Below are 113,575 nucleotides of genomic sequence, written 5' to 3' on the forward strand. Positions count from 1 at the left end.
CGCCAATCCCGACCAGGCCACCCTCATTTACCTGCGAAAACAGGATGGAATCAGCTCAATCTCCTTGGATAAGACTTGGAAGTGGCTTGGAACCGGGGCCGGAGCGTTCTCGTCCTGTGAGGCCGGGCAACCGGGGTCCGTCTGCGGGATGGCTGGTACCGCCGGGAAAACGTGTCGCGCCGGGCCGTCCCGGAGTGGCATGCTCGGTCAGCGGACCACGGAAAGGAAACCGAAATGCATCTCCGACGTCGAATGAGCATGCCCGGGCGGGCTCGCATGTGACGATCGGCGATGTCGGATGCGAGCCGTCCCGGGCATTCGGACCGGGGCGGCTTCTTGCATTCCTGGCGGGTGGGGGCGCCGGCGTGCCCGGCGGTTTCATAAGCCGCTCCAGGTGGGTTCGATTCCCACACCCGCCACGCGGCACCCGGCCTCCGTGGCGCAGCGGAGAGCGCGCCTGCTTGCGGAGCAGGAGGACGCTGGTTCGAATCCAGCCGGAGGCACCGAGAAGACGGGGGAGGAGGCCGCTCCCGATCCTGCGGGAACGGCCCTCACCGCATCGCATCCGGCTCGCGGACGGCGAGGCCGCCGGATGCCACGGGGATGCGGCGGCCGGCCGGGACCCGGCTGAGCATCAGGACGCTCAGGCCGAACAGCAGCACGCCCAGCGGGACGTGCAGGGTCTTCACCTGCGCGATGCCCAGCGCCACCTGCGCCAGTACGAGCCCCAGGAAACCGGCCGCGTACAGGATGGACCGGGGCGAGCCGCCGCCCGGCCGCCACGCCAGGATCGCGGCGACCAGGTGCAGCACCGCCACGGCGAACACCGTGTACGCCGAGGCGCTGTGCAGCGCCTGGCCACCGGGCGAGGTCAGCAGCAGACCGGCGGTGACCGGCGCGGCGAAGAGGGCCAGGGTCTGCAGAATGATCACGACACGTAGGAACACGGATGACTCCTTGACTGCGGAGGGGCGGGGAAGGCCGGCGACGACGGCCGCCGAGTGGTCCTAGTCCTGTCGTCCCGCCGCCCAGAGCCGGAGCTTGTCGGGGTTGCGCACCGCCCAGATGCGTGCGATCCGGTCGTCCGCGACCTCGAACGCCATCACCGAGACGGTGACGCCGTCCTGCTCGGCCACCAGACCGGGCCGGCCGTTGACCGTCCGCTCCCGGATCGTCAGGCCGGGCGCCATGCCGGCGATGGCCAGGGCGTAGCGCGCGATCCTCTCGCCGCCTTCGATCGGGCGGAGCGCGGCGCTGACCAGGCCGCCGCCGTCGGCGGACATCGTGGCCTCGGGAGCGAGCAGGCCGATGAGGGCGCCGATGTCCTTGGTCTCCCACGCCTGTTTGAAGTCCCGGATGACGTCGGCGCTCCGGGCCGCCGGAGTCAAGGGAGCCCGCGCGCCGCGGATGCGGCGCCGGGCCGAGGAGGCCAGCTGGCGGCAGGCCGCCGGCGTACGGCCGACGATCCCGGCCACCTCGTCGAAGGGGTAGCCGAAGACGTCGTGCAGGACGAACGCGACGCGCTCGGCGGGGGTCATCGATTCGAGCACGACGAGGAAGGCCATGCCGACCGACTCGTCGAGGGTGACCCGGTCGGCCGGGTCGGCCGAGGCGACGCCCGGCCGTCCGCTGATCCACTCCGTGCGGTCGGGCAGCGGCTCGGGGATCCATTCGCCCACGTATCTCTCCCGCCGGGCCCGCGCCGAGCCGAGCAGGTCCAGGCAGATGCGGCCGGCGACCGTCGTCAGCCAGGCGCCGGGAGACCGGATGGCCTCCTGCTGCGGCCGGGACATGGCGTACCAGCGGGCGTAGGTCTCCTGGACGACGTCCTCGGCGTCGGCCAGGGTGCCGAGCAGCCGGTAGGCCAGATTGATCAGATGGCGCCGCTCGTCGGCGACCGCGCTCAGGCCCTGATCGGGCCGGCCGTGTCCTGGTTCGGACGGGGTGGTCATCGGGGTGGTCATGGTGCCGTCGGCTCCCTCGGTGCGGTTGCGCTCACCGGACTGACGAGACAGCGCACCGAATTGTGAGGTCGGCGCGCCGCCTCGCATTTCCGGCGGTCGCGTCGTCGGACTCCTGGGACACCCTCCACCCTCCGGGAGCGCTCGGCGACCGAGGCGAGGCCGCTCGTGATCGGCCGGCGTCTCCGCCGCCCCGGAGAGGCCGGGGACGGAGAGGGGCCGGGAGGCGCCTGCCCGGCCGCGGGGCGGACCGGGCCCGCGCCGGTCATCCGGCGGGCAGGCGAACGGTGAAGGCGGTGCCGCCGCCCTCGCGGGGCGTGGCGGTGATGGTGCCGCCGTGCGCGTTCACGATGGCCTTGGTGATGGCCAGGCCCAGCCCGGTGCCCTTGATCCCGGCCGCGCGGGCACTGGAGGCCCGGAAGAACCGGGAGAACAGGTGCTCGTACTGCTCGGGCGGGATGCCGATGCCGCTGTCGGCGACGGTGACGGCCGCCAGGCGGGAGGAACCGCCGCCGTCGGGCGGCGGGGCGGCGGTGACGGTGACGGTGCCGCCGTCGGGCGTGTACTTGATCGCGTTCGACAGCAGGTTGTCCATCACCTGGCGCAGCCGCACCGGGTCGGCCCGCACGTGCAGGTAGTGCGGCAGCTCGGCCGTCAGGGCGATGTCCTTGGCCGCCGCGGCCGCCCGGTGGTCGTCGACGGCCTGGCGGATCAGCCGGGTCAGCCACACCGTGCGAACCTCGACGGCCATCCGGCCGTCCTCCAGACGTGCCAGATCCAGCAGGTCGTCGACCAGTCGCTGCAGGTGCTCGCTCTTGCGGTCGATCACCTCCAGGAACGCGGCGTGCTCCTCCGGCAGGTCCGGCGCCCCGCGCAGCATCTCGGCGTAGGCGCGGATGACCCCGATGGGAGAACGCAGTTCGTGGCTGACCATCGCCATCAGCTCGTCCTTGAGCCGGTCCAGCTCCTGCAGCCGGCGTACCTGCTCCCGTTCGCGGGCCAGCAGTCGCTCGCGTTCGTCGGCCAGCTCGCGGCGCTCGGTGATGTCGGTGGTGATGCCGTCGACCAGCAGGCGTCCGCCGTCGCGGCGGGGGGCGGCCCGGCTCCAGACCCACCGGGTGACGCCGTCGATACCGATGAGGCGGTACTCGGCCTGGACGGCCCTGCCCGCGGACAGGTCCGAGTTGAAGGCTTCGAACGCCTGCCGGTCGTCGGGGTGGATGTAACGGGTCAGCACGGCGACGATGTCGATCTCGGGGAGCTGGCTGCCGAGCACGCCGACGGTGTTCGGGCTGCGGTACAGCAGCCGGAACCGGCCGTCGGGCAGTGCCTCCGACGTCCAGATGTAGTCGTCGATCTGGGCCACCACCTGGTCGAAGCGGTAGCGGGCGACCTCCAGGGAGCGGGTGAGGTCGTCGGCGCGGCGCCGCTCCACGTACCGGCCCAGATAGGCGCAGACGCCGTCCAGCAGGTCGGCCAGTTCCTCGTCGGGTTCGGCGACGGAGTCGGTGAAGAGCGTCAGCACACCCAGCAGCTGCTGCCCGCCGTGGACCGGCAGGCCGATCGCGGCATGCGGCTCCGCTCCGCGGGCCTGCCGGCTGCGAGCGAGGGCACGGGGGTCGGCCTGCAGGTCGGGCACCCATGTCCGCCCGCCCTCGGCCCAGACCCTGCCGGGCAGGCCCTCGCCGCGGATGAGGGTGAGCGGTCGCGAACCGGTGGGCGGCGTCAGGTCCCGGCCGGGCTCACTCCAGGAGGCGATGCGGACAATCGAGGTCCGGTCGTCGTCGACCTGCCAGTACTCTCCGCAGCACCAGTCGAGGGCGCCGCCGATCGCGGCGATCATCCCGGTCACGACCTCCTCGGTCCCCCCGTCCTCGGCCAGCGCGCGGATCACGGCGTGCTGGGCGGCGCGCAGCACCGCGGTGCGGTGGGAGTCGGTCCGGGAGCGTCCGTGGGCGATCTCGCTCTCGGCCACCGCGGCCAGGTCCTCCAGCGCCGCCAGCTGCTCCGCGCTCCACCTCCGGGCCGTGGTGTCGATCACGCACAGCGCGCCCAGGACGTGGCCGTCGCCGTGCAGCGGCATCCCGGCGTAGGCCTTCAGCGACCCGCCCCCCGCGGCCCGCACGGCGTCCCAGCGCTCGTCGGCCGGAACGTCCGGCACGGTCAGCGCCGCGCCGGTGGCGACGATGTGCCGGCACAGCGACTGCGACAGCGGCTCCTCGCGCCACGGGCCGGCCGGTCCCGCCGAGCTGACGACGACCTGCCGGTCGGCGTCGACCAGCGACACCATCGCGATCGGCACCGACAGCCACCGGACCGCCAGCCGCGTCACCCGGTCCAGCGCCGGCGCCCCGGTCCCCTCCAGCAGGCCGGTGGCGTGGAGCGCCCGTATCCGGTCCCGGTCCTGGACGCGATCGTCCGTGCTCATCCCCTCACCCCAAAAGAGCACATACCCCTCAAACTGCCCTTGTCGTCACGGAAGTCCGGAGAGGCCGCCGGCACCTCCCGTCGACGTCCCGGCGCCGCCGCAGGTGTGACGGGCTCCTCCGTACGGCGGGCGGACCGGTCCGCCCGCCGTACGGCGTCGGGCCTCCGGGCGGGTGGGGCGCGCGGTAGCTTGGGGGCGTCCATCACAAGGGGAAGAAGATCGTGACGACTTCTATTCATCAGCGGATCGCCGAAGAGCTGGGCGTGCGCGAGCGGCAGGTGCAGGCCGCGGTGGAGCTGCTCGACGGCGGGGCCACGGTGCCGTTCATCGCCCGCTACCGCAAGGAAGCCACCGGCATGCTCGACGACGCGCAGCTGCGCGCGCTCGAGGAGCGGTTGCGCTACCTGCGCGAGCTGGAGGAGCGGCGCACCGCGATCCTGGAGTCGGTGCGGAGCCAGGGCAAGCTCGACGACGCCCTCGAGGCGCAGATCATGGCGGCCGACTCCAAGGCCCGCCTGGAGGACGTCTACCTGCCCTACAAGCCCAAGCGGCGGACCAAGGCGCAGATCGCCCGGGAGGCCGGGCTCGAACCGCTCGCCGACGGCCTGCTCGCCGACCCGTCGGTCGACCCGCAGGCCGCCGCCGCGGCCTTCGTCGGCGAGGGGGTGCCCGACGCGGCCGCCGCGCTGGACGGGGCCCGCGCCATCCTGGTCGAGCGGTTCAGCGAGGACGCCGACCTGGTCGGCGAGCTGCGCGAGCGGATGTGGAGCAGGGGCCGGCTGGTCGCGGCGGTGCGCGAGGGCAAGGAGGAGGCCGGCGCGAAGTTCTCCGACTACTTCGACTTCGCCGAGCCCTTCACCAAGCTGCCCTCGCACCGGATCCTGGCGATGTTCCGGGGGGAGAAGGAGGAGGTCCTCACCCTCACCCTGGAGCCGGAGGAGGAGCCCACCGGCACCTACGAGGCGTCCATCGCCCGCCGGTTCGGCATCACCGACCGGGGACGGCCCGCCGACAGGTGGCTGACCGACACCGTGCGCTGGGCGTGGCGCACCCGCATCCTCGTCCACCTCGGCATCGACCTGCGGATGCGGATGTGGCAGGCGGCCGAGGACGAGGCGGTCCGGGTGTTCGCCGCCAACCTGCGCGACCTGCTGCTGGCCGCCCCGGCGGGGACCCGGCCGACGATGGGGCTGGACCCCGGCCTGCGCACCGGGGTGAAGGTCGCGGTGGTGGACGGCACCGGCAAGGTCGTGGCGACCGACACGATCTACCCGCACGAGCCGCGCCGCCAGTGGGACCAGTCCCTGGCCACGCTCGCGAAGCTGGCGAAGGACCACGGCGTGGAGCTGGTCGCGATCGGCAACGGCACCGCCTCCCGGGAGACCGACAGGCTCGCGGCCGACCTGCTCAAGCTGGTCCCCGGCCTGACCAAGATCGTGGTCTCGGAGGCCGGAGCGTCGGTCTACTCCGCCTCCGCCTACGCCTCGCAGGAGCTGCCCGGCCTGGACGTCTCGCTGCGCGGCGCGGTGTCCATCGCCCGCCGCCTCCAGGACCCGCTGGCCGAGCTCGTCAAGATCGACCCCAAGTCCATCGGCGTCGGCCAATACCAGCACGACCTGGCCGAGAGCAAGCTCTCCCGCTCGCTCGACGCGGTCGTCGAGGACTGCGTGAACGCGGTGGGCGTGGACGTCAACACCGCCTCGGCGCCGCTGCTGACCCGGGTGTCGGGCATCACCTCCGGCCTCGCGGAGAACATCGTCGCCCACCGCGACGCCTGCGGCCCGTTCCGCTCCCGCCGGGCGCTCAAGGACGTCGCCCGGCTCGGGCCCAAGGCGTTCGAGCAGTGCGCGGGCTTCCTGCGCATCCCCGGCGGCGACGACCCGCTCGACGCCTCCAGCGTGCACCCCGAGGCCTACCCGGTGGTACGGCGCATCCTGTCGGCGACCGGCGGCGAGATCACCAAGGTGATCGGCAACACCGCGGTGCTGCGCTCCCTCAGGCCGCAGGACTTCGTGGACGACACCTTCGGCCTGCCGACCGTCACCGACATCCTCTCCGAGCTGGAGAAGCCCGGGCGCGACCCCCGCCCGGCCTTCAAGACCGCGACCTTCAAGGAGGGCGTGGAGAAGATCTCCGACCTGGCGCCCGGCATGCTGCTGGAGGGCGTGGTCACCAACGTCGCGGCCTTCGGCGCGTTCGTCGACGTCGGCGTGCACCAGGACGGCCTGGTCCACGTCTCGGCGATGTCGCGCACGTTCGTCAAGGACCCGCGCGAGGTGGTCAAGCCCGGTGACGTGGTCCGGGTGAAGGTGCTCGACGTCGACATCCCGCGCAAGCGCATCTCGCTCACCCTCCGTTTGGAGGACGAGGTCGAGGTCCGCTCCGAGCAGGGCGGCGGACAGGGCGGCCGCCGGAACGGCGGGCAGCGCGACGGCCGGCAGGGGAACCGCCGGCCGGAGGGCGACGGAGGACGGCAGGGGCAGGGGCAGGGGCAGGGAGACGGACGGGAGCGCGGCGGGCAGCAGCGCGGCGGCCAGGCCCGGGGCGGGCAGCAGCAGGGGGGCCGGCCGCGGGGAGGCCAGCCGCGCAACGCGCCGGGTGGCGCCATGGCCGAGGCCCTGCGCCGCGCCGGTCTCGACGGCGACGCCCGCGACCGCTGACGCCGGGCGGCCGCCGCCCCGCCGGGCGGCGGCCGTACCCGCCGGATGCGGGCCGTACCACCGGGCGGCGGCCGTACCCGCCGGATGCGGGCCGTACCACCGGGCGGCGGCCGTACCCGCCGGATGCGGGCCGTACCACCGGGCGGGCCGCGGGATCCCGCCCCCGGACGGCCCTCGCCCGGGGCCGGGGACGCAGAGCCCCGGACTCAGGGACTCAGAGCAGGCGCCGGATGTCGCCGTAGGCCCGGTAGAACCCGCCCCGCCCGGAGGAGCGGACGCCCTCGACGAGATAGCGGGCCCCGGCCTCGCGCACGTTCTTGGGGAACTGCACGTTCCACCGGGAGTCGTAGCCCTCGCTGACCACCCGGACCCGGAGCCGCTCCCCCTCCCGGAAGCACTCCACGACCACGCCGCCGTCCGCTCCGGCCGCGCCCGCCGAGACGCTCTCCACGGAGACGGTCTCCAGCGCCGTCTCCGGCTCCACCGCGGCCAGCCCGGCCGCGGCCTTGACGTCCACCGGCTCGGGGACGGTGCCCGACTGCGCCGCCCTGATCGCCGCCTCGGTGGCGTCGATGCAGGCCAGGGTGCCGTCGGTGGTGACGATGTAGAGGCGGTCGTCGAGGTACTGCATCGAGAAGGCCGAGCCGCAGCCGGTGGCGAGCTTCCACAGCCGCGTGCCGTCGGCGGCGAAGCAGTAGACGGAGGAGTGGTTGTCCCCGGCGAAGACGTACCGGCCGTCGGGGGCGGTGGCGCAGGAGAAGACGGAGCCGTCGCAGCGGTAGACCGCCTCGCTCCGGCCGTCGGACTTGCGCAGCCGGTGCACGGCGCCGCGCGAGGTGCCCGCGTAGACCGAGCTCTCCTCCTGCCAGCCGAACAGCACCTCGCCCTGCACCCCGGTCTGCCAGACGGGGGCGCCGTCGGCGGCGTCGTAGCGGGCAACGCCCGTGGACGTGCCGTGGTAGACGGCCTCGTCGTCGCAGCGGACCATCCAGCCGGAGTCGCCCTGGCCGCTGCGCGCCCACTGGAACTCGTCCTCGTGGTCGATGGTGGTGATGCGCCCGGCCCGGTCGGACACGCCGAGCACGCCGTCGTGGATGTCGAGCCAGTAGATGTCGACGTCCTCGGCGATCTCGTAGGCGACCCGGGGCACCTTGCCGCTGAGGTCGTAGACCTTGCCGTCGTCGGCGCCCGCGTAGATCCAGAAGTCGTCGGCGACGATGCACTTGACGCCGTCGGGCAGCCGGAACCGGCCGGTGACGGTGCCGCCGTGGGTGACGGTGTAGACGTCGCCCCGCTGGTTGCCGACCCAGCAGCGCTCGGCGTCCACGAAGATGCCGAAGGCCGCCGCGCCGCTGGCGAAGCGCCACAGCACCGGGGCCTGCTCGGCCGTGGAGCGGGAGCTGACCATGCTGCGCCGGGTGACCGCCCGGGCTTGGCGGACCCCGCGGACCGCCGGGGCGTAGCCCTTGCGGACCTTCTCGCCGATCTTCTTCGCCGCGGCGGCCTCGGCCTTCTCCGCGGTGGCGAAGGCCGACACCTTGGTCTGCCCGCCCTCCCCGATCCGGCCGTAGCTGATCGTCACCTGCGTCCCGTCGAGCACCACCTCGTAGAATTTGTGCGAACCGCCACCGTCCTCGGACAGTTCCAGGTAGGTGCTCCGCGCCGCCATGTCACGCCTCTTTCGTTGATCGACTTTCGGCGGAGCGTACGGCAGGCAAGCGACAAAACCATAGAAGTCAGGAGAAGTACCGGCGCGGGTTGTCCACCATCATCCGGTCGATCTGCGCGTCCGTCACCCCGGCCTCCCGCAGCGCCGGGAGCACGTCGTCGTGGATGTGGTCGTAGCGCCAGTCGGGTGCGGCCTGGGTCAGCACGTCGTCCCACGCACCGCCGAAGTAGTCCATGAAGCAGGCGGCGTCGTGGCTGAGCACCATCCGGTCGGCGTATCCGCGCTCGCAGAGCGCCGCGACCGTCGCCACCCGCTGCGCCGTCGGGTTGTACAGCTCCAGCCCGAACCGGTCCATGCCGAGCGTCGCCCCGGTGTCGGCCAGCCGCATCAGGTAGTCCAGGTCGTTGCTGTCGCCCGCGTGCCCGACCACCACCTTGGTCAGGTCCACGCCCTCCTCGGCGAACAGGTCCAGGGCGGGCAGGCCGCTGCGCGTCCCGGAGTCCGTGTGGACGGTGATCGGCGCACCGGTCCGCACGTGGGCCTGCGCCACGGCGCGGCAGATCCGCTCGACGCCCGGGGTTAGTCCCCTGCTCTCGACCACGCACTTGAGGAAGGCCGCCCTGACCCCGGTGTCGGCGATGCCCTCGGTCAGGTCGCGGGTGAAGTCCTCGGTCATCGGCTCCGGCATGTCCAGCAGCAGGCCCGGTCCCCGGTGCTCGTACTGGTGCGGGACCTCGTCGTAGGAGTAGAGCCCGGTGGCGACGATGATGTTGATCTCGGGCACCTGCTCGGCCACCCGCCGCACCCGGGGGATGTACCGGCCCAGCCCCCAGACCGTCGGGTCGGCGATCGTCCGCACGCCCTTGGCGGCGACGGCCCGCAGTTTGGCGACGGCGTCGGCCACCCGGAGGTCCTCGTCCCACCAGGAGCCCCTGCCGTAGTTGTCCAGGTGCTCGGTGGCCAGGACGAAGACGTGCTCGTGCATGAGGGTCGGCCCCAGATCGGCGGCGGGCACGGGCCCGAGCGCGGTCTCGACGGCGGGACCCGCTGCGGAGCTGACGGTCGACATGCGCATCCTCCACGCCTGTTACGTACCGACTGGTCGGTACCGTGACCGTAGATCCGCGGGGCGGGGGCCGTCAACGGGTACCGTGCCCCGCACCCCGCACCCCCGTGCCCCGTGCCCCGGACGGCGATGCCCTGCGGGTCACACGAACTCCTCGATGCGGACGGCGTGCCGGTCGTCCCCGGAAGCGTCCCTGCGCGGCCGGAGGGTGGCCCCGGGCGCACCGGCGGCGCCCACGGTCCCCCGGGCCCGGGAGCGGCCGTGCCGCTGGAGCCGCTCCGCCCGGAGCGACGCTCCCCGGCGCTCCGCGACCGCCCCACCGGCCGCCCCACCGGCCGCCCCACCGGCCGCCTCACCGGCCGCCTCACCGGCCGCCCCGCCCGCCGCCCGGACCGGCCTCCCACGGCCGCGGACGGGTCCGCTCCCCAGCACCAGCCCGAGCATCGCCAGCACCGCCACCTCGGAGACGACCACCAGCCGCTGGATCGCCCCGGTGGGCACGCCCGCGGGTTCGAGGCCGAGCATCCGCACCGCGTACGGCACGACCACCAGGACCAGCACGCCCAGCGAGGCCAGGCTGAGCGCCTTCACCGCCCTGGCGTACGGCCGTCCCTCGTGCCGCCGGGCCAGGATCAGTCCGGCGACCGGCATCGCCAGGAAGGCCGCGAAGGCGGCGTAGCGGTGGATGCCGCCGGACATCGAGAGCGGCACCCCGGGCCGGTCGGTGGGGAAAGCCCCCACCAGCAGCATGCACAGGCCCCAGACCCCGACCAGCAGCGCCGCCTTGCGGTCCTCGCCGCGGCGGGCCAGCAGCACGGCGAAGGCCGTCGCGCCCACCGCGAAGAGCGTCAGCGAGGTGGGCAGCAGCCAGCCGTCCGGCTCGAACGCGTACTCGCTGATCACGGTGTGCAGCGGGTCGAGGCCCGCGGCCACGTGCAGCCCGATCATGGACACGGCCCCGGCGCCGATCGCCGCGTAGCCGAGGAGCATCGTCCGGATTCCGGAAGTCCCTGTGCCTGCTGTTCCTGCCATGGCTCAACCATCGCGGCGGGCCAGGTCACGGACCATCCGAGATGATCCCCAGGCGTCCCTGAGCTCCCCCCGAGGAACCCCGGGAGGGGGTAGGGCGGGCGTCAGGGGAACACCCTCCGCAAGAGGCCCGTGAACTGCGTGAAGATCTCCGGTGGTAGGGCCCGCCCCCTCAGGGTCGGCGCGCGGGACGGGGCGGCTTGACTTGGAGCGCACTCGAAGGTGCACGGTTGTGCCCATGGGCATGACGGGCATCACCATCCGGGAGGCCTCCCGGACGTCGGGGCTGAGCGCGCACACGCTGCGCTACTACGAGCGGATCGGACTCGTCCCCGAAGTGGGGCGCGACGCGGCGGGGCACCGCAGTTACACCGGCGCCGACCTCGCCTGGCTGGAGTTCCTGACGAAGCTGCGCCGTACCGGGATGCCGATCGCCGACATGTGCCGCTACGCCGAGCTCGTCCGCCGGGGACCGGAGACGGCGGGCGAGCGGCGGCGGATCCTCCAGGCGCACCGGCAACGGGTCCTGCAGCGCATCGCCCAGCTCGACGGGGACCTCGCGGTCCTCGACCAGAAGATCGACATGTACCACGGGATGGAGAGACCATGAACAAGCGACGTCTTGGCACCGGCGGCCCGGAGGTGTCCGCGCTCGGACTCGGCTGCATGGGGATGTCGGAGTTCTACGGCGCGACCGACGAGTCGGAGTCGGTCGCCGTCATCCACCGGGCGCTGGATCTCGGCGTCGATTTCCTCGACACCGCCGACATGTACGGCATGGGCCGCAACGAGGAGCTGGTCGGGCGGGCGATCGCCGGCCGCCGCGACGAGGTGGTGCTGGCCACCAAGTTCGGCATCGTCCGGAGCGCGAACCCCGCCGAGCGCACCATCGACGGCAGCCCCGAGTACGTCAGGAAGGCCTGCGACGCCTCCCTGCGCAGGCTCGGCGTCGACCGCATCGACCTGTACTACCTGCACCGCCGGGACACCCGGGTGCCGATCGAGGAGACCGTCGGCGCGATGGCCGAGCTGGTCGCCGCCGGCAAGGTCGGCCATCTGGGCCTGTCCGAGGTGAGCGCGGAGACGCTGCGCAGGGCCCACGCGGTCCACCCGATCGCCGCGCTGCAGAGCGAGTACTCCCTGTTCACCCGCGGCATCGAGCAGGAGATCCTGCCGGCCGCCCGGGAGCTGGGCGTCGCGCTGGTGGCCTACTCGCCGATCAGCCGGGGCCTGCTCGGCGGGACCCTTCCGCCCGCCGGGGAGCTGCCCGACGACGACTTCCGCAAGCACCTCCCCCGCTTCACCGGGGAGAGCGGGGCGCGCAACGAGGCGCTCGTCGCGGAGGTCCGGAAGATCGCCGACGAGGTGGGCTGCACCCCGGCCCAGCTCGCGCTGGCCTGGCTGCTGACCCGGGGCGAGGACGTCGTCCCGATCCCCGGCACCAAGCGGCTGCGCTACCTGGAGGAGAACGCGGCGGCGGCCGGCATCGAGCTGACCGCCGGCCAGGTCGCCGCCCTGGAGTCCGCCGTGCCCGCCGAGGCCGTGCTCGGCGACCGCTACCCGGACATGTCCTCCATCGAGCAGTGATCCGGACGCGGTACGGGACCGGGCACGGCACGGACGCCGGGACCCGGCCGTACCGCGCCGCCAAAGCGCGCTCCGATCATTCATCCGCCTGAAGACGGATTTCAGGGGTGAAGGATCCCTCTACGCTCTGTTCCCATGAGTCACCGCCCGCCTCCCACCGTGGTCGACTGGACGGTCGCGGTGGCCGTCGCGTTGTTCGGGATCGCCGAGGAGCTCGGCGGGCGCACCCTCACCCCGGCCGGGGCGCGTCCCGGCTGGCTGATCGGCGCGGTCCTGTGCGCCGCCGGCCTGGTGCTGGTGCGCCGGCGCGCGCCGTTCACGGTGCTGGCCGTCCACACCGCGACCACCGTCGCCTCGCTCGCCCACTTCGGCGGGATGGCGTCAGCCTGGCAGTTCTACGTCCAGCTCCTCCTGCTGTTCACGCTGCTCAGCGAGCTCCCGCCGCGGGACCGGCGGGCCGTGGCGGGCATGGCGGGCACGGCCGTGTTCGTCGCGGTGATGGTGTCGGTCACCGGACCTCCGGGAGCCGGTGACGTGGCGGTCGCGCTGCTGATGTCCGTCGCCGCGGGCGGCGCGGGCGTCGCCGTACGCCGCCACCGGCGGCTCGCGGTGCGTGCGCAGGAGCTCGCGGTCCAGGTGGAGGAGCGCGGCGAGCTGCTCGCCCGGGAGGCGGTGACCGAGGAGCGGGTCCGCATCGCCCGGGAGCTGCACGACGTCGTCGCGCACGGCGTCAGCGTGATGGTCATGCAGGCGGGGGCGGCGCGGCTGATGCTCGACCCCGGCCAGGTCGCCCAGCGCGAGGCGCTGACCGTGGTGGAGGAGACGGGGCGCGAGGCGGTGGAGGAGCTGCGCCGCATGGTCGGGCTGCTCCGCACCGGGCCGGACGGGGAGGGGCTCGCCCCCCAGCCCGGTCTGGCCCGGCTGGACGACCTGGTGGAGCAGGTCCGCGCGGCGGGGCTGGAGGTCGACGTGAGCGTCGAGGGCGTGCCGGCCCCGCTCCCGACGGGCCTGGACCTGTCGGCCTACCGGATCGTCCAGGAGGCGCTCGCCAACACCCTGCGCCACGCCGGCCCGACCAGGTCCGAGGTGACGGTCGCCTACCGCCCCCGGATGCTCTGCCTGGACATCGTCGACGAGGGCCCGCGTGACGGCCGCGCCCTCGCCCCGGCCGGGACGGGCCACGGGCTGATCGGCATGCGCGAGCGCGTCGCGCTGTTCCACGGACGGCTGTCCGCCGGCCCCCTGCCGGAGGGCGGGTACGGCGTGCGGGTCTCCCTGCCGCTGGCCGGGCGGATGACCGTGGTCTCCTGACCGTCTCCGTCCTGCCCTCCGGCGGCCGGGCGATGGTCCGCCGCGGGCCCGGGCCCGTCATCGGCGCCCGGCCCGACCTCCGGGCGGCCGGCGAGGCCGCGGACGGCCGGGAGACGGTGGAGACCGCGCGACCCGCCCGGAGGGTCAGCGGCGGAACCGCTCCGCGATGGCGTTGAGGCTCTCCGCCAGCCCCGTCAGCTCCGTGGCGGCCGCCTCCGTGTGGGCGGCGCCGTCCCGGGTGGTGCGGGTCGCCTCGGCGAGGCTCAGGATCGAGCCGGTGATGTCGTCCGAGGAGCGGGAGACCACGTCGATGCCGTCGCCGATGGAGCGGGTGGCCTGACTCTGCACCTCGATCGCGGTGGCGATGGAGCGCTGGATCTCGTCGATGCGGTTGATCACCGATCCGATGCGGCCGATCGCCTCGATCGCGGCCTCGGTCCCGCCGCGCATCGCCGAGACCTTGCTCTCGATGTCCTCGGTGGCGGCGGCGGTCTCCTGGGAGAGGTCCTTCACCTCGCCGGCGACGACGGCGAACCCCCTGCCCTGCTCCCCCGCCCTGGCCGCCTCGATCGTCGCGTTCAGGGCGAGCAGGTTCGTCTGCCGCGCGATGGAGTTGATCATGTTGACCACGGCGCCGACCTCCCCGCTGGAGGCCCGCAGTCCCTCGATCGTGCGGTTCGTGGTCGCGGCCAGCTCCACCGCCTCCGCGGCGACCTCGACGGCCTCGGCGACGGCGCCGTTGATCTCGCGGATGGAGTCCTGCAGGCTCCGGGCCGCCTCGTGGGTCGTGTCGACGCTCCGCCCCACCTGGTCCACGTTGGACGAGGCGCTGTGGGCCTGGTCGGCCGCGGTCCGCGCGCCGCCCGCCAGTTCCCGGCTGGTCTCCGAGAGCCGCCCCGAGGCCGAGATGAGCGCGGCGGCGTCGTCGGCGATCTCGCCGATCGCCTCGCGGACCGTGGTGACGACCTCGTCGATGCTTCCGGCGAGGTCGGCGAGCTCGTCCCCGCCGCCGATGTCCGCGCGCGCGGTGAGGTCCTTGCCCGCCAGCGCCTTCATCGCGTGCGCGCAGGCGCCGATCCGCCGCGACACGCGGCGCGCCAGCAGTACGGCGGCGCCGCCCAGCAGCACGGCGGCCAGTCCCGCGGTGGCCAGGGTGAGGACCTTGGCGTCGGAGGCCATCGCCTCGGCCGCCTCGGAGGACTCCTCGGCCTTCTCCGCGATCGACCGCGCCAGTGCGGGCAGCGCCTCGTCGAACCGGGCGTAGCGGCTCTCGAAATCCGGCCGCGCCTCGGTGGCGCCGACCTGTCCGGGATCGCTGACGACCCGGCTGGCCAGGGTCACCACCCGCTGCCCGGCGGCGATCATCTCGTCGGCCGTGCCGTCGAGCTCGGCCACCCGGGCGGCCAGCTCCGGCCGGGCGCCGACGACGTCGGCCAGGCCCGTGCGCAGGTTCGCCACGTGCGTGCCCAGCCGGTCCAGCACGGCCTGCCGCTCCGCGCTGTCGCGCGTGGTCAGCGCGTTCAGCACGTCGCCCCGGAACGCCACCCGGGCGCTGTCGGCCGTGCCGACGGCCCGCAGGGCCGTCGCCGAGGCGCGGGCCGTGGCCTGCGCCTCCTCCAGCCGGGAGATGCCCCGGTAGCCGATCAGTCCGGCCGCGGTGACCAGGAGGAACCCTGCGACCGCCAGGGCCAGGATCTGGTGCCGGATCGTGAGTCTCATCACTGTCTCCCCGCTCTCGTTGCAGCTCGGATCGGCCGGAGACCGGCGGAGCTGAGAACTAAGGTGACGCCGGTCACTGCCGATTCCCCTGTCAAGAAGCGCCAGCTCCACCGAGTACCCAGGGACGTCCCATGCGCCTGACCCCATGGCTCGCGGCTCTCACCGCCGGCATCGCCCTCACCGGATGTTCCACCGGCCCGGCCGCGCGGGAGGCCGCGCAGGCCCCCGTCGCCCAGGTCTCCTCCGCACGCGCCCACGTCCCCGAGGACATCCGGCGCGCGGGGGTCCTGGTGATCGGCTCCGACCTGTCCTACGCGCCGATGGAGTTCATGGACGGCGGCGAGCAGAAGGGCTTCGACGTCGACCTGGCCCACGCCGTCACCGCCCGGCTCGGGGTGAAGGCGGAGCTGCGGCAGACGTCCTGGGGCGATCTGCTGGGCCACGTGGAGTCCGGTGAGGTCGACGCCGCCATGGCGTCCATCACCGACACCGCCGAGCGGCAGGCCCGCGTCGACTTCGTCGACTACCTCAACGTCGGCTCGGTCGTCGTCGCGAAGGGCGCGCTGGACGGCGAGGGGATCACCGCCCTGTGCGGGCGGCGGGTCGCCGTCCCGGCGGACACCATCTACGTCGGCCTCGCCGAGGCGCAGGACGCCCGCTGCCCCGCGGGCCGGAAGATGACCGTCGTCACGGTCGGCGCGCTGGCCGACTCCAAGGAGGCGGTGCTCGCGGGCAGGGCCGACGCCTACCTGGAGGACTTCCCCCCGGCCGCGGTGGCCGTCCGGGAGAACCCCTCGCTGCGCATGTCCGGCGCGCAGATCGAGGCCGCGCCGTACGGCATCGCGATCGGCAAGAACCGGGGCGCCCTGGCCAAGGCCGTCCAGCTCGCGCTGTACGAGCTGTTCCGGGACGGCACCTACGACGAGCTGCTTGAGAAGTGGGAGATCAGCGAGGGCTCGCTCAAGACCGGCGCCGTCAACGGCGGCGCGTGAGCCCCGACGGGGGCGGCCCCCGTCGGGCGGCGCTGACCGGTGAGAACATCGTGATCCGGAAGCGATCCGCGTGGATCGCCCTCCGGCCGCCTCACCCGTTTCCGGCCGCAGGCGGGGCCGCGGAACGGAAGGCCGGACCCGCCGTACGGGTCCCGCTCAGCGGGCGGGGCCGTCCTGGCCGAGTCCCAGGTCGTCCAGCTCCTTCAGCAGCGCGGACCTGGCGCCCTGCGGCGCGGCGGGCGCCGCCGTCCGGGGACGGCGGTCGCGGAACACCCAGCCGCCCACGAGCCCGGCCAGGAACCCGAACAGGTGGCACTGCCAGCCGATGCCTTCCTGGGGCAGCAGGCCGGCGAAGTAGTGGGCGAAGGAGAGGGCCATGACCACGCCGACCGCGATGTCGATCAGGTGCCGGTCGAACAGGCCGCGCACCAGGATGTAGCCGAAGTAGCCGAAGACGACGCCGCTCGCCCCCGCTCCCGTGGTGTCCCCTCCCGCCGTGATCCAGGCGCCGAGGCCGCTGATCACGATGATGAACCCCGTCACGCCGAGGAACTTGGCGACGCCCCGGTAGGCGGCCAGGAACCCGAAGATGAACAGCGGCCCGGAGTTTCCCTGCAGATGCCCCCAGTCCCAGTGCAGGAAGGGCGCCGAGGCGATGTCGGGCAGGCTCGCCGGGTCATGGGCCGTCACCCCGTGCTCGTAGGACAGCCTGTAGCCCGAGAGCGCGTTGGGGATGTGCAGCGCCCAGATGAGGGCCAGGAAGCCGACCATGACCCAGAACGCCTTCCGGGCCTCGTCGATCATGATCTCGGCCGTGCGGCCCTTGGCTTCCACCCTGTTCCTCCCGGTTGTCCGCTTTCCACAGTCAGGCCAGTATCAGGGGACAAGGTCACGAATACAGCCGGTTCATCCCTTCCTGCCCGGCCCGGCGTCACAGGGCGGGCGGGGCGGGGCCGGCGGGCGGGAGCCCGTGCGGCGGAACCGGCCGGACGGGGTGGATCAGCCCAGCCGGGCGGCGAGCACCTTGGCGCGGGCGAGCTGGACCTCGCGGGCCTTGCGTGCGGCGAAGTTCAGCAGTGGCCGGGCCCAGGCGTGCACGACGAGCGTGTCCTCGACCTCGGTCCCGTCCCCGGACTCCGTCAGGCGGAACCGGTAGTCCATCCGCACCCCGCCGGGACTGGCGACCTTCCCCTCCACGGCCGCCGGTGCGCTCCGCAGCGTCACCCTGATCGGGTTCTCGTAGGCGAGACCGAGGACCTTGAACCTCTCCACCGCGACGTAGCGCGACTCGCCCTCCCCCTGTTCGATGTCGCGCACCGCGACGACCAGCGGCGAGAGTCCCACGTAGCTCTGCGGCTGGCTCAGGTGCGCCCGGAGCGCGGCCGGGGTGTTCCGAACATGGAAGGTATGTCGCAAAGTAACCTTTGGCATCGATCTGCCCCCAAATGAAGATCTTTATGGGGAGACAGTAACGGGTTCGGCCATGTACCACCGGGCGTTCTTCTCACCTCGCGCGAGCGAGTCGAGGCGGCGGGGCAGCTCCCTGCGGGAGAAGGGATCGGCGGCGGCGTTGCGGATGTGGATGCCCACGGCGTACATGTCCCGCACCTCCATCAGCGTGGAGTAGCCCGGCCACGACCTCAGGTCGCTGCCGTAGGCGTCGGCGAAGGCGTCCACGTCGGCCGAGGTCAGCCCGAAGCGGCGCTGCCCGTGGTAGGTGTGGACCAGGTCCCACTCCCGTGGCCCGACCGCCACGCCGTCCCAGTCGCACAGGACCACGTGGCCGTCGGCGCAGCGGAGCAGGTTGTCGATCCAGGCGTCGCCGTGCAGCAGCACCGGCGGGCGGTCGGTGTCGAGGTCGGTCCAGCGGTCGGTCAGCTCCGCGATGCGCTCGCCCAGCCAGGCGCGCTGCCCGGAGGTGAGCACCGCCGAGCGGCTCACCGCCCCGCGCACCTCCGCCAGCGGGTCGGCGAACCGCTTCAGCGGATGCGGCGGCACCGGCAGCCGGTGCAGGCTGCGCAGGATCTCGCCGAGCTCCGTGGTGGTGGGCCGGCCGCTGGCCGGGACGTAGTGCCAGAACGTGACGACCCGGCCGCCGTGCTCCACCGGCTGTTCGGAGATCTCGTCGGCCGGGCGCACCGCCGGGAACCCCTGCCCCTCCAGCCACCGGGCCACCGCGAGCACCACCGGCAGCCGGGCCCGCGCACCCGGGGCGGTGGCGATCCGCACCACGATCTCGCTGCGCAGCTTGAAGACCGCATTGCTGCGCACGCGCAGCAGCCGCGCGCCGCGGTGGTCGATCCCCATCCCGTCGCAGACCTCCCGCAGGATCGCGAACGCCTCCGCGGCGAGTGCGCTCATGAGCCCGCCCGGGAGGTGTCGGCGAGCAGGTCCGCCAGCCGGCGCACCGCCGGCGCCTTCCGCAGCCCCGGCCGGATCACCGACAGCAGCGCCCGGGCCCGGTCCACCACGATCGAGGTGCGGTGCTCCGGCGGCACCTGGAGCAGGGCCTTCTCCGCCAGCCGGCAGCCCTCCTCCTCCTGGCCGTCGCGCACCCGGTGCGCGGCCTGGTCGAGCAGGATCAGCACCGGGTCGATGGTGTAGGGGCCGGAGGGACCGGGTGCCCAGTCGACCTCCTCCCCCAGCTCGATCAGCGTGCCGATCCGGTAGAACTGCAGCCTCCGCTCGGAGAAGCGGAACGCCAGGTGGTCGTGGCCCTCCGGGGGCATCCTGGCGAAGATCTGCTCGGCCTCGGCCAGCGCGACCCGGGCCGCCTTGTGCTCGCCCATCCTGGCCAGCGCCCGCGCCTCGGCCGCCGCGCCGAGCGCCGCCGGGGAGCTGGGAGCGTTCCCGGCCAGCATCCTGGCCTCGCGGGCCAGCCGGACCGCCTCGGTCAGGTCGCCGTAGTAGTAGGGCAGCATCGCCTCCTGGGCCCGGACCAGGGCGCGCAGCCGCAGGTCGCCCATGTCGTCGGAGGCGCTGCGGGCGGTGCCGTACCAGGCGTGGGCCTGGCGGGTGTCGCCGAGCTTCATCAGCGCGTCCGCCGAGAGCAGCGCGAGCATCACGGTGGCGTTGAGCAGCCGACGCTGGAACATCGCGGGCTGCCGGGCGGCGACCAGCGTCCGCACGTCCGACAGCTCCAGCGTCAGCCGGTAGAGCATCGGCAGCGGCGCGCTGGTGATGTACTCGCGCCGGTAGCGGACCACCTGCTCGTCGAGCCGGTCGAGCTGCTCCTCGGTCACGCTCGACACCGCCAGCGTGCGGTCGAGGTCCTGGCGGGCCCGCTCGACCTCGGCCATCAGCCGGCCGCTCATCGCGAAGCGCGAGCCGAGCAGCGCGTGGTGGAACAGCGCGCGCCGCTCGGTGTCGTCGTCACCGCGGCCCGCGGTCTCGTGCAGCGTGCGGGCCTCGCCGCCGGCGACCACCACCACCTTGGCGCCGTCCGCGCCGTCCTCGGCGTAGTCGCCGGCCAGGCCGAGCCGTACGGCGTTGGCGCGGTAGAGCCGCGCGAGCAGCTCGATGGTCTGCGGACGGGGGCGGGCGCGGTGGTTCTCCCAGGCGTTGAGCAGGTCGATGCTGGCCCTGGCCTCGCCGAGGCCCTGGCGCTCGCACAGCTCCTCCAGCTCGCGCACCGCCTCCCTGGCCGACCACCCGCGGGCCAGCCGGTGCGCCTTGAGCAGGCTCACCCCGCAGCAGCCGTGGATCGCCTGCGCGGTCTGCCACGGAGTCCACTGCCGGGACTCCGCCTGCTCCCGCCAGCGTCTGGCGCAGGCGGGCGAATGTTCCCCTCGGGCCACGGCGCCCCTCCCGGTCGCTGTTCGCACAACATTAACGAGGGCGCACCGCAGAGTAATCAGACCTGTGCACCACAGTTCCTTTACCCGTGGTTTCCGCGCGGAATACCGGCGGGTTCCTCAGGTAATCCACGGTTCCGCCCTCCTTCCGGGGAACGAAACCGATTGCCGTTCTGCCCTCCAGGCCGCACCCTGCGGGAAAGAGAGCCACCAGCGCCTGTCGGGGGTGATCCGGATGACGACTGACCGGGGCGAGGCAGTCGACCATTTGCGGCGTCTCGCCGCCCAACTGGAGGCGCAGTCCTTCCGTACGCGCCTGCAGACGCGGGAGGGGCCCTCCCCGCGCCTGCACGTGATCAATCCGATGGCCCCGGCCAGGACCGAGGACGTGCTCGCCGCCCACGAGGAGGACGGCGAATGGTGGTTCTGGCTCTCCTGGGCGGGGCGCATCGGGCACGCCGAGGACGTCGCCACGGCGGCCGAGCGGGTCGTGAGCGTGCTGCAGGTGATCCGGAGATAGGTGTTTCTTGGGTGGCACATGGGTAACACCCGTGATCAAGAGCAGAAAGGAGCGGCACGTGAAAAGGACCCAGATCATCCAGCGCCCGCGTCCGCCGCGCAAGCCGGTGTCGCTCGACCTCCGGACGCCGTCCGGCCGGGTGCTCCCTTTCTGAGGGGGCTCCGGCCCGGCGCGGCCCGTCACCCCAGTGCCCCGGGGTCCGGTGCCCGCCGGTCCGGGGGCACCGTCAGTCCAGCGCCCGGGAGAGGTCTTCGGCGTAGAGCCAGCCGGTCGTCCTCTCGTAGAAGTGCCGGAGGACCAGCGGCATGATCAGCTCGTTCATCCGGCGGCCGACCGGGCCCGCCGTCTTGGCGTCGCGGTTGGCGCTCGCGGCCCTGGCCATCTTCGTCAGGCGGGCACGCCGCTCGCGGTCGTAGCGGGCCAGCGCGGCGGCCACGGCGCCCTCACGCGCTCCACCACCGCTTCCACTCCCACGGCCCTCAGCCCCACGATCCGCACGGATCTCCTCCCGCAGTGCCCGGCCGAGGACGACGGCGTCCTCGATCGCCATGGACGCGCCCTGGCCGGCGCCCACGGGATGCGCGGCGTCGCCCACCAGCACCGTCCGGCCGTCCTGCCAGAGCGGCACCTCGGCCAGCACGTGCTGGAGCACGAGCCGGTGGAGCCCGGTCGTCGCCCGCATGATCTCCAGGGGGACCCGCTCCGAGCGGTAGAGCTCGGCCAGCCGCTCCAGGCCGATCTCCGAGGGCTCCCGGGCGCCGGCGATCTGCGCCGACCACCAGATCGTCCCGTCCGGGCGGACGATGTGGACGAAGGCCCCGTTGCGGGCGAAGGTCATGTTGAACGTCCCCGGTTCGGTCGCGGCGCTCCGCGGCACCCCCTCCGACACCCCGGAGACGCCGTAGAGGCCGGCGTAGCGCGGCACCGGGGCCGCCGGGTCCAGCGCCCGGCGGACGGCCGACCAGATCCCGTCCGCCCCGACCACCAGGTCCGCCCCCTCGAGGACCGCCTCCGTGAGGGGGCCGCCCGCCGGAGAGCCGCTCACGGGAGCCTGCCCGGCCAGGGCTCCCCCGGCCAGGGCGGTCCCGGCTGAGGAACTCCCGGCCGAGGCGCTCTCCGCCGAGGTCCTCACCGCCGGGACGCCCCCTGCCGGGACGCCCCCCGCCTCCGGCTCGAACCGCCGGCCCGTGACGATCTCCGCTCCCGCACGCGATGCCGCGGCGCGCAGCTCCTCGACCAGATGGCCCCGCATCAGCGTCACGCTGTTGCGCGGGTCGCCCGACCGGCGTCCGCGGGGCACGTCGCCGAGCAGCCGCCCGGAGGCCCCCCACATCCGCTGGCGCGGCACCTCGAACCCGCGCCCGGCCACGGCCTCCGCGCAGCCCAGCGCGTCGAGCGCGCGCAGCCCGTTGGAGGCGAGGCTCAGGTACGAGCCGATCTCCCCCGCGGGGTCCTCGTACGCCTCGATGACCGTCACCTCGGCCCCCGCCCGCCGCAACGCGATCGCACTCGCCGCCCCGGCCACCCCCGCACCCACCACGACCACCTTCACGACATCTCCCTGAATTTAGATTCACCGAATTCGGATTCAGTATGCGGGTTGCTACGGTCGGAGGTCAAGAAGGGGCGAGGAGGACCTGTGGGAGTGCGCAAGGCGAAGGCGGCCGAGACCGAGGCCGCGTTGAAGGACGCGGCCCGCCGCCTGTTCGCGGAGCGGGGATACGTGAACACGAAGATCACCGACATCACCGCCGCCGCCGGCCGGGCCACCGGCTCCTTCTACGACCACTTCGCGGGCAAGGAGGAGCTGCTCCAGTCGCTCCTGCGGGACATGAACGACCAGGCCGACGCCGAGATCGCCGCCTACGACCACCCCCGCGACCACGACCTGACCGACCGCGCGCAGCTCCGCGACCACCTCGCCGTCGCCTGGACGGTCTTCCGCGACCACCTGCCGGTGGCGGTCGCCCTCCTCCAGTCGGCGATGACCGAGAACCTCGGCTCCGGCCGCGCCTGGGAGAGCCTCGCCGAGGACACCGCCGTCCTCCGCGACCACCTGGAGTACCTCCGGGAGCGGGGGCACCGGCTCCCCGGCGACCCCGTCCTGGTGAGCGCGGCGATGGGCGCGATGCTCTCGATGCTGGCCTACGCGGTGCTCACCTCAGGCGAGAAGGGCCCGCAGGTCACCGACGACCAGGTGGTCGACACCCTCACCGACCTCCTCCTGCACGGCCTGGCGGGCCCCGGGGCCGACCGGTCGTAGCGGTGTGGCAGGATCGCGATCATGCGTTACATCGTGATCGGGGCGGGAGCGGTCGGCGGCACCATCGGGGGACGGCTCTTCCAGGCCGGCCGCGAGGTGCTCCTGGTCGCCCGCGGCGCGCACCGCGACGCGCTCGCCCGCGACGGCCTGCGCCTGCTCACCCCCGAGGGCGAGCACCGGCTCGACGTCCCGGTCGCCGACGGCCCGGTACGGCTCCGCGGCGACGACGTGCTCGTCCTGGCCGTCAAGTCGCAGGACACGGTCGCCGCGCTGGAGCCCTGGCCCCGGCACGCGCCGGTGGTGTGCGCGCAGAACGGGGTCGCCAACGAGCGCATGGCACTGCGGCGCTTCGCGCGGGTGTACGGCATGTGCGTCTGGCTGCCCGCCCTCCACCTCGAACCCGGCACCGTGGCCGCCTACGGCGCCCCGAAGTCCGGCCTGCTCCAGGTCGGCCGCTATCCGGGGGGCACCGACGAGCTGTCGGAGCGTTTCGCCGCCGACCTGTCCGCCAGCGGTTTCCTCGGCCTGGCCGTACCCGACGTGATGCGGTGGAAGTACGCCAAGCTGGTGGGCAACCTGGGCAACGCCTACGACGCGCTCTGCGGGGACTGGACCGGCAGCGACCCGGTGATGGAGCGGGTGTTCGCCGAGGGCAGGGCCGTGCTCGACGCGGCCGGCATCGCCTACGCCTCCATGGAGGAGGAGCGCGGCAGGCGCGGCGACCAGGTCGAGCCCCGGCCGGTCGGCGGGGCCGGACGCGGCGGCGGCTCCTCCTGGCAGAGCCTGGCCAGGTCCAGCGGCTCGATCGAGACCGACTACCTCAACGGCGAGATCGTGCTGCTCGGCCGCGAGCTCGGCGTCCCGACCCCGGCCAACGAGGTCCTGCAGCGCGAGGCCGGCCGCTTCGCCCGCGAGCACCTGCCGCCCGGCTCGATGTCTCCGCAGGAGCTCGCCGCCCTCGTCGACGCCGCCCTCGCCGACCCCGCCTCCGTCCGCACCGCCTCCGCCTGACCCGTCCGGCGCCGGCGGCTCCGGACCCGGCGGCGGGACGGCGGCCGGAGCCGGCGGGACGGGCGCCGCCGAGCGAGGTGCCGCGGTCACCGCCCGGCACCGGTGGAACCGTGACCCCTCCGCCCGCCCGGCCCGATGATCTCAGACGGGCGGCCCTCGCCCCCCGGCCCGGCCCGGTCGTCTCAGACGGGCGGCCCTCGCCCCCCCCCGGCCCGGCCCGGTTGTCTCAGACGGGCGGCCCTCACCCTCCGGCCCCTCAGGGGACCCGGTCTGATCTGGGCTTTTTCCCGGCGCGCCGGGCAGGGCCCCCACTAGACGGGATGACAGCGGGTAGAAGTCCCGGACACGCCACGGCGAGAGAGGGGAACGTGATGGCGCAGGCGCCGGCTCCGGACGACGAGGCCGCCCGGTTGCGGGAGCTCGACCAGCTGGGAGCGCTGGAGGTCATCGCGGAGCCGGTCTTCCAGGCCATCGCCGTCCTCGCCTCCCAGATCTGCCGGGCGCCCATCGCCCTGGTCAACCTGCTCGGCCGCGACCGGCAGTACTTCAAGGGGCACGTCGGCGTCAGCTCCGTCAGCATGGACCGGCGGGTGACCTTCTGCCCCTACACCGCCACCACCCGGCAGACGCTGGAGGTGCCCGACGCGCTGGCCGATCCGCGCTTCCGCGACGACCCCATCGTGACCGGGGACCCGTACGTGCGCTTCTACGCGGGCGCGCCGATGGTCAACAGCCGTGACGTCGTCCTGGGCGTGGTGTGCGTGTTCGACCACCGGCCGCGCCGTCTCGCCGCGGAGCGCCTCCAGGCCCTGGAGACCCTGGCCCTCTGCGCCGTCGGCATGCTGGAACTGCGCCACCACGCCCGCCAGGCCGAACGGGTCATGGCCCGGCTGCGCGAGCTGGAGGAGCTCAAGCACCAGTTCCTGCGCACCGTCAACCACGAGCTGCGCACCCCGCTGACCTCCATCCGCAGCTATCTCCAGCTGCTCCAGGAGGGCGGGCTGGACCCGGAGACCGAGCAGCGGTTCATGCAGGTGATCGAGCGCAACGGCGACCGCATCCTCGATCTGGTCGACGGGCTTCTCCTGATGGCCAGCCTGAACGCCCGGACCGCGATCTTCCATCCGGCCCCGACCGACCTGGCCGAACTCGCCCGTCAGGCGGTCGCCGAGGCCACCGCCAAGGCGTGGGGCAGCGACCAGTCCCTCACCCTGGACGCCCCGGAACGGCTGGACGTGCTGGCCGACGCCGGGCGGATCCGGCACGTGATGGCCCAGTTGCTGGACAACGCGATCAAGTTCACCCCGTCCGGAGGGCGGGTCACCGTCACGGTGACCGGCGATCCCGTCCCCGCCGTGGAGGTCCGCGACACCGGCATCGGCATCGAGCCGGACCAGCTGGAGCACGTCTTCGACGACTTCTACCGCGCTCCGCAGGCCGAGTACCAGGCGATCGGCGGCACCGGGATCGGCCTGTCCATCGTGGAGAAGGTCATGCGCATGCACGGCGGGAGCGTGCGGATCGCGAGCCGGCCCGGCGAGGGCACCTCCGTGCGCTTCACCCTGCCCGCCGCTCCCCCGGCACCGTCCCCGTAGGATCGCCGGTCCTCATGCCCAGGCCGCCAGGCCGTCCAGGAGCGTTCGATCCTGCGCAGCGCCGGATCCGGCCTGCCGCGCTCGCTGTCCGCGAGGGCCCGTCGCAGGAAGGCGAGCCAGAACCGGAGACAGTGCTCCGCGATCCGGTACCGCTTGTTCTTCGTGTCGGACCGGTCGGAGAGGGGAAGGTCGGCCGCCACCACCCGCTTGGCGATCAGGTTCGCGAGAATCGGGGACAGGGTGCCGGACGGCAACGGCGCCGCGCCTCCCGCATTCGCGGCGATCGCGCTGAAGGTGCGTTCCCCGGCCCCGATGGTCTCCAGCACGGCCCGGGCATGGGTCGCCGACGGGAACTCCCCGAGCAGGGACAACTCCCCCGCCGCGAGGAGGGGGGACAGGGGGTTGGCGAGACTCGCCCGCAGGAAAGCGGTCCTGTCCATGCCTCGTTCCCAGGAGCGGACCACCTCGGGGAACCCTCCGGTGATGAGCAGGGCGTCCACCGCGTCGGCGGCGGCGAGTCCTGTCATGTCCGCGACGTCGCCGAGGTCGAGCGGCTTCACCGTCATATGGGCGGCCCGGCCGAAGAACGGCCGGCCGTACTCCTGCAGGGCCTCCATCACCGACAGGTCACTGCCGACCAGGAGGAGCAGGATCGGGCGGCCGGACAGGTGCCTGAGAGGGGTGCCGCTGGGAAGATGCCGGGCATGGTGGGCGTGCGGGTGGTGGCGGTCGCGGTCGTCGGAGTGTTCCTGGTCGCGGGGTGCGGTGCGGGCCGTACGGCGCCGCCCTCTCCGCCCGCGCCGGACCGGATGACGGCGACCCTGCCCGCCCCCGCGCCGAGCCGTACGGCCTCCGCGGGCGCGACGCCCGCCGAGGACGCCCGGAGCACCGGAGCCGCCGGGGACCCCGGGGACCCCGGGGACGCGGTGGTGGCGCCGGAGTGGCGGGCCGTGCCGGGGGCGGAGCTGGAGGGCGCCGCCGCGCTCGTCGACGTGGCGGTCGCCGGGCCGCGGGACGTGTGGGCGGTCGGCTACCAGGCGAGCGCCGAGGACCGGGAGGGCTCGCCCGCCGTCGTGCGGTGGGACGGGGGCCGGTGGCGCGAGGTCCCGCTGGACGGCGGGCACGGGCTCTTCCGCGTGGAGGCCGTGAGCGCGGGCGGACCGGACGACGTGTGGGTCGCCGGCAACGGCGAGGTCGCCGTCGCCGGGCGCTGGAACGGCCGGGCCTGGAGGTGGGAGCGGCCGTTCGGGGTGGCGCAGGACTACCGCCTGGCCGACGTGGCGGTGGCCGGGGACCGGGTGTGGCTGGCCGCGAACGGCCCGGCGGGAGCGGTGGTCGTGGAGTGGGACGGCGAGACGTTCCGCACCGCCCACCGGGCGGACGGGACCGTCCGCGCGATCACCGCGCGGGCGGGCCGGGTCTGGGCCGTGGGCCACCGCGACGGCGGGCCGGTGGCCTGGCTCGGCTCCGGTGCCCCTTCCTCCCCCGTGTGGGAGGAGACCGAACTGCCCGCGATCCCCGGCGGGCGGCTCGGCCGCGTCTGGCAGGTCTCGCCGTCCGAGGCGTGGGCGGTGGGCGAGATCGCCCCCGGTCCGGTGGACGTCTACGGCCGCAGAGCGGGGGAGCCGCTGGTCCTGCGCTGGGACGGGTCGCGCTGGACGCGGTCGCCGGTCCCGGTCGCGCGGGGCGCGCTGCACGGCGTCACGGCGTTCGACGGCGGCGACGTCTGGGCGTCCGGGACCGACGCGGCCCACCCCGGCCAGGCGCTCCTGCTCCGCTTCGACGGCACGCGGTGGAGCGCCGGGTACGGCCCCCGCCTCCGGGCCCGCGAAGAGGAGCCGCGCTACGACGTCTCCGCCGACGTCGGACGGACCGGCATCGCCAGGGTTCCGGGCACCGGCACGCTCTGGGCGGTGGGCTCGGTGGGCTGGGGCGACGACGAGGACGATTTCGTCCTGCGCCGGGCATCCCGCTGAGCACCGCGCCGCCCACCCGTCCGGCGGCTTCCCGCCGAGACCGGCCCTCGGTCCCCGGGCCGGGCCACCTCGCTCAGGGCGCGGCTACCTGTACGCGGGTGGGGAGAAGATGTCGGCGGCCGTGACGGACAGGACGTCGGCGTCCGCGTTGGTGACGCTCTCCCTGGCGCATACCGCATAGCGCAGATCATCCGGATCCGCCGCCAGGTGCGTCGCCTTCGCCGCGAGACCCGCCCTGATCCGGGCCGCGTTCACCTTCCTGTCCCATTTGGCCTCGCCCACCAGGATGGGCGTTCTCGACCTCCCGCTGAGCGCCACCGCGTCGATCTGGTGCTGTCCGTCGCCGCGCCACCAGGGGCCGACCGCGACCACCTCGGGCCCGATCTCGGCGGCCCGCAGGCGCAGGTGGTCGCGGAACGCCTCCTCCCACACGCCTCCCATGTGGTCGTCCAGCGATGCCGTCAGCACCGGCAGGACGGTCTCCCCGAGACCCCGGTCGATCTCCGGCAGCACCCGGGAGAGGGTTCCCAGGTAGAAGGCGAGGAAGTTGTCGGTGATGCGGTAGACCTTCCGGCGGGTCCGCGCCGACTCGGTGACCGGCTGGATCCTCTCCACCAAGCGGAGGGTCAGCAGATCGTTGAGGGTGCGGGTGGGGTCCGTGCCGATCGCGTCGGCGATCTCGTTGTGCTTGGTGCAGCCTTCGGCGATGGCCTGCAAGGCGGCGGCGAGGTGCGCTCCCTGCCCCGCCTCCGTGGCGAGGACCAGGTCTCCTTCACGGATCATCTTCGCGTCGGGACGGCAGGCGAGTCTCCTGATGTTGTCCTCGATCGAGAGCTCCTGACGCCACCACGACAGGTAGAGAGGCATCCCGCCGAGGATCCCGTAGACCAGTGCCCGGTCCGAAGGGGTCAGGTCCGGCAGCATCTCCGCCGCCTCGTGGGGGCGGAACGGGTGGAGCTGCATCGTCAGGTCGAACCGCCCGTAGAGCGGCGCGCGGTACTCCTGGATCGCACGCATCGTGCGGACGGCCGACCCGCACAGGATGATCCGGAGCTTGGTCCGCCCATGCGCGTGGTCGAGAAAGGCGCGGAGGACGCCTTCCAGCTCGGGCGCCCGGCCGATCATCTCGGGGAACTCGTCCAGCACCAGGAGAAGGGGCTCGTCCTCCGCCTCGCGGCCGAGGTGGTCGAGCGCTTCATCCCAGTTGCCGAAAGGACGCGAGACCAGGTCACGGGTGGAGGACGGCGCGTTGGCGGCGACGCGGTGGGAGAGCGCCTCCAGCTCGCGGCGGGGCGCACGGTTCCCCCCCGTGTGGAAGACCGCCCGCTTGCCCTCGGCGAACTCCTGCAGCAACGCCGTCTTCCCCACCCGGCGGCGGCCCCAGAGCAGAGCGGGCCGGGCGTCCACCTCCTCCCACCACTCCCGCAGGGCCGCCAACTGCTCTTCACGTCCAACGAAAGCCGTGGGACAACGCTAACCGATATCGATGTCACCGACATCGACGTCGCCGACATGGATGTCGGCGACGTCGATGTCGGTTTTTCCTGGGGTCAGTGGCGCCCGTACCGAAGAGGCCATCGCACGAAGTTCACAGAGCGCCCGTTTCGAGACAAAGAATCCCGAGGGATGGACGAAACAGTCGGTGGGCTGACGTAACCTCCCTACTCTGACAAAAGGGAGTAGGGGATGAAAAAGGAGCAAATCACACAGAAGCCTCGGCCGCCCCGGCGGCCCGATCCGCTCGACCTCCGCACGCCCTCAGGGCGGCGGCTGCCGTTCTGACCCGGGCTCAGGACGGTGACCGCCGTTCCGATCCGGGCCGGAGACCGCCCCCACCGCCCATGAAGAGCCGGTTCACCAGCCACAGGACCGCGCCGACGCCCAGCAGCAGGCCCGCTCGGGCGTACACGTCGGCGCCGCGGCCGGTGACGGGCAGCGCCAGCACGAGGCAGACCACCGCGCCCAGCGCCGGCATCCAGCTCGGCGCCCGGAAGTGGTCGTGCGCCACAGGGTCCCTCCGCAGGACCAGCACCGCCACGTTCACCATCGTGAACACGCACAGCAGCAGGAGCACCGTGGTGTCAGCCAGGCCCGCCACGTCCCCGGTGGCGACGAGCACCGCCGCGACGGCCACGGTGAACAGGATGGCCACCCAGGGAGTGGCACGCCGGGGGTGGACCACCGCGAAGGCCCCGGGCACGATGCCCTCGCGCGCCATGCCGTACACCAGGCGCGAGGCCATGATCATGTTGATCAGCGCGGTGTTCCCCACCGCCAGCAGCGCGATCAGCGCGAAGAGCTTGGGAGGGAAGGCCAGGCCCGCGACCCTGACGACCTCCAGGAGCGGGCCGGTCGAGGCCACCAGCGTCTCCGTCTCCACCAGCATGGTCGCGGTGAACGCGACCGCCATGTAGATCACCGTCGCGGCCGCCAGCCCGCCGAAGAGCGCCCGCGGGAAGTCGCGCGCCGGATCCTTCGCCTCCTCGGCGAGGTTGACCGAGTCCTCGAAGCCGAGCAGCGCGTAGAAGGCCAGGGCCGTGCCCCCCAGCACGCCCATGAAGGCGCCGTGCTCCGGATGGAACTCCAGCGCCCGGGAGGGCTCGCCCTCGCCGGTGAGCAGGGCGTAGACGCCGATCGCGACGATGACCAGCAGGCCGAACGCCTCGATGACCGTCAGGACCACGTTGACCTTGACCGACTCGGAGATGCCCGCCAGGTTCACCAGCGTCACCAGCGCCAGGAACCCGAACGCGCCGACGACGGTCGGCAGCGTCACGAACTCACCGAGATAGGACCCGCCGAAGGCCCGCGCCGCCGCGCTCGCCGAGGTGACCCCGCTCATCATCACCGCGAAGGCCACCAGGAACGTGACGAACGGGATGCCGAACGCCCGGTTGGCGTAGAGCGCGGCCCCGGCCGCCTTCGGGTACTTCCCGACGAGCTCGGCGTAGGCGGTCGCGGTCAGCGCGGCCAGCACGAAGGCCACCAGGAAGGGCAGCCAGAGCGCCCCGCCGGCGTGCCCGGCCACCTTCCCCACCAGCGCGTAGATCCCCGCGCCCAGGATGTCGCCCACCACGAAGAGCAGCAGCGTCCGGCGCCCGATCACCCGCTTCAGGGAGTGCGGGGCGGCGGGACCAGCGGTCGTCTCGGCCATGCGCTCCCACTACCCGCGACCCGGCCGGGATCACGCCCGAGATCACGTCCGGAACCACGGCCGCCCCGGGAGCCACCCGTGTAAGCGGCGTGTAAGTGATCCGCAAGGAGGGGTGCCTAGAGTTCCACTCGTCACAGATTGCAGTGAAAGGCAAACAATGTTCTCCCTCCTCTCCTCCCGCCGCATCGCCGTAGCCGCCGCGGGGGCCGCACTCCTCTCCATGACCGCCGCCTGCGGCGGCGCCGCCAACGCCGAGGTGTGCACCGAGGCCCAAAGCCTTCTGAGCAGCTCCACCACCACCCTGACCTCCGCGGGCGCCGACCCCGCCAAGTTCAACGCGGCGACCAAGAAGGTCGCCGACGACTTCAAGGCGCTGGCCGCCAAGACCGACGGCGACCTCGCCACCGCGATCAACGGCTACGCCAGCATCTGGGAGAACATCAAGGTCGACGCCGGCAACCCCGCCGGGCTCGCCACCGCGCTCCAGGACGCCGGCGCGAAGAGCCAGGCGTTCGGCAACGAGCTCACCAAGGCCTGCTCCTAAACAGGATCCTGCGCCTCCTGTGGGGAGGGGGCACAGCCGGGATGCGGCCGCCGTTCCCCCTGCGGGGGGGGCAGGACGGCGCGGCGGCCGCGCCCGACCACGTCCGACCGGCGATCCCCGGCCCGCCACCACGGGCCGGGGGTCGCCGCATTGTCGCGGGTCGCGGACTCCGTACGGCCCCGGCCCGCCGCACCGCCCAGGTCCGGTCGGCGGCCCCTCGGTAGGATGTGCGGTGACTCCCTCCACCGTCGCGCTCCCCCCGGCAGGAGGCGAACGACAGTGAGGAAGCACACCCCGCGTCCGAGGACCGCACTGGTCCTGGCCGCCGTTCTGGCCCTGCCGGCCGTACCGCCGCCCGCCGCGGCGGCTCCGGCCGCCGCGCTGCCCGCCGGCTTCTTCTTCCTCCTCAACTCGGTGAAGAACGCCCAGGGACAGTTCCTCGGGATGGACGCCCACTCGGCCGCCGGGCAGGTCACCGGAAACGTCCACCTGAACCCCGCGAAGACCGGGCGCACCTCCCAGCAGTGGAAGCAGCGCTTTCCGAGGACCGGTTCACAGGGCGTCATCCGGCTGGAGAACCGGCTGACCGGCACCTGCATCGCCGACGCCGTCGGAAACTCTGCCGCGGCCGTCCTGCGGCCGTGTAGCGACCCCACGACCCTGTGGACGGTCTACCACCCCACGTCGAGCAGTTTCGCCTTCGCCCGGACCACCCGCATCACCGGCCCGTTCCCGAACATCCGGGTGTGCCTCGGCAGGTCCGCGGGACGGACGTCCGTGTTCACCCTGCCCTGCAACGACAGTTTCTCCCTGTCCGTGCAGTGGAAGACGGCCAAGGCCACCTGACGGAGCCTCACGGGACCCGGCTCAGCCCCGCAGCGCGCGGGCCTGCTCGTAGCAGCGGTCGAAGCCCTCCAGCACGGCCGGCCACGAGCTGCGGACCGGTTCGGTCCCCCGGTTGTGCGCGGCGATCGACTCGCGCAGCTCCCGGTCGCGGGCCAGCCGGGCCACCGCCGACACCAGCTCCTCGAAGCTCGCGCCGAGCAGTCCCTCCTTGCCGGGGCGGACGAAGTCGGCCACGCCGCTCTCCGTCCGCGCCACCACCGGGACCCCCGCCGCCCGCGCCTCCAGCGCCGCCAGCCCGAACGACTCTCGGGGCGCCGGGGCCACGAACACGTCCGCCGCGGCGAGCAGCTCCCGGATCCGCTCGCGGCTGTAGCGGCCGGGCAGCGACACCCAGCCGGTCATCCCGTTGGACCTCAGGTAGCGCTCCATCTGCGCGCGCGCCGGACCGTCCCCGACGATGGTGGCCCGCAGCGGCACCCCCGCCGGGACCTGCGCCCGCGCCTGCTTCAGCAGCCGGAGCAGCCGGACCGGCTGCTTGCGCGGGGCCAGCCGCCCCACCGCGACCACGTGCACCGCCCCGGTCTCCGGCGCGGGCCGTACGGCGGGCGCCTCCGGGCGCCAGGCGGACAGGTCCAGGCCGTTGGAGACCACGTGCACCGGCACGCCCGGCCCGGCCACCGCCCGGATCGGCCGGGCCGCGGCCTCGCTCACCGCGGTGCCCACCAGCCCCCAGCGCTGCCAGCCGTACAGCGCCCGCAGGCTCCGGTAGATCCCCTGGGTGACCGGGTCCCACATGCTGTGCACGGTCACCACCAGCGGCAGACCGGCGCGCGCGGCGGCGCGCACGCCCATCCAGGCGAACGGTGAGACCGCGCCGGTGTGCACGTGCACCACGTCCGGCCGCCGCGCCGCCATCAGCCGGAGCAGGTGCCCCGTCCCGGCGGGGTGGACCGGCAGGTCGAAGGGGAGGTTCGCGACGGTCCGGTGCACCCCCGGCAGGGGCTCCCCCGGGGTCGCGGTCACCACCTCGGCGTCGTGACCCGCCTCGCGCTGCGTCCGGACCAGATCGGCGACCTGCACCTCGATCCCTCCGAGGCGCGGCAGGTAGCAGTCACTGACGTGGATGATCCTCACGCTGCCAGCGTAGCCCCGCGTGAGATCATGGCCGAGTGCGCGCTTCCACGACCCGCCCGTCCGCCCCCCGCACCGCCGTGTTCTTCCACGCCCACCCCGACGACGAGGCCCTGCTGACCGCGGGCACCATGGCCATGCTCGCCGCCGAGGGCCACCGCGTGGTCCTCGTCGTGGCGACCTCCGGCGAGCGCGGCCAGGCCGACCTCGCGCCCGGCGAGGCGCTCGGCGAGGCCCGGATGGCGGAGCTGTACAAATCGGCCGCCGCGCTCGGCTGCGCCCGCGTGGTGAACCTCGGCTACGGCGACTCCGGGCTGGCCCCCGGCGGCGGGATCGCCGAGGACCGGCCACCGAACGCCTTCATCGACGCCGACGGCGAGGAGGCGGCCCGGCGGCTGGCCGCGATCCTCACCGAGGAGGGGGCCGACCTGCTGACGACCTACGACCCGGCCGGCGGCTACGGCCACCCCGACCACGTGCAGGTGCACCGGGTGGGCGGCCGGGCCGCGCAGATCGCGGGCACCCCGATCGTGCTGGAGGCGACGGTCAACCGCGACCCGCTGCTGCGGGGCCTCAAGCTGGCCCGCCGGTTCTACCCGCAGCTGGACGTGCGGGCCTTCGAGCGGGCCTACTCCCGGGGCGAGGAGATCACCCACCGGGTGAACGTGCGCCGGTTCGCCCGGCAGAAGCGCGCCAGCATGGCCGCCCACGCCACTCAGGCCACCGGGGCCGACACCCGGACCCTGGGCGTGATGCTCAAGGTGCCCGGCCCGCTGTACCGGCTGGTCTTCGGCACCGAGTGGTACGTACGGCGGGATCTGGCGGCCGGCACGAGGCTGAGGCACCCCTTCGAAACTCCTCCCAAAGCATGAGTCCCGTACCGGCACACTTGTTCCGGGAGGGCATATGAAGAACAGATGGGTCCAGATCGGCCTGTCGGTCGCGTCGCTGGGCCTGGCCGCCGCGCTGGTGGTCTTCCTGCCGCAGATCGTGCAGGCGCTGACGGGCAAGACAGTCTCCTGGACGGAGATCGGCGCCCGCTTCGCCGCGCTGAGCTGGCAGGCGGTGGCGCTGATGGCCGTCCTCTGGCTGGCCAGCCTGCTCGCCTACACGTTCGTGCTGACCGCCTCCCTGCCCGGCCTGACCCACCTGCAGGCCCTGACCCTGAACGCGGGCGGCAGCGCGGTGAGCAACCTGCTGCCCTTCGGCGGCGCCGCCGGGGTCGCGCTGACCTTCGCCATGACGAAGGGGTGGGGCTTCCCGGCCCGCGCCGTCGTCGTCTCCACGCTCTCCAGCGGCATCTGGAACACGCTGTTCCGGTTCGTGCTGCCCGCCGTGGGCATCCTGGCGCTGCTGGCCAGCGGCAAGGCGCTCAGCCCCGCCGTCGTCCAGGCGGGCTGGGCCGGAGCCCTGTCCATCCTGGTGCTCGTCTCCGTCGCGGGCGCCGCGCTCTACTGGGACCGCGCCGCCGCCCTGCTCGGCCGCGCCCTCGACGCCCTCGTACGGCTGGCGCCCCCGGCGGTCCGCCCCGGCGAGCACGCCGCCTCGGCCGCCCTGGAGCGGCTGCGCGCCGACACCTCCGCGGTCGTGCGGACCCGCTGGCGCGGGCTGACGCTGGGCATGGTCTCCTTCCTCGGATTCCAGTGGCTGGTCCTGGTCTGCTGCCTGCACGCGACGGGCGCCTATCCGGGCCTGGCCCAGTCGATCGCCGCCTTCGCGCTGTCACGGGTCCTGACCACCGCCCTGGTCACCCCGAGCGGGACCGGGATCATGGAGGCCGGGACCATCGGCGCGCTCGTCTTCTTCGGGGTGCCCGCCGATTCGGCGACCGCCGCCGCACTGCTTTTCGGGTTCTGGACCTACACTGTCGAAATCCCCTTCGGAGGTCTGGCCCTGGGCGCGTGGGCGCTCCTGCGCCGACGCGAGGGCGCCCAGGCGGCGCCCGCCGAGGAGCCGGTCGGCCGTTAGGGGGTGCCCGCGGACCCCGCCCCGGCAGGACCCACCGGCACCCCGGGGTGCCAGTACCTGCCAGATGGGGAAAAACCTTGTGCGCGATTCGAAGGCACGCATAGCGTGACTGCTGACATGGTGGCGTTCCGGGTTCTCGGTCCGGTCGAGGCGTACTCCGGTGACAACGGGGGTGACGACGGGCTCGACCTCGGCGGGCTGCGGCAGCGTGCCGTGCTCGCCCGGCTTCTCGTCGCCCGGGGCCAAGTCGTCCCGGTCGACACCCTGCTGTACGACCTGTGGGACGACGACGCCGCCAAGGGCGCGCAGTCGGGCCTGCAGGTCTACATCTCCCGCCTGCGCCGGGTCCTGGAGCCCGGCCGGCCGCGCGGCGGCCCCAACCGGCTGCTGGTGACCGTCGCCTCCGGTTACGCGCTGCGGGTGGCCCCCGACCAGGTGGACGCGCTCCGCTTCGAGTCGCTGGTCCGCGCCGCCGGGGAGCAACTGGAGGGCGACGACCCCGCCTCCGCCCGGGTCCGGCTGGAGAAGGCCCTGGGCATGTGGCGCGGCACCCCCTATTCCGAGTTCGCCGACCAGCCGTGGGCCGAGGCCGAGGTGAACCGGCTGACCGAGCTGCGGCTGGTCGCCCGCGAGCGGCACGCCGACAGCGGCCTGCGCCTGGGCATGCCGTCGGAGGCCGTGCCCGACCTGGAGGCGCTGACCACCGAGCACCCCCTGCGCGAGGAGGGCTGGCGGCTGCTCGCCCTGGGCCTGTACCGGTGCGGGCGGCAGGGTGACGCGCTGGCCGCGCTGCGCCGGGCCCGCACGATCCTCGCCGACGAGCTGGGCATCGACCCCGGCCCGGCGCTGCGCAAGCTGGAGTCCGACATCCTGTCCCAGGACCCCGGCCTGGAGCTGCCCGTCCCGCAGGGCAGGCAGCGCCCGGTGGTCCCGGCCGACACCTGGCCGCCCCGGCCCGCCGCGCTGGCCCCGGTCGAGCCGCCGCCGCTGGAGCCCGAGCCGTTCGTGGGCCGCGACGCCGAGCTGGAGCGGCTGACCACGGCCGCGGCCAGGACCGGCCGCTTCACCGTCGCGGTGATCAGCGGTGACGCGGGCGCGGGCAAGAGCACGCTGGTCCGCCAGCTCACCATGCGGCTGTCGGCCGACGGCTGGGGCACCGCCTCCGGTGCCTGCCCGGACAGCAGCGCCACCCCGCCGGGCTGGGCCTGGGTGGAGATCCTGCGCACCCTGGTGGGCATGGCGGGTCCCGGCGAGTACGCCCCGCTGCTCGCCCCGCTGCTGGACGACACGGCCCCCGACCCCGACGACGACCAGGCGTCCGGCGGCTTCCGGCTGCACCGGGCGGTGGGCGGCTACATCGCCGCGATCGCGCGCGACACCCCGATCCTGCTCACGCTGGAGGACCTGCACTGGGCCGACGACCAGACGCTGGCGCTGCTGCGCGCGCTGCCGAGCCTGCTGGCCGGGAGCCGGGTGCTGCTGGTGGTCACCTGCCGTGACAGCGAGCTGACCGACCGGCAGGCCGAGGTGCTGGCCGCGCTGGCCCGCCTCGGCCCGGTCCGGGTGGCCCTGTCCGGGCTGGACCCCAAGGCGGTGGCGGAGCTGGTCCGGGCGACCTGCGTGCGCGAGGTGGACGAGGAGGCCGTCGAGAGCATCGTGGAGCGGACCCGCGGCAACCCCTTCTTCGTCCGCGAGACCGTGCGCCTGCTCGACGCCGAGGCGGTCAGCGACCGCGCCACGGCCGCCGAGGTGATCTCCGGGGTGCCGTCCGGCGTGCGCGACGTGCTGCGGCGGCGCATCTCCCGGCTGCCCTCCGCCGCCCAGCAGATCCTGCTGCAGGCCGCGGTGATCGGCCGCGACGTCGACGTGGACGTGCTGGTGGACGTGGCCGGCGACGAGGACGCGGTGGTCGAGGCCGTGGAGGCCGCGCTGCTGGCGGGCCTGGTCACCGAGCCGGGTCCCGGCCGGCTCCGCTTCGACCACGACCTGATGCGCGACACGCTCTACTCCGACGCCTCCCGGCTGCGCCGTTCCCGGCTGCACGCCGCGGTGGCCGCGGTGATCGAGCGCAGGAGCCCCGGGGACGTGGCCGCGCTGGCGCACCACTACGACGCGGCCGGGACCACCGAGACCGCGGTCAAGGCGGTGCACTACGCCGGGCTCGCGGCCGAGCAGGCCGAGCGCCGCTTCGCCCACCGGGAGGCGGCCACCCTCTGGGAGCAGGCCGTCGCCGCCTTCGACCGCTCCGGCGTGACCCAGACCCCGGAGACCGCCCGTGAGCGGCTGCTGCTGACGTTGCGGCTGATCAGGGCGCTGGCCCTGTGCGGGGACATGGCGGCGGCCCGCCGCCACCGGCGCGAGGCGATGGAGGCGGCCCGCCCGCTGGGCGACCTGGAGCTCACCGCCCGGGTCGCCGCCTCGCTGGCCGTACCGCACAAGGGCATGGCCCGCGACTTCACCCGGACCGCGTGGGAGATCGTGGACGTCGCCGAGCGGGCACTGGTGGAGCTGCCCGCCGCCGAGCAGTCGCTGCGGGCCAGCCTGCTGGCCACGGTCGCGCTGGAGCTGGAGGGCTCGGCCACCTCCCGGGGCGAGCAGGCCTCGCTGGAGGCCGAGGAGCTGGCCCGCCGGACCGGCGACCCGGCGCTGCTGGCGACCGCGCTGAGCGGGCGCCTGCGCCAGTCGTACGGCATCGCGCCGGTCGGCGAGCGGGAGGTCATCGGGCGGGAGCTGCTCCAGGTCGGCGAGGCCAGCGGGCAGGTCGCGGTGCAGGCCCTGGCCCACCTGGTGCTGATGGAGTGCTCGGCCGCCTCGGGCGCGTTCGCCGAGGCCGACGCGCACGTCGCGGCGGCCGAGCGGCTGGCCCGGCGGTACGGCCTGCCCGCGCCGGCCGCCGTCGGCGCGTGGTACGCCGGTCAGCGCCTGATGATCGCCGGTGACTTCCCCGGCGCGGAACGGGCCTACCGCGACGCCGCGCGGCTGACCGCCCGGGCCGGGATGCTGGAGGGCCGCCAGGACCTGCCGCTGATCACCACCTTCTGCCTGCGGCTGGTCAACGGCCAGGCCGCGGAGATGGTGGAGCCGCTGGCCGAGGCGCACCAGCGCGGCGCCAAGTGGACGCTGGACGCCTACGCGGTGGCGCTGGCCTCGGCGGGGCACGAGCGCGACGCGCGCGCGGTCATCGCGGTGAAGACGCCGGTGCGGCCGGACTTCCTCTACGAGCTGGCGCTGATCTGGCGGGCGCTGGCGGGCATGCTGCTCGACGACCGGGAGCGGATGGTCGAGGCCTACGACACGCTGAAGCCGTTCTCCGAGCGGATCGCGGGGGCGGGCACCGGCGTGGTCGCGCTCTGGCCGGTCGCGCTGACGCTCGGCGACCTCGCGCTCCGGCTGGGTTTCACCGACGCGGCGCGCTCCTACTACGCCAAGGCGCTGGAGGTGGCCGAGCGGGTCGGCGTGCCCCGCTGGGTCGAGGCGGCGCAGCGCTCCCTGAACGGCTGAACCCGCCCGGCGCGGTCGGGCGGGTCCTGCTTCCCGGGGTCTCCGCAGGGACGGGCGGTCCGGGTCCTGCTTCCCGGGGTCTCCGCAAGGGCGGGCGGTCCGGATCCGCCGGGTCAGCAGCTGACCATGAACTTCTCGCTGCGCAGGGTGGCGCCGCCGTCGACCGAGAGCTTCACCCGGTACAGGCCGGGGTTGCCGACGATCCGGGGCTCCCACTCGGCGGTCCGGCTCGCGCCGGTGAAGCCCGAGCCCGAGGTGAGGTAGGTCCGCCAGGTCCTGGTCGCCGGGCTCCAGCGCTGCAGGCGCCAGCCGTACGACACGGTCTCCTCGGGGTCGGGGTTGCCGATCACGCCGCGCACCCGGTAGGCCCGCTCGCAGCGCCCGCCCGCGGGGACCTCGTCGACGGTCACCGTGCCGGGCTCCGGCGCCCGCTCCGCGGCGGACCTCCCCGCCTGCGCCGACAGGGTCACCGTCCGCACCCGCTCCGTCCCGGCGGCCTCGGCCCGGGCCGGTCCGTCCAGCGACCCCGCCCCCGCGTATAGCGCGGCGAAGACGAGCGTGGCCGACAGCAGTCTCAGGACGGTCGCGGTTCCGCCGGCGACCACCGGTACGACGCTGCTCCGCGGGCTCATGACAGGCACCTCTCCTTCGTTCCACCACAGGTGTACGGCGGAGCAGTTGATCCTTGCTTGCGGCCTGCTTGCAGTGGCCTTCAAGGTCTAAAGTGAGGTAAGCCTGACCTAAGACCCCAAAAGGTCAGGCACCACGATCATGGCGGTGACGTTCACAGATGCGACCCCTCTCGGCGGCCATTCCCGATCCCACGTCCGCCTCCGTCTTCGGCCTGCCGCTCTGGCTCTGGGTCGTGCTGGGCGGGGCGGCCCTGTTCGGCGCGTTCCAGGCCTACTACTGGATCGGCCACGCGCTCGGGCCCCGGCTGTACGCCTCCCGGGTCGGGCGCAGGATCAGGCCCGAGCACGTGCGCGCGGCCGAGAACGCGGTGCGCCGCTGGGGCGCGCTCGCCGTCTACGGCTGCTTCTGGGTCCCGGTGCTGCGGCACACGCTGCCGTGGGTGGCGGGCGTGCTGCGCGTCTCCTACCCCTGGTACGTCGTGGCCAGCGCGCTCGGCTGCCTGACCTGGGTGCCGGTCACCTCCTTCGGCCTGTACTCGGTGATCTGGGGGTGGGCGGGACTGGCCGGGGAGTCGCCTCTCGCGGCGGGCGCCGTGGCCGCCGCCGTGGTCGCCGCGGTCGTCCTGCTCGTCCGGTGGCGCCGCCGCAAGGCCGCCCGGCGCGCCGAGGAGGCGCGGCTCCCGCGGAGCCCCGAGGCGCTCTGCCACGATGACTCGCATGCCTAACGGGGGAATCCGCCTGACCGTCTGCGCCGCCGTGATCGGACTGACCGGACCCACCGGGCCGCCCGCCCTGGCCGGACCGACCGGCGGGACGCCCGCCTCGGCCGGGCCCGCGGGACGCACCGCCCTGGCGGAACCCGCGTCCCTGACCGAACCGGCGGGACCCGTCGTCCCGGCGGAACCCGCGTCCCTGACCGAACCGGCGGGACCCGTCGTCCCGGCGGAACCCGCGTCCCTGACCGAACCGGCGGGACCCGTCGTCCTGACCGGACCGGCGGGCCTGACCGGACCGGCCGTCCCGGCGGAACCCGCCGTCTCCGCCCGCGCCGCCTATCTGGTCGACACGACCACCGGGACGGTCCGCTTCGGCAAGCAGGCGACCCGGCGGATGCCGGTCGCCAGCCTGGCCAAGATCATGACGGCGTACGTCGTGCTGCGCGAGGCCCGGCTGACCGATCTCGTGACGGTCAAAGCAGGGGACGTGGCGTACGCCCGGCGGAACGACGCCACCGACGCCTCGCTGCGCGCCGGGGAGCGGCTGACCGTCAAGGACCTGCTGCACGGCGCGATGCTCCCCTCCGGAGCGGACGCCACCCACGCGCTGGCCCGCGTCTACGGCCCGGGCCAGAAGAGGTTCGTCGCCAAGATGAACGCCACGGCCCGCTCCCTGGGGCTGGCCGACACCGTCTACACCAACGCCGACGGGCTGCCCCGGCCGCGCGGCGGCCACTCCACCGCGGCCGACCAGGCGAGGCTGAGCGACCTCGCGCTCCGTCACCCGGTGCTGTCCGCCATCGCCTCCACCGAGAGGTACGTCGTGCGCAGGACCGCCGCACACCGCCGGCACGTGTGGACCAACACCAACGAACTGCTCGGCGCACCCGGCGTGCTGGGCGTCAAGACCGGTTACACCGGCGCCGCCGGCTACTGCCTGGCGTTCGCCGCCGACCGCGACGGCCACCGGCTGGTCGGCGTGCTCCTCGGGGAGACCCGCTCCAAGCGGCGTTTCCAGACCGCCGGACGGCTGCTGGACTGGGCGGAGGACCTGATCGAGGACGCCCAGGTCCCGGACGTCCCGCCGTCCGGCGGCGATCCCGCGCCGCCCGCCCCGCCGGACGGCCTGCTGGAGCTGCCGAACCTGGACTCCACCGTCCTTTGACGGCGCGGATCCCTTTGACGGCGTCAAGCGGGCGCCGCCTGCCGGAACCGTCCGGAGCCGTCCGGAGCCGCCTGCCGGCGCGGTCCGGGACCGCTCCGAGGGCCGTCGCCCCCGCCGTCCGGGACCCGGCGGCGCGCTAACCGGCCGGGCGGTCCCGGCGCATCAGGCCGTGGCAGGCGATGGCGGCGGCGGCCACCACGTTGAGGGAGTCGACGCCCAGGCCCATCGCGGCCGGGCTCATCGGGATGCAGACCGGCTGGTCCGCCTCGTGCAGCCACCGGGAGGAGAGCCCGTCGCCCTCCGACCCCAGCAGCAGCGCCACCCGCTCCGGCATCTCCACCTCGTCCAGGGGCACGGCCGCCTGGTCGGGGGTGAGCGCCAGCGTCAGGAAGCCCGCCGCGCGCAGTTCCGCCAGGCCGTCGTACCAGTCGGCCATCCGCGCGTACGGGATCGCGAAGACCGCGCCCATCGAGACCTTCACGGACCTGCGGTAGAGCGGGTCGGCGCAGCGGGGCGAGAGGATCACCGCCTCGACGCCCAGGGCCGCGGCGCACCGGAAGATGGCCCCGACGTTGCCGTGGTCCACGAGGTCCTCCAGGACCAGGACGCGGCCGGGGACGCCCCGCTCCCCGGCCGTACGCGCCCCACCGCCACGGCACTCCCCCGCCGCGGCCTCCGCACGGGCCGTCGCCCCCGCCGCGGCCTCCGCGCGCACCGGCTCCGCCGCCGCGGTCCGGCCGCCTCCGCGGGGCGGCCCGGCGAGGACCTCCGCCACGGAGGGCAGCACCCGCCGTTCCATCGAGGCGAGCGCGCCCCGGTGCACGGGAAAACCCGTGATCTCCTCCATCACGTCGTCGTCCACCACGTGGACCCGGTCGCCGAGGCCGTCGAGGACGTCGGCGAGGGAGCCGACCCAGCGGCGGGTCAGCAGCACCGAGCGCACCGGGTAGCCGGCGGCCACGGCGCGGCGGATGACCTTCTCCCCCTCGGCGATGAACAGGCCGTGCTCGGCCTCCAGGCTCTTGCGGAGCTCGACGTCGCGCAGGTGGACGAAGTCGGTCAGGCGGGGATCCGGGGCGTCGTGCACCTTCGAATCCTGCCACGGCCCCCGGTCACGCCTCCCGGGAGGGCTCGGCCGCAGCGGGGCGGACCGGGGCCGGACGGGCCGGGGCGGGCACCGCGGGACGGCGCCGGCCGGAGGAGAGCCGCCACACCGTCGCGTAGCCGAGCAGCAGCACGCAGCAGCCGACCACCACTCCCGCCCCCACCCGGGTGACCGTCTCCGCCCAGCCGTACGGGGGGAAGAACAGCGGCCAGACCGCCCCGCCCAGCGCGGTGGCGGCGGCGGTGGCTCCCAGGACGCCGTGGCGCGCCCGGCGGGAGAGCACCAGATTCCCTGGCAGCGGGCGGGACTCCATCCGGGAGAGCCCGCGCCACGCCCACCGGAGCACGACGGCCAGGCCCGCGGCGGTGGAGGCGTACTGCAGGACGCGGAAGACGGGGACCAACCCCGCGACCCGCACGTCCAGCCAGGCCCAGCCCCAGATCGCGGAACTGTAGGAGTGGGTGAAGGAGTCCCACAGCAGGTGGGTGAAGGCTCCGGCGACGCCTCCGGCGACCACTGCGGGGACGCGCCGCACGCCGTACCGGCCGGGGGCCAGGGCGGCGGCGCGGCCGGCCAGGGAGGGCGGCAGGAGGGCGGTCAGCGGATCGCGGAGGAAGCCGTGGAAGACCGCCAGGAGCAGCAGGACCGCGAGGAGGTCGAGGGTGAGGACGCCTCCGACGGAGTGCCAGATCATGTAGTCCGGCAGGAACGGCAGGAAGATCGGCAGGTCGGGGACCATCGCGCCCAGCGCCAGGGCCCACGGATCGAGCACCCGGCGCATTCGTTCCGAGGAGACGAACGGCAGCACGGCGGCGACGTGGCTGGGCGTGAACGGCACGGGTCTCCCCCGGAGTCGAGCGGATCGTTCGAAAATCCTACGGGCCGGACCCTGCTCTCCAGGGGTGATACCGAACGTCATCATGATGTAGCGTTCCGTGACGAGTCGTCCGTCACCGGAGGAAGGCAGGGAGGCCGTGGCCGAGCAGAGGGCGGAACGGACCGCGACCGGTCCGGTACGGCCGGCGCGCGACGGCGACTGGCTCCGCGACGCCCGCCGGGCGCGCACGCTCTCCCTGGTCACCCTCGTCTGGCTGGGCGCCGAGAGCGCGCTCGGCATCGCCGCGGGCCTGCGGGCCCACTCGGTCGCGCTGATCGGCTGGGGGGTCTGGTCCATGGTGGAGGCGCTCGCCAGCCTCATCGTGGTCTGGCGGTTCACCGGGTCCCGGATGCACTCGGCGGACGCCGAGGACCGCGCGCGCAGGGCGGTGGCGGTCAGTTTCTGGCTGCTCGCCCCCTACCTCGTGGTGCACGTGGCGCACGACCTGGACGCGGGACACCGGGCGGAGCCCAGCGCGCTCGGGATCGCGGTGACGGCGGTCAGCCTGGTGAGCATGCCGCTGCTGGGCGCGGCGAAACGACGGCTCGGTGCGCGGCTGCACTCGACGGCCACCGCGGGCGAGGGCACCCAGAACCTCATGTGCGGGCTGCTCGCCGCGGGCGTGCTGGCCGGGCTCGTGCTGAACGGCGCCGGCTGGTGGTGGGCGGACCCGCTGATGGCCGTGTGCCTGGCCGCGGTGGCCGTGCGCGAGGGACTGCGGACCTGGCACGGGCACTCCTGCTGCCACTGAGACCGCCGCACCGCCGCCTCCGCGACCACTGAGACCGCCGCACCGCCACCTCCGCGACCACTGAAGCCCCCGACACGGCACCCGCCGCCGCCGGAACCGCCGACACGGCACCACCGCCGCCGAAGCCGTGGGACGGCACCGGGCCGCGACGGTCCGTGCCCTCGTCCGGACGCCACGCGACCGATTGCACCGGGAGTCCCTCTATCATCACGCCAAGTAATATCCACACCAAAAGGGGTGTTTTGCCGTAGTAAGTGTTCCCAGTACAGTTCCGTGAATATTGCGGTTTACCTCCCGATAAGGTGACCGCTGGCTTCAGGACATCGACACCGAAGAGGACATCGTGGGCGGACGCCACCGGACGGATGAACTCGACGACGGCTACACCTCCCCCCGCGAGCCGTCCCGGCGGCGGCGGGGCGGGCGGGGAAAGGTACTGGTCCCGCTCGCGGGATCGGTGGCCTTCGCCGTGCTGCTCGGGGTCGCCGCCTTCGTGATCGTCAACCGTGACGGAGGCTGCGCGGAGGACGCGACCGGGCTCCGGGTCACCGTCTCGCCCGACATCCACCCCGCGGTCTCCCGGATCGCGGAGCGCTTCAACGAGGCGGGCCAGGAGGACGGCGGCGGGTGCGCCTCCGTCAAGGTGGCCAAGGCCTCCTCGGCCACCGTGGCCTCCGGGCTGGGCGGGAGCGGCGGCGAGGTCGGCGCGATGGACCTGTGGATCCCCGACTCCAGCCTCTGGGTGACCGGCGTCCGGGCGAAGAACCCGTCCGTCCCCGAGCCCGCCGTGTCCGTCGCCCAGTCCCCCGTCGTCATGGTGGCCTCCGGGTCGGTGGTGCCGAACCTGAAGAAGAGCTTCGGCGACGCCAGCTGGACCGGAATGATCAACGCCACGAACGCGGCCAACGTGGACGGCCCCGGCCGCAAGGTCCGCGTGCTCGCCCTGGACCCCGCGCTCAACTCCGCCGGGCTCGGCGCGCTGCTGGCCGCCGCCGGGGTGGCCACGGCCTCGGGCGTCGGCGACGAGCAGCTGGTCGGCGCGATGAAGACGCTGTCCACCTCGACCGTCAAGGACCAGGGCTCGCTCCTGGCCAGCCTGGGCGTCAAGGGCCGCCGCGTCCCGCTGGGCGTCTCCTCCGAACAGGGCGTCTGGGCCTTCAACACCACCAAGAAGCCCGAGGTCCCGGCCGTCCCCCTCTATCCGGCCGAGGGCACCTTCAACCTGGACTACCCGGCGGTGGTCACCGCCCGGGACGCCGACGTCCGCAAGGCGGCCGAGGCGTTCGTCAAGGAGCTCGGCACCCCCGCCGCCCAGAAGACCCTCCAGGACCAGGGCTTCCGCACCCCGGACGGCGAGGGCGGCAAGGCGATCTCCGACGCGGACGGCTTCCAGGCCGAGGCTCCGCAGGCCCTGCCGACCCCCGACCCCAAGACCGTGGCGAGCATGTCCCAGTCGTGGTCGCGGATCAACCTCGGCACCAGGCTGGTCACCCTCCTGGACGTCTCCGGCACGATGGCGCTGCCGATCCCCGGCACCGGGCTCACCCGGATGCAGGCGATCAGCAGGATCGCCGTCGAGGGCATGAAGCCGTTCCCCAACAGCAGCGAGATGGGGTTGTGGGAGTTCTCCACCCATCTCGCCGGCAAGGGGGTGGACTACCGCGAGACGGTCTCGGTCGGCCCGCTGACCGAGACCGTGGACGGCGTGCTGCGCCGGAACCTGATCAACCAGAAGCTCGCCGGGGTCCAGGCCAAGGCCACCGGTGACACCGGGCTCAACGACACCCTCGCCGCCGCCTACCGGATGATGAAGGACGGCTACAAGAGCGACAAGATCAACACGATCCTCATCATGACGGACGGCGCCGGGAACGACGACCCCGACGGCGGGATGAGCAACCAGGAGCTCCTGAAGCTCCTGAAGGACGAGTTCGACCCGGAGAAGCCGGTCAGCATCCTCATCATCGCCTTCGGCCCCGACGCCCCCAAGGGCAAGCGGCAGATGGACGCCATCGCCAAGGCGACCAACGGCGACGCCTACATCGTCAAGGACATCCTGGAGATCCGGAAGGTCTTCCTGGAGGGCATGAAGCGCCGCCTCTGCTCCCCCCACTGCTGATCATCCTGCTCTCCGGACGGCCGGTGCCCCACGGGCACCGGCCGTCACGTTCTTCCCTGCTCCCCCGGTTCTCCCAGGTCATGCCGGGTCGGCATATCGGGACAACCCCTCCCGGACAGGCGGCGTCCCACTCGCGTGGGGTCTCGGGCGTGTCCCGTGAACGAGCCCGTCTGCGTCGGGGAGGAAGTGTCCGTGCCCGGATGGCCGACCGTCGGCCGGACCGACGATCAACGACTCGCGGAGGCGCTCCGGCGCGCCGACGCCCAGGCGCCCGCGCGGCTGTACGACGCCTACGCCGAGCGGCTCAACGACTACGCCTTCTCGCTGCTGGCCGACGTCGACGCCGCGGCCGACGCCGTGCACGACGCCCTGGTCGTCGCGCACGGGTGCGCGGACCGGCTGCGGGACGCCGGGCGGCTGCGCCCCTGGCTGTACGCGCTCGTCCGGTTCCGGTGCGCCGCCGGGTCCAGGGGCGGACGGGGCACGGGACCCTCGCCGGTCTTCGACGAGCCCGACGACCCCGGGGAGCGCGAGCTGGCCGCGCTGGTCCGGGAGACGCTGGCGGAGCTGGGCGGGCAGGAGCGGGAGGTGCTGGAGCTCTCCCTCCGGCACGGCCTGAGCTCCGGCGAGGTCGGCGCGGTGCTCGGCCTGACCTCCCGGCAGGCCGCGACCCGCCTCGGCCGGGCCCGCGACCATCTGGAGAACGCCGCCGCCGCGGTCGTGCTGGCCAGGATCGGCCGGGCGCACTGCCCGGACCTGTCGGCGATGGTCGACTCGTGGGAGGGGCCGCTCACCCCGGCGCTGCGCAGGAGGCTGTCGGCCCACATCGCCCGCTGCGAGGTCTGCGCCGGACTGCGCGACCGGCACGTCCCGGCCGGGCGGCTGCTGGACCTGCTCCCGGCCGCCCTCCCGCCGCTCTCCCTGCGCCGCCGGACGATCGCCACCTGCGTGGACCCGGGGCAGGGCGGGACCCGCGCCGCCGTCGTCGCCGCCGGGGACCGCTTCGACCGGACCGGCTTCCCGGTCGCCGGAGAACGGCGCGCCGTACCGAGGGCCGCGCGCCGCAGGAAGCGGACCGGGCGGCCGGCCCCGGCGGTCGCGGCGGCCGCGTGCCTGCTGGCCGTGACCGCGGGCGTGATCGTGGTCACCGGACAGGACCTCGTACGGGGTCCTGCGGGCCGGGCGGAGTCCGCGCCCGGCCCGGAACCGGCGATGGTCGTCTCCCCGCCGGAACCGGAACCGGAACCGGAACCGGACGCCTCGCCGGAGCCGGAGGAGCCCGCACCCGGCCTGGAGGAACCCCCGGCGGAGGAGCCCGGGCCCGAACCGGCGGAGAGCGCCCGCGGCACCGCACCCGGCCCCGGCCGCCCCGCCGCGTCCCGCCCCGCCGTACCCCGCCCGGCGGCGGACCGGCCGCGCACCACCCGCCCGCCCGCGCCCCGGCCGTCCGCCCGGCTGAGCGTCTCGTGCCCGCCGGACATCGGCGCCGGGGCGGGGCGGATCCGGCTGACGGCGCGGGGCGCCGCGGTCGAGTGGTCGGCGACCACCTCGGGAGGGCTGGTCGTCCACCCCGCCGGCGGGCGGCTCCGGGCCGGCGCCTCGGCGGTGATCTGGGTGACCGCCGCCGACCCCGGGGAGAGCGGGTCCGGGCGGGTCGCGTTCCGGTCGTCCGGGGGCGGCACCGCCTGCGCCGTCTCGTGGGACGGCCCCGCCCCCGAGGACTCCGAACCCGCACCCGATCCCACCGAGGCTCCCGAGCCGACCCCTACGCCCTCCGTGAGCCCGGAGCAGGAGGCTGCCTGATTTCCTGACCGGACGCTGAACGACTTCACGACATCCCTTAGCAATTGGGTAAACCATGGGCCTATGGCAAACGTCGCCATTGACGGTCCTGAGGGATGGTTGGTCACATGGGGTGGCGGTCAGCCATGCCTTACCAGTCCGGGAGTCGGGAGATGCGGATCATCCGCAGGGCGCTCCGAGGGGCGCTCGCGTTCGCATGTGCGGCGGGAGCGGCCCTGGCACTCACCGGGACCGAGGTTTTCCTCCGTTCCGTCCTGGTTCTTCTGTTTCTTCTGTTAACTCCCGCCGTCGCTCTGATCGGAGTGTTGCGTGATCGTGACCCTCTCAGAGTGATAACGGCTGGAATAGCGGCAAGTGTCGCTGTTAACACGCTCCTTGCCATAGCCATGCTCTCTTTTGACGCATGGTCGCCACGTGCCGGAGTGGCGACGATCGCGGTTGTGGGAGCGTTCTTGTGGGTGCTGCGCACGCTGTATCGGGGCGACGGAGGCCTGCGGGCCGAACAGGGGGCGAGGTCAGAGTGAAGATCACTGTTGTGTGTCCGGGGGAGCTCGGCGAGCCGGAGATCAACCGGTGGCGCGAGATCCAGAAGGCCTCCCCGGCTCTCGACAATCCGTTCCTGTCCGTGGACTTCACGCTGGCCATGGGTCGGCTGCGCGACCGCGTCAGGGTCGCGGTCATCGAGGACGGCGGCACGGTCACGGGCTTCTTCCCCTACGAGCGGCACGCCTTCGGCGTCGGCAGGCCGCTGGGCGGCTTCCTCGTCACCTGCCACGGGGTGATCGCGACCCCGGAGTTCAAGATCGACGCGCGCGAGCTGCTCCGGGGCTGCAGGCTCTCGGTCATCGACTTCGACTACCTGGTCGCGGGCCAGCCCACGTTCTCCCCGTACGAGACGGACGTGCGGCCGGCCCCCGTCATGGACCTCGGCTCCGGGTTCGACGCCTACGTCGAGCAGATCCGCGCCGCCTCGCCGAAGAACTACAAGACCGTGCGGTACAAGGAACGCAAACTCGGCCGCGAGCACGGCGAGGTCAGGTTCGACTGGGAGTCCGCGGACCTCGGCGCGCTGCACACGCTCCTGCGCTGGAAGTCCGACCAGTACCAGCGGACCGGCCGGGTCGACCGCTTCGCCCAGCCCTGGATCATCCGGCTCGTCGAGGAGATGCACGCCGCCCGGTCCGACGACTTCGCCGGCGTCCTGACCATGGTCTACGCCGGGGACACCCCGGTCGCCGGTCACTTCGGCCTGCGCACCGCGCAGACCCTCGTCGGCTGGTTCCCCGCCTACGACACCGCCTACGCCCCCTACTCGCCCGGCATCATGCACCACCTGCACCTGGCCGAGCACGCCGCGGCCGCCGGCCTGCACCAGATCGACATGGGCAAGGGCGACCGCGAGTACAAGGACTGGCTGAAGACCGGCGTCCTGATGGTCGCCGAGGCCCGCGTCGCGCGCCCGTCCCCCACCACCGCCGTGCAGTGGGCGGGCCGCGTCCCGCTCAGCCGGCTCCGCACCGCCGTCGTGGACGACCCGCGTCTCTTCAAGGCAGCCGACCGCCTGCTCAAGGCCTACGGACAGGCAAAATCACGCCTCCGACCGCGTTTCCGCTCGCACCAGTCGACGCGGACACGGTAACCATTCCCTTCACGGCCATTCGATTCCCGATGTGACACCTCTCTCGCTCTCAGTCGCGCTCGCCCTCGTCTCGTGCCGGGAACCGAGCGCGCGGAAGGACCATCCGTCATCATGAACCACGAAACGATCAGAGCCAATGGCAAGCAGAGCGGCACACTCCGCTCCATCCCGCCCCTCGAGCGGTTCACCCCGCTCACTCCCCACATGGCCATCTCGCCCACCGTGAGCGTCGTCGTGCCCGCGATGAACGAGGCGGAGAACCTCCCGCACGTCTTCGCCACGCTGCCGCAGTGGATCGACGAGATCATCCTGGTGGACGGCAACTCGGTGGACGACACCGTCGCCGTCGCCAAGAGGCTGCGGCCCAACGTCCGCGTGGTCACCCAGACCGGCAAGGGCAAGGGCGACGCGCTGGCCGCGGGCTTCGCCGCCTGCACCGGCGACATCATCGTGATGATCGACGCCGACGGGTCCACCGACGGCCGGGAGATCATCCAGTTCGTGAGCGCGCTGGTGGCCGGCGCCGACTTCGTCAAGGGCTCGCGCTACGCCTCCGGCGGCGGCAGCGACGACCTCACCTTCACCCGCACGCTCGGCAACAAGGCGCTGACCGGTCTGGTGAACAGGATCTACGGGACCCAGTACAGCGACCTGTGCTACGGCTACAACGCCTTCTGGGCCCGCCACCTCGGCGTCCTCAACGTGGACTGCGCGGGCTTCGAGGTGGAGACCCTGATGAACATCAGGGCGGCCAAGGCCGGGCTGAAGATCCACGAGGTGCCCAGCCACGAGCGCTGCCGCATCCACGGGGAGAGCAACCTCCGTGCGGTCCGCGACGGCCTCCGGGTGCTCAGGACGATCATCAGGGAGTGGCGCGGCGGCTCCACCGCCAGGGTGCCCGAGCCGCGGACCGCCACCCCCGCCGCGGACCAGGGCGCCGCCTGACCATGAAGATCAGCGTCGTCATCTGCGTCTACACGGAAGACCGCTGGGAGGACATCCGGGAGGCCGTCGAATCGGTCGAACGGCAGCGGCGCAAGCCGTACGAGGTCATCCTGGTCGTCGATCACAACCCGGACCTGCACCTGCGGCTGAAGCAGGAGTACCCCGGCGCGATCGTGGTCGAGAACGCGCACGAGCAGGGGCTGTCCGGTGGCAAGAACACCGGCGCGGCGACCGCCTCGGGCGACGTCGTGGCGTATTTGGACGACGACGCGGTGGCGGAGCCCGGCTGGCTGGAGGCTTTGGAGGAGGGCTTCCAGGACCCGGCCGTCGTGGGGGTGGGCGGGTCGACCAGGCCGCTGTGGGCGGCGGGCCGCCGCCCGCGCTGGTTCCCACCGGAGTTCGACTGGACCGTGGGGTGCACCTACGTGGGCATGCCCACGGTCCGCGCGCCGATCCGCAACGTGATGGGCGGCAACGCGGCCTTCCGCCGCGAGGTCGTGGGCGCGGCGGGCGGTTTCCACACCGGCATCGGCCGCAGCGTGCAGGGCCGCAGGAGCCGCCCGCTCGGCTGCGAGGAGACGGAGTTCTGCATCCGCCTCTCCCAGCGGTTCCCGGGAGCGGTGATGCTGTTCGAGCCGGCGGCGGTGATCGGGCACAAGGTCTCGGCGCAGCGGGAGCGGTTCGCCTACTTCAGGTCCCGCTGCTACGCCGAGGGCCTGTCCAAGGCCCTGGTCGCCTCCAGCGTCGGCACCCGGGACGGCCTCTCCAGCGAGAGGGCGTACGCCACCAGGACGCTGCCCGCCGGTGTGCTGCGCGGGATCGGCGCGGCGCTCCGGGGCGACCCGGCGGGCCTGGCCAGGGCCTTCGCCATCGCCGTCGGCCTGGCCTGGACCGGCTGGGGCTATGTGGTGGGCACGACACGTCTGAAGTCGAGGCGATCATGACACGCGTTCCGATCCTGATGTACCACGCGGTGAGCGAGCGGCCGACCGAGGAGACCCGGCCGCTCGCGGTCTCGCCGCGGCGCTTCGCCGAGCAGCTGGAGACGCTCCGCGAGCAGGGTTTCACCCCGATGACCATGTCCGACCTCGTCGCCGGGGTGAACCGGACCGGCCCGCTGCCGGACCGGCCGGTGGCGATCACCTTCGACGACGGCTACGCCGACTTCCACGACGAGGCGCTGCCGCTGCTCGCCCGGTACGGCTATCCCGCGACGGTCTTCGTGACCACCGGCTGGATCCGGGACGCCGGGGCGGAGTCCGCCGGACGGCCGCTGGGCCCCACCCTGGCCTGGAACCAGATCCGGGAGGCGGTCTCCTGCGGCATCGAGATCGGCGGCCACAGCCACAGCCACCCGCAGCTCGACCAGCTCCCCGGCCGGGAGCTCCGTGACGAGCTGCGCAGGAACAAGGCCCTGCTGGAGGACCACCTCGACCGCCCGGTGGCCACCATGGCCTACCCCTACGGCTACTCCAGCGCCCGGGTGCGCCGGGAGGTCCGCAGGGCGGGCTACTGGACCGCGTGCGCCGTGGCCAACGACGCCTTCTGCGAGGGCGACGAACTGCTGGCGCTGCCGCGGCTCACCGTCACCGAGCACACCTCGCCGGCGAAGTTCGCCAAGGTGCTCGCCGGACAGGGCCTGCCCCTGCTCTACCTGCGCGAGCGGGCGCTCACCAAGGGATACGCGCTCGTCCGGCGCACCCGCTACGGACTGCACCGGACCGGCGCCCTGCTGCGGGCCGGGACAGGTAATGGGCGGTGACTGAGACGAGTGCGCCGGCGGGGAGGACGGAGGGAGCCGAGCGACGGCGAGGGCCGCTGGGCACCCTGCGGGACCGCCTCCCCAAGGACCTGAACGACCCCCTGCTCCGCAACGCCTACTCACTGATCGTCAACGCCGGTGCGGCCGGTGCCCTCGGGCTGGCCTACTGGACGGTCGCCGCACGCTTCTACAGCGACGCCGACTACGGCCGCGGCTTCGCGCTGATCGCCGCCATGCGGCTGCTCGCGGCGCTCACCGCCTTCGGCTTCGTCGGCGCGCTCACCCGGTTCCTGCCCGAGGGCGGGCGGGCGACGGGCCGTCTGGTCGGCTGCACCTACCTGGTGGGCGGCGCCGCGGCGGCCGCCGCGACAGGGCTCTTCCTGTCCACGCTCCCGTCCTGGGGCGCCAACTTCGGCGGCCTGTCCGGGCTCGCGCCCGCGGCCTGGTTCCTGCTGGCCGTCGTCCTGTGGTGCGTGTTCACGCTCCAGGACGTGGTGCTCACCGCGCTGGGCAAGGCGCCCTGGGTGCCGCTGATCGGGGTGGCCGTCGGGGTGGCGAAGCTCGGACTGCTGATCGTGCTGGCCCCGTCCTTCCCCGGCTCCGGGATCTTCCTGGCCTGGACGATCCCGGTGGCCTTCACCGTCGTGCCGATCAGCATCGCGATCTTCACCAGGCTGGCGCCGCGGGCCGCCGCCCGCAGCGGTCACCGCCCGCCGCCCCCGATGCGCAGGATCGGCGGCTTCCTGGCCGGCGACTTCCCCGGCACACTTCTCATCCTGGCCAGCGTCTACCTCGTGCCCGCCCTGGTGTCCGGAGGCGTGGACGCGCGCATGGCGGGTTACTACGGCGCGGCGGTGACCCTCGTCGGCGTCTTCGACATGCTCGCCCTCAACATGGCCATCTCCCTGACCATCGAGGGGGCCGGCGACCCGGCGGCGCTCGCGGGCAGGTGCAGGCTCGCCCTCCGGCGGACCATGATGCTCCTGGTCCCCGCGGTGACGGTGACGGTTCTGGCCGCCCCGCTCATCCTCCGGCTCGGCTGGGGGGGGTCCTACGCCGAGCACGGAGCGGACGTCCTCAGACTGCTCGCGCTCGCCTCGATCCCGCACGCCCTCATCGAGATCTACCTGGGCGTGCTGCGCGCCCGCAGCCGCGTGCGGGCGCTGCTGCTGCTCCAGGCGCTGCTCTGCATCCTGGTCGTGGGGCTGTCGTTCGTCTTCTTCCGCGTCCACGGGATCACCGGTGTGGGCCTCGGCACCCTCGCCGCCCAGGTGATCGTCGCCGCCGTCATCGCCCCCGGTCTGTTCGGGGTGCTGCGGACGGGCGGCGCGCCGGGCACCGGACTCCCGCCGGACGCCGACCTCTCGCCGGACAACGTCCCGACCCTGGTGATGATGACGGTCGACGCCCAGCCCACCGTCACCCGGCTTCCGGGCGGATCGCCCTCCACGGACGGCGGCGGCCCCGCGCCGCGGCCCCGGCACGCGCGGCCCGCGGCACCGGGCCCGGGTGCGATGCACACCGCACCGGGCCCGGGTGCGATGCGCACCGCAGCGGACCCGGGTGCGATGCGCACCGCAGCGGATCCGGGTGCGGGGCGCACCGCACCGGCGCCGCGCGCGCCCCGCGCGGTGCCGGGTCCGCGGGTACGGCCCGCCGTGCCGTGGTGGGAGTGGACGCGCGCCCTGCTTCCGCCGCTGATCGCCGCCGAGGGCCTCGTGATCGTCGTGCTCACCGTGGCGGCGGGCGGGCGCTCGCCCGCCGTGCCCGCGGTGACCCTCGCCGGAGCCGGGCTGGTGGCGGTGGCGCTCCTGGCCGAGCTCGTGATGCGCCGCCGGACCTGGCTGCTGTGGGTGCAACTGCTCACCGTGGCGCTGTGCCTGCACGGGACGGAGGCGCTGTCCGGCTCGACCGGCCGCGCCACCGCCGGCGCGGTCGCGCGGGTGATGGCGACCGGTGAGGCCGGCCCCGGGGAGTGGCCGCTGGCCCTGCCCGCGTTCCTGGCCCGCGCGATGGGCCTGACCGACCCCACCCCGCTGCTCGTGTGGGCGCCGGTCGCCCTGGCCGTGGCGAGCCTGGCCCCCGCGCTGCTCGCCGCGCGGCTCGTGCACCACGACGAACGCGTCCGCTGGGCGCTGGCGCTCGTGGTGACGACGGTGCTCTGGCTCGCGCCCGCCGAGTCGGTCACGGCCTCCACCGCCTTCCTGCTCTGCCTGTGCGCGCTGGCCCTGGCACCGGCCCGCGCGCCGCGCCGGACCGCTCCCGCGGCCGCCGGTGACGGGCGTCTGGAGACGGCGGCCTAGATGAGGACCACGACCGGCGACCCGCCCTCCGGCCCGGAACCCGTCCCCGCAGGGCCCGAGAGGGCCCGGGACGGCTCCGGCCTCCATGACCTCCCGATTTCCCATGAGTTTCCCGAGTTCTAGGAAAGGACCTGCCGTGAACGACTGGCCGGCGATCACCGTGGTGATCCCGACCCGCAATCGCACCGGACTCCTCCAGGAGACGATCGACTCGATCCTCGGCCAGGACTATCCGGGCGACATCACCTGCGTCGCCGTCTTCGACCAGAGCCCCCCGGACGAGTCGTTCGCGACCTCCCGTCCCGGGCGGCGGGTCATGGTGACGCCCAACACGCGGCAGCCGGGGATCGCCGGCGCCCGCAACACCGGCGTGCTGCTCGACGACGGCGAACTGGTCGCCTTCTGCGACGACACCGATCTCTGGCTGCCGCACCGGCTCCGGTCCCAGGTGGCGGCGCTCGGCGGCGGTCACTTCGCGACCTGCGGGATCGAGCTCTTCAACGACGAGGTGGCCTTCGCCAGGTCGGTGCCCACGCCGACGGTGACCCTGCGGGACCTGCTGCGCAAGCAGCTGCCCTCGATGCACCCCTCGACCTACCTGATGCGCCGTGACGCGCTCACCGGCGGCTTCGGCCTGGTCAGCGAGGAGCTGCCCGGCGGCTACGGCGAGGACTACGAGCTGCTGCTGCGGGCCGCCCGGTTCGGGCCGATCGTCAACGTGCCGGAGACGGGGGTCAGGGTCAGGCTGCACACGGCCTCGCACTTCTCCGTCGTCGAGTCCAGCGAGACGATCTCCACGGCGCTGCGCTGGATGCTGGAGCGCTATCCGGAGTTCGCCGGGGCGCCGGGCGGCTACGCCCAGCTCGCCGGGAAGATCGCCTTCGCCGAGGCCGCGCTGGGCCGCTCCGCGCAGGCGCTGCGCTGGATCGGCAGGGCCGTACGGCGGCGCCCCTGGGAGCCGCGCGCCTACCTGGCGCTGGCCGTCACGGCGGGCCTGCCCGCTCCGGCGATCGTGGGCCGCCTGCACCGGATGGGGCGCGGCATATGAAGATCGACGTCATCCGCCCCGGGGAGCTGGGCAAGGCCGAGATCGACGCGTGGCGCGAGATGCAGCACGCCACGCCGCGGCTGGGCAACCCCTTCCTCAGCCCGGAGTTCACGGTCGCGATGGGCGAGGTCTGCGCCGAGGCCCGGGTCGCGGTCGTCTCCGAGCAGGACGGGCCGGTCGGCTTCTTCCCGTTCGAGCGGCACCCCGGCAGCGTGGGCACCGCGCTGGGCGCCTGGGTCTCGCTCTGCCAGGGCGTGGTCCACGCGCCGGGCGCCGAGTTCGACGCCGAGGCCCTGCTGCGCGCCTGCGGGCTGCACGTGTGGGAGTTCGGCTGCATGGTCGACGGGCAGAAGTGGTTCCAGCCGTTCGAGGTGCTGCGCCAGGAGGCCGTGGTCCTCGACCTGGCGGACGGCTACACCGCCTATCTCGACGGGCTGCGCGAGCGCTCCCCCAAGTTCCTCAAGTCCACCCTCTACAAGGAGCGCAAGCTCGGCCGCGACGCAGGCGCGCTCACCTTCGACTTCGCGGTCCGCGACGAGGAGCAGTTCCGGCTGCTGCGGAGCTGGAAGTCCGCGCAGTACCAGCGGATGGGCCGCCCCGACCGGTTCGGCAAGGCCTGGGTCGTGGAGCTCGCCGAGCGGCTGCACGCGATCGACACCCCCGACTTCGCCGGGCCGCTGTCCATGCTCTACTGCGACGGCAAACCGGTCGCGGGCCACTTCGGGCTGCGCTCGGACACGATCCTGATCGGCTGGTTCCCGGCCTACGACCCGGAGTTCGCCAAGTACTCCCCCGGCCTGATCCAGCACCTTCAGATGGCCGAGGCGGCCGCCGACGCCGGGCTGCGCTCGATGGACCTGGGGATCGGGACCGGTTCGGAGTACAAGGACGCGCTGCGCAGCCGGGGCGAGCCGGTGAGCGAGGGGTGCGTGCGCCGCCGCTCGGCCGGCGCGGCGGCGTACTGGCTGCGCCGCACGCCGGTGCGCCGGGCCCGGCAGTTCATCCTGGACAGCCCCGCCCTGTACGGCGCGGCCGACCGGGCCATGAAGCGGTACGGGAACCTGCGGGCACGGTTGAAGACGCGATGAGCCGCACCCTCGAATCCATCATGAGCGAGCGGGTCGGGGCCGCGTGCCTGCACGTGCCCTCGGCCCGGTTCGGCCTCTACCTCGCCCTGCGGCACTGGTTCGGCGCCGGAGACCGGGTGCTGATCGCCCCGACCAACTGCGAGACCGTGCTGTTCATCGCGTTGGCCGCGGGCCTGCGGCCCGTCATGGCGCCCGTCTCGGCGGACGACGGCAACATCGACCCGGACCTGGTCGACTGGACCGGCCTGGCGGGCGTGCTCACCACCCACCTGTACGGCCAGCCCGACCGGGTGGTCCGGCTGCGCGCCGAGTGCGACCGCCGCGGCCTGGTCCTGATCGACGACGCCGCGCACGCCATGCTCACCACGGTGGACGGCCGACCGGCCGGCACGTTCGGCGCCGCCGGCGTGTTCAGCCTGGCCAAGCACGGCAGGGCCATGTCCGGCGGGTTCCTCGCGGTGGAGGACCCCGGCGAGCTGCCCGCCCTGGCCCGGATGCGCGACGCGCTCCTGCTCGACGGCGGCCCGCGCGCGCAGGTCCTCGGCGCGCTCCGCCCGGTGCTGCGGGAGACGGTCTACCGGACCGGGCTGGTCCGGCCGATGTGGCGGGCGCTGAAGGCGCTCGGCGTGATCGAGTGGACGGGTCACCGCTGCGCTCCCCGCGAGGAGGAGCTGGGGGCGGCGCTGAAGGCGCTGGAATCCCTGGAGGCGCCGGCCGGGCTCGACGGGCTCGGCCACTGGCTCCGGATCGACCTGGACGACTGGCGGATGCGGCAGGGCGGGCTGCTCCGGGCCTACCAGCGCTCCCGCTTCCGGGTGGTCGACCGGGAGCGCGAACGCCGGCTGGCCGGGGTGGAGCTGCTGCGCGGGCTGCCGTGGGCCGCGCGGGGCGTGGCCGGGTCGCCGCCGGCGCCGCTGCTCCGGGTGCCGCTGGCGGTCGAGGACCGCGACGGGGTCGTCGCCGCGCTGGAGCGGCACGGCGTGGTCCCTGGGTTCGTCTACGACCCGCCGCTGGACGACTATCTCGGTCTGGTGCCCGCCGGGCCGACCCCGGAGGCCGCGCGCTGGTGGACGCGGCACGTGCTCCCGGTGGACCCGCTGCGCGCGCGGCGCGTCGCCGTACTGCTGGACCGGCTGGGGGTGCGGCCGGCCGGCCCGCCCCCGCCCCGCCTTCCGGGCCTGCCCCCGGCTCCGTCCGCCCCCGCGGCCTCGACGGAGGAGACGGGCGCCCGGATGTGAGCACCGAAGACAGCGCAGCGTGACCTTACGCTCACCATAGCCCACCCCCTTCATGATCCATGAGAGCTGATGAGTCAAGCAGAGCGCCCGGAGAGTGATCACCCCATGTCGGCTTCAGCCGGTCCGCTGGACCCACGCGTTCGGAGGACCACATGACCATGCCCGGCAGGGGGAGGCACGCCCGCCGCGACCGGGGGCTGCCCCCTTCCAAGTGGATTCCGATCTCGCTGGTGGCGGCCCTGGTGGCCGCCCTGGCCGTCACCGCCGTGGTCTACATGTACGCCGCCCCCGTCGAACGCAGTGCGGCGCCGCCTCCGCCGACCGTGCCGGGGGCCCGGCCGACCCCGACCTCCTGCGTGCCGGCCTCCGACCTGGTGCCGCCGTGCGGGGCCTGGTGGGGGATGCACGTCCCGCCGGACCGGGAGCGCGGGCTGGTGGCCGACGTGACCTCGATGGAGGAGCAGATCGGCCGCAAACTCGACATCACCATCAGTTACCACGACATGTCCGAGACCGACGCGGGCCGCTTCTTCCGGGACGACGAGAGCGACCTCGCCGAGGAGCGCGTACTGTTCCTCGGCTGGGAGTCGACGATCTGGGCCGGGAACGTGGACATCCCCTGGCACGCCATCGCGCGCGGGGAGCTCGACCGGGTCATCGACGCCCAGGCCGCGCGGGTCAAGGAGTACGGCAAGCCCGTCCTGATCGGCTTCGACGGGGAGAAGGACCGCGAGGAGAGCGGCCAGACCCCCGAGGAGTACATCGCGGCCTACAAGCGCATCGTCGACCGGTTCCGGCAGGCGGGCGCGGACAACGCGCTCTGGGTCTGGGGCGTCACCGGCTACTACCCGTTCCGCGACCGCTGGAAGCCGTACTACCCGGGTGACGACTACGTCGACTGGATCAGCTACGACCCCTACAACTTCGCCACCTGCCGGGGCGCGAAGTGGCAGAGCTTCGAGGAGACCGTGCAGCCCACCTACGAGTGGTTCCAGCAGAACGGCTTCGCCCACAAGCCGCTGATGCTGGCCGAGTACGGGACGGAGAGCGACTCCGCCGACCCCTCCGCGCGGGCCGACTGGTACCGCGGCATCCCGGCGGCGATGAAGCGGATGCCCAACCTCAAGGCGATCATCCAGTGGAACAACACCGACGTCGACGACTGCGATTTCTCGCTCACCGGTCCCGGCGTCCTGGAGGCGTTCGCGGAGGCGGGGAAGGACCCCTACTTCCAGCAGCCCCTCCCCTGACGGAGGGGCCGCGGAGCCGGGGCCGCGCCCGGCGGAAGACGCGCGGCGGCACGGAGCGGAGCAGGTCAAGGCCCTCTGTGGTGATACCGCGGTGATACGGCGGTGATACGGCGAAAGCGAAGCCACGCGGAGTAAAGTCGGCAACGATTGACTCCCGTCGACTACCCAGGGAAGGGCGCGTGTGGAGGGCAAGCAGGCTGAAGAGGTGATCGACGAGGCGATCACCCGACCGATGAGGCGCCCGGCCTCCACCGCGGTCGAGCCGTCCGAGCCCTCCGAGTCCGGTGAGCCCGGAGCCGGGCCCGCGGTCGAGCCCGCGGTCGAGCCCGTGGTCGAGTCCGGCGGCGGGAGCCCGGCGGGGAGCACACCTGACGGAAGGGCCCGGGAGTGCGGGCCCGACGCGGAGCCCGGAACCGGACCCGACGGCTCCGGCGGACTCGACGGTTCCAGCGGGGTCGGCGGACTCGACGATTCCGGCGGCTCCGGCGGCTCCGGCGGCTCCGGCGGCTCCGGCGGCTCCGGCGGGGAGGACGTCCCGGAGACGGCGGACGAGGTCTCCGGGGACGGGATCTCCGCTGAGACGATCACCGTCGTGCCGATCGGGCGGAGCGGCGTGAGCGACGGTGCGCCCACCGTCGCCTGGCGGGTGCCGGTCCCGAAGATCCCGGCCGCCCGCGGGGAGCCGGAGCTGGAGAAGACCGCGCCCGAGCAGGAGGAGACCCCGCCCGGTGAGACGGCCCTCCCTTCGCTGTCGGTCGTCGTCGTCGCGGGCCCCGCGCAGTCGCGGTTCCGCCTGGCCGTGACGGTCAAGGCGCTGCGGGCCCAGGAGCCGGCCCCCGAGGAGATCGTCCTGGTCGTGGACCGCTCCCCCGAGCTGGCCGAGTGGGCCGAGGCCGAACTCCGCGGGACCGACGGGACCGGTGAGATCACCGTGGTGCGGGAGCAGGAGGCCGCCGGCGCGGCCTCCGCCCGCAACCTGGGGCTGGCCCGTGTCCGAGGGGACGTCGTCGCCTTCCTCGACGGCGACTCCGCTCCCGAGCCGGGTTGGTCGGCGGCGCTGCTGGAGCCGTACACCGACCACGACGTGGTCGCGGTCCGCGGCCGGGTGGCGCTGCGCTGGAGCTCGGGCAGGCCCGACTGGTTCCCCGCCGAGCTGGCCTGGGTGCTGGGGGTGCCGTTCACCGGTTCCCGCATCCAGCCGGACCGCGTCGACGACCTGTACGGCGGTGCCCTGTCGTTCCGGCGGGAGGCGCTGGCCGAGGCCGGGGGGTTCCCCGAGGAGCCCGACCACCGCCCCGAGGAGGTCTCCGCCGAGCCCGCGGGCGGCGTGAAGACCGAGCTCCGCTCCCGCCTGCTCGACCTGCGGCCCGCCGCGAAGCTGCTCCACGAGCCCTCGGCGGTGGTACGGCTGGACGTGCCCGAGCGGCGCTCCCGCCTGGCCTACTTCCTGGCCCGGTGCACCGCCGAGGGCCGGTCGCAGGCGGACGTGGGGCGACGCACCAACGGATGGGAGGGTCTCCTGGCCCACCTGGCGCCGGTCAGGAACGGCCTGCCCCGGGCGGTGTTCCGCGCGGTCACCTTCACCGGTCCGGCGGACATCAAGGGGTGGAAGGCCCTGCTCGTGATGCTCCTGGGCATGGTGGCGGCCAACGCCGGCTACGTGAGCGGGAGGCTGCGCACGACGCGGGCCGACGGGACCCCGCGGGAGACGGGCCAGTGGACGTGGTTCCTCTCCCGGACGGCGCTGCCGGTCGCCACCGTGCTGTGGGGGCTCTCCCTGCGCGAGGTCGACCTCGACAAGATGACCGACCTGGGGCTGATCACGGTCCTGCCCGCCCTGTTCTGGATCGCGGTCGCGATCATGATCATCGGGTTCGTCGCGCTGCTCGGCGACCGGAAGGCCCTGGAGCTCTGGCACGCGGGCTACACCCTGGTGCTGATCGCGGTCCTGCACGCGACCCCCGCGCTGCTCTACCCCTCGCTGCGCTACTCCTGGGCGTGGAAGCACGTCTCCGTCATCGACTACCTGATCCGGCACGGCGCCACGGACCCCGAGCTCAGCCCGCTGGCCGCCTACCACCAGTGGCCGGGCTTCTTCTCGTTCTTCGCGATGATGACGGAGGCCGCCGGGCTGCCGGACGCCCTCGGCATCGCCGCCTGGGGGCCCGCCGTCTTCAACACCGCGATGCTGCTCCCGCTGCTGCTGCTGTTCCGCACGGTGACGCGCAACCGGCAGCTGGTCTGGGGCGCGGTCTGGGTCTACTTCTCCTGCTCCTGGGTGGGCCAGGACTACTTCTCGCCGCAGGCCACCACCCTGGTCCTCTACCTGACCGTGCTGGTCGTCGTGGTGCGGCGCTTCCGGCGCGGGCCGATCAGGGCGGGCGACGACCCCGAGGGGCTGGGCGCGGAGCCCCCGCCCGTCTCCGGCACGCGCAGGCGCCTGGTCTGGACGATCCTGCTGGCCCTCCCGATCGTGGCGATCGCCTCCTCCCACCAGCTGACGCCGCTCATGCTGGTGGCCGGGCTGGCCGCCCTGTCCGTACTGCGGCGCCACCGCAACCTGGGCATCCTGCTGTTCACCGGGTTCGCCGTGCTGGTGTGGGACGCCGTGGCCGCCTGGCAGCTCCTGGAGGCCCGGTTCAGCGACATCGTGGAGTCGCTCGGCGACGCCGGCGGCAACCTGGACGACGGCCTCCTGTCCCTCGGCACCGCCGCTCCCGGCCAGGTGATCGTCGCCTACGCCGACCGCGCGCTCTCCGCGGGGCTGTGGCTGCTCGCCGCCGGCGGCGCCCTGCTGCGCCGCCGCTGGCTCAGGCGGCCGGGCCTGCCCCTGCTGGTGATCGGGCTCAGCCCGCTGCTGTTCCTCGCCGCGGGGAGCTACGGCGGGGAGATCATGTTCCGCATCTACCTGTTCACGCTCCCGCTCAGCGCGTTCCTGGCCGCGGCGCTGTTCCTGCCCGCCCGCCGGGCCTTCGTCCGCGTCCTGATCCTGCCCCTGGTCCTCATGCTCATGGTCACCGGCTTCTTCTTCGGCAACTACGGCAAGGAGCAGTCCAACTACTTCACCCAGGACGAGGTCCGGCTCGTGCGCGCGGTGCACCGTGCGGCGCCGGAGGGGTCGCTCATCGTGGCGCCCACGTTCTTCCTGCCCGCCGCCTACGACTACTACGAGCGCTACCAGCACAGCTGGCTGGACGAGCTGCCCCGCTCGCGCGAGGCCGCCCCCGGGATGCCGAAGTACGTGCCCACCCGGGTGGAGCTGGTGCAGGACCCGGTGCCGTCGCTCGTCGGCCTCATGTCGAGCGTGCCGCCGGGCGGCAAGGCCTACCTGGTGCTCAACCGCGCGCAGAAGGCCGCCATCGAGACGGCGGGCATCTTCCCGAAGGGCACGATCGACCGGCTGCGCCGGGGGGTCGAGGCGTCCGACCGGTTCCGGGTGCTCGTCCGCAACTCGGGGGGCGCCGTCTACGAACTGATCCCGAAGAGAGCGGCGGCGACCCCGTGACGGCGGGGCTCCGCGCTGGAGGCAACCGATGAACACCATACGCTGGCCGCTCCTGCTGCTCGCCTCCTCCGGCTGGCTGGCCCTGCTCACGACCGAGACTCCCGGCGGCGCTCCGCTGCGCGTCACCGTCACGGTGGTCTTCCTGCTCACCTGTCCGGGGGCCGCCGTGCTGGCGCTGTTCCGGCCGCTGCTCGCCCCGCGCGACCACACCGGGGATGCCATGGAGAGCATCGCGCTCACGGTGGCGCTCAGCGTCGCGCTGGGCATCCTGGTCAGCGAGGCGTTCTTCATGACGGGCACGTTCACGGTGTACCGGGTGCTGACGGCGCTGGCCACCGTCACCTCGCTCGCCGCCCTGGGCGTGCCGCTCACCGCGTACCGGGCCCGCCGGCGCGCGGCGCGCTCACCGGAAAGCGCCTGAGACCGGCCGTGCACCCCAGACGGTCCCCGTGCGGAGCATGACTCACGCGGATCGCACCGGCTCCGTCCCGCGCGGATCGCACCGGCCCCGTCCCGGGGTCCGCACGGATCTCTCCCGGAGTCCGCACGGACCCTGCCCGGGGTGCGGGCGGGGTCCGTGCGGAGAGTCAGGCGGGGCGCTCGTCCAGCGCCCGGTGGGCCCGCGCGACCAGGACGGGGACGGAGGCGCCCAGGTCGTCGAAGCCCTCGCCGACCGTCTTGCCCTGGACGAAGCGCGCGTGGATGCCCTCCAGGATCACGGCGAGCTTGAAGTTGCCGAAGGCCAGGTAGAAGTCCAGGTCGCTCAGGTCGGCCCCGGACACCTTCGCGTAGTGGGCGGCGAACCCCTTCGCGTCCAGGAAGCCGGGGGTGAGCGTGACGTCGCCCGCCACCGGGACGGAGGAGCGCGCGGCGTCACCGGGGTCGTGCCAGTAGGTCAGGGTGAGGCCGAGGTCGGCGACGGGGTCGCCCAGGGTGGACATCTCCCAGTCGACCACGGCCCGGATCTGCGGGTCCGCGCCGGGCGCCAGCCGTACCAGCGTGTTGTCCAGGCGGTAGTCGCCGTGCACGAGAGCGGCGGACGGCCGGTCGGGGAGGCGTTCGCGCAGGCGGGCGACGAGCGCGTCGTACTCGGGGAGCTCGCGGGTCTTCGAGCGCTCCCACTGCTGCCCCCAGCGCTCCAACTGGCGCGCCAGGTAGCCCTCCGGCCGGCCGAAGCCGCCCAGGCCGACCTCCTCGTAGTCGACGGCGTGGATCGCGGCGAGCACCTCGGCGAGCCGCTCCGACAGCGCCCTGGCCTGGGCCGGCGCCAGGTCGGCCTGGCCGCGGGCGCGCAGGGCCTCGCCCTCGACGTGGCCCATCAGGTAGAAGGGGGCCCCGATCACGTCCTCGTCGGTGCAGAGGGCGACCGGCTCGGGCACCGGCACGGGGGTCGGCGCGAGCGCGGAGACGACCCGCCACTCCCTGCGCATGTCGTGGGCCGTGGGCAGGACGTGGCCGAGGGGCGGGCGGCGCAGGACCAGCCTGCGGCCCGGCGTCTCGACCCGGTACGTCAGGTTGGACCGGCCGCCCGAGATCAGTGTGATCTCGGTGGGCTCCCCCGCGTCGGGGACGTGGCGGGCCATCCACGCGACCAGGCGGGTCCGGTCGATGCCAGGGATGCTCATGGCCCACTATTAGAACGTTATTCTGCACCGTCCGCCAGTCCCGGCCCCAGCAACCGGGCCAGGATCGCGGCGCCGGCCCGCACCTGGGCGAGCGAGGCCGAGCCGTACCCGATCACCAGGCCGTGCCGGCCGGGCGGCCCGTGGTGGTGGCGGTCGGTGGTGTCGAGCAGGACGCCGCGGGCGCGGGCCGCCTCGACGAGGGGGCCGACCCGGTGCTCCGGGAGCCCGACCATGACGTGCAGGCCCGCGGTGTCCCCCGTCACCCGGGAGCCGAGCGCCGCCACGAGCGCGGCCCGCCGCCGGGCGTACTCCAGCCGCATGCGGCGCAGGTGCCGGTCCAGGTCGCCCCGCTCCAGCAGTACGGCCACCGCCTGCTGGGCCGGTCCCCCGGTGCGGTCGGTCAGGTCCTCGCGGGTCCGGGCGACGGCGTCGAGCAGGCCGGGGGAGGCGACCAGCCAGCCGACCCCGATGTCCGGGGACAGGGACTTCGACAGGGTGCCGAGCAGCACCACCCGCCCGGGGTCGAGGCCGTACAGGGCGGGCAGCGGGGCGACGTCGTAGCGGAACTCGGCGTCGTAGTCGTCCTCCACGACGAGCGCGCCGCCGCGGCGGGCCCAGGCGAGCAGGCGCTCCCGGCGTGCGATGGGCAGGCGCCCGCCGAGGGGGTACTGGTGGGCGGGCGTGGTGTACAGCAGGCCGAGGTCCTCCGGCAGTCCGTCGACGAGCACCCCGTCGGCGTCCACCGGGCAGGGGACGAGCTCGGCGCCCCGCGCCCGGAGGATCGTCCGCGCCCTCCGCCAGCCGGGGTCCTCGACGCCCGCCCGGTCGCCGGGGCGCAGGACGGTGGCCGCGAGCAGGTCGAGGCCGTTGCCGGTGCCGCGGGTGACCATGACGTTCTCCGGGCCCGCCGGGACGCCCCTGGTCCTGCGCAGGTGCACGGCCAGCGCCTCCCGCAGCCGCGGCAGGCCGTAGGGGTCGGGGTCGTCCCCCGGCGGCAGGTCGGCGGCCTGCCGCCACGCCCGCCGCCACGCCGCCTCGTCGTAGTCCCGCACCCACGGCCGTCCCGGCCGCAGATCGATCAGTGGCCCGCCGTCCGGAGCCGTCGCCGCGCCCGCGCGGCGCGTCACGGGCCTCCCCCGCGTCGCACCGGCCGGCTCCGCCGCGGGGCCCCCGGGTACGGCGGGCGCGGCGGACGGCCCGCCCGGGCCCGCGGCGGGGGCGGTTCCCGCGGTGCGGGCCGCTCCGGAACCGTGCGCGGGACCGGAGCCGTGCGCGGGTCCGCGCCAGGAGAGGTCCAGGTCGGCCACGTAGGTGCCGGAGCCGTGGCGGCCCTCGATCCAGCCCTCGGCGTAGAGCTGCTGGTAGGCCTCGGTGACGACGGTGCGGCTGACGGCGAGCTGGCGGGCCAGCGCGCGGGTCGAGGGCAGCCGCTCACCGGGCTTGAGGGTCCCGCCGCGGATGGCGGCGCGCAACCGGTCGCCGAGCTGGACGGTGAGGGAGACCGGGGCGGCGCGGTCCACCGCGAGAGGCAGGTCGACGGGGATGGGGGGCAAAGTGGTCTCCCGGATCAGGCGGGAAGTGGACGTGTTCCCGGTGTCCACTCCCTGTCTAGGTTAGGACCATGTCCTCACCCTCCTCGCCGCCCACCCCGTCCCCGGCTTCCCCGGCTTCCTCAGTGGCCTCAGTGGCCTCAGTGGCCTCAGTGGCCTCACCGTCCGCCCCGCCGCTCTCGGCGACCCCCCGGACCGTCCTCGGCCGTTCCCGGGAGCGGGCCCGCACCGACCGCGCCGACCTGTACGCCGTGCTGGACGCCGGGCTCGTCTGCCACCTGGGCGTGGTGGCCCGCGGCGTCCCGATGGTGGTGCCCACCGGTTACGGCCGCATCGGCGACACCCTCTACCTGCACGGTTCCACCGGCGCCACCTCCCTGCGGGCCGGCGGCGACGGAGGCGAGGTCTGCGTCACCGTCACCCACCTGGACGGCATCGTGCTGGCCCGCTCGGCCTTCCACCACTCGGTCAACTACCGCTCGGCCATGGTCTACGGCACCCCCCGCCTCGTGACCGATCCCGACGAGCACCTGGCCGGACTGCGTGCGATCACCGAGCAGCTCGCCCCCGGCCAGTGGGACGCCGTGCGCCCGCCGACCCGCAAGGAGCTCGCCGCGACGGCCGTGCTCGCCCTCTCGCTCGCCGAGGCCTCGGTGAAGATCCGGCAGGGGCCGCCGGTGGACGACGAGGAGGACTACGGGCTGCCGATCTGGGCCGGGGTCCTGCCGCTCCGCACGACGTGGGGCGAGCCCGAGCCGGATCCCGCCCTGACGGCGGACCTGCCCGTGCCCGGACATATCGCCTCACGAAACATAACCATCGGGTAAGGCTGTTCCGGCAAACCGGATACCGGGCCCAGACGTCTCATCAGAGGATCATCGAAGGAGCCTCACCCCGAACCGACTGGAGAGCGCCATGGCCGCCGGCGGATGGAGCGTGCCCGGCTACACCGAGCTGCGCGAGCTCGGCGCGGGCGGTGGAGGCCGGGTGGTGCTCGCCCGGCACGACGAGTCGGGCGTGCACGTCGCGATCAAGTACCTGTCGGAGTCCCTCCGGGACGACCCCGGCTTCCTCGCCCGGTTCCGCGACGAGGCACGGCTCCTGGTGGAGCTGGCCGACCCCAACGTGACCCGGCTCTACGAGTACGTCGAGGAGGCCGGGAACGCCGCGATCGTGATGGAGGCCGTCGACGCGGTCTCCCTGCGCGAGCTGCTGCGCGAGCACGGCGCGACCGGTCCCGAGGCCGCCCTCGTCGTGCTCAAGGGCTCGCTGCTGGGACTGGCCGCGGCGCACGGGAGCGGCCTGGTGCACCGGGACTACAAGCCGGAGAACGTCCTCGTCCAGGCGGACGGCGCCAGCAAGCTGGTGGACTTCGGCATCGCCGTGCGCGCAGGGCAGGCGGACGCTCCCGCGGGCACGCCGCCGTACATGGCACCCGAGCAGTGGACCGGCGCGCCCGCCTCGCCCGCCACCGACGTCTACGCCGCCACCGTGGTGTTCTTCGAGTGCCTGACCGGGCGCCGGCCGTACCGGGCGGGCGACCGGGCCGTGCTGATGCACCAGCACGCGCACGCGCCGATCCCGGTGGAGGAGGTGCCCGGACCGGTCCGGGACCTGGTCGCCCGGGGCATGGCCAAGGACCCGCGGGAGCGGCCGGCCTCCTCCGCGGGGTTCGTGGCCGAACTGGAGGCCGTGGCGACGGCGGCGTACGGAGCGGACTGGGAGGAGCGGGGGCGGTCCCGGCTGGCCGCGCTGGCGGCGCTGCTCCCGCTGCTGTTCCGGCTCCGCGCGCCCGGCTCGGAGAGCGGGACCGCCCTGTTCCAGACCACGCTGTTCCGCACCGTGCTGGGCGCGTTGCGCGGCAGGTCGGCGGGGGTCGCGGTCGGTGCCGGGCTGGTGCTGGCCGCCGGCGGCGTCAGCGTCTACGTGCTGGCCGCCGACCGGGCTCCGGAGCCGCAGCGGATCGACGTCGTGGCCGCCGCGCCGCCGTCCGGCGCCCCGGGCTCACCGGGCCCGGAGATCCTCTCCTCTCCCCCCGCCCCCACCTCCGGCACTCCGGCCACCCCCGGGAGCCCTTCCGGAGCGCCCGAGACGCCGCCCGGCCCGACGACGCCGCCGGAGACCGGGGAGCCGCCCACCGGCGGACCGGCGAGCCCGCCCACCGCCACCGTCCCCACCGGCGGCCCCACGACCGCGCCGGACCCGGATCCCGCCGCCACCGCCACTCTCATCCCGACCCCGACCCCGACCCCGACCCCGACCGCCACGCCCGCACCGACCCCCACGCCGACTCCGACCGCCACGCCCGCCGCGGCCCCGAGGCCGCTGGTCCGGCGGGTGGACGTGGCACGGGCCGCGCTCGACGCCAGGGGCGCGGCCGTCGCCTCGGTCACCGTGGGGGCCGCGAACACCCGGCAGGTGCGGCTGCGCGTCGTCTTCCGGGTGGGCCGGAGCCTCCAGCAGACGACGGTGGCCCTGGCCGGGGCGACGGACTACACGCGGACGGTCAGGTTCGCCTTCCCGAAGGCGCCCTGCGGGTCGGGATGGAGCGTTGTGGCGACCGGGCTGCCGTCGGGGCGCTCCGACAGCGTGAACGGCAGGACCGCCCCGTGCGCCCGGCCCACCCCGACCGCCGAGCCCACCCCGACGCCGCGGCCCACCGCCGGCCGCACGACGCCCACGACCGGCCGCACGACGCCCGGGGCCACGCAGAAGCAGACGGCCAAGGCCACGAAGAAGCCCACGGTCCGGATCACGGTGCGGCCGACGCTCAAGGTGCCCGCGACCCGGAAGCCGTCGCCGAAACCCCCCGCGGAGGCCCGGCCGGCCCCGCCCCGCACGAAGAGCGCCGCGCCGTCCGCGGAGACCGGGACGGAGCCGGGCCGGCCCGGATGACCGCCGGTCACTCCGCTCTTATGAGATGAATTCGTGATTTATCAGCGCAATGCGCTGTTCCATGGCTAAGCTACGGTCCGTTCTTTCACGGGTGGGGGTCCCGGCAACTGAGGAGACCGTTATGTACGGCATGCCATCGGCTTGGCGTGTCCCTGGTTACACGGAGATCCGCGAGCTGGGCGCCGGCGCCGCCGGGCGCGTGGTGATGGCCCGGCACGACGCCGAGGGCACGCTGGTCGCGATCAAGTATCTGTCCGACGAGCTCCGCGGCGACGCGGGCTTCGCCGCGCGCTTCCGGCACGAAGCGCGGCTGCTCCACCGGCTGAACGGCCCGAACGTCGTCCGGCTGTACGACTACGTGGAGACCAGCGAGGGCGCGGCCATCGTCATGGAGCTCGTGGACGGCGTGTCCCTGCGCGCCGTCCTCCGCTCCGAGGGACCGACCGGTCCCGAGGCCGCGCTCATGGTGCTCAGGGGCTCGCTGCTGGGCCTCGCCGCCGCGCACCGGGCGGGGATCGTGCACCGCGACTTCAAGCCCGAGAACGTCATGGTCGACGCAGGCGGGACGAGCAAGCTGGTCGACTTCGGCATCGCGCTCCCCTCCGGCGACGGCGGCGCCCCCGCGGGCACGCCGCCGTACATGGCGCCCGAGCAGTGGAGCGGCGCGCCCGCCTCGCCCGCCACCGACGTCTACGCCGCCACCGTGGTGTTCTTCGAGTGCCTGACGGGCGCCCGGCCCTTCCGCGCGCAGACCGCCGCCGCGCTGGCCCGGCAGCACCAGACCCTCGAGCCCCCCGTCGAGGAGGTCCCGCCCGCCCTGCAGGGGCTGGTGGAGCGCGGTCTGGCCAAGAACCCCGCCGACCGGCCGCCGACCGCCACCGCCTTCCTCACCGAGCTGGAGGCCGTCGCCGCCGACGCCTACGGGCCGGACTGGCAGGAGCGCGGGCGCCGGCGCCTGTCCGGGCTCGCGGGGCTGCTGGCGAGCCTGTTCCCCGACCAGCCGGAGACCCCGGAGACCGGTACCTCCCTGGCGGAGACCGACCTCGGCGGCGATGACGAGTCCCTGCTCGGCAGGCTGGGCGTCAAGATCGCGATCGGCGTCGCGTGCATCGCGGTGATCACCGGGGTGGCCGTCGTGCTGGTCGGTTCCGGGGACGACCCCGTGCTGCGGTCGCAGAGCTCGGTCACCGCTCCGAGCGACCCCCCGTCCGACCCCGTCGAGGCCCCGGAGGACGAGGAGGCCGAGGAGCCGGCGGAACCGGAGGACGGGCCCGAGTCGACGCCGGCCCCCACTCCGGCCGGGACCACCGCTCCTCCGTCGGCCGCGCCCAGCACCGCCCCCGCCGCGCCCTCCTCGGCCGCGCCCAGCCGCACCCCCTCGGCGGCGCCCACCAGGAAGCCCGCACCGGCGACGACTCGACCGGCCGCCCCCGCCGAGGAGGAGCAGGACGAGGGCTCCGCACCCGGCGGACCGGAATCGGTCTCCGACGACAGGCCGACGAGGACCGCGTCCACGCCGCCGCCGGCGACGACCGCGCCGCCCCAGACCTCCGCCCCCTCCACCCCGCCCCCGGCCTCGCCGGACCCGACGCCCAGCGGGGGGAGCGGTTCCACCCCGGCCTCGCCCTCCCCGGAAGAAGAGACGCCGCGCTGACCGTCCCCGTGCCCCGTCGCACGGCACCCGTCCCGGAACCGGTGACGAGTGCCGGCGTTCCATTCACACTGATGGGGGCGGCGGGAGAACGGGACGGCAGCGGAGACGACGGCGGAACGGAAACGATCTTGAGCGACGGGCAGATGGAACTCGCCGGGCACCGGCTGACCGGCCGGACGTGGATCGGCGAGCTGGGGACGTGGTACTCGGCGGTGGCCCCGGCCGGCCGGCCGGCGAGCGCGCTCAGGTTCGACGCCCGGCCGTTCACCGACCCGGCGGCACGGGACCGGCTGGTCGCGGCCGTGGTCGCCGATCGCAGGCTCCTCCAGGGCGGCCTGACAGGGCTGGTCCCGGTCACCGACCTGATCACCGCGCGGGACGAGATCTGGCTGCTCACCGGGGAACCGGTCAGCCCGACCGTGACCGACCTGCTGGCCCGGCCGCCCGGCGGTCCGCGGCCCGGTGCGAGTGAGGCGGCCACCGTACTGGCGGAGACCGCGCAGACGCTGCTGGCCGTCCACGCCGCGGGGCTCGCCCACGGCGCGGTGCATCCGGGCACCGTGGTGATCGCCCCGGACGGATCGGTGCTGCTGGCCGAGCGCGGCCTGGCCGACGCCCTGCACGGGCGGCCCTCCGCCCCGGACAGGGACGTCGCGGCCTGGGCCTCGCTCGCCCGCGGGCTGGCGGCGAACTGGGCCGTGGACGCCCCCCGGGCGGCCGGGTTGTTCGAGCGGGCCGCGGTGACCGCCAGCACCCACGGCCTCGCGGCGGCCCGCGACGCCCTGCTCGCCGGGCGCGACCTGCTCCCCCCGGGGTTCCCCGCCCGCGACCGGCTGACGGAGACCGCGCACCGGTGGTCCGTGCACGACGAGCCCACCCGGGCGGCGCATCCGGCTCCGGTCCCGCTCCCGGCCGGCCGGGACGAGGAAGAGGTCGTCACGCTGCTCCAGGTTCCGGAGGGCGGCCGTACCGGAGCCGCCGTGCGGTTCGGTCCCGGGGTGCCGGCGGAGACGGCCGCCGCGCAGATCTGGCGGGAGGGAAGGAGCGGGCAGGCCACCGTGCTCGGCTCCGGCGCCGGGCGGGCACCCCGGCCGTCCCGGTCCTCCGCCCGGCGGTACCGTACGGCGCTCTCCGCGGCGATCCTCGCGCTGATGGTCGCGGGAGCGGTGGTGGTCTGGCTGCTGCGGGGCCCGTCCGTCCCCCTGGCGGTGACCGGAGTGGAGGTGCTGGCGCCGAAGCAGACGCAGCGGTGCGGCGAGACCGTCACCATCCGGGGCGTGCTCACCACCAACGGCTCCCCGGGAGAGGTCCGCTACCGGTGGAGGCAGAGCGACAGGAAGGACGAGCCGATCGAGCAGGCCCAGCGGGTGGCGGGCGGCAGGACCGAACACGTGGTGCCCCTGCGCTGGCGGGTGAAGGGCAAGGGGACCTTCAGGGGAACGGCCACCCTGGAGGTCGTCTCGCCGGTTCCGGACGGTGCGAAGATCTCCGACAAGGCGAGCATCACCTACAGGTGCTGACGAAGCATCGCAAGGTCCACAATGCACTGCATACCGGATTCTTACTACTCTGACCACTATGACCACGCAGACCCCCGCCGGCTGGTATCCCGATCCCTACGGTTCACCGCAGCTGCGGTGGTGGGACGGCAGCCAGTGGACCGACGCCACGCACCCGCTCGACTCGCCGCCCGCCGGGCAGGCCGGGCCCTCGGCGCCGCAGGGACCCCGCCAGGGACAGCCGGGAGCCCAGGGACACCCGGCGGGCCCGTCCCCGGAAGGGGCGGCGCAGAGCGGCATGACGGTTCAGATGGAGCAGCCCCAGTGGAGCGCCTCTCCCGGTGACACCCTCCGGATGCCCCCCGCGGAGCAGGAGGGCGCGGCGCACGCCGGACCGTACGGAGGACCCGCGGGCGCCGGACCGTACGGAGGACCGGCACCCGCCGCGCCCGCTCCCGGCGCACCGTACGGCGCGCCCGCCGCGCCCGCCGGGCCGTACGGGGGACCCGCGCCCGCCGGGCCGTACGGGGGCCCCGCCGCTCCCTACGGCGGAGGACCCGCCGCTCCGGCGGCCGGGCCCTACGGCGGGCCCGGCGGGCCCTACGGCGCGCCTCCCGGACCGCAGCCGGGCGGGAAGAGCCCGTGGCCGTGGATCCTCGGCGGCGGCGGGGTGGTCGTCCTGATCATCGGGATCGTGGTCGCCGCCATGTTCCTGATCGATGCGGACGGCAGGCCGGCCGCGAGCGGCTTCACCCCCCCGCCCGTGCCGACCGCGACACAGGAGCCCACTCCCGAGTCGACGCCCGAGCCCTCGCCGACCCGGGAGAGCCCTTCCGGCAACCTGCCCCAGCCGGAGAACGGACGCATCACCGACCCCGTGACCGGTCTGTCCTACGAGTTCCCCGGCGACAAGTGGCAGGTGCCCACCGGAAACCCCTCGGGAGCGCTCGGCTTCACCTGGACCAGCGCGGCGGAGACCGTGTCCCACGAGAACTTCAACGGCCAGGGCGGCAACTGGCTCGGCACCATCTACACCGCGGAGTTGCCCGCCCGGTACGCCTACGACGGGCCGAAGAGCATGGACTCCGTCACGGCGCAGATCATGCTGGGGCTGGAGCCGCTCTTCTACAGCCTGAAGCACCAGCGCGAACCCGTCGACCGCAAGGCCATCAAGGTCAGCGGCAGGGACGCCTGGCTGGTCTCGTTCGACCTGGACTTCACCGAGCTCTCGGAGCAGAACGACTTGAACTGGAAGCACGAGCGGGCCACCTTCGTGCTCGTGGACCGGGGGGAGGGCAAGCGCCCCGCGCTGCTGTACATGTCCATCCCGGACAACCTCGACACCTCGGTGACCGACCGGGTGCTCAAGTCGCTCGAACTCTCCTGAGGCGGGGGCACTACGCTGAAGGTTATGAGTGACCTGCTGGTCTGGATCGACTGTGAGATGACCGGGCTCGACCTCGGCCGTGACGCCCTCGTCGAGGTGGCCTGCGTGGTCACCGACGGCGAGCTCAACCAGCTGGACGAGGGCGTCGACGTGGTCATCAAGCCCCCGCCCGAGTCGCTGGAGCAGATGTCGGAGGTGGTGCGGGAGATGCACACCGCCTCGGGCCTGCTGGACGTGCTGGGCGGGGGTGTCACGCTGGCCGAGGCCGAGGCGCTCGTCCTCGACTACATCAAGGGCCACGTGCCGGAGCCGAAGAAGGCACCGCTGTGCGGCAACTCCATCGCCACGGACAGGTCCTTCATCGCGCGGGACATGCCCCTGGTGGACGCCTTCCTGCACTACCGGATGATCGACGTCTCCTCGGTGAAGGAGCTCGCCCGGCGGTGGTACCCGCGGGTCTACTTCGCCTCCCCGGAGAAGCAGGGCGGCCATCGGGCGCTGGCCGACATCGTCGAGAGCATCCGCGAGCTCCGCTACTACCGCGCGGCGGTCTTCGTGCCCCAGCCCGGGCCCGACTCCGCCACCGCCCGCGAACTCGCCGAGAGCGTCTCCACCCCGCCCTCCGCCCCCGCCTGAGCCTCGGCGCGGGGACGAGGGAAGACGGCGGTCACCGGCCCCCGAGCCGCGGCGCGCAGCGTCGCCGTGAAACCCGCGAGGGGGCTCCGGCGTCTGGACTGAGGAGCGAAGGAGCGCAGCGGATGAGCGACGAGGGAAGACGGCGGTCACCGGCCCCCGAGCCGCGGCGCGCAGCGTCGCCGTAAAACCCGCGAGGGGGCTCCGGCGTCTGGACTGAGGAGCGAAGGAGCGCAGCGGATGAGCGACGAGGGAAGACGGCGGTCACCGGCCCCCGAGCCGCGGCGCGCAGCGTCGCCGTAAAACAGGGTGCGTGACGACTCCCAAAGACCGCTACACTTTTCATGTGCTGCCGCCGCGAGGCGACGGACATGGTGGGCGTAGCTCAGTTGGCAGAGCGCCAGGTTGTGGTCCTGGATGCCGGGGGTTCAAGTCCCCTCGCTCACCCCAGGCGAACGGCCGGTCCTTCGGGACCGGCCGTTCTGCATTTCCCTCAAGGATTCAACTTCCCCACCAAAGAGGGACATCACGGGTTATGCTCGCTGCTACTGCTGCGCCGTAAGACCGGGGGCCTCGGCGACCTGACCGTGTTGCTTCCGCGGAGGCGGGATGAGAGTCGACGATGCAAGGTTCAACGCCGAACCCGGAGTCGTGACGGGCTTGAGCAGGCGCGAGGCCGAGGTCATGGAGCTGATCGCGGACGGTCACTCCAACGGCCAGATCGCCCGTCACCTGTTCCTCAGCGAGAAGACCGTCAAGAACCACGTGAACCGGATCTACGCCAAGCTCGGCGCGGACTCGCGGATGACCGCGATCGGCCTCTGGCGGGGGCGTGAGGGTCCCGGTGCGCCGTCCCGCCGTGAACCCGGAGAGGACCCGCCCCGGTAGCCCCGCCACCGCTCCGGACCCGGACCGGGCCGTCCGGACGGAGGGCGGGGCGGGGCCCGTGCCGACGGGCCGAGGGCCGCTGCGGCGGACGGCTAGCGGACCGGGTCGAGGACCCGGGCGATGGCGGCCGCGCCCTCCTGGAGTTCCTCCCTGGTCACCGAGAGGGCCGGGCGGAGCCGTACCGACCGCTCGCCGCAGGGCAGCACGAGCACCCCCTCGTCCTCCCGCAGGCGGGCCACCACCCGGTCCCGGTCCGCCCCCGAGGGCAGGTCGAAGGCGCACATCAGACCCCGGCCCCGGGCGTTCCCGACCCGCTCGGGGAACTTCGCCTGGATCTTCAGGAGCATCGCCAGGAGTTCCTCTCCCAGTTCTCCCGCGCGCGGGATCAGGCCGTCGCGCTCGACGATCTCCAGGATGCGGCGGGAGCGGACCATGTCCACCAGCCCGCCGCCCCAGGTGGAGTTGATCCGGCCGCTGACCCGGAACACGTTGTCCGGCACGAGGTCCACCCTGCGGCCCGCCATCACCCCGCCGACCTGGACCTTCTTGGCGAAGGCGACCACGTCGGGGCGCAGGCCGAGCTGCTGGTAGGCCCAGGGGGTGCCGGTGGCGCCGCCCCCGGTCTGCACCTCGTCCAGGACGAACAGCGCGTCGTGGGTGTGGCAGAGCCGTTCCATCGCCTGGAGGAACTCGGCGCGCATGTGGTTGTCGCCGCCCTCGCCCTGGATCGGCTCGGCGATGAAGCAGGCGATGTCGTGCGGGTGCCGTTCGAACGCGGCCCGGGCCTGTGCCAGCGCCCGCTCCTCGGCGGCCTCGACGTCGCCGAAGTGGACGGCGGGCACGTCGACGCGGGGCCAGCCGAACGTCGGGAAGCGGTCGGTCTTGACCGGGTCGGTGTTGGTCAGTGAGAGGGTGTAGCCGCTGCGGCCGTGGAAGGCCCGGGTGAGGTGGAGCACCTTCGTGCCGAGCCCGGCGGGCCGGCCGTTCGCCTCGTTGTGCCGCGACTTCCAGTCGAAGGCGCACTTCAGGGCGTTCTCCACGGCCAGTGCGCCGCCCTCGACGAAGAACAGGTGGGGCAGTTCGGGGTCGCCGAGCACGCGGGCGAAGGTCTCGGCGAAGTCGGCGAGGTGAGCGGTGTAGAGGTCGGAGTTGGCGGGTTTGTTCGCGGCGACCCGGCCGAGCAGGGCGAGGAACTCCGGATCGTCGCCGAACGGGTTCACGCCGAGCGGCGCGGACGCGAAGAAGGTGTAGAAGTCCAGGTAGGAGCGGCCGGTCCGGGCGTCGACGAGCCGGGATCCGCGGCTCCGTTCGAGATCGAGAACCAGCCGGTAACCGTCCACGAGCAGGTGGCGAGCGAGGCGGCCGTGCACGTCCATGTCCCCTCCACGGTGAGCTGGACAGATGATTCCCCCGCATTGATCCTCTTACTTGAAGATATTACGTAATATCTCCGATATTTGTGAAGATTATGCGGTGACCGTCCGGTGACACCGGCCGCCTCCGAACCCCGGCGGGGAGGACCTCGCCTCCGCCCGGGGCGCCGGGTTCCGGGTTATGGTGCCCTCGAAGAGCCCGTCCGTCCAGGAGGAGTGCCCGGTGTCCCTTCGCGAATCCGCCGCCGACATGCGGGACGAGCTGGTCCGTCTCCGCCACGCCCTGCACCGGGAGCCCGAGCTCGGCCTCGACCTGCCGCGGACCCAGGAGAAGGTGCTGACCGCACTGTCGGGCCTCCCCCTGGAGATACGGCTCGGCGAGGGCCTGAGCTCGGTCACCGCGGTCCTCCGGGGCGACCGGCCCGGCCCCACCGTGCTGCTCCGCGGTGACATGGACGCCCTGCCCGTCTCCGAGCGGGGCGCCGCGGAGGCGGTCTCCCGGCTGGACGGGCGGATGCACGCCTGCGGCCACGACCTGCACACCACCATGCTCGCCGGGGCCGCCCACCTGCTCTCGGCCCGGCGCGACCGGCTCGCCGGGAACGTGGTCTTCATGTTCCAGCCGGGCGAGGAGGGGCACCGGGGCGCGAAGATCATGATCGACGAGGGCGTGCTCGACGCGTCCGGCGAGTGGCCGGTCGCCGCCTACGCCCTGCACGTGATCAGCTCGGTCCTCCCGAACGGCCTCTTCCTCACCAGGACCGGGCCGATCATGGCGGCCGCCGACCGGCTCGTCGTGACCGTGCGCGGCGCCGGGGGGCACGGCTCGGCGCCGCACCTGGCCAGGGACCCGATCCCCGCCGCGTGCGAGATGGTCCTGGCGCTCCAGTCGATGGTGACGCGCGGCTTCGACGTGTTCGACCCGGTGGTGGTCACCGTCGGCTCCTTCCACGCGGGCACGGTCGACAACGTGATCCCCGAGGAGGCCAGGTTCGAGGCGACGATCCGGTCGTTCTCCGCCGCCTCCCACGAGCGGGTCCGGGAGCGGGCGGTCACCCTCGTCGGAGGCATCGCCGCGGCGCACGGACTCGAGGCGGAGACCGTGTTCGAGATGGGCTACCCGGTCACGGTCAACGACGGCGCCGAGGCCGACTTCGTCGGCGAGACCGTCCGCGAGGTCTACGGCGAGGAGCGGTTCGCCCGGGCGCCGCAGCCGTTCACCGGCGCGGAGGACTTCTCCTACGTGTGCGACCGGATCCCGTCGGCCTTCGTGGCCCTCGGCGCGTGCCCGCCGGACCTCGACCCGCGCAGGGCCGCCTACAACCACTCCCCCGAGGCCCGCTTCGACGACGGGGTCCTGACCGACGGCGCCGCCCTCTACGCCGAGCTCGCCGCCCGCCGCCTCGCCCCGGCCGCGGGCTGACCGCCGCCGGCTCCGCTTCCCGCCGGTAGACCCGGCGCGGCCTGGGCATGGACAGGTGAGTACGGGCGCACGGGCACGGACGGGCGCCGACGAGCACGGATGAGCACGACTCGGAACGGACGACCTCGAAGTGGGTTCCCGGAAGACTTTGGACGCGTTGCGGATGCCGGAGACACCGATACCGGCCGACGAGGCCGAGCGGCTGCAGGAGATGGACGACCTGCAGGTGCTGAACCCCGCCCTCGAGCCCGAGCTCCAGGCCGTCGCCACGCTGGCCGCGCGCATCTGCGGGGCCCCCATCGCGCTGGTCAACCTGGTGGGCGGGAAGCGGCAGCACTTCAAGGGCCGCGTGGGCATCGCGCTGAGCGGCGTGGACCGCGACAGCGGGTTCTGCCCGTACACCGTCTTCGACCGCGAGCTGCTGGAGGTGACCGACGCGCTGACCGACCCGCGCTTCCAGGAGGACCCCCTGGTCGCCGGCGAGCCGCACGTGCGCTACTACGTCGGCGTGCCGATGATCAGCAGCCGGGGCCACGCCCTGGGCACCGTCTGCCTGTTCGACCACCGGCCGCGCCGGCTGACGCCCGAGCAGCACCAGGTCCTGCGCGTCCTGGCGGCCAACGCCACCATGCTGCTGGAGTTGCGGGGCCACGCCCGGGAGGCCGAGCGGGTCACCCGGAGCCTGCGCGAGGTGCAGGAGCTCAAGGCGCAGTTCCTGCGCACGATCAACCACGAGCTGCGCACCCCGATGACCTCGATCCGCAGCTACCTGCACCTGCTGGAGGAGGACGAAGGACTGGACGAGCTCACCCGGGACAGGTTCCTGCAGGTCGTCGAGCGCAACACCACGCACCTGATGGACCTGCTGGACGAGTTGCTGCTGCTGGCCAGCCTGAACGCCGGGACCGCCGTGTTCACCCCGGGGCGGGCCGATCTGGCCGACATCGCCCGGCGCGCGGTCGACGCCGTCGCCGGGGAGGCCGAGGGCAGGGAGCACTCCCTGCGCCTGGACGCCCCGGCCGGGGCGCAGGTGCGGGTCGACGCCGGACGGCTGGAGCACGCCCTGCGGCACGTGCTGAGCAACGCGATCAAGTTCACTCCGCCCGGCGGCTCCATCGACGTCGCAGTCAGCCGCGACCCCGTACCCACGCTGGAGATCCGCGACACCGGGATCGCCGTCGGGGTGGAGGACCTGGAGCACGTCTTCGAGGACTTCTACCGCGCCTCGAACGCCGAGGAGCAGGCCATCGCCGGTCTGGGCATCGGCCTGGCCATCACCTCGAAGATCGTCCGGTGGCACGGGGGCGTCGCGCGGATGGAGAACGAGGAGCACGGGGGCATCCACGTCACCCTCACTCTTCCCGTCCCCGCACCCCGCACGGCTCAGGACGCCCCGTAGACCACCAGGGAGACCGCGATGTACTGCACCAGGTAGGCGGCGAGGGTGAAGGCGTGGAAGACCTCGTGGAACCCGAACCAGCGGGGGGAGGGGTCGGGGCGGCGCAGGCCGTACACGACGCCGCCGACGGTGTAGAGGACGCCGCCGACGAAGATCAGCGCCACCGCGGCCACGCCCGCGCCCTCCGCGAGCTGGGGCAGCACGAAGACGGCCGTCCAGCCGAGGGCGATGTAGAGGGCCGTGGACAGCCAGCGGGGCGCCTGGGTCCACAGCACCCGGAACAGCACGCCCGCGACCGCCCCGGCCCAGACCACGGACAGGACCACCACCCGGGCGGAGCCGTCCAGCGCGAGCAGCGCGAACGGGGTGTAGGTGCCCGCGATGATCAGATAGATGTTGGCGTGGTCGAGCCGGCGCAGCACCTCTTCCAGGCGCGGCGAGAGTCTGCCCCGGTGGTACGTCGCCGAGATGCCGAACAGCAGGCCCGAGGTGATCGCGTAGATCACGGCGGCGAGCCGCGCCTGCAGGGTCGGCCCCAGGGCCACGAGGACGAAACCGGCGACGAGCGTGACGGGCAGCGCCCCGGCGTGCAGCCATCCGCGGAGCCGCGGCTTGATCGACTCCGGGAGCGACGTCTTCTCAGAAGCGGTCGTGGTCATGAACCTACGGTACCGTAACTTACGTCTACGTAGGTTGTGATCCGCCCTACAGTTCCTCCCCTACAGCGCCCGCAGGAAACGGGCCGCGACGGGCAGGGCCGTCCCCGCCCCGCTCCCGCCGTTCTCCACGAACACCGCGAAGGCCACCCCGTCCCGGTAGCCGACGAACCAGGCGTGCTCCCCGGTCGCCGCCTCGGCGGTGCCCGTCTTGCCCGCCGTACCCTCCGGCAGCGGCACGCCCGAGGCGCTCCCCTCCGTCACCACCGCCCGCATCATCGTGCGCAGCCCCTCGGCGACGCCCGGTGGGAGTGGGCGGTCCTCCTCCTCGCCCCGCCGCCGCGTCATGGTCGGGGAGTGCCAGTGCCCGCTCTCCACCGCGGCGGCGGCCAGGGCCATGCAGAGCGGGCTGGCCTCCACCGAGTTCTGGCCGAAGGAGTCCGCCGCCAGCTCGTCGCCGGTCGTGTGCGCCCGGATCGAGCCGCACCGGCCCGGGACCCCGGGGAGGGGCCGGTTGAACCCGAACAGCTCGGCGGCCCGCACCAGGCCGCCGTCCTGCAGACCGGTCACCGCCCGCTCGGCGAAGGCGGTGTTGCAGGAGACGGCGAAGGCGCGGGTCAGCGTGGTCTCGCCGAGCGCGGTGACGGACGAGGCGTTGCGGAACGGGTATCCCCCCGGAGGCGAGTAGGAGTCCGGGCAGGACACCGGCGAGTCCGGAGTGAGTCCTGCGGACAGCAGCGCCGCCGCGGTGACCACCTTGAACGTCGAGCCCGGCGGATACAGGCCGAGGAACGCCTTCCGGCCCCCCAGCCGGTCGGCGACCGCGAGGACCTCGCCGGTGCCGGACCCGACCGCGACGATCGCGGCGGGACGGCCGACGCCGTCCAGCGCCCGGGCCGCCGCCGCCTGGACCCGGCGGGAGAACGTGGTCCGGACGTCCTCGGCGGGCGGCGGCCCGGATCCCAGGAGCCGCCGGACGCCGCCGCCCGGCTCGACCGCCTCCAGCACGAGCCCCGCGTCCTCCCCGTCCTCCCCGGCGGCCTCCCCGTCCTCCTCGCCCTCCCCGGCGGCCTCGCCGAGCAGGCCCTCCCGCAGCTCCGCGAGGTAGTCCTCCGCCCCGCTGTCGCGCGGGAAGCGGGCGCCCGAGGAGGTGACCAGCCGGGCCCGCGGCGCCGGGATCTCCCTGGTCCGCAGCCGCCCGCCGCCGGCGAGCGCCGGGTGGAGGGTCTCCGGGGCCCAGGCCACCTTCCACTCCCCGTCCTCGCGGGCGAGCTTCAGCGTCGAGGAGAACGGCCACTCGCCGAGCTCCTCGATCTCGCGGACCCCCTCGAACGGCAGCTCGGCCGCCCGGTCGCCCCGGAGCCTGATCGCCCCCGGGGTGACGGTCAGCGACTCGACGCCCAGCTCCTCGGCGAAGGCCCGGTGCCGCTCGATGAAGTCCGCCGGGGCGCCGCCCGCGAGCCGTTCCATCGCGGCCAGGTCGCCGCCCTCCCAGGCCGTCAGATAGGCCCCGGCCACCTCCTCCGCGCTCGCCGGGCGCCGCTCGCTCCCGGAGGACGGCAGGGGCCGCGTGAGCGCGTAGACGCCCCCGCAGATGATGACGAGCACGACGGTGACGAGAGCGAGGAGCGGCCGGGTGCGCATACGGTTTCTCCCAGAAGAGTCTCCACCCGGTGTATATCAGAGGAAAGAGGATCAAAGGGATGTCCAGGCGGGAAGCACAGGGGCCGATGCCGGGCCGTTACCCGGTGACCTTCGGGGAGGTCGACCTGCTGCGCGACCTCGACAGGCCCTCGGGCTGGGTCGTCTCCTCCGGCGGCGTCCCCCAGTCCTACGTCGACCTGGACGACCCCACCTACCTCGACTTCGAGTACGTCCAGCTGATGGCCCTGGTGATCGACCTGCTGGACGAGGGGCCGCTGGACGCCGTGCACGTCGGCGGCTGCGCCTGCACCCTGCCCCGCTACGTGGCGGCGACCCGCCCGGGGTCCCGGCAGATCGTCGCCGAGCCCGACGGCGGCCTGGTCCAGCTCGTCCGCGACCAGCTCCGCCTGAAGTCCGTTCCCCGGCTCAAGGTGAGGATCCTCGACGGCCGCAGCGCCACCGCCGGGCTCGCCGACCGCTCGGCCGACCTGCTCGTGCTGGACGCCTTCAGCGGCGCCATGATGCCGCTCGACCTGGCCACCTCCGAGTACATGGGCGAGGTGGCCCGAGTGCTGCGCCCGTCGGGGACGCTGCTGGTCAACATCGCCGACGGCAAGGGGCTGGCCTTCGCCCGGCGGGTGCTCGCGACGATCGGCGGGACCTTCCGCCACGTGGCGATGCTGGCCGAGCCCGGCGTGCTGCGCGGCCGCCGGTTCGGCAACCTCATCGCCGCCGCCTCACCAGCCGCCCTCCCCCTGGCCGGGCTGACCCGCCGGGCCGCGGGCGGCCTCACCCAGGCCCGCTGCCTGCACGGAGAGGAGCTCACCCGCTTCGTCGCCGGGGCCCCGCCGCTGAACGACGGCGACCCCGTGGTCGTCCCCGTCCCCCCGCCCGCCGTCTTCGGCTGACGGCAGGCCGAGGTCATGCCACCACGGCACACAAGAAGATCATCCGGCATAAGACTCGATCGTCCGCCGGGTGATCGAGCGGCGTGAACCGATAACACCCTCTCGCTCACGAGGGAGAGGGATCAAAGAAGCCCGTGGTAGAGCCGGAGCGCGTCATCCAGCGCATCCATCTCCTCGTCGTCCAGAACGCCGACCCACTGCGTCAGTTTCGTGACGTCCACCGCCAACATCTGCTCAAGCAGGATTCGACACTTACGGCCCTCGATCTCCGCTTCGGGACGTGTGAGACTCACGCGCGCGGAGGTGGATGTGGGAGCGACCGTCACGACCGAACCGATGAAGCTCGTCGCCGTCACCACAACGGCGTACCGCCGTCCCTGCTGCGTGTGGTCCCGGGATTGGGCGGGCAAGGTCACATGGAAGATCGATCCTTTACGAAGCAAGGTACCGCGCCCACTCTCGGATCCGTTCGGCCTCCTCTCGTTCGGCCGGGTCGTTGGCGATGTCAGCCGACTCCTTCCGCATCCTCTCCTGCATAGTGGTGAACCACGCCAGATGGATGGCTTTCCGGACGACCTCCGAAACCGACTCGCCCATCTCCTCTGCAACCTGCTCAAGCTCTTTGCGCGTCTTCTCGTCGAGCCGCACCGTCACTGTCGTCATGAGAAAAACGTAACACAATTTGTCTTACGCTCCCATGGTCGATCGGGACCGGCACCCAGGCCCGCACGCGGGTGCCCTCCCCCGGCGCGCTGGACACCTCCAGGTTCCCGCCGAGCGCCCGCAGCCGGTCGGCCAGCGGCCCGAGTCCCCGGCGGCCGGTCGCCGCCGGGTCGAAGCCCTTCCCGTCGTCGGCCACCACGGCCTGGAGCCGCCCTCCGGCGTGCGCCAGCCGTACCTCGATCCGGGTGGCGGCGGCGTGCTTGAGCGCGTTGGCGACCGCCTCGCTCACCGTGAAGTACATCGCGCCCTCGACCTGGTCGGGGAAGCGCCGGGCCCGCAGCCCGGGGGCGGCGGTCACGGTGGTCGCCACCGGCAGGCGCGAGCAGCGCTCCTCGACCGCCTCGGCCAGCCCGCCCTGGCTGAGCGCGGACGGGTGGATGCCCGCCGCCAGCTCCCTCAGGTCGGCGAGTGCCTGGCGCGCCTGCTCCCGCAGCAGGGCCAGCAGCTCCGGTCCCCCTCCGGTGGCCCTGGCCAGCTCCAGGCCCGCGATGAGTGCGACGAGCTGCTGCTGCGCGCCGTCGTGGATGTCCCGTTCGATCCGCCGCCGCCCCGCCTCCTCGGCGTCGACCAGCCGGGCGGCCAGCGCCGCGCTCCGGATCGCCAGCCCGACCGGTACGGCCAGCGCCTCCAGCAGCCGCCGGTCCTCGGCCGTGACGGGCCCGGCGGTCTTCGGGCCGCAGGCGATGTGCCCCAGCCCGGCCGGCACGGTGAGCACCGCCTCGCCGTCCTCCTCCCCCGCGACCACCCGCGTGCCGTCGGCCAGCGCGACGGCCGCCCACCGGACCTCCAGCCCGGCCCGTACGGCTCCCGCCAGCCGTTCGAGCTGCTCGACCGGGTCGGCGTCCTCCAGCCCCGGGCCGATCTCGGTCAGCAGCTCGTCCACCGTGGGCCGCAGGTCGAAGACGAGGAAGAGCCTCGACCCCCGGATCCCCACCCGGACGTCGAGGAGGTTGTGCCGGAACACCGCCGCCGCGATCACGGCGGGCATGGCGGCCATGATGGTGAGGGCGCCGAACCAGCCCGCGGCTTCCTGGCCCTTCTCGGCGAAGACCCCCGTCAGGACGTACCCGCCGAGGTTGGCGACCGTCCCGGCGATCATCCAGCGCAGCGGGCGGCGCTCGGCCGCCGGGCTCCGCAGGCAGCGCAGGACGAGCGAGGCCAGCACCGCGAGCGCGGCCAGGAAGGTCGCCAGCTGCCCCAGCCCGCCTGCGACCCCGGCGACCAGATCGGCCGTCCCGCCGAGGTTGAACGGGTTGCCCCCGGAGAAGAAGGACGCGTAGATCTCGTCCGGGCTCAGCAGGATGCCCAGCCAGTAGAGGGCGATCACCGCTGCGGCGATCCGGGAGCCCGCCCGCCAGCGCGGTGAGGGCAGCCGCCCGCCGGGGAAGAGCAGCGGGATGAAGACCCAGCTCAGGCCGTAGAAGACGGGGAAGAACGAGAGCATCAGGACGCCGGCGACGGCCGCCGGTCCCGGGCCTCCGTGCAGCAGGAGGCCGTATCCGGACGCCCCGAGCCCCAGGCAGCCGGCGGTGGCCAGCAGCAGCCAGCCGTACACGTTGTCCGGGCGGCGCCGCGCGATGAGCAGGCCGAGGGCGGGCAGCGACAGGCACGCCGCGGTGAACACCCACTGGGTGAACGGGACGGGCAGGCCGGTCTCCATGACCGCGCCCGCGACGATCCCGGCCGAGGCCGCTCCGGCCGCCGCGCCGGAGAGGAGACGAGCCCTGGTGGATGCCATGGAACGCAGGGTGGCCCGCCACCGGGCCCGCCGTCCATGAGGTTGTCCGCACACCGGGTGCAGTTTGCCGCACCCCTGGAAGACGGGGGTCTGCCGGGTACTGCGCCGCCGCGCCGCTCCCTAGGTTCGGACCGAGGCCGCCGGAGGGGCGGCGCAGTACCACGACGACGAGGAGTCCCCATGCGACCGCTGTCCCGACCGACCCGCCTCCTGGCGGCGGCCCTGGCCGCCGCGGCCGTCCCGGTGATCGCGCTCACCGGCGGGCAGGCGGCGCAGGCCGCGCAGGCCGCGCCGGTCACCGTCTCCGCGGTCACCGCCGCCCCGGAGATCCCCGACAGCCCGGCCGGCCGGCAGCTCCGCTGGTTCCTGGGCGCGCCGGACCGGGCGCCGCTCTCCGAGAGCGAGCTGGCCGAGCACGTCAACGCCGCCTTCCTGGCGGAGCTGACCGTCGGGAACCTCAACGCCTTCCTGGGGCACGTGCGCGGCCTCACGCTGGAGAAGCTCACCGAGGTCACGCCCACCGCGCTGACCGGGACGGGGAGGATCGGCCAGAAGGCGGCCGAGATCCGGATCCGGGTCGACGCGCAGGGGAAGATCGACCGCCTCGGGGTGGGGGACCCGCAGCCGCAGATCCCGGCCGCCCCGAAGAGCTGGTCCGAGCTCGACACCCGGCTGCGCAAGGCCGCCCCCGAGGTCGGCTTCCTCGCCGCGGAGATCGACTCCCGGGGCCGGTGCCGGACCGTCCACGGCCTGGCCGCGGACAGGGTCCGGCCGCTGGGCTCGATCTTCAAGCTCTACGTGCTCGGCGCGGTGGCCGAGAAGGTCCGGGACGGGAGGCTGAGCTGGGACACGGAGCTCACGATCAGGCCGGAGTGGAAGAGCCCGAGCGAGGGCGGCCTGTACGAGCGGCCGGACAACAGCACCGTCACGGTCCGCGAGGCGGCCGAGCTGATGATCTCTATCAGCGACAACACCGCCACGGACATGCTCATCCACACCGTCGGCCGCAAGGCCGTCGAGTCCAAGGTGCGCCAGTGGTCCGACCACACGAAGGGCAACATCCCCTTCCTGACCACCAAGGAGTCGTTCCTGCTCAAGGGCGTCGACTACCCGCGGCACGCCAGGGCCTACCTGTCGCGGGACGCCCGGGGCAGGCGCGCCTACCTGGAGAACGTCGTGGCCGGGCTGAAGCTCACCGACATCAAGGAGTGGACCGCGCCCCGGGAGATCCACACGCTGGAGTGGTTCGGCTCGCCGAAGGACGTGTGCCGGGCCTACAGCGGGCTGGCGAAGCTGTACAGCGAGCCGCTGAACAAGGCGCTCTCGGCCAGCGACATCGGGATCGGGCTGGACTCCGCGAAGTGGCCCGTCGTCTGGGCCAAGGGCGGCTCCGAGCTCGGCGTGTTCGACCTGGCCTACGCCGCCCGCACGGCCGCCGGGAGGACCTACGTCGTCGTCCCGCTGACGAACGACCGCAGGAAGCCGCTCGACGAGGCCAAGGTCGCCCCCGAGCTCATCTCGCTCAGCCGCGGCGCGTTCGCGCTGCTCGCCAAGAGTTGACCCGGGCGGCGCGCACCGGTGGCACCGGTTCGTGCCCTCCCCCGAGGAAGGCGCGAACCGGTGCCCGTCCCGGTATGCCGCCCGGGGCCGCGCCGGTGCCCGTCCCGGCTCACCGCCCGGGGCCCGGCGGAGCCCGTCCCCGCCCGCGGCGAACCCGACGCGGGCGGCCCGGGGCCCGGCGGAGCCCGTCTCAGCTCGCGGCGAGCGTGACGCAGGCGACCCGGGGCCCGGCGGAGCCCGCGTCGGCCCCGGCCGTCCTGGTCGGCTCGGCGTGGACGACCAGCGAGCGGGGCGGCCGGCCCGGGGCGAACGCCCAGTCCTGCTTCGCCGTCGCGGTGGCCGCGCCCCGCCGGTCGGTGGTGAAGTCGAGCCAGACCTCGCTGGCGGCGCTGGCGTGGGAGTGGTGGCCGTCGCGGTAGTGCGGTCCGGCGTCGTCGGGGTCGGCGCCGCACGGGTTCACGTGCAGGTGCACGCCGTACGTCCGGCCGGGCAGGAAGCCGCGGACCTCGACCTTCGCCGTGGACAGCACCGCCCCGGACTCCGCCGTCACGCGGGCCCACGCCCCGGGCGGCACCAGCGCCCTGTCGTAGGCGATCGCGGTGGCCCGCGGGGCGGGCGCGCCGAACGCGCCGCCGCCGGAGAGCACGGTCCCCTCCGGGGTCACGTCGTGCACGGCCGGCCGGGCCCTGTCCTCCGGGTCCCCCTGTCCGCCGCACGCCGCGACGAGCAGGGTGACGGCTGCGAGAATCCACGGCAGGCGGCGCATCGGCATCTCCTCGGCCCGGCGGGAAGGACGCCCCACTCTAGCGAGTGACCGTCCGGGCACGCAGGGTGTTCGACCGATGGAGCTCCCACTCGCCTCCCGGCGCCCGCGCCGTACGGCGGGCACCGCACCGTACGGCGGGCCCGCACTCCACGGCGGGCACCGCACCGCCGGACCGCCGGGAGGAGCGGACGGCCGGGAGGGCCGGACGGCCGTCAGGCCCCGTGGGCGGCGGCGATCCCGTCGATGCGGGCGGCCAGCGCGAAGTCGTTCTCGGTCAGGCCGCCGGCGTCGTGGGTGGTCAGGGCCAGGTGCAGGGTGCGCCAGCGGATGTCGATGTCGGGGTGGTGGTTCATCTTCTCGGCCTCGACCGCGATCTCGTCGACGATGCGGATCGCGGTCGGGAAGTCGGGGGCGGCCACCTTCCGGCGGATCTCGTCGCCCTCGCGCCGCCACTCGGGCACCTCGGCCAGCCGCCGCTGCACGGCGGAGTCGTCAAGCAGGTCCATCGCCCCAGGAGATCACATCACAGACGGGACGCCGAACAGCGCCACGCCCGCCCCCGGCCGTTCGGGGCTCTGGGCCCCTCGACTCGCGCCGGGCGGCCACGCCTTCTGCGTGACGGAGTAAGTTGCGGTTTGCCCCTTATTACCGGAAAGCCCTACGTTTATGGTCATGCTGCTGGCCGACCAACGCCGCCTGCTGTGCGAGTACGGCCGCCGGGCCGCCGAGACCGGACTGGTCGTCGGGACCGCCGGCAACCTGAGCGTGCGCGCCGGGGACCTGGTCGCGGTCACGCCGAGCGGGGTCCCCCTGGACCGGCTGGAGCCCGAGGCCTGCCCGGTCGTCGACATCGCGGGCCACCTGGTCGAGGGCGCGCTGCAACCCTCCTCCGAGACGCCGATGCACCTGGCGGTCTACGCGAGCGGCGACGCCGGGGCCGTGGTGCACACCCACTCCGTCTTCGGCGCCGTGGTCGCCTCCACCATGACGGAGCTGCCGGCGATCCACTACACCGTGCTCCTGCTCGGCGGACCCGTCCGGGTCGCCGAGTACGCCACCTACGGCACCCCGGAGCTGGCCGCGAACGTCCGCGCCGCCCTGGCGGGCGGCAGGAAGGCCGCGCTGCTGGCCTCCCACGGCGGCGTCACCCTCGGCGACGACCTGGCGGGCGCCTTCGAGGCGACCCGGCTGCTGGAGTGGCTCTGCGAGGTCTACGTCCGCGCCAGGGCGGTCGGCGAGCCCCGGGTGCTGACCGACGAACAGCTCGCGGCCGTGGCCCACCGCGCCTTCAACCCCCCGACGTTCCCCACCCGCGAGGACTGACGATGCCCCTCCAGCTGACCGGCTCCCCCGACCCGGACCTGCTCCGCCTGCCGTGGGACGTGCCCCTGGAGAAGTGGCCGGAGCACCGCCTGGTCTCGCTGCCGCGCGGCATCTCCCGGCACGTGGTGCGCTTCGCCCGGCTCTCCGGCCGGGTCTACGCGATCAAGGAGATCAGCGAGCACTACGCCCGGCGGGAGTACCGCCTGCTGTGGGACCTGCACCGGCTGGACACCCCCGCGGTGGAGCCGGTGGCGTACGTCACCGGCCGGACCGGCGCCGACGGCGAGCCGCTGGACTCCGCGCTGATCACCCAGCACCTGCAGTTCTCCCTGCCCTACCGGGCCGTCATGTCCGGGACCATCCGGCCCGACACCCTCAACCGGCTGCTCGACGCCCTGGCGGTCCTGCTCGTCCGGCTCCACCTGAACGGCTTCTACTGGGGCGACTGCTCGCTGTCGAACGTGCTGTTCCGCCGGGACGCGGGCTCCTTCGCCGCCTACCTGGTCGACGCCGAGACCGGCGAGCTCCACCCGATGATCAGCGAGGGGCAGCGCCGGCACGACATCGACGTCGCGCACACCAACCTCTACGGCGAGATGCTCGACCTGGAGGCCGGCGGCCTGCTCCACCCCTCCATCGACCCGGAGGAGGTGGCCGACTCGGTCTGCTCGCGCTACCACGCGCTCTGGGGCGAGCTCACCTCCGACGAGATCATCGAGGAGGTCGACTGGCACATGATCGACCAGCGGATCCGCCGGCTGAACTCCCTCGGCTTCGACGTCGCCGAGATGATGGTCCGCCGCAAGGCGGGCACCGGCCGGCTGATCGTCCGGCCCAAGGTCGTGGACGCCGGCCACCACCAGCGCAGGCTGCTCCGCCTCACCGGCCTGGACGTGGAGGAGAACCAGGCCCGGCGGCTGCTCAACGACCTCGACTCCTTCCGCGTCTCGTACGGCCTGCGCCACGAGGACGAGGCGATCGTGGCCCACCGCTGGCTGGCCGAGGTGTTCCAGCCGACGGTCGAGGCCGTCCCGGAGGAGATGCGGCGCAAGCTGGAGCCCGCCCAGCTCTTCCACGAGGTGCTCGACCACCGCTGGTACATGTCCCAGGAGGCGGGGGGAGATGTCGGCCTGCAGACCGCCGTGCAGTCTTATGTGAAGAACATTCTCATCTTCAAGCCGGACGAGAAGGCACTTATCTCCGAAGATCAGTAGACGGTATTGCACGCGGGGTGCACTTCCTTCTACCTGGTGGATGAAAACTCCTCCTCCGCACATCTCCATTTTTAATAGGACACATAACCCCCTCGGGAATTCCCTACTCTGGCCGGGCGACGTTTTCCGCAGTCGTCGGCGAGGGAGTTCGAGTGCTCGGAATCGAAGAGTGCCTGACCGAGGTGATGGCCATCCCCGGCGCACTGGAAGCGATCCTGATCGACCAGACCAGCGGGATGGCCGTGGCGACCGGCGGCGGCAGCCGCCACCTGGACGCGGAGAAGTCCGCGGCCGGTCTCAGCGGGACCCTCCAGGCGACCCTGGACGGGCTCGCCGCGACCTCCCCCACCGGCACGGTCCGCGTCAACGAAATGATCATCACTGCGGACGATGGGCATCATTTACTGAAACCTCTGGAAACAGTTTTCGATGGCCCATTAGTGATATATGTCCGACTCGATCCCGACCGTTCGAATCTGGCCCTGGCCCGCCACCGGCTCCAGGCGCTTTCCGGCCGACTCATAACGACGTGAGCCATGCCGACCGCCGAGAGCGTCCTGTGCGGACTCGCCGACGACCGGGCGACCGGCGCCCTGCGCCTGGGGAAGGCCGGGGTGTTCTACCTCACCGGCGGCCGGGTCACCTACGCCGAGAGCGCCTGCTGCCCCCGGGCCGAGGACCTGCTCGTCGCCGGCGGCCGGATCTCCGCGCACGCCGTACGGCAGGCCAGGCAGGCCGCGTCGGCGGAGCGGCCGGGCGGCGACCTGCTGGTCGACCGGGGCCTGCTCACCCGGGGCGAGCTGGAGTTCTGCGTGCTGGGCGCGGTGCTCGACGCCGCGTTCTTCCTGTTCGACGCCACCGGCGTCCGGATGCGGTTCCGCCCGGAGGACCGGCACTGGCTCGGACCCCAGTGGTATTTCGACGTGACCGGACTGCTCCGGGAGCACGGGCGAAGGAGGGCACAGTTGGACCAGGCCTGGCCATCCGCCGAGCTGGACACCCTTCCCGTCGTCCCGCTGGCGCGCATCCCCGCCCAGCAGGTCATGCTCACCTCCCTCCAGTGGGAGGTCCTGGTCGGCGCGGACTCCTCGGCGACCCCCGCCGACCTGGCCCGCAAGCTGGGCCGTCCCGCCTACTCGGTGCTGCTGGCCGTACGGCAGCTCGGCGCGGCGGGGCTGCTGCACCGGCCGGAGCCGCCGCCCGAGGCTCCGGCATCCGCTCCGACGGCTCCGTCCGGGGTCCTCCCCCGGCGGGCCGGCGGCGCCGCCCGCGCCGGGACCGCCCCGGAGGACGGGACCGCCCCCGGGGCCGAGGCCGGAGCGGTCCGGCCGCGGCCGTCCCCGGAGTGGCTCCCCTCCGCCACGGGGGACCCCACCGACGTGAACCTGCTCATCCGGCTGAGGAACGCATTGGAGGCGCTCGCATGAGGTCGGTCTCGTGCCGCTGACCCTGAGGCTGCGGACGCTGAAGCTGATCGGAAGGAGGATGCCCGTGGAACTGCGTGACGAGGTGTACCGGGAGATGGTCCTGCTGCGCCGGCGCATGCCCGACGTGGACGGCAGCGTCGCGTGCAGCGTGGACGGCCTGGTGATCGCCGGCGACATGGCCGGCAGCGTCGAGCAGACCGGCGCGCTCTCCTCCGCCCTGCTGGCCCTCAGCCGCCGGATGACCGGCCTCATCGGCAAGGGCGCCCTGGAGGAGACCCTGATCTCCGGCACCAACGGCTACGCGGCCTTCTACGCCGCCGGCCCCAAGATCGTCCTCGCGGTCACGGCCCGCCCGGGCACCAACCTCGGGCTGCTGCGACTGGAGGGCCGCCGGACGGCGGCGAACCTGGCCGCCATCGGCGAACGCATGTCGGCAACGACCAGACCCTCGACAACACAGTGATCGGAGAGACCAATGGCCAGCATGGACGTGTCCCTCAAGGAGATGATGGCGATCGACGGCGCCGTCGGCGCGGTGGTCGTGGACTACAACAGCGGGATGGCCCTGGGCGCGCTCGGGGGGTCCAAGGACCTCGACCTCCAGGTCGCGGCGGCGGGCAACACCGAGGTCGTCAAGGCCAAGCTGCGGACCATGGAGTCGCTGGGCCTCAAGGCCACCATCGAGGACATCCTCATCACCCTCACCGACCAGTACCACATCATCCGGCCGATCACCGGCCGGGGCGGCAAGGGGCTCTTCCTCTACCTCGCGCTCGACCGCGGCCGCGCCAACCTGGCGCTGGCCCGGCACAACCTGCGCGGCATCGAGGAGAAGCTCGAAGTCTGAACCTCCGGCCGCGGCGTGCGCCCCGGGAGGCGCGGGCCGCGGCCGGAGCCGCGGGGCCTAGCGCTCCGCGGCGGCGGTCAGGCCGCCGATCTCGGCGGCGAACTCCGGCCAGAGCGGGCGCGGCAGGTCGTGCCCCATGCCCGGGTAGGTGACCAGCCTGGCGCCGGGCACGGCGTCCGCCGTGGCGATCCCGCCGGACAGCGGCACGAGCCGGTCCTGCTCCCCGTGCAGGACCAGGGTCGGCACCGACAGCTCCTTGAGCAGCGGCGCGCGGTCGCCCGAGGCGATGATCGCGGCGAGCTGCCGGGCCACCCCGGCGGGGTCGTAGGCGCGGTCGTAGCTCAGGCCCGCGAGCCGGGCGACCCGGTCGGCGTCGAAGGGGTAGCCCGGCGAACCGATGACCTTCCAGGTCTCCAGGGCCCGCGCGATCGCGGTCTCCCGGTCGGGCGAGGGCGGCGACATGAGCGCCGCCATGGCCTCCTCGGTGGGCGGGGCGGCCTGCGGGCTGGGCGTGGACATGATCGAGGTCAGGCTGCGCACCCGGTCCGGGTGGCGGATGGCCACCGCCTGGGCGATCATCCCGCCCATGGAGACGCCGGCCACGTGCGCCGACTCCAGGCCGAGCGCGTCGAGCAGCCCGGCGGCGTCGTCGGCCATGTCGCCGAGCAGGTACGGCGCGTCCCCGCCGAAGGAGGGCGTGCCCGCGTCGTGGAAGTGGGTGGACTCGCCCACGTCCCGGTTGTCGAACCGGATGACGTGGTGGCCCCCGTCCGCGAGCAGCGTGCAGAACCCCTCGTCCCAGTGGATCATCTGGGAGCCCAGCCCCATGATCAGGAGCAGCGGGCGGTCGTCGGGAGACCCGAAGGTGTCGTAGGCGATCTCGATGCCGTTCGCCGAGGCGCGCAGAGCCATGTCACTCCTGCCGTGCTTGTCCGTCGGAACAGAATCTCATTCTAGAAGCGCGGCGACAAGAGCCGTGTTCTGTTCACGATCGCGAGCGCGGCGACGGCCCCGGCGGCCTCCCCGCACCGGACGGGCCGGACGGGCGGGGCGGAGCGGACGGCACCCGGTCCCGCCGGACGGGCGGGCCGGGATGGACGGCACCCGGGCCCGCCGGAACGCCCGGTCGTTCCAGCGAGGGCTCAGTCCCACCAGAACGACCAGGCGTTCCTGCCCATGATCTGCTCGGCGTAGTCGATCAGCGTCCCGGCTCCCTGCACGATGCTGTCGGGGCAGAACGTCCAGTGCTCGGCGGCCACGTGCAGGGCGTGCTCCCGCGTGACCGGAGGGGCCGCGACGCTCAGGTCCAGGGTGTTGAAGCCCATGCCGACCACCCGCGCGCCGAACCGGTCCTCCCAGCTGCGCACCACGGCCGCCAGCGGGACCATCCACTCGTTGTGGTTCAGCGCGCCCTGCCAGCCCATCGCCGCCAGCGCGTCGGCCCCCCGGTCCACGGCCACCAGGCCGAGGGGGGTACGGCGCTCGGCCACGAGCCCGGCGTACCAGTCGGCGACCACGTCGGGGTCCGCCATCGGCGTCCCCGGCCCGGCCGGACCGGGGCACCGCGGGCCGAACGGGTCCAGGATCTCCAGCTGCCCGGGATGGGCCTTCTCGATCCAGTCGGCCCACACCTCGGCCATGAACGCGGCGGTGTTGTAGTTGTCGATCTCGGCGGGGGTGTCCGGGGCGATCTGGCCCGCCGTCCACGGCTGGACGGTGTCCTCCAGCAGCACCGGCCACAGGCCCGAGTGCGGGTGCTCGGCCCGCAGTCTGGTCCACAGCTCGGCGGAGACGACCGCGTCGCTGAGCCAGAACGCCGGCTGGTGGTACGAGGTCGTCAGCAGCGACGTGTAACCGGGGTCGGGCCAGACCAGGTCTCCGGTCGGCAGCTCGACCGCGAGGGTCCGCCCCTCGCCGCCGTCGGCGAACAGCTGCCCCAGCAACGGCGGAAGCCGCTCACGCTCGCAGTCACCCATCTCAACCGTCCCGATCCCGACCACGCCCCAATTTTGCCTGCCGGTCGCCACGCGCACGGCGGAAGCCACCGATGCCCGGCCAGGGACAACTCGCCATAATTCCATCTACCAGCGGAGTGCCGTCCCGCGGAGGCGTCTTCCCCGGGTGCGGCGTTGCTAAAGTTGGCAATTGCCCGGAGTGCCGGGGCGTGCGGGAGGCGGTTCCGGCACGGTGACCGCTCCGGCGCCCGCCGGGCTCCGGGCGGTGCGGCGTCCGCGCGGGCCCCGTACGGACGTCCGCGGCGGGGCCGCGGGAGACGGCAGTGCCACGGGAGGGAGGTGCCGCGGTGAGCGCACCGCTGTACCAGCTGAAGGCGGAGTTCTTCAAGACGCTCGGGCACCCCTCGCGCATCCGGGTGCTGGAGCTCCTCAGCGAACGCGAGCACTCCGTCGCGGAGATGCTCCCCGAGGTCGGCATAGAGCCGGCGCACCTGTCGCAGCAGCTGGCGGTGCTCCGGCGGGCGAACCTCGTCGCGGCCCGCAAGGAGGGCTCCACCGTCTACTACTCGCTGACCCATCCCGGCCTCGCCGACCTCCTCGCCGTGGCCCGGTCCATCCTCACCGGTGTGCTGTCCGGGCAGGCGGAGCTCCTGGAGGACCTGCGGGCCTCGGCCCGCGAGCGGAGGTGAGCAGCCCCCTGGCGTGGGCGATGGCCGCCGGGGTGCCGGGGAAGACCAGGCCGTCGCGGCGCAGGTGCTCGGCGACGCCGAGCGCGGCCAGGACCTGGTCGTGGCCCGGCCGGATCCCCGAAAGCAGCACCGTGATGCCGCGGCCCTCCAGACGGGTGATCGCGTCGCCGAGGACCTGCGCGCCGGTGGCGTCGAGGGTCGAGACGCGGGACATCCGCAGGATCACCACCCGCACGTCGGAGATCTCCGACAGCTCCAGCAGGAAGCGGTGCGCGGCGGCGAAGAACAGGGGCCCGTCGAACCGGTAGGCGACGATGTGCTCCTCCAGCAGCCGCCGCTCCTCCTCACCGTGGTCGCCGGTCTCCAGCGGCACCTGCTCCACCTGGGCGGTCCTGGCGATCGCGCGCAGCGCCAGGACGATCGCCACGCCGATGCCGACGGCGACGGCCGTCACCAGGTCGAGCGCGACGGTGACGGCGAACGTGAGGATCATGACGATCGCGTCGCCGCGCGTCGCCCGGGCGATCGCGCGCAGGGAGCCGACCTCCACCATCCGCACGGTCGTGGCCAGCAGCACTCCGGCGAGCGCCGCCAGCGGGATGCGCCCGACGAGCCCGGAGGCGGCCAGCACGATCACCGCCAGCACGACCGCGTGGCTGAGCGAGGCCAGGCGCGAGCGGGCGCCGGAGCGCACGTTGACGGCGGTCCTGGCGATCGCGGCGGTGGCCGGGACGCCGCCGAACAGCGGCGCGGCCAGGTTCGCGATCCCCTGGCCGAAGAGCTCCCGGTCGGGGTCGTGCTTCTCGTTGACGCTCATCGCGTCGGCGACCGAGGCGCACAGCAGGCTCTCCAGCGCGGCCAGCGCGGCCACGGCCAGCGCGGCCGGGATCAGCGCGGTGATCGCGCCGAGGTCCAGGAAGTCGAGGGAGGGCGCGGGCAGCCCGGCGGGGAGCGCTCCGATCCGGGCCACGTCGAGCCCGGCGAGTTCGGCCACCAGGGTGGCCAGCACCACGCCGACCAGCGAGAACGGCACGCCGGGCCGCCGGCGGGCGCCGACCAGCATGAGCGCGGCCACGGCGAGGGCCATGAGCAGGGGGGCGGGGGCCGGGGCCGCGGCGTACGCGGCGACGGCTCCGGCCGCCACCTGCCAGACCCGCTCGCCGTCGATCCCCGCCACTCCGAGCGCCGCGGGGACCTGCTGCAGCGCGATCACCACGGCGATCCCGGCGGTGAAGCCCTCGATGACCGAGGTGGGCATGAAGCGGATGTAGCGGCCGACCCTCGCCACGGCGAGCCCGATGAGGATCACCCCGGCCAGCAGCCCGACCGTCAGCACCCCGCCCGCGCCGAACTGATGCACGATCGGCACCAGCACCACGGTCATCGCCCCGGTGGGGCCGGAGACCTGCAGGTTGCTCCCGCCGAAGACCGCCGCCAGCACCCCCGCCACGACGGCGGTCGCCAGCCCGGCCGAGGCGCCCAGGCCGGAGCTGACCCCGAAGGCCAGCGCGAGGGGCAGCGCCACGACCGCCACGGTCAGTCCGGCCAGCAGGTCCCGGCGCGGGTTCCGGCGGGCCGGCGCCCAGTCCGAGCGGCGAGGCAGCAGACCGGTCAAGCGGTCGCGCAGCAGCGCACCGGCCGAGGCCGCACCGGGGGCCGGACCCGGGGCCGCACCGAGGGCCGGGCCCGGGGCCGTACCGGGGGCCGCGTCGGGGGCCGGGCCGGTGACCGGTCCGGGGGCCGCGTCGGGGGCCGGGCCGGTGACCGGTCCGGGGGCCGTGCTCATCTGCGGGCCTCGGCGCGCAGCTCGGCCAGGAGTTCTCCCTGCCCTGCCAGGAGGTCGGCGAGGATCCGCCGCGCCGCGACCAGCAGCTCCGCCACGTCCGGGGTGGACAGGGCGTAGACGACGGTGGTCCCCTCCCGCGTGGCGCTCACGATCCCGGCCCGGCGCAGCACCGCCAGCTGCTGGGAGAGGTTGGAGGCCTCGACGTCGACCTCGGCGAGGAGGTCCCGGACCGGCAGCGGACCGGTCTGGAGCAGCTCCAGCACCCGGATGCGGACCGGGTGCCCGAGCGTGCGGAAGAACTCCGCCTTGGCCTGGTTGAGCGGCACCGCCATGATCATGCCGTTTCGTCGGCGGGCGCGCCGACCCCCTGCCGCACCTCGACGCCGTGCTGCCCGGCGATGCGCAGCAGGTTGTCCAGCCGACCGGACAAAACCTCGACCGCGTGGTCGTCGTGCGCCTGGCGCACGAGCCGCAACTCCGCGTCGACCTCGTCGATACGTGCCAGCAACTCAGCCGTGAACTCGCTCATGCATCCTGCTTCCCGTGGACTTCCGGTGGACTTCCCGTGGACCGGCACCGGCGCGCCGGTGCCCGGACGGCGGAAACATGCTACTTACAAACTCGCCAATTGCGTAATTCTTCAAGTCGTAAGGGGCTTGGGTAAGATGACGGCGGTGGTCCGCTCCCGGAGGTCTCCCCCGCCGGCCCAGGTCCCGATCCGGATCAGGTCAGGACCGGGCGGGGCACGCCGGGTAAGGTCACCGGCGAGCGAGGACCGGCCCGGGATACCGGGCCGCGCTGGCCCGCGATGCGACAATGACGAGAGGCCGGGCACGGTCTACGTGAGGGAGTGCAGCCAATGGGACGGGGTCGCGCCAAGGCGAAGCAGACGAAGGTCGCTCGCCAGCTGAAGTACAGCAGTCACCACATCGATCTCGAGCGGCTGCGTGAGGAGCTCGGCTCCGGAGACGACCGCGCGCAGGACCGCCCCGAGACCGACGCCCCCGCGGGGGAGCCGGCCGACAGGTAGCGGCCGGGAGGACGCAGGGCGGGCGGCGGGTCCCAGGACCCGCCGCCGCCCGCGTTTCAGCACTCTCGCGTCCCCCGTTCTCGCGGGCGGGATCGGCCTGCCGGTCCCACGGCCAGCCGGCGTCGCGGCGACCGGGCTCATCGGCCTGATGGCCGGCGCCGCCTGACCCGGATCCTGGTGATCGAGCCCGTCTGGGCCCCTTCACCGGCCTCCTCCGGCGGAAGAACGGCCCGTGCGCCCCAGAGAGCGCACGGGCCGTCCGCCTCCGCCCGCCCCCGTGCCGGCACGGGGACCGGTTCTCTCCCGCGTGACGGGCCGGTACCGGGCGGTCTCAGCGACGTCCGTGGTGCTTGTGCTTGCCGTGGTTCCCGTAGCCGCCGTAGCCGTGGTCGCGGTCGTATCCTCCGTAGTTGCCGTAGCCGCCGTACTTGTCCTTGTGCTTGCCGTAGCCGCCGTGGTTCCCGTAGCCGCCGTGGTTCCCGTAGCCGCCGTGGTTCCCGTAGTTGCCATAGCCGCCGTGGTTGTTCTTGTTCTTGTGCTTGCCGTAGCCGCCGTAGCCGTAGCCGCCGTGGTTCCCGTAACCGCCCTGGGAGTAGCCGGAGCCTCCGTAGGGGTACGGGTGGTCGCCGTCGGAGCTGTCGGCCAGAGCCCCGCCGTGCCCCGCGAGTCCCAGGGCCGCGACGGCGCCCGCGATCACTGCGGCACGCCGAATCTTCATGGTCATTACGATTGCCCCCTCTTGCGGCCCATGATCGGTGAACGTCGTAGATCACCGGGAGGGACGCCGCGCGATCAGCCTCCGGGACCGGACACGGCCGACGCCCCAGGCTGAGGGCCGCTCTCCCAGCCAGCCTATGCTCACCGGCCCCGCCGACCGCCAGAGAAAACCCATATGTCGACAAGGGCAGCAAATGATGATTTGGCATCGCGCACCGCTCTCCCGCGACGGTGTGCGAGGATTCATGGCGGCGTCCCGGCGATCACCCGCCTCCGGCGGTGGGGCCTCCGGGTTCCGCCTCGGGCGGATCGACGGGGACAGACAGGTCTCAACGGGTCGGGTCCGCCGACGGGTACCGAAGCTCTGGGAGAAGGACATCGTGAAGCACCGGGCCCTCGCCGCAGGCGCCGCACTCACCGCACTCGCCGTGGCCACCGCGACGGCCGCCGCACTCGCCGGACCCGCGCAGGCCGTACCGGCTCGGAGCGCGTCCGCGCAGGCCGTACCGGTGCAGGCCGTACCCGCCCAGGGCACGCCCGCGCAGGCCGCGCCGGCTCCGCTGACCGGCAGGGGCGTCTACCTCGGCTACGGCGGCGGCGTCCGCCTGGCGACGGAGAGCGGGCGCACCCTCTGGACCGACCGCTCCGGCTTCGGGCAGTTCTCCGTCTCCCCCGACGGCGGGAAGGTCGCCTGGATCGACGGCAAGGGGCGCCTGCACGTCTCCGCCGCGGCCACCGGCTCCGGGAAGGCCGCCGACAAGGTCGTCGCCCGGGGAGCCGCCGCCGGCGGTCCCTGCCTGACCCCCGCCTGGTCGGCCGACTCCCGGCGGATCGCCTTCCCCCTGGCCGGCGGGTCCGACAGGCTGACCGTCGCGGTGGTCGGCGCGGACGGCAGGGGCCTCGGCAAGGTCGGCGCGACCCTCGGCGTCTGCCACCTGACCTGGTCCGCCGACGGCCGCACCCTCGCCGGGTACGCCGGGAGCACCGAGGGCGTCCACCTCCTGGACACCGCCTCCCGCACCTCCCGGCGGGTCCCCGGCATCAGGCTGGCCAACCACGTCGCGGGCCTGTCCCCCGACGGCCGCCGCGTCGTGGTGCACGCGATGGGTCCGGACGCCGAAGCCGGGGACGGCTCCTGGCCGGCGGAGTTCGCCCCGTCGGTGTACGACACGCGGACCGGGAAGAAGGTCGCCCTGCCGGTCCGGGGCAGGCTGATCGGAGCCCTGTACCTGCGCGACGGCCGCCTGGCCGTCCGGGTCGCGGGCCGGACCGCCAACACGCTGGTGGTCCTCTCCCCCTCCGGGAAGCGCCTGCAGACCCTGCCCGAGCAGCCCCGCAACAGGCGGCTGGGCCTCCTCCAGGTGCGCTGACGGGGCCAGCCGCCACCGGTCCTCACGCTCCCGGCAGTGCGGGTTCACGCTCCCACGAGCGCGCGGACGTGCTTCATCGTGTCTTCGAGGACCGGCTGGTCCACGGAACCGAGAATCCTGATGATGTCCCGGTCTTCGGCCGTCCAGAGCCTCCGGCTCCGGACCGTCGACGCTTTGAGCAGCCCTGCCCCTTGCCAGTTCTGGATCACCACGTCAGCTGGACCCGGTGTCTGCGCGCGGGACGGGTTACCCGTGATCATGGCTACCAAGATCGCCTGATCGGGCACGACACCCGTCATGGCCAAGATCAGGCATGGCCGCTTCTTGTACGGCTGCGGCTCGTTTCTGCTGAAAGGGAACCAGAGGAGTCCCACGTCACCGGATTTCACAGGTCGTCGTAAACCGCATCCTCTGGGCAGTCCCAGTCAGCGGCCCACAGGTGGGAGACGTACTCCCGGTCATACGCCTCGCCGTGAGGAGCCGGCAGCTCACCGCCGCGCAGGCTCTCGGAATTACCGGCGACGAGGGCCCACGGTCCGCGGATGACCTGGGCGGCCGACATGGATTCCGGAACCGGTCGAGCCTCCCGACGCTTCCGGGGGCGCGCGCCCTGATCGGTGGGTGTGCGGTAGCGGAACTCCTGCTCCGTACCCGCCGCGGTGACGAGAGGGAAGCTCACGGTCGGTCCTCCTCGGAAGGCTCGGTCACGACTCTGGCCTGCTCGACCGTGGCGTCGTAGTTGGCGGCGGTCTGCTGGAGAACGTCGATGAGCTCTTCGAGGCGCTCACGGCTCAGATGGAACCGGGCATGAACGGTCACCGGCAGGCCGTCCTTCAGCGCTTCGATCGCGCGCCGTCGCCCTTCGGGGTCACCGGGGATGAACGGGGGAGGGACACTGCCGAACAACAGGAAGACGCCGTCCGGCGTCCTGTTCAACGTCGGCGGACCGGGTTGCCCGACGAACTGGTTGACGTGCTGGATGGGCACGCCGTTCGCCGCGCTCCAGTCGACGGTAACGGCAAGCTCGGACACGGTCGGGTTCTCCTGCACGTCCTCAGTCTGGCACTCCGTATGCCGGTGTGCTATGCCCCGCCCTCCGCTGAGGGTCAAGGGTTGGATGTGCCAGTGTCGTGCATGGCCGCCCCGGACCGTGCCCGAATGACTCGATCGACGTATGCCGAACGGGAATCACACGAAAGGTCAAGGCGGCAGCGGTAATCTCGGGCATCCGGTAATGAGAAATGGAGTCTTGTCGGCTCGAATCAGGGACATCTAGGGTGATATTTGACCTTTTCTTGCGGCTCGGGGCTGTGGAGAGGACGGGGGCGGCGTGGCGGACCGCATGGTGCCGAACCCGTTGCACGTCAGGTTGACGGAGCTCCTCGCGGAGGCCGAGGAGCGCGGCCGGGAGATCCGGCGGGCCTATGAGCGCCCGGTGGGAACGATGCGGACGGGTCAGGTCTGGACGGGGCCGACCGCCGACAAGTGGATCGACGGGCTGGAGGAGCGGCACCACCGGCTGGCACTGCTGGCCCGGCAGGTGGCGGGCGCGATCGAGGAAGAGCTGCGCCGCCACCCGGCGATGGTCACCGAGGCCGAGGCGCACGCCATCAGCGCCGCCCGGGTGGACGACCGTTCGCCATTCTTCCAGAGAGGACGGGGATCGTGGCCCTGACCGGCCTACCGGGGGAAGGGGTCATGACCGTGACTGGTCCACCGGAGAGGACGGGCATCGTGGCCCTGACCGGGGAGGATCCGTGACATCCAGCAGCTTCAACGGGATCGACCCCGAGCGGCTGGAGCAGGCCGCCGCCGCACTGCGCGACGGGGCCGACCGGCTGACCGCGCTCGGCGAGGAGCTCGGCGGCAAGCTCCACCGGTACGGCATCGGCACCGCCGCGCCCCGAGAGATCCTCCGGATCGCCGACTGGGGCAGGATCGAGGTCTCCAAGCTCCGCGAGCGGGCGGAGCTGATCCGGAAGCTCAACGAGGGCGGCGGACTGCCGTCGGCGGGCGGCGGTGCGCGGGGACTCGTCCGCCTCCCCGGCGAGCTGGAGGACTTCGAGCTCGCCCAGAAGCTCGCCAAGGTGTACGGCGACGGCGTCTTCACCGAGCAGGACGCCGAACGGCAGGCGAAGCTCGTCCACGACCACGCCGACGAGGTCGCGAAGCTCGCCGGCGACCCCCAGGCCGCCGCCGCCTTCTACGCCCTGCTCTCCCCGAAGGTCCGCGACGCCCTGCCGAACCTGATCGCGAGCACCGGCAGCAAGACCGCGAAGCAGGATCTGGCCGCCTTCAGCGAGGCTCTCGGTGCGGCCCTGCGCGCCCCCGCCCTCGTCCCGGCGTTCGCCAAGGTCAGAAGCGACCTGGTCCGACCGGCCGGAAGCAAGGCCGCCGCCTGGAACCGGCTCGCCCTGCTCGCGGGCGCGAACGCCCCCGCGAACATCCGCAGCGCCGCGGCCCGCACCCTGGTCCTGGACGACTTCGCCAAGAAGCCCCGCCAGGACTGGCGGGCCGGATCCCCCGAGTCCAAGGCGTACGGCCTCCCGTCCGACCTGGTCGCGCTGGGCCTGGAGGTGCTCGCCGGGAACGGCGCGGCGGTGCGGGACGCGTTCTCGAAGCTGGGCGGGCCCGACGTGAAGCTGACCCGGCCGGAGAAGATGAAGCTCTTCCTCGACCACGCCGACCGGTCGGCCGACGGGGAGGACGTGGCCGACGCCTTCGGCCGGGCGATGGAGTCGGGCACCGGGGCCCGGACCGAGCAGCCCGGGAAGCACAGCCCGGAGGCCGCCGCCTTCACCCTGGACCTGATCAAGGTCGCGGGCTCCTTCGGCGCGAACCTGCCGGCCTCGGCCAAGGACTCCATGGGCGTGATCGCCGGCTCCTACGTCCACGAACTGGTCTCGGGCGCCCGCTTCGACAAGGCCACCGGCCGCACCTCCGGTATGGACGCTCCCAAGCACTGGGAATCCTTCCCCGGGGTGACCCCCGCGTTCTACCTCAGCCCCGATGACACCTCCAGGTTCCTGAAGACCTTCGTCGGCGAGGACGGGGCCGCAGATAAGTTCAACTCTGCGGTGGCGCGATTCCGCCATGACGCCCTGATCAGCGCTGCCCGGTTGGATGCTCAGGACGGTACCGAGCACTTCGACGACGTCTCGAAGATGTTCGGCGACTTCGGCGGGGTCGCGTTCAAAAGCACGGTCGACGTGCTCGGAGAGGAGGACGCCGCCGCCGACGCGGGCCGTGATTTCGTCAAGAACACCGCCGGGTTCCTCCTCGGTGAGATCCCCATCGCGGATCAGATTGCCGAACTCGGATGGGATGCCTTCCAGGCGTACGTCTTCAGCGGTTTCTCAGATGACTGGGCCGACAGCTTCGAGACACAGGTTGAAGCGACCAACAAGGAGCGCTCTGAACTCGCCACACGTCTGAAGTACGACATGGCGTATCTCCTCCACAGCGGCGGGTATCCGGCGAGCGAGCCGCCCAAGGAGCTCGTCAGCCCGGCCACCGGCGGTCTCAAGACGTATGACGAACTCGCGGCCGAGGCCAAGCGGGAGGCCACGGGTGGCAAGAAGTGGGAACAGGTGCTCCAGGGGAAGCTGGCCGTCTACGAGAACTGGATGGACAGCAACGGAAAGCTCGATGAGAAAGTCGAAAGGGCCTCGCGGGCCCAGACCAGCAATTTCGCCGAGGAGCAGCTGAAACAGCAGAACAAGGGTCAGGATTGACAGGTCCGGTCTTCTCAGCGCGGTAGGCAGGTGGTCTCCGCGTGAATCCGCCACGTCGGAGGTTCAGGAGAAACGTAGACCACGACCACGATCCCCATGTCTCGCTTTGCTCCATAGATGAATCTCCCCATCCCGTCATCGGTCGTGGTGAAAGGCGGCTCCAGCTTGTACCCGAGTTCCTGCACAAGAGTTCCGGCCATCAGATCTCTCGCCCTGTCCAGATGGCTGTCCAGATCGGACGAAGCATCGCGCTCCTCATCAGCCGTGGCCCGCAGCACCCTCTTGAAATCACCCCCACGGCAGGCGAAGTCACTGTCCGGACGCTCGATAATGCGCAGCTTCTTGTCCGGGTCCTTGAAGAGCTTGTCCGTCTCCAACCGCTTGGTGTCCTTCTGTAGCTCCGCCGCCGCCTTCTCCAGGGTGGGTTCGGGCTCGGAGGTGCATCCTGCCGCCATCAGGGTCGTCGCCAGGCCGAGGGCCAGGAGCCGAGTGACGCGCATGCGATCCCTCCGGGGTGTTTGACACCGAGACATCCCGATCTTCACCCAATCCGTTCACCGCCGCCATAGTCTTTCCGCATCCGGTCGTCAGCCCCTCGGCCACCCGGAACCAGACCGATCCGCCGGCCGCGTCGCGGTCCCATCCCCACGCCGCCGCGAGCAGGTCCACCAGCCACAGGCCCCGCCCACTGTCGTCCTCGGTCTCCGGTACGCGAGCGGCCGGTGCGCCCGCAGCCGATCCGCCGTCGGCGACCTCCACGTGGACATCCCCGGCGGCCCGGGTCACCCGGACCGCCACCCATCCGCCCGCCGTACGGCCCGAGTCCGAGTGCGTGATCGCGTTGGTGACCACCTCGCTCAGCAGCAACAGGACATCGTCGAGGACCGGGGCCGCGATCCGCCCGGCCAGCAGCCCGCGCACCCACTCCCGGGCCACCGGGACGGAGACCTCCTCCCCCGGGAACTCCCGCCACCAGGTGTCCTGCGGCACGTCCACGGACGTCCCCTGCGACGGGCCGCCGCAGCCGGATCTCTCGCACCGTCCGCCCGCCGCCATGGCCCGACCTCCAGAGTGTTTTCCGAACCACGCAACCGGGGCGCGGAATGAAACCGCCGTATTCAAGAGCGACCCGACTCCCTCCCATTGAAAAGGCGATGACCTGCTTTCTTTTCCGTACCGCCCGGAAGAGCAGGTCTGTGTTTAGACTGCCTTCCCGGCATCGGATCGGTGGCCGGTTCGGCAACCCGGGACAGAGCGGATGATGACGATCTCCGGTCTACCGTGGACTGAATTCGGTACCACCGACCGGACAATAAGTCCGTTTTTCCTTATTTGGGAGGAAATGCAATGGATGCTGTGCCGTCTCTCGACCCCGGCTCCCCGCGCGTGCGGTTCGGAGCCGAGCTGCGCCGCCTGCGCGAGACCGCGCAGCTCTCGCAGGCCGCCGTGGCCGCCCGCCTCGGCTGCACCCAGACCCAGGTGAGCCGCCTGGAGAAGGCCACCCGGACTCCATCGAAGTCCGACGCGGAGCGGCTGGACCTCCTCTTCGGCCAGACCGGAGGTGTCTCCTTCACCCGGCTCTACCAACGGATCGTCGCCCAACCCGGCGGCCCAGCATGGTTTCGCAGTTGGGCGGAGGAGATCGAACCCACCGCCCAGGTCCTGCGCTCCTGGGACCCTCTCCTGGTGCCAGGCCTTCTCCAGACCGAGGCCTACGCTCGGCAGGTCTTCAGTCAAGCTCCTCAGATCAGCTCCGATGAGGTGGAGGAACGGGTCCAGGCTCGGATACGCCGGCAACGAATCCTCGACAGGGATAACCCTCCACTCGTTCTTGTGCTCATCGATGCAGGTGTGTTGCGTCGCAAGGTCGGTGGCGCTGAAGTGATGCGCGAGCAACACGGCCGTCTACTGGAGGCCACTCGAATGCCGACTGTCTCCATCCAGGTCGTCAGCCCGGAGTGCCTGACAGGTCTGATGGGTGCCTTTACTATCGCCGAGCTTCCAGATGGGCAGCCGGACGCCATCCACGCGGAATCTTCCGCAGAGGGACAAGTCACGACGGATCTCGACTCCGTGACTGCCGTTTGGAAACGCTATGAGGCAATACGTCTATGGGCTTATCCTGAGCACGTATCTCTCAAGATGATCGAGGAAGCGAGACTCGAATGGACTTGAGCGCTGCCGTGTGGCGGAAGTCTTCCCGTTCGGGAGACAGCGGTGGTCAGTGCGTCGAGGTCGCCGACAATCTGCCCGGGGTGGTCGCGGTCCGCGACAGCAAGGACCCGGACGGCCCGAAGCTGCTCTTCACCCCCGCCCAGTGGCGCGCCTTCGTCGGCGGCATCAAGAGCGGCGAGTTCGACTCCGTCGACTGACAGCTCCACGGTCCGGGTCACGTCGTGGCGACCGCTTCGGGCGTGACCTCTCCGTGGACCCGCTGGAGATATTCCACGGCGTGCTCCGTAGCCGGGTCGTGGTTCAGCCGGTCGCGGTAGAAGTGAAGGCGGTCCTCGCAGTCGTCGATGATCTCGCTCCAGGTCCTCGCCCAGATACGGACGCCGTTCTTCCACTCGGCGATGCACCCGGGCGGGCGGTTCGGCGCACTCGCGTCCTCTCTGACGACCTCGTCCATCTCGGTGGAGACCACCCAGAAGTCCCAAGCCACCCGGGCGTCGTGGAACTGCGGGTCACCGACGACGGCCCTGGCGTAGCTCTTGATCTGCGCGACCTCCACCTGACCGATCTTGACCCTGGGTGCTTTGAGCTCGACCACCAGGTGCTCCCGTCCGGAGCTTCCCCGATGCGCCCGGCCCAGCAAGAGGTCGATGATGCCCTTTCTGCCGTCCTCGCGGCGCACCGGGTCGAGCCGGCCGTTCTCCGGCTCACGGCCCAGTTCCCTGAGATGCCGTCTGAGCACCGTGTCCAGGCTCTGGTCGCTGACCATCAGCGCGTAGGCGTCACCGAAGATCCACGTCTCACGCTCCAGGATCTTGTGGAGCTCGCTCCGTTCCCTGACCGTCCTGCTGATCTCCGGCTCGAAGACGAGCTTTTTCAGCGCGGCGAGGAAGTCGAGCCGATCGGTCACCTGGCCCGTCGCTTTGATCACTTCGGAGAGGCTGGTCCGCTGGAGGATGCGCTTGAGCTCCTCCTGCTCCGACTGGGGCAGCCGGAAGAGTTCGTCCAGCACGGGGTAGAGTCCGCTCGGATCACGGGAGATGACCTCCCTGAGCAGCCGCAGGGTGGTCTTCTTGCTCTGCGTCGCCCCTGGTAGCCGACGGGCGATCCTGGTCGCCACCTCGTCGAACATCTCCCGCTCGACCGCCTGTGAGGGCTCGGCCGGCTCCCCCGAGTAGGGGTAGACCCCCTCGGTCCTCCACTCCTGGATCAGCCGGACCCGGCGCTCCTGGTCGCGTCTCCTGAAGTGGGCCCGGAGCGTTTCCCTGGCGAGCTCCAGCAGAGGGCCGATCTCGTCCATCTCCGCCAGCCGCAGGTCGTTCCTGCGTTCGGCGAAGCCGTCCCAGAGCAGGTAGGCCGTGAAGTGGTAGCCGGGTGCCTGGATGCCCGGTGAGGGTTCGTCCAGGACGATGCCGTCGGTGTCGCAGAGGGCGAGCACCCGGCCGACGTCCTTCGGCCATTCGATGACACGGAGCAGTGGTTCGGCGTATCCCGCCGAGTCCGGCCAGGACAGCGGATATTCGGCCATGTCGGTCCAGACGGTGGCCGGGTCGAGCGGCGTGCCCTGGTAGACGATCCGCACGTCGGGGTTGGCCGCCAGGAACGGCGCGAACGTCGAGGCGAGCTGCTGGGCCGTGTCGTCCTGGGTGAGGCGGTTCACGAAATCCGCCGGGACCGACGCCTCCACCCGCGTCCCGTACGGCAGCCGGACGGCTTCCGGTTCGGAGATGTCGAAGTCCGCGGGACGGTCGACGGCACCGCTGATGACCGTGCGCTCGATCCGCCCGTCGGCCGCCTCCGCGACGGTGATCCACCGGACCTGCTCGCCCAGTGCGAACGCACGGAGCCTGCCCTGCCCGCTCCGCCCGTGCAGGCCGCGCTTGAGCTCAGGCGAGACCTTGGCGGACATCTTCCACGATCCGCCCAGACCGCCGAAGTAGTCCCCGCAGGACGCGTTCGGCATCCCGTGGCCGTCATCGGTGACGCTGACCGATTCGGCACCGTCCAGTTCGTTGATCTCCAAGTCGACGGTGACGAGCGTCGCCTCCGCGTCCAGCGCGTTCCAGATCATCTCCACGACCGCACCCACCGGATCCTTCTGGCGGGCGAGCCGCAGCAGGTGATCGGGTTTGGCCTCGATGTGAACGGTGCCCATCCGGCCACTATCCCAGACGACCTGCGGAACCATACGGAAGATCAACGGAACGGACCCGGCATCTCCTCGTCCCGCGCCCCTCGGTGACCGGTGGGCGCGGGTCCGATCTCCTGCCCGGACGTGAAGCGGGTCAGAAGAGAGCCCCGTCCGGCGGGAACAGGCCGTCGCCGAACAGAGGAACAGCCTCCCCGAGGCCGGGGTCCGCCATACGGCCTGCCACCGGCGCGGCCGGTGAGCCGAGCCGTACGGAGGAGGGCCATGGCCGCGTCATGGCCGGTCAGGTGGGACGCTGCCACGCCTCCTTGAGCGTGCCGAGCCGCCAGGGCGTCATCTTGAGCACGGTGATGCGTTCGTCCCTGTGGTCCTGCCCGCCCAGGATGCGCGGGTCGTAACCGAGCGGCTCGTCGGCGTTCGCGAACAGGTCCCACACCTTCTTCCGCGTCTCCTCGTCGTCGGCGAAGGCCGCGTCGCACTCGGCCACCGCCACCTCCTGGGCCGGATCCCAGTACGAGCACGACACGTACGGACGGCGCGACAGGTGCGCCACCTTGAGCGGGGTGGGCCGGGTGAACGCCCATCCGATGACGCCCTCGCCGGTCCGCTCCCAGTACGGGTGCATGACGCGCGAACGCGGCCGGCCGCGGCCGTCCACGGTGGCCAGCGTGCACCACACGATGCGGTGCGCGATCCTCACGAACTCGTCGAGGAGTCCGGCGGGCGGGACAGTAGGATGCACAACCATGGTTGTGCATCCTACTGCGGAGAACCTCGATCTGTCTCTGGTGACCCTGTTCACCGGGTGGGCCATGACGGACGAGGTGCAACGCCGCTTGGCCGACGACGGCTTCGGCGACCTGCGTTTCAACGACGGCGTGGTCATCCAGCACCTCCTGCGGGCACCGCTGTCCGTCACCGCCCTGGCCCGGCGCATGGGCATCACCCAGCAGGCGGCGTCCAAGGCCGTCACCGACATGGAGCGCCGCGGTCTGCTCACCCGCGAACCGGCCCCCGGAGACGCCCGCACCCGCCTCCTCCGCCTGACGCCGCACGCCGCAGCCGCCGTCGAGGCGGCCCGTGCCCACCGCGCCGCATTGGACGCAGAACTGGCGGAGCGGTTCGGCCCGGACCGGATCGCCGAGACCCGCGCGGTGCTCGCGGCCGTCCTGGCCCATCTCGACCGCGATGACGCCGTCCGCAACCGCAGAGTCCGTCCGCCCGCCTGAACGGCGGGTCCGGCCTGCCTGCCCGCCTCCTCGGCCGGGCACCGGCGCCACGCTCGCACGGCGCTCGCCGGCGGCACGAGCAGCGTGCCGGCGACGAGAGCGACCGGGAACGGCGCCCCCGCCGAACGGACCTGACGACGGTGTCCATCCAGGAACGCAAGGACATGCCGCACCGGAGATTCCGGCCACCGGGGAGCCCGCCGCACGCCCCGGAGCATCACGAACAGATGTCCCGGCGCGATTCACCGGGGGAAACGTCCCATGCTTACCCTCAATGGGCGCATACTGGGAAAGATGAAATCGTCCCACGCCGCTACCCGGCGCATCCTGCCCGGCAGTCCCTTCAACCGCACCTTCGTGCCGCCGCCCCCCATCGAGCAGTACGCCCTGAACGACCGCGTGAGCCACGACAAGTACGGCCTCGGCGTGGTCATCGGCGTCGAGGACGAGCTCGCCGTGCTCGTCGACTTCGGCCCCGAGCAGCGGCGGATCACCACGCCGTTCGCCAAGATGACCCGGCTCTGAGTCCACCGACACCCACCGGGAGTCCACCGGCACCCGGCCGCGGGTCCGGTGACGCGTCCGCCGACGCGTCCGGGACACGCCCACCGACGACGACGGAGGCCCGCACGCCGGCGTGCCTCCACCCCGCCCAGGACGCATGAGTCCCGGAAGGCCCAGGCACATGAGTCCCCACGGAGCCCGGCCGACGAGCCGGAAGAAGAGGAAGACCCGCGCAAACGAAATCGGCCCGCCGATCAGGCGGGCCGATTCCGGATCCGCCGGTGGACCGGCGGGATGGTGCGCCGCCAGGGACTCGAACCCCGGACCCGCTGATTAAGAGTCAGCTGCTCTAACCAACTGAGCTAGCGGCGCGTGAAGCACTTGAAGAGTAGCGCATCTCCGAGCGTGCTTCGAAATCGACGGGTTCGACCCGCTAGGCTAGAACAACATTCGGTTCTGCCCGGGAGCACACATGTGGTTCGCCTCGCCCGCCGACGTCCGTGAGCGCCTCGCCGCCGTCGACTACCTCCCCGACGACGCCATCGCGACCTCGGTCTTCCTCGCCGCCGCGCTCGGCAAGCCCCTGCTCGCCGAAGGACCCGCGGGCGTGGGCAAGACCCAGCTGGCCAAGGCCGTCGCCGCGGTCACCGGGGCGCGGCTCGTCCGCCTCCAGTGCTACGAGGGCCTGGACGAGGCCCGCGCCCTGTACGAGTGGAACTACAAGAAGCAGCTCCTGCGCATCCAGGCCGCGGGCGGCCAGGACTGGGACACCACCCACGACGACATCTTCACCGAGGAGTTCCTGCTGGAGCGGCCGCTGCTCTCGGCCATCCGCTCCGAGACCCCCACGGTCCTGCTGATCGACGAGACGGACAAGGCCGACGTCGAGGTCGAGGGGCTGCTGCTGGAGATCCTCTCCGACTTCCAGGTCACCATCCCCGAGCTGGGCACGATCACCGCCGTGCGCAGGCCGTACGTCGTGCTGACCTCCAACGCGACCCGCGAGCTGTCGGAGGCGCTCAAGCGGCGCTGCCTCTACCTGCACCTGGAGTACCCGTCGCCGGAGCGCGAGCGGGACATCGTGCTGGCCCAGGTGCCCGCGATCGAGGCGGGCCTGGCCGAGCAGCTCGCCCGCACGGTCGCCACGCTGCGCACCCTGGAGCTGAAGAAGTCCCCTTCGATCGCCGAGACGATCGACTGGGCCAACACCCTGCTCGCGCTGGGCCGGACCGAGCTGGACGAGGAGACGACCGCCGCGACCCTCGGCGTGGTCCTCAAGCACGCCTCCGACCAGCAGCGGGCCCGCAAGGAGCTCGGGCTGTGAACCGGGTCGCGGACCGGGCCGGTCAGGCTGTGAACCGGATCGCGAACCGGGCCGGGCGCCCGGAGGCCCCCCACCGCATGGCGGCTCCGCACGGAACGGCCGTCCCCTGCCGAACGGCGGCTCCGCACGGGACGGCCGTCCCCTGCCGAACGGCGGCTCCGCACGGAACGGCCGCCCCCTGCCGAACGGCGGCTCCGCGGCCGGGAGAGGCGGCGCGGTGAGCCTGCTGGACCGGCACGTCGGCTTCGTGCACGCGCTGCGCGAGGCGGGGCTGCCCGTGTCGCCCGCCGAGGGGCTGGACGCGGCGCGGGCGCTGCAGGTGATCGACCTGACCGAGCGGGAGTCGCTGCGCGCCGCCTACGCGGCGACACTGGTCAAGCGGCCCTCGCACCGGCCCGGCTTCGACACCCTCTTCGACCTGTGGTTCCCCGCCTCCACCACCGGCCTGTACGGCTCCCGCCCCGCCGCCGGCCCCGATCCGCGGACCGCCGAGGTCCCCGAGCTGCGGGACCGGCTGGCCGAGCTGCTGCTGGAGGCGGGCGAGCGGCCCGGCGAGCTGGACGCGTTCGCCCGGGAGATGGTCGAGCGGTTCGGCCGGCAGCCCGCGAGCCCCGGCCGGCAGAACTGGTTCTCCTACCCGGTGCTGCGGGCCCTGTCCCCCGAGACCCTGATGGCCCGCCTGCTCGCCGAGGTCCTGGCCGGGGCCGAGCGCGGCGGACTGGCCGAGAAGGTCGCCCGCGAGCGCGTCACCCGCGGCATCCGGCGGTTCGAGGAGGCCGTCTCCACCGACGTCCGGCGCCGCATCGCCGAGGAGTCCGGGATCGAGCGGATCGCGCGCTCCGCCGTACGGCCCCCGCTGGAGCAGGTGGACTTCCTCCGGACCACCAAGGCCGACCTGGCCAGGCTGCGCCGGGAGGTGCACCCGCTCGCCCGCCGCCTGGCCGCCCGGCTGACCGTCAAGCACCGGCTGGGGCACCGCGGCCGGCTGGACTTCCGCCGCACGGTCCGGGCCTCGCTGTCCACCGGCGGCGTCCCGCTGACCACCCACCTCAAGCCGCGTCGCCCGCACAAGCCCGAGCTCGTCGTGCTCTGCGACGTCAGCGACTCGGTCGCCTCCTTCGCCCACTTCACGCTGCTGCTGACCTACGCGCTGCGCGAGCAGTTCACCAAGGTCCGCGCGTTCGGCTTCGTGGACACCGTGGACGAGATCACCCGCTTCTTCGTCCCCGGTGCCGACGTGGCCGAGGCGATGACCCGGCTGGCGCAGGAGGCCGACATGGTGCGGTTCGGCCGCACCGACTACGGCCGCGCGTTCGAGCGCTTCGCCGAGCGGTACGGCGACGCCGTCGGGCCGAAGACCTCGCTGCTGATCCTGGGCGACGCCCGGTCCAACTACCAGCCGCCCGCCCTGGAGACCCTGAGGCGCCTGAGCGCCGGCGCCCGGCACGCCTACTGGCTCAACCCCGAGCCGGTCGCCCAGTGGGACACCGGGGACTCCTCGGCGACGGCCTACGGCGGGATCGTCCCGATGCACGAGTGCCGGAACGTCGTCCAGCTCTCGGCCTTCATCGAGGAACTCGCCTGAGGGCGGCCCGGGGGATCGAGGAACTCGCCTGAGGGCGGCCCGAGGGGGCGCCGGTCGTCCGGCGCCCCCTCCCCGTTCTCCCTGCGGCCTGTCGGCGGGAGAACCGGGGGGTCACCCGCCGAGCCCCGCGACGCCGCCCGCCGCCGTCTCAGTAGCGGAAGCCGGAGACCAGCTGGTGCAGCCGGGCCGACAGCCCGGCCAGCTCGGCCGCGGCCCGCCGGCTCTCGCCCACGCCCCCGGCGGTGACCTGGGCCGCGTCGGCCAGCACCGCGATGTTGGCCGCGATGTCGGCACTGCCCTGGGCCGCGTCGGCCACGCTGCGGTTCATCTCGTTGGTGGTGGCGGTCTGCTCCTCCACCGCCGAGGCGATGGTCAGCTGGTAGTCGTTGATCCTGCTGATGATCGAGCTGATCTCGGCGATCGCCGTCACCGCGCTCTCGGTGTCGGCCTGGATCGCCTCGACCCGCTTGGAGATGTCCTCGGTCGCCTTGGCCGTCTCCTGCGCCAGGTCCTTGACCTCGCCCGCGACGACCGCGAAGCCCTTGCCGGCGTCCCCGGCGCGCGCCGCCTCGATGGTGGCGTTGAGCGCGAGCAGGTTGGTCTGCTCGGCGATGCTCGTGATGGTCTTGATCACCGAGCCGATCTCCGCCGACGAGGCGCCGAGCTTGGCGACGGTCTCGTTGGTCGACTCCGCCACCGCGACCGCCTGCGCGGCGACCTTGGCGCCCTCGCCGGCGTTGTGCGCGATCTCCCGGATGGACGATCCCATCTCCTCCGAGCCCGCCGAGACGGTCTGCACGTTCTGCGAGACCTGCCCGGCCGCCCCGGCGACGTTGCTCGCCTGAGCCGACGCCTCGTCGGCCGAGGCGGCGATCCGGTCGCTGACCGCCGACAGCTCGGTCGAGCTGGTGGCCAGCGTGTCGGCGTTCTCCGCCAGCGCCTCGATGGTCCGCCGGACGGCGTCGTTGGCCTGGTTGACCGCGACCGCCATCGCACCGGCCTCGTCCCGCGAGGTGATCTCGGCCTTCTGGGTGAGGTCGCCCCGGGCCGTGGCGTCCAGCACCCGGGAGACGGCGCTCAGGGCGCGGACGATCTGGCGGGACGCCACCCGGGACAGGGCCAGGGCGAGCAGCAGGCCCGCCGTCACCAGCGTCAGGATGAGGACCCGGGAGCTCTCGTACTCGTCGATCGCCGTGGCGGCGACCGCTTCGGCGTTGCTCGTCTCGAACGTCGTCAGGTTGTCCATCGCGGCGGTGAAGGCCTTCATGACCTTGTCGAACTGGGCGAGCGCCTCCGGGGTGAGGTCCTGGGGGTCGCCCGTGGACTGCGTGCCGGAGACATAGGACAGGTAGGCCTGCCACGCCTCGTCGAAGGCGGCGACGTGCTTGCGCGCCTCGGGATCGTCGGAGGCGACGGCCTTGTAGGCCTCGAACGCCCGGCCGATCCCTTCGAAGTCCTCGTTCAGCTGCTGCGCGAGCTGCGCCTTGGCCGCCGGGTCCGTGACGGTGTACATGGCGCTGGAGTTGAG

100 protein-coding genes, 4 tRNA genes and 2 pseudogenes (1 of these 106 cut by a window edge) are annotated in these 113,575 nt (G+C 73.2%); 62 read left to right on the top strand and 44 right to left on the bottom strand.

Features of this window, described 5'->3' with window-relative positions; all coding sequences use genetic code 11:
- Positions 1–346 precede the first annotated feature (346 nt).
- A tRNA-Met gene (locus IEZ06_RS17185) sits at positions 347–419 on the top strand.
- Between the two features lie 11 nt (positions 420–430).
- Positions 431–503 (top strand) — tRNA-Arg (locus IEZ06_RS17190).
- A gap of 48 nt (positions 504–551) precedes the next feature.
- On the opposite strand, the gene IEZ06_RS17195 is transcribed toward IEZ06_RS17190, so the two are convergent.
- From IEZ06_RS17195 to IEZ06_RS17205, 3 genes are all read right to left on the bottom strand, one after another.
- On the bottom strand, positions 552–947 hold the full coding sequence (locus tag IEZ06_RS17195; protein ID WP_189237720.1) for a hypothetical protein: 396 nt from the start codon (positions 945–947) through the stop codon (positions 552–554).
- A 60-nt stretch (positions 948–1,007) separates the two neighbouring features.
- On the bottom strand, positions 1,008–1,964 hold the full coding sequence (gene sigJ / locus IEZ06_RS17200; protein ID WP_229798277.1) for an RNA polymerase sigma factor SigJ: 957 nt from the start codon (positions 1,962–1,964) through the stop codon (positions 1,008–1,010).
- 262 nt (positions 1,965–2,226) lie between these two features.
- On the bottom strand, positions 2,227–4,389 hold the full coding sequence (locus IEZ06_RS17205) for an ATP-binding protein (protein WP_189237721.1): 2,163 nt from the start codon (positions 4,387–4,389) through the stop codon (positions 2,227–2,229).
- A gap of 221 nt (positions 4,390–4,610) precedes the next feature.
- On the opposite strand from IEZ06_RS17205, the gene IEZ06_RS17210 reads away from it, so the two are divergent.
- The gene (locus IEZ06_RS17210) at positions 4,611–7,049 is read left to right on the top strand and encodes a Tex family protein (protein ID WP_189237722.1); all 2,439 of its coding nucleotides are present in this window, start codon (positions 4,611–4,613) and stop codon (positions 7,047–7,049) included.
- 214 nt (positions 7,050–7,263) lie between these two features.
- Here the strand turns inward: IEZ06_RS17210 and IEZ06_RS17215 are convergent, their stop codons facing one another.
- The 3 genes from IEZ06_RS17215 to IEZ06_RS17225 all read right to left on the bottom strand — a co-directional run bounded on the left by IEZ06_RS17215 (position 7,264) and on the right by IEZ06_RS17225 (position 10,774).
- A complete protein-coding gene (locus IEZ06_RS17215) occupies positions 7,264–8,718 on the bottom strand; it encodes a WGR domain-containing protein (RefSeq protein ID WP_189237723.1) in 1,455 nt (484 codons plus the stop codon).
- 67 nt (positions 8,719–8,785) lie between these two features.
- Positions 8,786–9,787: a phosphotriesterase family protein gene (locus IEZ06_RS17220; RefSeq protein WP_189237724.1), complete on the bottom strand. Its 1,002-nt coding sequence runs from the start codon at positions 9,785–9,787 to the stop codon at positions 8,786–8,788.
- Between the two features lie 138 nt (positions 9,788–9,925).
- Positions 9,926–10,774 carry a DUF998 domain-containing protein gene (locus IEZ06_RS17225; protein WP_189237725.1) on the bottom strand — a complete coding sequence of 283 codons (849 nt, stop codon included), beginning with the start codon at positions 10,772–10,774 and terminating at the stop codon, positions 9,926–9,928.
- A 277-nt stretch (positions 10,775–11,051) separates the two neighbouring features.
- Between IEZ06_RS17225 and IEZ06_RS17230 the strand changes: the two genes are divergently transcribed.
- From IEZ06_RS17230 to IEZ06_RS17240, 3 genes are all read left to right on the top strand, one after another.
- A complete protein-coding gene (locus IEZ06_RS17230; RefSeq protein ID WP_189237726.1) occupies positions 11,052–11,423 on the top strand; it encodes a MerR family transcriptional regulator in 372 nt (123 codons plus the stop codon).
- Complete coding sequence (locus IEZ06_RS17235) at positions 11,420–12,400, top strand: aldo/keto reductase (protein WP_189237727.1); 981 nt, start codon at positions 11,420–11,422, stop codon at positions 12,398–12,400. Before IEZ06_RS17230 ends, IEZ06_RS17235 begins: the two co-directional genes overlap by 4 nt.
- Before the next feature lie 135 nt (positions 12,401–12,535).
- Positions 12,536–13,711, top strand: coding sequence for a sensor histidine kinase (locus tag IEZ06_RS17240; protein ID WP_189237728.1), 1,176 nt, complete (start codon positions 12,536–12,538; stop codon positions 13,709–13,711).
- A gap of 144 nt (positions 13,712–13,855) precedes the next feature.
- Here IEZ06_RS17240 and IEZ06_RS17245 read toward each other — a convergent pair whose 3' ends face one another.
- A complete protein-coding gene (locus IEZ06_RS17245; protein WP_189237729.1) occupies positions 13,856–15,430 on the bottom strand; it encodes a methyl-accepting chemotaxis protein in 1,575 nt (524 codons plus the stop codon).
- A gap of 131 nt (positions 15,431–15,561) precedes the next feature.
- Between IEZ06_RS17245 and IEZ06_RS17250 the strand changes: the two genes are divergently transcribed.
- Positions 15,562–16,422: an ABC transporter substrate-binding protein gene (locus IEZ06_RS17250; protein WP_189237730.1), complete on the top strand. Its 861-nt coding sequence runs from the start codon at positions 15,562–15,564 to the stop codon at positions 16,420–16,422.
- Between the two features lie 156 nt (positions 16,423–16,578).
- On the opposite strand, the gene IEZ06_RS17255 is transcribed toward IEZ06_RS17250, so the two are convergent.
- The 4 genes from IEZ06_RS17255 to IEZ06_RS17270 form a co-directional block, all read right to left on the bottom strand.
- Positions 16,579–17,256, bottom strand: a complete 678-nt coding sequence (locus IEZ06_RS17255) for a rhomboid family intramembrane serine protease (protein WP_203871983.1) — start codon at positions 17,254–17,256, stop codon at positions 16,579–16,581.
- 165 nt (positions 17,257–17,421) lie between these two features.
- Positions 17,422–17,838, bottom strand: coding sequence for an SRPBCC family protein (locus IEZ06_RS17260; RefSeq protein WP_229798278.1), 417 nt, complete (start codon positions 17,836–17,838; stop codon positions 17,422–17,424).
- Positions 17,839–17,877: 39 nt separating this feature from the next.
- A complete protein-coding gene (locus IEZ06_RS17265) occupies positions 17,878–18,783 on the bottom strand; it encodes a phosphotransferase enzyme family protein (protein WP_189237732.1) in 906 nt (301 codons plus the stop codon).
- The gene (locus IEZ06_RS17270; protein WP_189237733.1) at positions 18,780–20,219 is read right to left on the bottom strand and encodes an NsdA family TPR-like regulatory protein; all 1,440 of its coding nucleotides are present in this window, start codon (positions 20,217–20,219) and stop codon (positions 18,780–18,782) included. Before IEZ06_RS17270 ends, IEZ06_RS17265 begins: the two co-directional genes overlap by 4 nt.
- Positions 20,220–20,451: 232 nt before the next feature.
- Here IEZ06_RS17270 and IEZ06_RS17275 point away from each other — a divergent pair, with 232 nt between their 5' ends.
- On the top strand, positions 20,452–20,736 hold the full coding sequence (locus IEZ06_RS17275; protein WP_068903509.1) for a hypothetical protein: 285 nt from the start codon (positions 20,452–20,454) through the stop codon (positions 20,734–20,736).
- A gap of 226 nt (positions 20,737–20,962) precedes the next feature.
- Here the strand turns inward: IEZ06_RS17275 and IEZ06_RS17280 are convergent, their stop codons facing one another.
- On the bottom strand, positions 20,963–22,288 hold the full coding sequence (locus IEZ06_RS17280; RefSeq protein WP_189237734.1) for an FAD-dependent oxidoreductase: 1,326 nt from the start codon (positions 22,286–22,288) through the stop codon (positions 20,963–20,965).
- Positions 22,289–22,375: 87 nt separating this feature from the next.
- Here IEZ06_RS17280 and IEZ06_RS17285 point away from each other — a divergent pair, with 87 nt between their 5' ends.
- The 4 genes from IEZ06_RS17285 (at position 22,376) to IEZ06_RS17305 (ending at position 27,581) form a co-directional block, all read left to right on the top strand.
- Positions 22,376–22,999 (top strand): TetR/AcrR family transcriptional regulator, encoded by a 624-nt coding sequence (locus IEZ06_RS17285; protein ID WP_189237735.1) that lies wholly within the window; start codon positions 22,376–22,378, stop codon positions 22,997–22,999.
- A gap of 21 nt (positions 23,000–23,020) precedes the next feature.
- Positions 23,021–24,010: a ketopantoate reductase family protein gene (locus IEZ06_RS17290; RefSeq protein WP_189237736.1), complete on the top strand. Its 990-nt coding sequence runs from the start codon at positions 23,021–23,023 to the stop codon at positions 24,008–24,010.
- 371 nt (positions 24,011–24,381) lie between these two features.
- The gene (locus IEZ06_RS17295) at positions 24,382–25,605 is read left to right on the top strand and encodes a GAF domain-containing sensor histidine kinase (protein WP_189237737.1); all 1,224 of its coding nucleotides are present in this window, start codon (positions 24,382–24,384) and stop codon (positions 25,603–25,605) included.
- 704 nt (positions 25,606–26,309) lie between these two features.
- Positions 26,310–27,581 (top strand): hypothetical protein, encoded by a 1,272-nt coding sequence (locus IEZ06_RS17305; protein ID WP_189237846.1) that lies wholly within the window; start codon positions 26,310–26,312, stop codon positions 27,579–27,581.
- An 84-nt stretch (positions 27,582–27,665) separates the two neighbouring features.
- Here the strand turns inward: IEZ06_RS17305 and IEZ06_RS37200 are convergent, their stop codons facing one another.
- From IEZ06_RS37200 to IEZ06_RS17315, 3 genes and pseudogenes are all read right to left on the bottom strand, one after another.
- Complete coding sequence (locus IEZ06_RS37200; protein ID WP_308427669.1) at positions 27,666–28,448, bottom strand: ATP-binding protein; 783 nt, start codon at positions 28,446–28,448, stop codon at positions 27,666–27,668.
- Positions 28,446–29,027 (bottom strand): annotated as a pseudogene (locus tag IEZ06_RS37205) (AAA family ATPase); the annotation flags it as partial. The gene IEZ06_RS37200 and the pseudogene IEZ06_RS37205, both read right to left, overlap by 3 nt.
- 343 nt (positions 29,028–29,370) lie before the next feature.
- Positions 29,371–30,735, bottom strand: a complete 1,365-nt coding sequence (locus IEZ06_RS17315) for an APC family permease (RefSeq protein WP_189237739.1) — start codon at positions 30,733–30,735, stop codon at positions 29,371–29,373.
- A gap of 157 nt (positions 30,736–30,892) precedes the next feature.
- On the opposite strand from IEZ06_RS17315, the gene IEZ06_RS17320 reads away from it, so the two are divergent.
- Positions 30,893–31,279: a DUF8711 family protein gene (locus IEZ06_RS17320; protein WP_189237740.1), complete on the top strand. Its 387-nt coding sequence runs from the start codon at positions 30,893–30,895 to the stop codon at positions 31,277–31,279.
- A gap of 279 nt (positions 31,280–31,558) precedes the next feature.
- Positions 31,559–32,125 carry a ricin-type beta-trefoil lectin domain protein gene (locus IEZ06_RS17325; RefSeq protein ID WP_189237741.1) on the top strand — a complete coding sequence of 189 codons (567 nt, stop codon included), beginning with the start codon at positions 31,559–31,561 and terminating at the stop codon, positions 32,123–32,125.
- Positions 32,126–32,146: 21 nt separating this feature from the next.
- Here IEZ06_RS17325 and IEZ06_RS17330 read toward each other — a convergent pair whose 3' ends face one another.
- Complete coding sequence (locus IEZ06_RS17330; protein ID WP_189237742.1) at positions 32,147–33,259, bottom strand: glycosyltransferase family 4 protein; 1,113 nt, start codon at positions 33,257–33,259, stop codon at positions 32,147–32,149.
- Between the two features lie 35 nt (positions 33,260–33,294).
- Here IEZ06_RS17330 and IEZ06_RS17335 point away from each other — a divergent pair, with 35 nt between their 5' ends.
- The 3 genes from IEZ06_RS17335 (at position 33,295) to IEZ06_RS17345 (ending at position 38,725) form a co-directional block, all read left to right on the top strand.
- Positions 33,295–34,128: a PIG-L deacetylase family protein gene (locus IEZ06_RS17335; RefSeq protein WP_229798279.1), complete on the top strand. Its 834-nt coding sequence runs from the start codon at positions 33,295–33,297 to the stop codon at positions 34,126–34,128.
- A 34-nt stretch (positions 34,129–34,162) separates the two neighbouring features.
- Positions 34,163–35,224 (top strand): lysylphosphatidylglycerol synthase transmembrane domain-containing protein, encoded by a 1,062-nt coding sequence (locus IEZ06_RS17340; RefSeq protein ID WP_189237743.1) that lies wholly within the window; start codon positions 34,163–34,165, stop codon positions 35,222–35,224.
- 105 nt (positions 35,225–35,329) lie between these two features.
- The gene (locus tag IEZ06_RS17345; RefSeq protein ID WP_229798280.1) at positions 35,330–38,725 is read left to right on the top strand and encodes an ATP-binding protein; all 3,396 of its coding nucleotides are present in this window, start codon (positions 35,330–35,332) and stop codon (positions 38,723–38,725) included.
- 113 nt (positions 38,726–38,838) lie between these two features.
- On the opposite strand, the gene IEZ06_RS17350 is transcribed toward IEZ06_RS17345, so the two are convergent.
- Positions 38,839–39,357 (bottom strand): hypothetical protein, encoded by a 519-nt coding sequence (locus IEZ06_RS17350; RefSeq protein WP_189237744.1) that lies wholly within the window; start codon positions 39,355–39,357, stop codon positions 38,839–38,841.
- A 158-nt stretch (positions 39,358–39,515) separates the two neighbouring features.
- Between IEZ06_RS17350 and IEZ06_RS17355 the strand changes: the two genes are divergently transcribed.
- Both IEZ06_RS17355 and IEZ06_RS17360 read left to right on the top strand, forming a co-directional pair.
- Complete coding sequence (locus tag IEZ06_RS17355; RefSeq protein WP_189237745.1) at positions 39,516–40,082, top strand: DedA family protein; 567 nt, start codon at positions 39,516–39,518, stop codon at positions 40,080–40,082.
- Positions 40,075–41,238: a D-alanyl-D-alanine carboxypeptidase family protein gene (locus IEZ06_RS17360; protein ID WP_189237746.1), complete on the top strand. Its 1,164-nt coding sequence runs from the start codon at positions 40,075–40,077 to the stop codon at positions 41,236–41,238. The genes IEZ06_RS17355 and IEZ06_RS17360 overlap by 8 nt, the downstream gene beginning before the upstream one ends.
- Before the next feature lie 136 nt (positions 41,239–41,374).
- On the opposite strand, the gene IEZ06_RS17365 is transcribed toward IEZ06_RS17360, so the two are convergent.
- Positions 41,375–42,325: a TrmH family RNA methyltransferase gene (locus IEZ06_RS17365; RefSeq protein WP_189237747.1), complete on the bottom strand. Its 951-nt coding sequence runs from the start codon at positions 42,323–42,325 to the stop codon at positions 41,375–41,377.
- Positions 42,326–42,350: 25 nt separating this feature from the next.
- Entirely contained in the window at positions 42,351–43,181 is an 831-nt protein-coding gene (locus tag IEZ06_RS17370) for a DUF4184 family protein (protein ID WP_189237748.1), read from the bottom strand.
- 136 nt (positions 43,182–43,317) lie between these two features.
- On the opposite strand from IEZ06_RS17370, the gene IEZ06_RS17375 reads away from it, so the two are divergent.
- The 14 genes from IEZ06_RS17375 (at position 43,318) to IEZ06_RS17440 (ending at position 63,092) form a co-directional block, all read left to right on the top strand.
- Positions 43,318–43,971, top strand: a complete 654-nt coding sequence (locus tag IEZ06_RS17375; protein ID WP_189237749.1) for a cation efflux transmembrane domain-containing protein — start codon at positions 43,318–43,320, stop codon at positions 43,969–43,971.
- Between the two features lie 343 nt (positions 43,972–44,314).
- Positions 44,315–46,090, top strand: a complete 1,776-nt coding sequence (locus IEZ06_RS17380) for a substrate-binding and VWA domain-containing protein (RefSeq protein WP_189237750.1) — start codon at positions 44,315–44,317, stop codon at positions 46,088–46,090.
- A 192-nt stretch (positions 46,091–46,282) separates the two neighbouring features.
- On the top strand, positions 46,283–47,893 hold the full coding sequence (locus IEZ06_RS17385) for a sigma factor-like helix-turn-helix DNA-binding protein (RefSeq protein WP_189237751.1): 1,611 nt from the start codon (positions 46,283–46,285) through the stop codon (positions 47,891–47,893).
- A gap of 520 nt (positions 47,894–48,413) precedes the next feature.
- Positions 48,414–49,532: a GNAT family N-acetyltransferase gene (locus IEZ06_RS17390; protein WP_189237752.1), complete on the top strand. Its 1,119-nt coding sequence runs from the start codon at positions 48,414–48,416 to the stop codon at positions 49,530–49,532.
- A gap of 111 nt (positions 49,533–49,643) precedes the next feature.
- On the top strand, positions 49,644–50,477 hold the full coding sequence (locus IEZ06_RS17395; protein ID WP_068903387.1) for a glycosyltransferase family 2 protein: 834 nt from the start codon (positions 49,644–49,646) through the stop codon (positions 50,475–50,477).
- Between the two features lie 2 nt (positions 50,478–50,479).
- On the top strand, positions 50,480–51,421 hold the full coding sequence (locus IEZ06_RS17400; RefSeq protein WP_189237753.1) for a glycosyltransferase family 2 protein: 942 nt from the start codon (positions 50,480–50,482) through the stop codon (positions 51,419–51,421).
- A complete protein-coding gene (locus tag IEZ06_RS17405; RefSeq protein WP_189237754.1) occupies positions 51,418–52,239 on the top strand; it encodes a polysaccharide deacetylase family protein in 822 nt (273 codons plus the stop codon). Before IEZ06_RS17400 ends, IEZ06_RS17405 begins: the two co-directional genes overlap by 4 nt.
- A complete protein-coding gene (locus IEZ06_RS17410; RefSeq protein ID WP_189237755.1) occupies positions 52,236–54,542 on the top strand; it encodes a hypothetical protein in 2,307 nt (768 codons plus the stop codon). Before IEZ06_RS17405 ends, IEZ06_RS17410 begins: the two co-directional genes overlap by 4 nt.
- Positions 54,543–54,678: 136 nt before the next feature.
- Positions 54,679–55,590, top strand: coding sequence for a glycosyltransferase family 2 protein (locus IEZ06_RS17415; protein ID WP_189237756.1), 912 nt, complete (start codon positions 54,679–54,681; stop codon positions 55,588–55,590).
- Positions 55,587–56,678, top strand: a complete 1,092-nt coding sequence (locus IEZ06_RS17420; RefSeq protein WP_189237757.1) for a GNAT family N-acetyltransferase — start codon at positions 55,587–55,589, stop codon at positions 56,676–56,678. Before IEZ06_RS17415 ends, IEZ06_RS17420 begins: the two co-directional genes overlap by 4 nt.
- Complete coding sequence (locus IEZ06_RS17425) at positions 56,675–57,916, top strand: DegT/DnrJ/EryC1/StrS family aminotransferase (RefSeq protein WP_189237758.1); 1,242 nt, start codon at positions 56,675–56,677, stop codon at positions 57,914–57,916. Before IEZ06_RS17420 ends, IEZ06_RS17425 begins: the two co-directional genes overlap by 4 nt.
- Before the next feature lie 152 nt (positions 57,917–58,068).
- Positions 58,069–59,166 (top strand): glycoside hydrolase family 26 protein, encoded by a 1,098-nt coding sequence (locus IEZ06_RS17430; protein ID WP_189237759.1) that lies wholly within the window; start codon positions 58,069–58,071, stop codon positions 59,164–59,166.
- A gap of 181 nt (positions 59,167–59,347) precedes the next feature.
- Complete coding sequence (locus IEZ06_RS17435; protein WP_189237760.1) at positions 59,348–62,671, top strand: glycosyltransferase family 2 protein; 3,324 nt, start codon at positions 59,348–59,350, stop codon at positions 62,669–62,671.
- 28 nt (positions 62,672–62,699) lie between these two features.
- A complete protein-coding gene (locus IEZ06_RS17440) occupies positions 62,700–63,092 on the top strand; it encodes a hypothetical protein (RefSeq protein WP_189237761.1) in 393 nt (130 codons plus the stop codon).
- 166 nt (positions 63,093–63,258) lie between these two features.
- On the opposite strand, the gene IEZ06_RS17445 is transcribed toward IEZ06_RS17440, so the two are convergent.
- Both IEZ06_RS17445 and IEZ06_RS17450 read right to left on the bottom strand, forming a co-directional pair.
- Entirely contained in the window at positions 63,259–64,296 is a 1,038-nt protein-coding gene (locus IEZ06_RS17445; RefSeq protein ID WP_189237762.1) for a phosphotransferase family protein, read from the bottom strand.
- A gap of 17 nt (positions 64,297–64,313) precedes the next feature.
- Positions 64,314–65,849 (bottom strand): aminotransferase-like domain-containing protein, encoded by a 1,536-nt coding sequence (locus IEZ06_RS17450; protein WP_189237763.1) that lies wholly within the window; start codon positions 65,847–65,849, stop codon positions 64,314–64,316.
- 149 nt (positions 65,850–65,998) lie between these two features.
- Between IEZ06_RS17450 and IEZ06_RS17455 the strand changes: the two genes are divergently transcribed.
- The 8 genes from IEZ06_RS17455 (at position 65,999) to IEZ06_RS17490 (ending at position 74,802) form a co-directional block, all read left to right on the top strand.
- A complete protein-coding gene (locus IEZ06_RS17455) occupies positions 65,999–66,673 on the top strand; it encodes a pyridoxamine 5'-phosphate oxidase family protein (RefSeq protein WP_229798281.1) in 675 nt (224 codons plus the stop codon).
- 88 nt (positions 66,674–66,761) lie between these two features.
- Positions 66,762–68,741, top strand: a complete 1,980-nt coding sequence (locus IEZ06_RS17460; protein ID WP_189237765.1) for a serine/threonine-protein kinase — start codon at positions 66,762–66,764, stop codon at positions 68,739–68,741.
- A 121-nt stretch (positions 68,742–68,862) separates the two neighbouring features.
- The gene (locus IEZ06_RS37210; RefSeq protein ID WP_203871981.1) at positions 68,863–70,395 is read left to right on the top strand and encodes a serine/threonine-protein kinase; all 1,533 of its coding nucleotides are present in this window, start codon (positions 68,863–68,865) and stop codon (positions 70,393–70,395) included.
- A gap of 128 nt (positions 70,396–70,523) precedes the next feature.
- Complete coding sequence (locus tag IEZ06_RS17470; RefSeq protein WP_189237766.1) at positions 70,524–71,915, top strand: protein kinase family protein; 1,392 nt, start codon at positions 70,524–70,526, stop codon at positions 71,913–71,915.
- 58 nt (positions 71,916–71,973) lie between these two features.
- The gene (locus IEZ06_RS17475) at positions 71,974–73,281 is read left to right on the top strand and encodes a DUF2510 domain-containing protein (protein ID WP_189237767.1); all 1,308 of its coding nucleotides are present in this window, start codon (positions 71,974–71,976) and stop codon (positions 73,279–73,281) included.
- 24 nt (positions 73,282–73,305) lie between these two features.
- Positions 73,306–73,917 (top strand): oligoribonuclease, encoded by a 612-nt coding sequence (orn, locus tag IEZ06_RS17480; RefSeq protein WP_189237768.1) that lies wholly within the window; start codon positions 73,306–73,308, stop codon positions 73,915–73,917.
- Positions 73,918–74,288: 371 nt separating this feature from the next.
- Positions 74,289–74,364 (top strand) — tRNA-His (locus IEZ06_RS17485).
- 159 nt (positions 74,365–74,523) lie between these two features.
- A complete protein-coding gene (locus IEZ06_RS17490; RefSeq protein ID WP_189237769.1) occupies positions 74,524–74,802 on the top strand; it encodes a helix-turn-helix domain-containing protein in 279 nt (92 codons plus the stop codon).
- Positions 74,803–74,894: 92 nt separating this feature from the next.
- Here IEZ06_RS17490 and lat read toward each other — a convergent pair whose 3' ends face one another.
- Positions 74,895–76,178, bottom strand: coding sequence for an L-lysine 6-transaminase (lat, locus tag IEZ06_RS17495; protein ID WP_189237770.1), 1,284 nt, complete (start codon positions 76,176–76,178; stop codon positions 74,895–74,897).
- Positions 76,179–76,398: 220 nt separating this feature from the next.
- Between lat and IEZ06_RS17500 the strand changes: the two genes are divergently transcribed.
- Both IEZ06_RS17500 and IEZ06_RS17505 read left to right on the top strand, forming a co-directional pair.
- Positions 76,399–77,598 carry a M20 metallopeptidase family protein gene (locus IEZ06_RS17500; protein ID WP_189237771.1) on the top strand — a complete coding sequence of 400 codons (1,200 nt, stop codon included), beginning with the start codon at positions 76,399–76,401 and terminating at the stop codon, positions 77,596–77,598.
- 163 nt (positions 77,599–77,761) lie between these two features.
- Positions 77,762–78,997 carry a GAF domain-containing sensor histidine kinase gene (locus IEZ06_RS17505; protein WP_189237772.1) on the top strand — a complete coding sequence of 412 codons (1,236 nt, stop codon included), beginning with the start codon at positions 77,762–77,764 and terminating at the stop codon, positions 78,995–78,997.
- Here the strand turns inward: IEZ06_RS17505 and trhA are convergent.
- Entirely contained in the window at positions 78,982–79,656 is a 675-nt protein-coding gene (gene trhA / locus IEZ06_RS17510) for a PAQR family membrane homeostasis protein TrhA (protein WP_189237773.1), read from the bottom strand. The genes IEZ06_RS17505 and trhA overlap by 16 nt on opposite strands.
- A 60-nt stretch (positions 79,657–79,716) precedes the next feature.
- Positions 79,717–81,297, bottom strand: a complete 1,581-nt coding sequence (locus tag IEZ06_RS17515) for a penicillin-binding transpeptidase domain-containing protein (RefSeq protein ID WP_189237774.1) — start codon at positions 81,295–81,297, stop codon at positions 79,717–79,719.
- Between the two features lie 59 nt (positions 81,298–81,356).
- Between IEZ06_RS17515 and IEZ06_RS17520 the strand changes: the two genes are divergently transcribed.
- Positions 81,357–82,205: a spermidine synthase gene (locus IEZ06_RS17520; RefSeq protein WP_229798282.1), complete on the top strand. Its 849-nt coding sequence runs from the start codon at positions 81,357–81,359 to the stop codon at positions 82,203–82,205.
- Between the two features lie 122 nt (positions 82,206–82,327).
- Here IEZ06_RS17520 and IEZ06_RS17525 read toward each other — a convergent pair whose 3' ends face one another.
- From IEZ06_RS17525 to IEZ06_RS17535, 3 genes are read right to left on the bottom strand one after another with little or no spacing between them, the layout of a single operon-like run.
- Positions 82,328–82,648, bottom strand: a complete 321-nt coding sequence (locus tag IEZ06_RS17525; RefSeq protein ID WP_268245608.1) for a type II toxin-antitoxin system PemK/MazF family toxin — start codon at positions 82,646–82,648, stop codon at positions 82,328–82,330.
- Positions 82,638–82,868 carry a DUF6290 family protein gene (locus tag IEZ06_RS17530; protein ID WP_189237776.1) on the bottom strand — a complete coding sequence of 77 codons (231 nt, stop codon included), beginning with the start codon at positions 82,866–82,868 and terminating at the stop codon, positions 82,638–82,640. Before IEZ06_RS17530 ends, IEZ06_RS17525 begins: the two co-directional genes overlap by 11 nt.
- Entirely contained in the window at positions 82,819–84,666 is a 1,848-nt protein-coding gene (locus IEZ06_RS17535) for a sensor histidine kinase (RefSeq protein WP_189237777.1), read from the bottom strand. Before IEZ06_RS17535 ends, IEZ06_RS17530 begins: the two co-directional genes overlap by 50 nt.
- Before the next feature lie 180 nt (positions 84,667–84,846).
- Here IEZ06_RS17535 and IEZ06_RS17540 point away from each other — a divergent pair, with 180 nt between their 5' ends.
- Positions 84,847–86,226, top strand: coding sequence for a serine hydrolase (locus tag IEZ06_RS17540; RefSeq protein ID WP_189237778.1), 1,380 nt, complete (start codon positions 84,847–84,849; stop codon positions 86,224–86,226).
- Between the two features lie 190 nt (positions 86,227–86,416).
- On the opposite strand, the gene IEZ06_RS17545 is transcribed toward IEZ06_RS17540, so the two are convergent.
- On the bottom strand, positions 86,417–86,992 hold the full coding sequence (locus tag IEZ06_RS17545; protein WP_189237779.1) for a superoxide dismutase family protein: 576 nt from the start codon (positions 86,990–86,992) through the stop codon (positions 86,417–86,419).
- A gap of 212 nt (positions 86,993–87,204) precedes the next feature.
- Positions 87,205–87,498 (bottom strand): 4a-hydroxytetrahydrobiopterin dehydratase, encoded by a 294-nt coding sequence (locus IEZ06_RS17550; protein ID WP_189237780.1) that lies wholly within the window; start codon positions 87,496–87,498, stop codon positions 87,205–87,207.
- A gap of 166 nt (positions 87,499–87,664) precedes the next feature.
- Between IEZ06_RS17550 and IEZ06_RS17555 the strand changes: the two genes are divergently transcribed.
- The 6 genes from IEZ06_RS17555 (at position 87,665) to IEZ06_RS17580 (ending at position 91,803) form a co-directional block, all read left to right on the top strand.
- Positions 87,665–88,315, top strand: coding sequence for a class II aldolase/adducin family protein (locus tag IEZ06_RS17555; protein ID WP_189237781.1), 651 nt, complete (start codon positions 87,665–87,667; stop codon positions 88,313–88,315).
- A gap of 2 nt (positions 88,316–88,317) precedes the next feature.
- Positions 88,318–89,529 carry a DUF4032 domain-containing protein gene (locus IEZ06_RS17560; RefSeq protein WP_189237782.1) on the top strand — a complete coding sequence of 404 codons (1,212 nt, stop codon included), beginning with the start codon at positions 88,318–88,320 and terminating at the stop codon, positions 89,527–89,529.
- 152 nt (positions 89,530–89,681) lie between these two features.
- A complete protein-coding gene (locus tag IEZ06_RS17565) occupies positions 89,682–90,062 on the top strand; it encodes a roadblock/LC7 domain-containing protein (protein ID WP_189237783.1) in 381 nt (126 codons plus the stop codon).
- Between the two features lie 3 nt (positions 90,063–90,065).
- Entirely contained in the window at positions 90,066–90,956 is an 891-nt protein-coding gene (locus IEZ06_RS17570; protein ID WP_189237784.1) for a DUF4388 domain-containing protein, read from the top strand.
- Between the two features lie 64 nt (positions 90,957–91,020).
- Entirely contained in the window at positions 91,021–91,419 is a 399-nt protein-coding gene (locus IEZ06_RS17575) for a roadblock/LC7 domain-containing protein (protein WP_084009027.1), read from the top strand.
- 12 nt (positions 91,420–91,431) lie between these two features.
- Positions 91,432–91,803, top strand: a complete 372-nt coding sequence (locus IEZ06_RS17580) for a hypothetical protein (RefSeq protein WP_189237785.1) — start codon at positions 91,432–91,434, stop codon at positions 91,801–91,803.
- Positions 91,804–91,860: 57 nt separating this feature from the next.
- Here the strand turns inward: IEZ06_RS17580 and IEZ06_RS17585 are convergent, their stop codons facing one another.
- Complete coding sequence (locus tag IEZ06_RS17585; protein WP_189237786.1) at positions 91,861–92,715, bottom strand: alpha/beta fold hydrolase; 855 nt, start codon at positions 92,713–92,715, stop codon at positions 91,861–91,863.
- A 230-nt stretch (positions 92,716–92,945) separates the two neighbouring features.
- Positions 92,946–93,836 carry a DUF4253 domain-containing protein gene (locus IEZ06_RS17590; protein ID WP_229798283.1) on the bottom strand — a complete coding sequence of 297 codons (891 nt, stop codon included), beginning with the start codon at positions 93,834–93,836 and terminating at the stop codon, positions 92,946–92,948.
- A 269-nt stretch (positions 93,837–94,105) separates the two neighbouring features.
- Here IEZ06_RS17590 and IEZ06_RS17595 point away from each other — a divergent pair, with 269 nt between their 5' ends.
- Positions 94,106–94,447, top strand: coding sequence for an ArsR/SmtB family transcription factor (locus IEZ06_RS17595; protein ID WP_189237787.1), 342 nt, complete (start codon positions 94,106–94,108; stop codon positions 94,445–94,447).
- Here IEZ06_RS17595 and IEZ06_RS17600 read toward each other — a convergent pair.
- From IEZ06_RS17600 to IEZ06_RS17610, 3 genes are read right to left on the bottom strand one after another with little or no spacing between them, the layout of a single operon-like run.
- Entirely contained in the window at positions 94,377–96,233 is a 1,857-nt protein-coding gene (locus IEZ06_RS17600) for a SulP family inorganic anion transporter (RefSeq protein WP_189237788.1), read from the bottom strand. The two genes, IEZ06_RS17595 and IEZ06_RS17600, sit on opposite strands and share 71 nt — an antisense overlap.
- Positions 96,230–96,565, bottom strand: coding sequence for an ArsR/SmtB family transcription factor (locus IEZ06_RS17605; RefSeq protein ID WP_189237840.1), 336 nt, complete (start codon positions 96,563–96,565; stop codon positions 96,230–96,232). Before IEZ06_RS17605 ends, IEZ06_RS17600 begins: the two co-directional genes overlap by 4 nt.
- A 2-nt stretch (positions 96,566–96,567) precedes the next feature.
- Entirely contained in the window at positions 96,568–96,762 is a 195-nt protein-coding gene (locus IEZ06_RS17610; protein WP_189237789.1) for a hypothetical protein, read from the bottom strand.
- Positions 96,763–97,092: 330 nt separating this feature from the next.
- Here IEZ06_RS17610 and IEZ06_RS37215 point away from each other — a divergent pair, with 330 nt between their 5' ends.
- Positions 97,093–97,263 carry a DUF3073 domain-containing protein gene (locus IEZ06_RS37215; protein ID WP_084009001.1) on the top strand — a complete coding sequence of 57 codons (171 nt, stop codon included), beginning with the start codon at positions 97,093–97,095 and terminating at the stop codon, positions 97,261–97,263.
- 331 nt (positions 97,264–97,594) lie between these two features.
- On the opposite strand, the gene IEZ06_RS17620 is transcribed toward IEZ06_RS37215, so the two are convergent.
- Positions 97,595–97,981, bottom strand: coding sequence for a hypothetical protein (locus IEZ06_RS17620; RefSeq protein ID WP_189237790.1), 387 nt, complete (start codon positions 97,979–97,981; stop codon positions 97,595–97,597).
- Between the two features lie 379 nt (positions 97,982–98,360).
- Between IEZ06_RS17620 and IEZ06_RS17625 the strand changes: the two genes are divergently transcribed.
- Positions 98,361–99,350, top strand: a complete 990-nt coding sequence (locus IEZ06_RS17625; protein ID WP_189237791.1) for a TolB family protein — start codon at positions 98,361–98,363, stop codon at positions 99,348–99,350.
- A gap of 44 nt (positions 99,351–99,394) precedes the next feature.
- Here the strand turns inward: IEZ06_RS17625 and IEZ06_RS17630 are convergent, their stop codons facing one another.
- Genes IEZ06_RS17630 through IEZ06_RS17640 form a run of 3 tightly spaced genes read right to left on the bottom strand, consistent with a single transcriptional unit; the run spans position 99,395 to position 100,400 of the window.
- Complete coding sequence (locus IEZ06_RS17630; protein ID WP_308427667.1) at positions 99,395–99,739, bottom strand: type II toxin-antitoxin system PemK/MazF family toxin; 345 nt, start codon at positions 99,737–99,739, stop codon at positions 99,395–99,397.
- Entirely contained in the window at positions 99,736–100,029 is a 294-nt protein-coding gene (locus tag IEZ06_RS17635; RefSeq protein WP_189237793.1) for a hypothetical protein, read from the bottom strand. The genes IEZ06_RS17630 and IEZ06_RS17635 overlap by 4 nt, the downstream gene beginning before the upstream one ends.
- A complete protein-coding gene (locus IEZ06_RS17640; protein ID WP_189237794.1) occupies positions 100,026–100,400 on the bottom strand; it encodes a hypothetical protein in 375 nt (124 codons plus the stop codon). The genes IEZ06_RS17635 and IEZ06_RS17640 overlap by 4 nt, the downstream gene beginning before the upstream one ends.
- A gap of 280 nt (positions 100,401–100,680) precedes the next feature.
- On the opposite strand from IEZ06_RS17640, the gene IEZ06_RS17645 reads away from it, so the two are divergent.
- Both IEZ06_RS17645 and IEZ06_RS17650 read left to right on the top strand, forming a co-directional pair.
- Positions 100,681–101,025 carry a hypothetical protein gene (locus IEZ06_RS17645; protein ID WP_189237795.1) on the top strand — a complete coding sequence of 115 codons (345 nt, stop codon included), beginning with the start codon at positions 100,681–100,683 and terminating at the stop codon, positions 101,023–101,025.
- 82 nt (positions 101,026–101,107) lie between these two features.
- Positions 101,108–103,084, top strand: a complete 1,977-nt coding sequence (locus IEZ06_RS17650; RefSeq protein ID WP_189237796.1) for a hypothetical protein — start codon at positions 101,108–101,110, stop codon at positions 103,082–103,084.
- Between the two features lie 14 nt (positions 103,085–103,098).
- Here IEZ06_RS17650 and IEZ06_RS17655 read toward each other — a convergent pair whose 3' ends face one another.
- Entirely contained in the window at positions 103,099–103,584 is a 486-nt protein-coding gene (locus IEZ06_RS17655; protein WP_229798285.1) for a hypothetical protein, read from the bottom strand.
- 115 nt (positions 103,585–103,699) lie between these two features.
- A pseudogene (locus IEZ06_RS37655) lies at positions 103,700–104,140 on the bottom strand (ATP-binding protein); the annotation flags it as partial.
- Positions 104,141–104,431: 291 nt separating this feature from the next.
- Here IEZ06_RS37655 and IEZ06_RS17665 point away from each other — a divergent pair.
- Together IEZ06_RS17665 and IEZ06_RS17670 are read left to right on the top strand one after the other, a co-directional pair.
- Complete coding sequence (locus IEZ06_RS17665; protein WP_189237799.1) at positions 104,432–105,259, top strand: helix-turn-helix domain-containing protein; 828 nt, start codon at positions 104,432–104,434, stop codon at positions 105,257–105,259.
- Positions 105,250–105,456 carry a DUF397 domain-containing protein gene (locus IEZ06_RS17670; RefSeq protein ID WP_189237800.1) on the top strand — a complete coding sequence of 69 codons (207 nt, stop codon included), beginning with the start codon at positions 105,250–105,252 and terminating at the stop codon, positions 105,454–105,456. The genes IEZ06_RS17665 and IEZ06_RS17670 overlap by 10 nt, the downstream gene beginning before the upstream one ends.
- 17 nt (positions 105,457–105,473) lie before the next feature.
- On the opposite strand, the gene IEZ06_RS17675 is transcribed toward IEZ06_RS17670, so the two are convergent.
- Both IEZ06_RS17675 and IEZ06_RS17680 read right to left on the bottom strand, forming a co-directional pair.
- Positions 105,474–107,411 (bottom strand): ATP-binding protein, encoded by a 1,938-nt coding sequence (locus IEZ06_RS17675; protein ID WP_189237801.1) that lies wholly within the window; start codon positions 107,409–107,411, stop codon positions 105,474–105,476.
- 277 nt (positions 107,412–107,688) lie between these two features.
- The gene (locus tag IEZ06_RS17680; protein WP_189237802.1) at positions 107,689–108,153 is read right to left on the bottom strand and encodes a pyridoxamine 5'-phosphate oxidase family protein; all 465 of its coding nucleotides are present in this window, start codon (positions 108,151–108,153) and stop codon (positions 107,689–107,691) included.
- Here IEZ06_RS17680 and IEZ06_RS17685 point away from each other — a divergent pair.
- Positions 108,152–108,634 (top strand): MarR family winged helix-turn-helix transcriptional regulator, encoded by a 483-nt coding sequence (locus tag IEZ06_RS17685; RefSeq protein ID WP_189237803.1) that lies wholly within the window; start codon positions 108,152–108,154, stop codon positions 108,632–108,634. The two genes, IEZ06_RS17680 and IEZ06_RS17685, sit on opposite strands and share 2 nt — an antisense overlap.
- A 294-nt stretch (positions 108,635–108,928) precedes the next feature.
- Positions 108,929–109,159, top strand: a complete 231-nt coding sequence (locus tag IEZ06_RS17690) for a hypothetical protein (RefSeq protein WP_189237804.1) — start codon at positions 108,929–108,931, stop codon at positions 109,157–109,159.
- A gap of 274 nt (positions 109,160–109,433) precedes the next feature.
- On the opposite strand, the gene IEZ06_RS17695 is transcribed toward IEZ06_RS17690, so the two are convergent.
- A tRNA-Lys gene (locus IEZ06_RS17695) sits at positions 109,434–109,510 on the bottom strand.
- Positions 109,511–109,610: 100 nt separating this feature from the next.
- Between IEZ06_RS17695 and IEZ06_RS17700 the strand changes: the two genes are divergently transcribed.
- Both IEZ06_RS17700 and IEZ06_RS17705 read left to right on the top strand, forming a co-directional pair.
- On the top strand, positions 109,611–110,462 hold the full coding sequence (locus IEZ06_RS17700; RefSeq protein WP_189237805.1) for an AAA family ATPase: 852 nt from the start codon (positions 109,611–109,613) through the stop codon (positions 110,460–110,462).
- Between the two features lie 217 nt (positions 110,463–110,679).
- Entirely contained in the window at positions 110,680–112,047 is a 1,368-nt protein-coding gene (locus IEZ06_RS17705) for a vWA domain-containing protein (protein ID WP_189237806.1), read from the top strand.
- Positions 112,048–112,195: 148 nt separating this feature from the next.
- On the opposite strand, the gene IEZ06_RS17710 is transcribed toward IEZ06_RS17705, so the two are convergent.
- On the bottom strand, positions 112,196–113,575 hold the 3' portion of the coding sequence (locus tag IEZ06_RS17710; protein WP_203871979.1) for a methyl-accepting chemotaxis protein. 261 nt of this gene lie beyond the right edge of the window; the window shows 1,380 of its 1,641 coding nt (coding positions 262–1,641); the start codon falls outside the window, past its right edge — the gene reads right to left on this strand; the stop codon is at positions 112,196–112,198.

The sequence above is a fragment of the Planomonospora antibiotica genome (assembly GCF_014647955.1).
Lineage (GTDB): Bacteria > Actinomycetota > Actinomycetes > Streptosporangiales > Streptosporangiaceae > Planomonospora > Planomonospora parontospora.

Excerpts from the sequence above, each read along its gene's own strand:
- sigJ (WP_229798277.1), bottom strand. The coding sequence starts at position 1,964 with ATGACCACCCCGATGACCACCCCGTCCGAACCAGGACACGGCCGGCCC.
- IEZ06_RS17205 (WP_189237721.1), bottom strand. The coding sequence starts at position 4,389 with ATGAGCACGGACGATCGCGTCCAGGACCGGGACCGGATACGGGCGCTC.
- IEZ06_RS17215 (WP_189237723.1), bottom strand. The coding sequence starts at position 8,718 with ATGGCGGCGCGGAGCACCTACCTGGAACTGTCCGAGGACGGTGGCGGT.
- IEZ06_RS17220 (WP_189237724.1), bottom strand. The coding sequence starts at position 9,787 with ATGTCGACCGTCAGCTCCGCAGCGGGTCCCGCCGTCGAGACCGCGCTC.
- IEZ06_RS17225 (WP_189237725.1), bottom strand. The coding sequence starts at position 10,774 with ATGCTCCTCGGCTACGCGGCGATCGGCGCCGGGGCCGTGTCCATGATC.
- IEZ06_RS17230 (WP_189237726.1), top strand. The coding sequence starts at position 11,052 with ATGGGCATGACGGGCATCACCATCCGGGAGGCCTCCCGGACGTCGGGG.
- IEZ06_RS17235 (WP_189237727.1), top strand. The coding sequence starts at position 11,420 with ATGAACAAGCGACGTCTTGGCACCGGCGGCCCGGAGGTGTCCGCGCTC.
- IEZ06_RS17240 (WP_189237728.1), top strand. The coding sequence starts at position 12,536 with ATGAGTCACCGCCCGCCTCCCACCGTGGTCGACTGGACGGTCGCGGTG.
- IEZ06_RS17245 (WP_189237729.1), bottom strand. The coding sequence starts at position 15,430 with ATGAGACTCACGATCCGGCACCAGATCCTGGCCCTGGCGGTCGCAGGG.
- IEZ06_RS17250 (WP_189237730.1), top strand. The coding sequence starts at position 15,562 with ATGCGCCTGACCCCATGGCTCGCGGCTCTCACCGCCGGCATCGCCCTC.
- IEZ06_RS17265 (WP_189237732.1), bottom strand. The coding sequence starts at position 18,783 with ATGAGCGCACTCGCCGCGGAGGCGTTCGCGATCCTGCGGGAGGTCTGC.
- IEZ06_RS17275 (WP_068903509.1), top strand. The coding sequence starts at position 20,452 with ATGACGACTGACCGGGGCGAGGCAGTCGACCATTTGCGGCGTCTCGCC.
- IEZ06_RS17290 (WP_189237736.1), top strand. The coding sequence starts at position 23,021 with ATGCGTTACATCGTGATCGGGGCGGGAGCGGTCGGCGGCACCATCGGG.
- IEZ06_RS17295 (WP_189237737.1), top strand. The coding sequence starts at position 24,382 with ATGGCGCAGGCGCCGGCTCCGGACGACGAGGCCGCCCGGTTGCGGGAG.
- IEZ06_RS17305 (WP_189237846.1), top strand. The coding sequence starts at position 26,310 with ATGGTGGGCGTGCGGGTGGTGGCGGTCGCGGTCGTCGGAGTGTTCCTG.
- IEZ06_RS37200 (WP_308427669.1), bottom strand. The coding sequence starts at position 28,448 with ATGCCTCTCTACCTGTCGTGGTGGCGTCAGGAGCTCTCGATCGAGGAC.
- IEZ06_RS17315 (WP_189237739.1), bottom strand. The coding sequence starts at position 30,735 with ATGGCCGAGACGACCGCTGGTCCCGCCGCCCCGCACTCCCTGAAGCGG.
- IEZ06_RS17320 (WP_189237740.1), top strand. The coding sequence starts at position 30,893 with ATGTTCTCCCTCCTCTCCTCCCGCCGCATCGCCGTAGCCGCCGCGGGG.
- IEZ06_RS17340 (WP_189237743.1), top strand. The coding sequence starts at position 34,163 with ATGAAGAACAGATGGGTCCAGATCGGCCTGTCGGTCGCGTCGCTGGGC.
- IEZ06_RS17350 (WP_189237744.1), bottom strand. The coding sequence starts at position 39,357 with ATGAGCCCGCGGAGCAGCGTCGTACCGGTGGTCGCCGGCGGAACCGCG.
- IEZ06_RS17355 (WP_189237745.1), top strand. The coding sequence starts at position 39,516 with ATGCGACCCCTCTCGGCGGCCATTCCCGATCCCACGTCCGCCTCCGTC.
- IEZ06_RS17360 (WP_189237746.1), top strand. The coding sequence starts at position 40,075 with ATGCCTAACGGGGGAATCCGCCTGACCGTCTGCGCCGCCGTGATCGGA.
- IEZ06_RS17395 (WP_068903387.1), top strand. The coding sequence starts at position 49,644 with ATGAACCACGAAACGATCAGAGCCAATGGCAAGCAGAGCGGCACACTC.
- IEZ06_RS17400 (WP_189237753.1), top strand. The coding sequence starts at position 50,480 with ATGAAGATCAGCGTCGTCATCTGCGTCTACACGGAAGACCGCTGGGAG.
- IEZ06_RS17405 (WP_189237754.1), top strand. The coding sequence starts at position 51,418 with ATGACACGCGTTCCGATCCTGATGTACCACGCGGTGAGCGAGCGGCCG.
- IEZ06_RS17420 (WP_189237757.1), top strand. The coding sequence starts at position 55,587 with ATGAAGATCGACGTCATCCGCCCCGGGGAGCTGGGCAAGGCCGAGATC.
- IEZ06_RS17425 (WP_189237758.1), top strand. The coding sequence starts at position 56,675 with ATGAGCCGCACCCTCGAATCCATCATGAGCGAGCGGGTCGGGGCCGCG.
- IEZ06_RS17430 (WP_189237759.1), top strand. The coding sequence starts at position 58,069 with ATGACCATGCCCGGCAGGGGGAGGCACGCCCGCCGCGACCGGGGGCTG.
- IEZ06_RS17440 (WP_189237761.1), top strand. The coding sequence starts at position 62,700 with ATGAACACCATACGCTGGCCGCTCCTGCTGCTCGCCTCCTCCGGCTGG.
- IEZ06_RS17445 (WP_189237762.1), bottom strand. The coding sequence starts at position 64,296 with ATGAGCATCCCTGGCATCGACCGGACCCGCCTGGTCGCGTGGATGGCC.
- IEZ06_RS17460 (WP_189237765.1), top strand. The coding sequence starts at position 66,762 with ATGGCCGCCGGCGGATGGAGCGTGCCCGGCTACACCGAGCTGCGCGAG.
- IEZ06_RS37210 (WP_203871981.1), top strand. The coding sequence starts at position 68,863 with ATGTACGGCATGCCATCGGCTTGGCGTGTCCCTGGTTACACGGAGATC.
- IEZ06_RS17475 (WP_189237767.1), top strand. The coding sequence starts at position 71,974 with ATGACCACGCAGACCCCCGCCGGCTGGTATCCCGATCCCTACGGTTCA.
- orn (WP_189237768.1), top strand. The coding sequence starts at position 73,306 with ATGAGTGACCTGCTGGTCTGGATCGACTGTGAGATGACCGGGCTCGAC.
- IEZ06_RS17490 (WP_189237769.1), top strand. The coding sequence starts at position 74,524 with ATGAGAGTCGACGATGCAAGGTTCAACGCCGAACCCGGAGTCGTGACG.
- lat (WP_189237770.1), bottom strand. The coding sequence starts at position 76,178 with ATGGACGTGCACGGCCGCCTCGCTCGCCACCTGCTCGTGGACGGTTAC.
- IEZ06_RS17505 (WP_189237772.1), top strand. The coding sequence starts at position 77,762 with ATGCCGGAGACACCGATACCGGCCGACGAGGCCGAGCGGCTGCAGGAG.
- trhA (WP_189237773.1), bottom strand. The coding sequence starts at position 79,656 with ATGACCACGACCGCTTCTGAGAAGACGTCGCTCCCGGAGTCGATCAAG.
- IEZ06_RS17515 (WP_189237774.1), bottom strand. The coding sequence starts at position 81,297 with ATGCGCACCCGGCCGCTCCTCGCTCTCGTCACCGTCGTGCTCGTCATC.
- IEZ06_RS17520 (WP_229798282.1), top strand. The coding sequence starts at position 81,357 with ATGTCCAGGCGGGAAGCACAGGGGCCGATGCCGGGCCGTTACCCGGTG.
- IEZ06_RS17530 (WP_189237776.1), bottom strand. The coding sequence starts at position 82,868 with ATGACGACAGTGACGGTGCGGCTCGACGAGAAGACGCGCAAAGAGCTT.
- IEZ06_RS17535 (WP_189237777.1), bottom strand. The coding sequence starts at position 84,666 with ATGGCATCCACCAGGGCTCGTCTCCTCTCCGGCGCGGCGGCCGGAGCG.
- IEZ06_RS17540 (WP_189237778.1), top strand. The coding sequence starts at position 84,847 with ATGCGACCGCTGTCCCGACCGACCCGCCTCCTGGCGGCGGCCCTGGCC.
- IEZ06_RS17545 (WP_189237779.1), bottom strand. The coding sequence starts at position 86,992 with ATGCGCCGCCTGCCGTGGATTCTCGCAGCCGTCACCCTGCTCGTCGCG.
- IEZ06_RS17550 (WP_189237780.1), bottom strand. The coding sequence starts at position 87,498 with ATGGACCTGCTTGACGACTCCGCCGTGCAGCGGCGGCTGGCCGAGGTG.
- IEZ06_RS17555 (WP_189237781.1), top strand. The coding sequence starts at position 87,665 with ATGCTGCTGGCCGACCAACGCCGCCTGCTGTGCGAGTACGGCCGCCGG.
- IEZ06_RS17560 (WP_189237782.1), top strand. The coding sequence starts at position 88,318 with ATGCCCCTCCAGCTGACCGGCTCCCCCGACCCGGACCTGCTCCGCCTG.
- IEZ06_RS17570 (WP_189237784.1), top strand. The coding sequence starts at position 90,066 with ATGCCGACCGCCGAGAGCGTCCTGTGCGGACTCGCCGACGACCGGGCG.
- IEZ06_RS17580 (WP_189237785.1), top strand. The coding sequence starts at position 91,432 with ATGGCCAGCATGGACGTGTCCCTCAAGGAGATGATGGCGATCGACGGC.
- IEZ06_RS17585 (WP_189237786.1), bottom strand. The coding sequence starts at position 92,715 with ATGGCTCTGCGCGCCTCGGCGAACGGCATCGAGATCGCCTACGACACC.
- IEZ06_RS17600 (WP_189237788.1), bottom strand. The coding sequence starts at position 96,233 with ATGAGCACGGCCCCCGGACCGGTCACCGGCCCGGCCCCCGACGCGGCC.
- IEZ06_RS17605 (WP_189237840.1), bottom strand. The coding sequence starts at position 96,565 with ATGGCGGTGCCGCTCAACCAGGCCAAGGCGGAGTTCTTCCGCACGCTC.
- IEZ06_RS17610 (WP_189237789.1), bottom strand. The coding sequence starts at position 96,762 with ATGAGCGAGTTCACGGCTGAGTTGCTGGCACGTATCGACGAGGTCGAC.
- IEZ06_RS37215 (WP_084009001.1), top strand. The coding sequence starts at position 97,093 with ATGGGACGGGGTCGCGCCAAGGCGAAGCAGACGAAGGTCGCTCGCCAG.
- IEZ06_RS17620 (WP_189237790.1), bottom strand. The coding sequence starts at position 97,981 with ATGAAGATTCGGCGTGCCGCAGTGATCGCGGGCGCCGTCGCGGCCCTG.
- IEZ06_RS17655 (WP_229798285.1), bottom strand. The coding sequence starts at position 103,584 with ATGCGCGTCACTCGGCTCCTGGCCCTCGGCCTGGCGACGACCCTGATG.
- IEZ06_RS17665 (WP_189237799.1), top strand. The coding sequence starts at position 104,432 with ATGGATGCTGTGCCGTCTCTCGACCCCGGCTCCCCGCGCGTGCGGTTC.
- IEZ06_RS17670 (WP_189237800.1), top strand. The coding sequence starts at position 105,250 with ATGGACTTGAGCGCTGCCGTGTGGCGGAAGTCTTCCCGTTCGGGAGAC.
- IEZ06_RS17675 (WP_189237801.1), bottom strand. The coding sequence starts at position 107,411 with ATGGGCACCGTTCACATCGAGGCCAAACCCGATCACCTGCTGCGGCTC.
- IEZ06_RS17685 (WP_189237803.1), top strand. The coding sequence starts at position 108,152 with ATGGTTGTGCATCCTACTGCGGAGAACCTCGATCTGTCTCTGGTGACC.
- IEZ06_RS17680 (WP_189237802.1), bottom strand. The coding sequence starts at position 108,153 with ATGGTTGTGCATCCTACTGTCCCGCCCGCCGGACTCCTCGACGAGTTC.
- IEZ06_RS17690 (WP_189237804.1), top strand. The coding sequence starts at position 108,929 with ATGAAATCGTCCCACGCCGCTACCCGGCGCATCCTGCCCGGCAGTCCC.
- IEZ06_RS17700 (WP_189237805.1), top strand. The coding sequence starts at position 109,611 with ATGTGGTTCGCCTCGCCCGCCGACGTCCGTGAGCGCCTCGCCGCCGTC.